Origin of the sequence: Micromonospora sp. CPCC 206171, assembly GCF_036906755.1 — a bacterium.
Taxonomy (GTDB): domain Bacteria; phylum Actinomycetota; class Actinomycetes; order Mycobacteriales; family Micromonosporaceae; genus Micromonospora; species Micromonospora purpureochromogenes.
The window spans coordinates 114,579-228,913 of record NZ_JBAKHT010000003.1 but is presented as its reverse complement, the minus strand read 5'-3'; the positions used below and the strand labels follow the sequence as shown (position 1 = coordinate 228,913).

Here is a 114,335-nt window from a genome sequence, read left to right as displayed (position 1 = left end):
AGGTGCCCACCTCCACCGCCTGCCGCACGCCGAGCAGCCGGGTGAGGAAGGTCAGGAACGCGGCCTGCTCCGGCGCCACCTGCATCGTCGCCTGATCGGGGAGGGTGGCCATTGTCTCCTCGGCCAGGTCTCGGATGATCTCGTCCGGCGGCGAGCCGTGGGCGACGAGGTAGGCGTGCAGTTCCGGAGTCAGCGGCAACGGCTTGGTGGTCATGAACGGACGCTAGCCGAGATTTTCGACCTCCTGGCCCCCCGGCGCGACCTTCGTCCACAGGTCCGTGATGCTCAGCTCCAACTCGCCGAGGAGCCGACGCAGCAGCGGCAGGGACAGCCCCACCACCGTGCCCGGGTCACCCTCGATGCCGGTCAGGAACGCCCCACCCAACCCGTCGATGGTGAAGGCCCCGGCCACCGCCAGCGGCTCGCCCGTCGCCACGTACGCGGCGATCTCCTCGTCGCTGATGTCGGCGAAGTGCACGACCGTGGACGCGACCGCCTCCGCTCGCGCCTCGTGCGTCACGTCGATCAGGCAGTGCCCGGTGTGCAGCACCCCGCTGCGCCCGCGCATCCGTCGCCAGCGGTTCGTGGCGTCGGCGGCGTCCGCCGGCTTGCCCAGGATCTCCCCGTCGAAGGCCAGCACCGAGTCGCAGCCGAGCACCAGCGTCCGCTCGTCCGGGGTGGCGCGCAGCCGGTCGAGCACCGCGAGCGCCTTGAGACGGGCAAGCTCCAGGCAGAGATCCTCCGCCCGATCGGCTACCACCTGGGACTCGTCGACGCCGCTCACCAACACGTCGGGTTCGATCCCGGCGGCTTGGAGGAGCTTGCGACGGGCGGGACTCTGGCTGGCGAGCACGAGGCGCAGTGGCAGGGAGTTCGGCACGATTCCGACGCTACCGGCTGATCCTCGGTGGCGGATCGTCGGCACGTCGGCGGCGCCGCCAGAGCAGGTAACCGCCGCTTGCTGCCACGATTGCGCCCAAGGTCGCGAGTCCACGGACGGTCCCGTCTCCGCTGTCACTGCTGGGGTTGGCCGCTGCGGTGGTCGGGCTGAGGCCGGAGGGTTCACTCGGCGCAGTCGACTCGAACCCGAGTGGCGGTACGTCTGCCGTCAGGGCAGCTACCAGGTTGATGACTCCATACCCGTATTCGTCATCCCGGCCGGGCGGTCCCTTGTCGACGGCGGTGGCAGTGAGGCGGTGTGCCACTTCTTGCGCCGGAAGGTAGGGGTACTTGGATCGGATCAAAGCAGCAGCCCCGGCGACGATCGCGGTGGCGTCCGACGTCCCGGTGCCCTTGCGGTACTTGCCGTTGATGCTGGTGCTGTAAATGTCGACGGCAGGAGCAACGACATCGATTTGAGGCCCGTCTACAGACACGGTGGCGTGGGTGCCCCTTCTATCTGTTCCGCCTACTGCGATGACACCGGGATAGGCGGCGGGGAAGCCTACCTCGCGTTCCCTTGGTCGATTCCCCGCTCCGGCAACCACGATGATGTTCGCTCTGAGTGCGGTCTCGACGGCCTGCTGTAATCTTAAGTCTGGTCCACTGACCGAGGAAATGCTAATTACTTCCGCCCCATGGGCGACCGAATACTCGATCCCGGCCGCCAAATCATCGCTGTTACCTTGTTCGTTAATTCGCTTAACGCGCACCGGCAGAATCTTCGCCTTGGGTGCGATTCCCAGCGCGCCGCGGTCGCCATTGCCGTGAGCGGCGATCAATCCTGCCATGCCCGTGCCGTGGCTGTCCTGATCTCGGCGGCCGTCCCCGTATCCGCCTGAAAAGATATCGGTGCCAGGCAAAACGTTGCCGTCTAGGTCCGCATGGGGAGCGACGCCGGTGTCGGGCACTGCCACCACCACGCCCTCGCCCTGACTAATTCTTTGAACCTTCGGCACTTCTAAGTAGCGCAGGTGCCACTGGTCACCACGGACGCGGTCAGCCCCCTCCGGCTCCTTCGCATGGAGTGGCACAGCGGTTAACAATGTCGAGGAGAGGGCGAATATTGTGAGCAAGATCGGTGCAGATGAACCCATTAAAGACCAAATCCGATGGCGGGTCCAGGGTCGATGGGCCCGTCCTTTGGCGGGCGGACTATGGGATTTACACCCTCGTCCGTCTCCCAAGGATTATCGGGATCCCAGCGGCGTGACTCACCTTCTACTGCTTCTCGGCGGCTCGATCGTCCCATTGGCGTACCTGCCCCTGGACCGCTAGCCATGCCCGGAGAGCCTCCCGTTGGCGAAATCCCAAAGGCGCCTCCTGCATAACTCGCCCGTGCGCCTCCGGGCCGTGAGCCTGCTGCGCCTGACGGCGCCGTTCCTGCCCCACCTCCTCCGATCACGCCCCCAAGCGGATTGATACGGCGAGGCGGAGTGGTCCCGCCAGGCTGGCCCAAAGCCATCCCAGGTGTGCCGCCGATCATGCCGCCCGGCGGCATTGGCCGGGGCGGGCTGCTGTTGCCGCCACCAATCCCGCTGCGGGCTGCTGGACCCGGCTGCCCTCGCAACGGGTTGGGCAATCCGTTACGACCCGGCGTTCCTGGAAGCGGCGGCAAGGAAGGAGGGGGTCCCACGTTCGGGCTCATCCCCTGGGGCGTTGAAGGAGTCATGCCAGGCGCTGCTGGGCTCGCTGGCGTTGGGGCAAGCCCGGTTCCGGCCCCGCCAAGAATCGGGCCTGAATTGGGTGCTGTCGGCGCTGGCACTGCTCGTACTGAATTCTCAGCTCGGGTGGCTCTGGAAACAGCAGGCGAGGGTGAGATGGGCACCGGTACAACTGGCGGAATGACGGGTGCAGAAAGATTAGAGGTGTACGCGTCGGGGTTGTTCTGGTCCACTCCTGGCGAGGGCTTTGGCCGCGGAGGCGGCTTCTGGAGCATCACCTGGGCCTGCTGGAGTTCGCCGCTCAACCCGTACATGATCCCGCGGGCCTTGGTGTTCAGCTGCTCCAACTCCACGTCCGTCACCGGCGGGTCGACCACCCGGCTGCCCGCCGCCGCCTTCGGATCCGCCAGCGTCGCCTCGTACGACCGCTTCTGCTGGAGCTTGTTCGAGTACTGCTCGTAGAGCCTCTTCAACTCGGGCCGGGCGCTGTCGATGGCGCGGGTGGCGGCGGCCAGCGCGTCGTGGTTGGCGGCGGCTACGTCGTGGGTGCGCTGGACCCGGTCGATGAGCTGGTCGAGTTCGCCCAGGTACGCCCGCGCGGCCGCGTTGGTCTCCGGGGGCCACGCCTCGGCCAGGCCACGCCGGTATTCGTGCAGCCGCCGCAGGTGGTTCATCGCGAGGTCACAGACCTTGCGCCAACCGGCGACCTGCTTCCAGTGCCCCTGGGTCTCGTGGTCCTGGACGCAGGCCCACATGCTCAGCACGTCCATCAGTTGCCAGTCGGTGAGGCCGGACGTCCGGCCGCTGCCCCTGTCGATCACGGCAGCACCACCGGCCCGCCGTTCGGGCCGGTGGGGTCGGGTAGCCGGGCCTGGCCACCGGACATGGTGGAGTACGGATTGGCGAGTGCCGCCTGCACATCGGCGACCCTCGCCGAGGCGAAGGCATCGGCACCTTGGTAGTGGGAGGCGATCTGGCCGGCCGCCGAGGCCAGGTGGCCGGTGGCTCCGCCCAGGTCGCGCACCATGTTCGCCGTGGCCTGCTGGGTCTCCCAGTGGGCGTGCAGGAACTGCACCAGCTCGACGAAGGCGTCGCACGGGTTGGGTACGGGGGCTCTCATGTCGTCGGCGATGTACGACAGGTGTGGCGCGTAGTTGCGTTCGACCTCGGCCTGGAGCCGGTCGGCGAACTCGCTCATCTGGCGGATGTCGGCCTCGATGCCGCCGTTGTCGCGCAGCCAGGAAGCTGGCCGGTCCTCCTCAGGGATCATCGATCCTCCCTACCTGTCACGGCCCCGTTTCCCTGAGTGAGGTTAATGGGTGCGGAGCGATCTCGGCAGTCCTCAGGGCATCACCGTGGCCCCGCCCCAGCTCAATCCGGTCGGATTGGCGGAAGGTTCAGCGGGGGAGGCCGGAGGCGCGCCACGCGCCGGGTCCGGCGGAGGGCGCCGCGACGGTCGGTCGGGCGCTGCGCGCCCAGGCGGACGTGATCACCGGCGCGGGCGCGGCGGCCGGACGGGACCGGACGACGATCGCACCCACCAGCGCGGCCAACTCGTCGGCGGTCGGGACGCCCCGGACGACTCGGAACAGCGGCTCTTCGGCAGACATGGCGTCAGCGTACGCGTCGCGAACTTGACCTTCACCGCACAGTGGCGTGCCGGCGGTGTGAGCATCGGTGGCGCCGGGTACGGTCTCTCCGATGTCTGACGCGCTTCCCCAACTTGTCGCTGACCGGTACCGGCTCATCTCGCCGCTCGGTCAGGGCGGCATGGGCCGGGTCTGGAAGGCGCGTGACGAGGTGCTGCACCGGGACGTGGCCATCAAGGAGCTCGTCCCGCCACCCAGTCTCACCAACGACGAGCGCCGCGAGATGCGGGAACGCTCCCTGCGTGAGGCCCGGGCGATCGCCCGGCTGAATCACGTCAACGTGGTCCGCATCTTCGACGTGCTGCGCACCGACGGCGACCCGTGGATCGTCATGGAGTACGTCGCGTCGAAGTCGTTGCAGGACACTCTCGCCGAGGACGGCCCGGTGTCGCCGGCCCGCGCGGTGGAGATCGGGCTCGGTGTGCTCGGCGCGTTGAAGGCGGCGCACAAGGCCGGCGTGATGCACCGCGACATCAAGCCCGGCAACGTGCTGCTCGGCAACGACGGCCGGGTGGTACTGACCGATTTCGGTCTGGCCACCATTCCCGGCGACCCGAACGTGACCCGCACCGGCATGGTGCTCGGCTCGCCCGCGTACATCGCGCCGGAGCGGGCCAAGGACGGCACGGCCGGTCCGGAGGCGGACCTGTGGTCGCTGGGCGCGACGCTCTACGCCGCCGTGGAGGGCAAGTCCCCGTACGCCCGGCCGTCGGCGATCGCCACCCTGGCGGCGCTGGCCACCGAGCCGCTGCCGCCGCCGAAGAACGCCGGGCCGCTCAAGCCGGTGCTCCAGGGCCTGCTCCGCAAGGACCCGAAGGAGCGGATCACGGCCGAGGTGGCCGAGCGCCTGCTGCGCCGGGCCGGCGGCAAGCGTGCCAAGGGGATCTCCCTGCTGGACGGCGTACGCCGGCCGGGGCCGAACGGTCCGCGCGAGCCGCGCAAGCCGCTGGTGCCGGCCCCGCGTCCGGCCGAGCAGAGCGCCGAGTCGACCCCGAAGCCGCCCGCGCCGCGCGCCGAGGCCACGCCGCGAGCCGCTGAAGCCGCGGCGGGTGCCGCCGCGGCCGCCGGGGTCGCCGCTGCCGCCGAGGACCGGACGAGCACGACGCCGGCGGGCGTGGACGCCGCGCCGACCGCCAAGGTCGACCCGCCGCGTCCGGCCGCCGACGCCGAGCCGACGACGAAGGTGGACCCGCCCAAGAAGCCGAGCGCCCCCACCGCGGTCATGCCGGCGCCGGTGAGTCCCGCGCCGGCGCCCGCCGAGCGCATTCCCGGTTCGGTGTACGACGGCACGAAGCGCGGCCGGCAGAAGCGGAACCTGCTGATCGGCGCGGTGGTGCTGGCGCTGCTGGTCGGTCTGGCGGTGCTCGTGCCACTGCTCAGCCGCGGCAAGGGCGACCCGGAGCAGGGCGGGCGGCAGGCCGGCCCGACCGGCGCCGCCGCGACCCCGTCAGCCTCCGCTCCGACGTCCGTGCCGGCCGCGCCCGCGCCGACCAGTGCCGCCCCGCCCAGCCCGACCCCCTCGGCCACCCCGTCGACGGACCCGAACGCGCTGCCGGCGGGCTGGACCCTGCACAAGGGACCGACCTTCTCGATTCCCCTCCCGCCGGGCTGGCGAGCCAGCCGCACGGGTTCGGACACGGTCGTGTTCTTCCAGCAGGGCGGGGTGGGCGAGATGCTCGTGCAGTGGACGAGCAACCCGAAGCCCGACGCGGAGGCGGACTGGAGGGCGATCGAGCCGGACCGCCGCAAGTTCGTCAGCAACTACCAGCTGCTCGGCATAAAGCGCTGCGACTGGTACCGGACCTGCGCCGACTGGGAGTGGCTGGAGAGTCGGGACGGCACCCGCATCCACGTCCGCAACCGGGGCTTCGTCACGGCGAGCAACCGGGGCTACGCCATCCGGTGGGAGGTCGCCCAGAAGGACTGGACGGCCCAGCTCGCCAACTTCGACCAGATCGTCAAGGGGTTCAAGCCCGACCGGCAGGGCTGACGCGCGGGAATCGCGTCCGTGTGAAATGGATTCGCATGACCTTCCGTCGTCCGGGGTATCCCTCCTGCGACGACGGAAGGAGGCACGACATGGGTTACCGACGCAAGGACGCTCGTCCCCGGCTCGCGCTGTGGATGCTGGTCGCGCTCGGCGACGTCGCTCTGCTGCTGGTCGGTGCCGGGATGCCGGTGCTGGTCGCGCTGCTCACCGTCGTGACGGTCACCGCCGCCGGAGTCGCCGCCTGGCGCCTCGCCCGGCGGGGTCCACTGGCCGGCGAGGATGCCGTACCGGTGCCCGTGACCGCGCGACGCAGGGCCTGATCTGACGAAGGACGGCGGCGGCAGCCGGACCAGTCATCGACCGTACGGTGACCGATCCCGCTGCCGCCGACCTGTGCCCGGCGCCGGTCAGGTGTTGTTGGCCAGCGCGATCAGCCGGGTCCGGTCGCCGTTCCAGTAGTTGCGGTCGACGTTGCCGCTGATGCCGGAGACGGAGCCGGTGCTGGTGTACTGCCAGAAGCTCCAGAACGGGGCGCCGGCCGGCAGGGTGCCGGGGCTGGTGGACCAGCGGGCGATCCAGAGCGGGTGGTTCGCCCACGGTGCGGTCCAGCTGCCGGTGCACTGGTTCCACCAGCTCGTCGTGGTGTAGATGACCGCGTACCGGCCGGTGCGGGACCGGTAGGTGTTGAGGAAGTCCTGGACCCAGTTCCGCATGCCGGTCGTGGTCAGGCCGTAGCAGTAACCGCCGGCGTACGGGTTGGCCTCGAGATCGAGCGCCGCCGGGAGGGTGCGGCTGTCCGCCGACCAGGCGCCGCCGTTGGAGGCGAGGTAGGCGGCCTGGGTCGAGCCGGCGGAGATGTTCGGCCGGGCGAAGTGGTAGGCCCCGCGGATCACCCCGGCGTTGTACGCGTTGACGTAGTTGCTGTTGAAGTTCGGGTCCTTGTAGCTCGTACCCTCGGTGGCCTTGATGAAGGCGAACTGGATGCCCGCGTTGCGGACGCTGGTCCAGTTGATGGTGCCCTGGTAGCGGGAGACGTCGATGCCGGGGGTGGTGGCCGCGGCCGCCGGTCCGGCGGTGGCGACGAGGGCCGCCGCCGCGGTGGCGGCGACGGTCAGGCCGGCGGCGAGGAGCCGGCGCAGCGAAAACTTCGGACGGGTCATGGATGCCTCCAGGGACGCCGATTGATTGACGCCAATCTTTGGAGGTAGTTGCCCTAGATCGCAAGAGGGCTTAAGGAAATTTTCATTGACGCCCGTATGTGGCTCGCCGCCTGATCAGTATCGGTCAGCTGCGGCGTGCCGGTAGGCTCCCCGCCCATGGTGTCGATCGACGGGCTGGGCGACCTCTGGGACAGACTCCTCGGCGCGCAGCCCGACCCACCCCCACTGCTCGTCCTGGTCACCGCCGTCGTCGCGCTGGTGGTGGTCGCCACCCGGCTGCCGTGGCGGGTCGCCCGCAACGCGGTGACCATCGCGCACGAGGGCGGCCACGCCCTCGCCGCCTTGCTCACCGGGCGCCGGCTGCACGGCATCCGGCTGCACTCGGACACCTCCGGCCTGACCCTCTCCGCCGGCCGCCCCACCGGCCCCGGCATGATCCTCACTCTGCTGGCCGGGTACGTCGCCCCGTCGCTGGTCGGCCTCGCCGGGGCCTGGCTGCTCGGCGGCAACCGGATCACCCTGCTGCTCTGGCTGGCGGTGGCGCTGCTGCTGGCCATGCTGGTGCTCATCCGCAACGTCTTCGGCGTGCTGTCGCTGCTGGTCACCGGCGGCGTGGTGCTCGCCGTCTCCTGGTACGCGGCGCCGCAGGTGCAGGCCGCCTTCGCCTGGACCGGCGTCTGGTTCCTGCTCCTCGGCGGGGTACGGCCGGTGGTGGAGCTGCAACGGTTGCGCAGCCGGGGCCGGATGCCGCAGTCCGACGCCGACCAGTTGGCCCGGCTGACCCCGTTCCCCGCGCTGTTCTGGGTGACCGTGTTCGCCCTGGTGAACCTGCTCGCGTTGGCCGTCGGCGCGGCGCTGCTCGCCGGCCCGATCCTCACCGACGCCGGCCTGACGATCTGACCGGTCGGGAGAGCAGAATGGCCGCATGCGGTACGTGATCATCGGGGCGGGTGCGGTCGGCGGCACCATCGGCGTACGGCTGGCCGACGCCGGCCACGACGTGACGCTGGTGGCCCGCGGCGCGCACCTGGACACGATCCGCCGGCGCGGGCTGACCCTGCGCACGCCGGACCGCACGGAGACCTGGCGGGGGCCGGCCACCGACGCTCCCGGGGAGCGGCCACTGCCCGCCGACACCGTCCTGGTGCTCACCGTCAAGTCGCAGGACACCCTGGCAGCGTTGGCCGCCTGGGCGGACGCGCCGGTCGCCGGGGGCGGCACGGCGGGGGAGCGACTGCCGCTGTTCACCGCCCAGAACGGGGTGGCCAACGAGCCGGCGGCGTTGCGGCTCTTCGCCCGGGTGCACGCGGTCTGCGTCTGGCTGCCCGCCACCCACCTGGAGCCGGGCGTGGTCGTCGCCAACGGATACCCGTACCCGGGGATGCTGCACCTCGGGCGGTACCCGGCCGGCTCGGACGCGCTGGACCACGCGGTGGCCGCCGACCTCACCGGCGCCGGCTTCGTCGCCCCGGTGCGCGACGACGTGATGCGGTGGAAGTACGGCAAGCTGCTGGCCAACCTCGGCAACGGGCTGCAGGCGCTGCTCGGCGGGGACGTCCCGACCGACCTGCGCGACCGGGTCCGTGCGGAGGGGCAGGCGGTGCTCGCCGCGGCCGGGATCGCGCACACCAGCGTCGAGGAGGAGGCCGCCGAGCGGGGCGACCGGGTCGGGCACCGGCCGGTCGACGGGCAGGAGCGCTCCGGCAGCTCCACCTGGCAGAGCCTGGCCCGGGGTGTCGGCTCCACCGAGGTCGACCACCTCAACGGCGAGATCGTCCTGCTCGGTCGGCTGCACGGGGTGGCGACCCCGGCCAACGCCGCCGTCGCGTACGCGGTGCGCCGGGCGGCCCGGGAACGGGTCCCGGCCGGCGGCTTCCCGCCCGCGGAGCTGGCGAAGATGATCGGCTGATCCGGCAACCGGCGTGGTGCCGCCGCGCGTGTCCCTTCCGAACGCCACAGGAGGTGGGCACGTGCCCGACGTCGACGGGTTCGACGAGTTCTACCGGGGCAGCCGGCAACGGCTGCTCGGCTTCGTCTACGTGCTGACCGGCAACGTGACCGAGGCGCAGGATGCCGTCCAGGAGGCGTACATCCGGGCCTGGCAGCGCTGGTCGACGGTGAGCGGGTACGACGACCCGGAGGCGTGGGTGCGGGTGGTGGCCTCCCGGATCGCGGTCAGCCGCTGGCGCAGCCTGCGCAGTCGGACCCGGGCCTACCTGCGGCACGGCGTCGAGGAGAGCGTGCCCGGCCCCGGCGTCGACACGGTCGAGGTGGTCGCCGCGCTGCGCCGGCTTCCCGAGGAGCAGCGCACCGCACTCGCCCTGTACTACCTGCTCGGCATGCCCGTCGCCGAGGTGGCCCGGCAGACCGAGGCCCCCGTCGGCACGGTGAAGGCCCGGCTCTCCCGGGGGCGCGCCGCGCTGGCCGGGCTGCTCGCCGTCTCTGACCTGGAGGAGGCCTGATGCGTGAGGACACGACCTTCGTCGACCGGCTGCACCGGGACCTGGGTGGGGTCCGCTGGGTCGAGCCGGAGGAGATCCGCGCCCGGGCCCGGCGACGCAGCCGGCGTACGGCGGCGCTGGCGGCGACCGCCGTACTCGCGGTGCTCTCCGGCTCCGGGTACGTGGTGGCGGGCCGGTCAGGGACGCCGGCGCCTCCCGCCCCGCCGGTGGCGGCCGTCTCCGCGTCGACGGCGACCGCCGGGCCGGCCGAGATTCCGCGCGAGGCGCTGCTGTCCGCGCGGGACGTGCGGCTGAAGACCGGCACGCAGATCGGTGCGGCCGGCCTGGGTGAGGCGGTGCGGGTCGATCCGGTGCTGGAGGCGTGCGGCCGGGAGCGGGGTGTGCCGTCGGCGGCGACGTCGCGCTATTCGCGGTCGCAGACCCTGCTGCGGCCGGTCGACGGGGTCGCGACACCGGTGCTCAACCAGGACGTCTACCGCATCGACCCGGCGCAGGGCCGGCTGCTCTTCGGCACCGTCGCCCTGCTGCTCGACGCCTGCGCCCAGTGGGAGATCAGCGGGTCGGGGCAGTTGGGCGGCAGGACGGTGCCGACCGTGATCCCACATCGGTGGGAGCGGTCGGCCAGCGGTTTCGCCGGCGACGAGTCCGTGCTGCTGCGCCACGTGTCGCTGCCGCCCGCCAGCGTCGCAGACGGCACCGCGATCAAGCTTGCGCCAGAGGTCGAGGCAACCATGGTGGTCCGGGTCGGTGACCTGGTCACCGTGATCAGCACCGGGCCGAACACCCTCAAGGCCGAGCGCACCGGTCCCGGCCCGGGCCTGAGTCAGGCCGACCTGGAGGGGCTGGGTCGCACCGCCGCCGGTCGGCTCTGCGTCGCCGCCAACCCGCGCTGCTGAAGCGGAAGATCCCCGCGACCACCAGGGACGCGGGGACCTTCCGGTGAACGCCCGCTACAGCGGGATGTTGCCGTGCTTCTTCGGCGGCAGGGTCTCCCGCTTGGTGCGCAGCACCCGCAGCGCGCGGACGATCTGCGCACGGGTCTCGTGCGGCGGGATCACGCTGTCGACGTAGCCGCGCTCGGCGGCGATGTACGGGTTGGCCAGGGTGTCCTCGTACTCGGCGATCTTCTCGGCCCGGACGGCGGCCGGGTCCTCGGCGTTGGCCAGGTCGGAGCGGTAGAGGATGTTCACCGCGCCCTGCGCGCCCATCACCGCGATCTGCGCCGTCGGCCAGGCGAAGTTCAGGTCCGCGCCGAGGTGCTTGGAGCCCATCACGTCGTACGCGCCGCCGTAGGCCTTGCGGGTGATCACGGTGACCTTCGGGACGGTCGCCTCGGCGTACGCGTAGATCAGCTTCGCGCCGCGCCGGATGATGCCGTCCCACTCCTGGCCGGTGCCGGGGAGGAAGCCGGGAACGTCCACGAAGGTCAGCACCGGGATGTTGAACGCGTCGCAGGTACGCACGAACCGGGCGGCCTTCTCGCTGGCGGCGATGTCCAGGGTCCCGGCGAAGTGCATCGGCTGGTTGGCCACCACACCGACCGGGCGCCCCTCGACCCGGCCGTAGCCGATGACGAGGTTCTGCGCGTAGAGCGGCTGCACCTCCAGGAACTCGCCGTCGTCGAGCACGTGCTCGATGACCCGGTGCATGTCGTACGGCTGGTTGGCCGAGTCCGGGATGAGCGTGTCCAGCTCCCGGTCCTCCGCGGAGATGTCGAGGTCGGCCGGGGCCTCGTACACGACGGGCTCGTCGAGGTTGTTCGACGGCAGGTACGACAGCAGCGCCTTGACGTACTCGATCGCGTCCTCCTCGTCGGTGGCGAGGTAGTGCGCGTTGCCGCTGCGCGAGTTGTGGGTGCGGGCGCCGCCCAGCTCCTCCATCGCCACGTCCTCGCCGGTGACCGTCTTGATGACGTCCGGGCCGGTGATGAACATGTGCGAGGTCTGGTCGACCATCACGGTGAAGTCGGTGACCGCCGGGGAGTAGACCGCGCCGCCCGCGCACGGGCCCATGATCAGCGAGATCTGCGGGATGACGCCGCTGGCCCGGACGTTGCGGAAGAAGATCTCGCCGTAGAGCCCGAGGGAGGCGACCCCCTCCTGGATCCGGGCGCCGCCGGAGTCGTTGATGCCGACCACCGGGCAGCCGATCTTCATGGCCAGGTCCATCACCTTGACGATCTTCTCGCCGAAGACCTCGCCGAGGGAGCCGCCGAAGACGGTGAAGTCCTGGGCGAAGACGCAGACCTGCCGGCCGTCGACGGTGCCGTAGCCGGTGACCACGCCGTCGCCGTACGGGCGGTTCTTCTCCAGCCCGAAGGCCGTCGACCGGTGCCGGGCCAGCTCGTCCAGCTCGACGAAGGAGCCCTCGTCGAGCAGCAGCTCGATGCGCTCCCGGGCGGTCTTCTTACCCCGCGCGTGCTGCTTCTCGACCGCGCGCGCCGACCCGGCGTGCACCGCCTCGTCGACCCGTCGCTCCAGGTCCGCCAGCTTGCCCGCGGTGCTGTGGATGTTGATCCCGGTCTCGGTAGTCACCCAGGGAATATAACGATGGTTCAGGTCGACGCCGCTGTGCAGTACGCCTCAATACCCTCCGTCGCCGGGCCCGTAGGCTGACGGGATGCCGGGCTCGCCGTACACCGATCTGGACCGCCCGCCGCTGTCGGCGGCGCGGCTGGCCCGCGCGCTGACCGCTCCGCACGGGCCCTGGCGCCGGCTCGACCTGCGGGCCGAGACCGGCTCCACCAACGCCGACGCGGTGACGGCCGCCCGGGCGGGCGAGCCGGAGGGCCTGGTGGTGGTCGCCGACCGGCAGACCGCCGGGCGCGGCCGGCGCGGCCGGGTCTGGCAGTCGCCGGCCCGCGCCGGCATCGCGACCAGCGTCCTGCTCCGGCCCGGCGAGGCCGTCGCCGACCGCGGCTGGCCGCCGGCCCCCGCCACCGGGTACGGCTGGCTGCCGCTGCTCGCCGGCGTCGCGCTGGTCGAGGCGGTGGCCCGGCTGGCCGAGCTGGAGGCCCGGCTGAAGTGGCCGAACGACCTGCTGGTCGACGACGCCAAGTGCGCCGGCATCCTGGCCGAGGCGGTGCCGGGCACGTCCCCGGCGCAGCCGCCCGCGATCGTGCTCGGGATCGGGCTCAACGTCACGCTCCGTGCCGACGAGCTGCCGGAGAACCGGACCGGCCTGCCGGCCACCTCGCTGCAACTGGCCGGCGCGACGGCCACCGACCGGGACCCGCTGCTGCGCGCGCTGCTCCGCTCGCTGGCCGACTGGTACGACCGCTGGCGCACCGCCGGCGGCGACGCGGTGGCCAGCGGGCTGCGGGAGGCCTACGTCGCCTCCTGCGCCACCGTCGGCCGGCGGGTGCGGGTGCTGCTGCCCGACGGCGCGGAGCTGACCGGCCTGGCCACCGGTGTGGACGCCGACGGCCAGCTGCTGGTCGACACGGGTGCGGGGGAGCGGCGGTTGGCGGCCGGGGACGTGCTGCACCTGCGCTGAGCGCCCCGGGTGGCGGTCCGGTCCGGCGTGGCGCCGCGATCGGGGCCGCGCGGCTGATCCGGTGGATCGCGGTGACCGGTTACGGTCAGCGCGTCCGATCCGTGCCCCAGGAGGTTCCCCGTGGCGTTTCCCGAAGACGTGCTCACCGAGGACGAGCACGTCGTCCTGCATCTGCACCCGCACTGGAAGGCGCTGCTGCGGCCGATCCTGGTGCTGGTCCTCGGCGTCGCCGCCGTGGTGGCGGGCTGGGTCCTGCTGCCCGACGGCGACGGCGCCACGATCGCGCTGTACGTGATCGCCGGGCTGGCCCTGGTGCTGGCGCTCTGGCTGGGCCTCTGGCCGTTCCTGGTCTGGCGCACCACGCACTACCTGTTCACCAACGAGCGGGTGCTGCTGCAGCAGGGGGTGCTGTCCCGGGACCGGCGGGACATCCCGCTCACCCGGATCAACGACCACGCGATGAGCCAGCGCTTCGTCGAGCGGCTGCTCGGCTGCGGCACGCTCACCATCGAGTCGGCGGGCGAGCGCGGCCAGTCCGTGCTGCGCGACGTCCCGTCCGTGGGCCAGGTCCAGACCAAGCTCTACGAGCTGGTCGAGGCCCACCACGACAAGCACTCGCTGGGCGACGGGGAGATGCGCGACATCCTGGCAGACATGCGCGAGGGCAAGCCGCTGCGCGACCCCACCAGCTGACTCCTGGGCCCGACCCCGGCCTGATCGACCCCGGTTCGCAGCAGTGGCGGTGTCCGTTCGGACACCGCCACTTCGGCGACATTCGGGTGCCCGGGTCGTCCCGGGCGGCGGGGTCAGCGGCGGGGGCGGCGGGTGCCGGCGTGCAGCTCCGCGGCCAGCTCGGCGTCGAGGTCGGCGCCGATCGTGCTGCCCAGTCCGGCGTCCAGCGGGGCGGGCCGTCCGGTCGGCTGCGGGAAGACCGGTTCGGCCACCGGGCCGCCGGGCCGCTGCGCCGCCTGCTGCTGGGCCTCCTCCAGCTCGCTGACCGACTCGGCCAGCTCGGCCACCGGATCCAGCTCGGCCATGGTGTCCCACTCGTCCCGGTGGATCGTGTGCCAGGTCTCCTCGGCGTGCGCGGGCACCGGCTGGAACACGAATGTCCGGTACGACCAGAACCGGAACATGGTCGCCAGCAGCACGCCGCCGGTCTTCGCCACGTTGAGTGCGAGCAGGCTGTTCACGCCCAGGCCGTACTTGGCGGCGGCGAGGACGCCCAGCTCGATCAGCAGGCCGGTGGCGTTGAACAGGAAGAACAGGACGTATTCCCGCTTCAACGCGGATTTCGGTCGATCCCGGTACGTCCAGTGCCGATTCATCAGATACGACGTGATCGTCGCCACCACGGTGGCGATCACGGTCGCCTTCAGTTGACCGTTGACAAAAACGGTGAGTGCCAGGACATTGAACACCGCGTAATTGATGACGGTGTTGATGCCACCGACGACGCCGAATTTGAGCGCCTCGTGGATGAACTTCTGCCAGCGCTCGGGCAGCAGACGGACAAGACGCATGCGGAACACCTTAGGGCAGTGGTTGGGGCCGGCAGGTCCCGGCCGGACGAGGTGGGCGGCAGGTCACGCCCCCGGCGGCCGGTCGTGCGCCGCCTCCGGAACCGGGGGATTTCCCGCTTCCACGAAGACGAACCGTCGGTACGACCAGAACCGGAACAGCGTCCCCAGGCCGGTGCCGACGATGAAGCTGGCGATGTTGTCGGCCAGCGGGGTCTGGAACACCCCCGGCCAGATGCTGCCCAGGCCGTACCGGCTGATCGCCAGGCAGGCCACGGCGATGCCCAGGCCCACCCCGTTGAAGAAGAAGAACAGCGCGTACTCGCGGGCCGGGTTGGAGCGCCTGCGGTGGCGCCAGGTCCAGAACCGGTTGCCCACGAAGGCGACGCTGGCCGCGATGACGGTGGAGATCGTCTTGGCGGTCACCTGCTCGACGTCGCGCACGGTCGTCAGGTAGTTGAAGAGCGCGAAGTCGATGAGGAAGGCGATCCCGCCCACCGTGGCGAACTTGCTCAGCTCGCGGACGAGGTGACCGAAGCGGTCCAGCAGTGTGCGGACCAGGCCCGGGCGGGTCTGCGGAGACCCTGGCTGGTCCCCGGTCATCGTCGCGGCCACCCGCCGAGCGTACCGGTCGGGAGCGAGCCGGACGCGCAGCAACGACGAGCCGGCCCGGATCACTCGCGACGCCGGTCGTCGCCGGCCCGTCCGGTGCCGCCGCAGGTGAGCAGAGCGTAACTCTTTGTGGACCGTTCGCCGTGTGGTTCGTCCAATCGACGGGCCCGTCACCGGAAGCCCGGTTCCGCTGTCCGTCATCGTCCGTTCCGGTGACCGCCAACAGTTCGCCGCAGGATTTGCGTGAAACTGCGCGGAAAAGCGGGTATTAGCTCGTGATGCCGCAGCCGGGCCGTACCTTGTGCAGTTCTTCACAACCAGTCCCACTGACTCGCGGCTCGGCCCGGTTTACGCTGAGCGCAATCCCAGGTTTCCACGATGGCGACGCGGCTCGCGCCCGCCAGACTCGTGCATCCATAGAACGGTCAGCGTCGACCACAAGGAGATGTGTCATGGTTGCTCCGGCTACTGTTCGGGGTATCGATCAGGCCCCGACTACCCATCCCAAGCTGCTCGCCTGGGTCAGAGAAGTCGCGGAACTGACCACCCCCGACCGCGTGGTCTGGGTGGACGGGTCCGATGAGGAGTGGCGGCGCCTCACCGACGAGCTGGTCGAGTCCGGCACCCTGATCCGGCTCAACCCGGAGAAGAAGCCCAACTCGTTCTATGCGCGCACGGACCCGACGGACGTCGCCCGGGTCGAGGAGCGCACCTACATCTGCTCCGTCGACGAGGCGGACGCCGGCCCCACCAACAACTGGATGGCGCCGGCCGAGATGAAGCGGACGATGACGGAGCTGTACCGCGGGAGCATGCGCGGGCGCACCATGTACGTCATCCCGTTCTGCATGGGCCCGGTCGAGGCCGAGAGCCCCATGTTCGGCGTCGAGATCACCGACAGCCCGTACGTGGTGGCCTCGATGCGGATCATGACCCGGATGGGCGCCAAGGTCCTCGAGGCGATGGGCGACGACGCCGACTTCGTGCACGCGCTGCACTCCATCGGCGCCCCGCTCGCCCCCGGCCAGCAGGACGTCGCCTGGCCGTGCAACGAGACGAAGTACATCTCGCACTTCCCGGAGAGCCGGGAGATCTGGTCCTTCGGCTCCGGCTACGGCGGCAACTCGCTGCTCGGCAAGAAGTGCTACTCGCTGCGGATCGCCAGCGTGATGGGGCGCGACGAGGGCTGGCTCGCCGAGCACATGCTGATCCTCAAGATCACCTCGCCGGAAGGCAAGGTCTACCACGTCGCCGGCGCCTTCCCGTCCGCCTGCGGCAAGACCAACCTCGCCATGCTGGAGCCGACCATCCCGGGCTGGAAGGTCGAGACCATCGGCGACGACATCGCCTGGATGCGCTTCGGCTCCGACGGCCGCCTCTACGCGGTGAACCCGGAGTACGGCCTCTTCGGCGTCGCGCCCGGCACCGACTGGAAGACCAACGCCAACGCCATGCGGACACTGGACCGCGGCAACTCCATCTTCACCAACGTGGCGCTCACCGACGACGGGGACATCTGGTGGGAGGGCATGGGTGAGCCGCCGGCGCACCTGATCGACTGGAAGGGCAACGACTGGACGCCGGAGAGCGACAGCCTCTCCTCGCACGCGAACAGCCGGTTCTGCACCCCGATCACCCAGTGCCCCATCCTCGCCGAGGACTACTACGACCCGAACGGCGTGCCGATCGACGCGATCCTCTTCGGTGGCCGTCGCCGGGACACCATCCCGCTGGTCACCGAGGCCCGCGACTGGGTGCACGGCGTCTACATGGGCGCCACGCTCTCCTCGGAGACCACCGCCGCCGCGTCCGGCGCGGTCGGCGTCGTCCGCCGCGACCCGATGGCGATGCTGCCGTTCATCGGCTACCACGCCGGTGACTACTTCCGGCACTGGATCGAGATGGGCAAGGGCGTCGACGGCGACGAGGCCAAGCTGCCCAAGATCTACTACGTCAACTGGTTCCGCAAGGACGCCGAGGGCAACTTCCTCTGGCCGGGCTTCGGCGAGAACTCCCGGGTGCTCAAGTGGGTCGTCGAGCGGATCGAGGGTCGCGCCGACGCGGTCGAGACCCCGATCGGGATGGTGCCCACGCAGGACGCGCTGGACGTCGAGGGTCTGGACATGACCCCGGAGGACGTCCGGATCGCCCTCAAGGTGGACCCGGAGGAGTGGCGCAACGAACTCCCGCTGGTCACCGAGTGGTTCGAGAAGTTCGGTGACAAGCTGCCGGGTGTCCTCTGGGCCGAGCTGGACGCGCTGCGCGCCCGGCTCGACGCGGAGCAGCCGCAGAAGTAGGTGTGACTGTTGCCCGTACCGGGCAACATCGGATCCCATGAGGACGGCCGCCGAGACCACCGAGGTCCGGCGGCCGTCCGCCGTCCGGGCGCTGACCACGCTGCTCGCCGTCACGGCGGCGGCCACCGTCGTGGTCGAGCTGCTCAACTGGTGGTACGCCCCGGAGCAGGAGTTCGGCCTGGCCGTACGCACCGGCTGGGCGATGCTCCGCTCGCTCGGCTTCCTGCTGCTGATCGGGCACGTCAACCGGGGTCGTACGGTCGCCAAGCCGCTCGGGCTGATCCTCGCGGTGACCACCGTCTTCGCGGTGGGCCGCCTGGTGGTGCCTCGGCAGGGGGTGCCGCCGCTGCCCGGGCTGCTCGGCTTCGCCCTGCTCACCGCGCTCTGCGTGAGCGTGGTCGTGCTGCTCTACCGCTCCGAGGCGGTCGGCGCGTACCTCGTCCGGCACCGCAGGACCCTGGTGGTCTCCGGCGGCACGATCTCCTGGCGGGAGGCCGCCCCGAAGCGGCCGCCGGTCACCGGGTGGCTGCTCACCAGCCGGGTCGCCGCCTTCACGTACAGCCCGTTGATGCTGGTGCCGGCGCTGGTGGCCGGGGGCGCGATCCTGGACGGCCGGCTGGCCGCCGCGCCGGCGGTGGTGTTCTGGTTCCTCGCCGGCATCGCGGTCAGCTACACGGTGCTCTTCTGCACCGCGTTCCTGATGCGCGGCCGGCGCTGGGCCCGCACCCTGCTGGTGGCGATCACCCTGGGCGTGCTCGCCGTCGACCTGCCGCTCTGCTGGTGGCTGCTCGGCGTCGACGGCCTGGTCCGGGACGGCGGCCCGCTCGTCGCCGCCGCCGTCCTCGCCCTCTACGGCCTCCGGCGCGCCACCCGCGCCGAACCACCCCCCACCTGACCCCGGCCCCCGCCCCGCCCGACCGGGCAGCCTCCGTTGATCAAGAAGTTTGCGTCGGGCTGGGACCGGATCCTGACGCAAACTTCTTGATCAACGGGGTCGGGCGGGTGCGGCGGCGGGGTTCGGGGGCGTGGGGCGGGCAGGATGGGCCGGTGGGCGGCTGCGGGCGGGAGGCGACGCGGTGAGCGACGAATTCGACCTGATCGTGGTCGGCGCGGGGCCGGCCGGGGCGGCCGCCGCGCTGGCCGCCCGCCGGGCCGGGGCCCGGGTGCTGCTGCTGGACCGGTCCGACTTCCCCAGGGACAAGGCCTGCGGGGACGGCATCGCGGCGCACGCGCTGGACGTCCTCGCCGGGCTGGGCGTGACCGACGCGGTGGCCGGGTACGCCCCGCTGCCCGCGCTGCACCTGATCGGCCCGGGCGGCCCGGCGGTGGCCCGGGCGCTGCCCCGGCCCGCGTACACGGTGCCCCGCGAGGTGTTCGACGCCCGGCTGGTGGCGGCGGCGGTGGCCGCGGGTGCGGTGCTGTGCCGGCACACCGTCCGCCGAATCGAGCCGCGCCACGACCGGGTGGTGCTCGACGGGGAACTGGCCGCGCGGGCGGTGGTCGGCGCGGACGGGGCCGGGTCGATCGTCCGCCGCGCGCTCGGCCACCCGCCGAACCCGGACCGCCACCTCGCGCTCGCCATCCGAGGGTACGCCCCGGCGCTGCCCGGTCCGCCCGAACAGTTCATCGTCACCTCGGGGCCGCGCTGGCCGGCGTACGCCTGGTCCTTCCCGATCGGCGACGGTCGCGCGAACGTCGGGTACGGGGAGGTGCTGCGGGGCGAACCGCTGAGCCGGGCGCACCTGCTGGACCGGCTCGCCGCGTTGCTGCCGGCGACCGACCCCGCCACGGTCACCGGGCTGCGCGCCCACCACCTGCCGCTGTCGACGCACCGGCCGTCGCCCGGTCGGGGTCGGGTGGTGCTGGCCGGCGACGCGCTCTCCCTGATCAACCCGTTCACCGGCGAGGGGATCTTCTACGCGCTGCTCTCCGGGGCGCTGGCCGGCGCCGCCGCCGCGGCGGCACCGGACCGGGCGGCCGACCGGTACGCCCAGGCGCTGCGCCGGCGGCTCGGTACGCACCTGCGGCACAGCTCGGTCGCCGCCTGGCTGGCCCGGCACCGCCGGGTGGTCGACGCCGCCGTCCGGGCGGCCCGCCGCGACGACCGGGTCTACCGCAGTGTCGTCGAGTTGGGGCTCGGTGACGGCCGGCTGGACGCCCGCACCCTCGCCATGATCGGGATCGGTCTCTCGGCGCGTAGTTAACCTCCGAGGTCACCATCGGCCGGGCGGGTCGCTACCCTGCAAGGTGATGACTCTGCGGAACCTCCTCTACTCCGTGTACGAGCGCCGGCTGACGGCGTCGCTCGCGGGCAAGCCCGTGCCCCGGCACGTCGGCGTCATGTGCGACGGCAACCGCAGGTGGGCGCGGGAGATGGGCTTCGTCGACCCCAACGACGGGCACCGGATGGGCGCCGAGCGGATCAAGGAGCTGCTGCGCTGGTGCGACGCCGCCGGTGTGGGCCACGTCACGCTCTGGCTGCTCTCCACCGACAACCTCTCCCGGCCGGCGGAGGAGCTGGATCCGCTGCTCCAGATCATCGAGGACCTGACCACCGAGCTGGCCGAGGAGGGCAACCCCTGGCGGCTGCGGATGGTCGGCGCGCTCGACGTGCTGCCGGCGCACCACGCGCAGGCCCTCAAGGCCGCCGAGGAGCGCACCCGGGACCGCGCCGGCGGCGCCCAGGTCAACATCGCCGTCGGGTACGGCGGCCGGCGCGAGATCGCCGACGCGGTGCGCTCCCTGCTGCTGGAGCACGCCGCCACCGGCGGCACCATCGAGGAGCTGGCCGGCGCGCTGGACGTCGACCACATCTCCGAGCACCTCTACACCAAGGGCCTGCCGGACCCGGATCTGATCATCCGGACCAGCGGTGAGCAGCGCCTCTCCGGCTTCATGCTCTGGCAGTCGGCCCACTCGGAGTTCTACTTCTGCGAACTCAACTGGCCCGACTTCCGCCGCGTCGACTTCCTCCGCGCCCTGCGCTCCTACGCCAACCGCCAGCGCCGCTTCGGCGCCTGACGGCCCGCCCCGCGCTGACGGCGGCGGTCGGTCAGGTCAGGTGGGGCAGGGCCCTGGTCAGGAAGTCGCCGAGGGCGGCCGGGGAGTCGAGGGTGAGGTCGGCGGCGTCGGCCACCTCGTGACCGGTCTCCGGATTCGCCACGGCCACGCAGACGCCGAAGAAGTCCGGGTCGGCGGCGGCGCGGGCCCGCAGCGCGGCGAAGGCCTTGATGTCGGAGACGTCGTCGCCGAAGTACCAGGCGCCACCGGCGTCGCGGACGATCTCGCCGATGACCAGGCCCTTGTCCCGGTCGACCGGGGGCTTGAGCTCCAGCACCATCCGGCCGGCCTGCACCTTCAGCCCCAGCCGCTCGGCCTGCGCGCGACCCCACTGCTCCACCTGCGGCCCCAGTCCCGGCGCGGTACGCCAGTGCAGGGCGACGCTCAACCGCTTGAACTCGACCAGCGTGCCGGCCGGCAGTTCGGCCCGGGCCAGGTCGGCCAGCTCCGCCATGGTCGGCACCCACGGCAGGGCGCCCGGCTCGGTCACCGTCTCGCCCCCGGAATGGCTGTGCTCCAGCCCGTACAGGCCGTAGAGGTCGATGCCGGCGAGGCCACCGAGGTGGTCGCGGAGGAAGTCGACCGGGCGCGCGGAGACGATCGCCACCCGCTGCACCACCGGGGCGAGCGCCTCCAGCGCGGCGAGCACCTTGGGCGCGGGCTGCACGGCGGTGGGGTCGTCGTCGACCGGCGCCAAGGTGCCGTCGAAGTCGAAGAAGAGCACCGTGTGGGCCGCCCGCGCGGCGGTCGCCCGCCAGGCGTGCTCGGCGTCCAACGGAGTCTTCGGCTGCTGGTTGCCCAGATTCAACGGCGGCACGCGCGACAGCGTACCCCGGCGGCGGCGGCTCATTCGTGGCCGCGAGATGACGCCTTCTCGCCTCCGGCGGTGGACGATTTTCGGGTCGTCGGTCAGCGTTCGGCGGCTCCCCGGCGCGGGCGCCCGAACGGCACCACGTCGGCGTCCTGGCCGTGGCTGAGCAGGTAACCCTCGACGAATCCGGTGTTCCGGTCGCCGGCGTGCGTTTCGATCTCGTTGAGCCGGGCGACCAGGAACTCGGTCAGTGCGCTCACCCGGTCGTTGAGCCGCTCGTGCAGCTCGGCGACCACGGCCAGCACCACCGCGGTGCCGGCGGTGGTGAGCGCGAAGAGGTTGACGACCAGTGGCATCTGCTCGCCCTCGACCGCGACTATCGCGACGTTTGCGGTCACGACCGATGTCACCGACACCGCCGCGACCAGAACTGCCCACCATTTCAGGGTCATGGACAGACCCCTCCTTCTGTCCCGCAGGGCTGGGTTCGGCCTTGTCCCGTCCCCCCGCCGATGACGAGCCCAAGCAGTACGAATACGGACGCTAGCGCGCCCGTTCCTGGCCCGTAGCGAAACGAAGAGGTCTGACCAGGCGTTCTTTCGCCATCTGAGGAACTACCCGGCCTGTTCGTCTCGTTTTCGGACATCGGCCGGCAGAGTCGGGCGATAAGCGAGGTAACGAATGGTTTCTCGAATGTGGAACTTCTCCGCTTCCGACACGGCGGGATCGACCAGCCGGCGCAGCAGGGCCTCCACGTCCGGGTCCATCGGGGGTGGCGTCGCCGCGGTGCGGGGCGCGGCGGCCCGGTCCCAGCCGAGCGCGGCGAAGGCGGCGGCGGGGTTGAGCCCGAGCCCCTCGCAGAAGGCGACCACCCGCTCCACCTCCGGGTCGCTGGCCCAGTCGCCGCGGACCCACCGGTTGATGGTCTGCCGGGAGACGCCGGTGCGGCGGGAGACCTCGGTGCCCGTCCAGGCCCGCATGGCCCGGGCGTCGTCGAGCGCCCGGCGGACGAAACTGGCGAAGGCGATCTTCCGGGCGGGGGCGGTCTCGGTCACCCCGTGACGGTACGGCCGGACGGCCGTGGTGGGGAGTCCGTGCGTACGGGTGTCACGCGAACGGGACGACTTCTTCCGGGCGCGTGTTAACGATCCAGGGGCCTTTCCGAGGGGTGTCACCTGGGCAGAATAGAAGGACTTAGGTGGGGCGGTAATCGGACGAAAAGCTGATACTGTCACGCTCGTGGGACAATCTACGGTGTGTCACGTGCATGAGACGATTAGTGCTCACATGCGTCACGTCCCCGGCGCGAGGGAGGTGCGGTGACCGAGCTCGCGACCCGTGCCCAGGCCTTCGGCCTGATCGCGGAGGGGGTGGCCGCGGGACTGAGCGCGCCCTGGCGCCTCTACCTCGCCCGAGGGTGCCGCTACCTGTCCCTGAGCGTGGGGGACCGGGACGAGTGGAACGCCTGGCGTACCCATCTCGGTTGTCCGGAGCTGAGCGTCCGGGTCTACGACGCCGGCGGCGAGATCCGCCGCTCCTCGGTCGCCGAGATCGTCCTGGACGGGTGCCGGATCAGCGTCGAGCTGGTGGAGGAGGTCAGCACCGACGACCTGGAGCGGCTCCTGGTCGTCGATCCGACCACGATCGAGCCGGAGGACCGGTGACCGGGCGGGCGCGGCGCGGCGGAGCCGCCGGATGAGCCCGTTCCTCGCGGTCTTCCTCGTCCTCGTCCTCGGCGCCACCAGTTACGCGGCGGGCCGGTTGCACGGCCAGCTCAGCTATCGGATCGGCTATCGCTTCGGCTACCGGCAGGGCTACTTCGACGGCGACCGGGGGGCGTGGAACCGGCGACGCCGCGACGCCCAGGCCGCGATCGCCTCGGCCCTGGCCGGGCCGGTGAGCGGGCCACCGGTGGTGACCACCGCGACCGTCACCACCACCGCGGTCGCCCGCCAGGGCACCACGTACACCGGCTCCTCGTTCACCGCCCCGGTCCCGCCGGTCACCGGCCGGCATCCGACCGGGACCCTCGTCCGGCGGCAGGGCTGACGACCCACGCCGGTACGGACCCGGTGCGTCGTCCGCGGCGGGCACGCACCGTCGGGGCCACGTCAGACCGGTGACGGTGGCCCCGCCGGCCGGGATGCGCGCAGGGGGCATGCATCCCGGCCGGTCCGCCGCCGACGTTCACGTCCCGGTCGAGGGAGATCCACCTCCGCCTCTAGCCGAGGTGGCCCGGCGCCGCTAGCGTCTAGGCATGGCACGGGGTTCTCCCGGGCCAGCCGGTCCGCCCGGAACTGCGACCTCGCGCACGGGGTTCCGCATCCGACCCCGTGTCCCCGGGCACCGGAGGAGGCGGAACGCGGGTGGCGGGTGCCCATCCGTCGGAGCAGGCCTGTGACGACTCGCCGTACGCCCGCCGGTGCCGACCAGACCCCGGCCGCGACTGCCACGACCCGCCGAGCCACCCGGAGCCGCCGTACGACGGCCGCCGCCCCGGCCGGCACCGAGGAGCCCCGACCAGCCGGCCAGGCCTTTGTCCTGGACACCTCGGTGCTCCTGTCCGACCCGGCGGCGTTCCACCGCTTCGCCGAGCACGAGGTGGTCCTGCCCCTGGTGGTCATCTCCGAACTGGAGGGCAAGCGCCACCACCCCGAGCTGGGCTGGTTCGCCCGGCAGTCCCTGCGCATGCTGGACGAGCTGCGGGTGCGGCACGGGCGGCTGGACCGTCCGGTGCCCGCCAACGACGTCGGCGGCACGCTGCGGGTGGAGCTCAACCACTCGGACGACGGCGTGCTGCCGCCGGGCTTCCGCACCGAGTCCAACGACGCCCGGATCCTCTCCGTGGCGTTGAACCTGGCCGCCGAGGGCCGGGAGGTGACCCTGGTCAGCAAGGACATGCCGCTGCGGGTCAAGGCCGCCTCGGTCGGGCTGCGGGCCGACGAGTACCGGCACGGCCAGGCCAGCGATCCCACCTGGACGGGTATGGCCGAGCTGGAGCTGGGCGAGGAGGAGATCGGCCGGCTCTACGCCGGCGAGACCCTCGACCTGGACGCCGCGGCGGGCCTGCCCTGCCACACCGGCCTGGTGCTGCACTCGGCCCGCGGCTCGGCCCTGGGCCGGGTGCTGCCCGACAAGACCGTCCGGCTGGTGCGGGGCGACCGGGAGGCGTTCGGCCTGCACGGTCGGTCGGCCGAGCAGCGCGTCGCGCTGGACCTGCTGCTGGACGAGTCGATCGGCATCGTCTCGATGGGCGGGCGGGCCGGCACCGGCAAGTCCGCGCTGGCGCTCTGCGCCGGCCTGGAGGCGGTGATGGAACGCCGCCGGCACAAGAAGGTGATCGTCTTCCGCCCGCTGTACGCCGTCGGCGGCCAGGAGCTGGGCTACCTGCCCGGCTCGGAGTCGGAGAAGATGTCGCCCTGGGCGCAGGCGGTCTTCGACACCCTCGGCGCGGTGGTGCACGAGAACGTGCTGGAGGAGGTCACCTCGCGCGGGATCCTGGAGGTCCTGCCGCTGACCCACATCCGGGGCCGGAGCCTGCACGACGCCTTCGTGATCGTCGACGAGGCGCAGTCGCTGGAGCGGGGCGTGCTGCTGACCGTGCTGTCCCGGATCGGTCAGGGGTCCCGGGTGGTGCTCACCCACGACGTCGCCCAGCGGGACAACCTGCGGGTGGGCCGGCACGACGGCGTGACGGCGGTGATCGAGGCGCTGAAGGGCCACCCGCTCTTCGCGCACGTCACGCTGAGCCGTTCGGAGCGGTCACCGATCGCCGCGATGGTGACTGATCTGCTGGAGGACATCCCGCAGTAGCCGCTGCGGCCGCCCGTTACGCCCATTTCCGTCCACATTCATTTTGTGGCGCAGGTCACAAATGGGTCCCTTGGTTTCCCATCAGTCTCACTGTGCGCGATGGTGTCCAACGAGCGCCCGCGCCCCGACAAGATCGTCGAGTATCGTTCGTCCCACCCAGGACGAGCCCCGGCGAGGGTCGGTGCGTCGGATGCGACCGGCTCCGGTCGGGGCGCTCGCGGCACGACCGCGTCCGGAGACGGCCGCCCGTGCCGCGTCCTTGCCCCCGACGAAGGGACCACTTCGTGAGTCGGCTGTGGAGCCGGTTCGGCGCCCGTACGGCTGCTGTCGCACTGCTCTCCGTGGGCGTTGCCGGCGGCTTCTACCTGGGCGAAGACCGGGAAACCCAGCAACAGGGCCTGACCGCGCAGGTCGGCCTCGAGGTCGACCAGGCCGAGTACGACTACCAGCGCGAGCGGCAGGCCGACCACCAGCGCGGCTCCGCCAAGCAGCGGGCCGCCGAGTACCAGGCGAAGCTGCGGGCCGCCGCGGCCGCCAAGGAGGCCGCCGAGCGGGCCCGTGAGGCCGAGGCCGCCGCGGCGTCCCGGAAGAAGGCGCGGGAGGCGGCGGCCAAGGAGGCCGAGGCCAAGACCCAGCCGTTCACCGGTCCGATCCCCGCGTCCTGCAACGAGTTCAGCGGCAACCGCGAGATCGGCTGCGCGCTGCTGCTCGACGCCGGCTTCAAGATCGACCAGATGCCGTGCCTGGACAAGCTCTGGACCAAGGAGAGCGGCTGGAACCACAAGGCCAGCAACCCCTCCTCCGGGGCGTACGGCATCCCGCAGGCCCTGCCGGGCAGCAAGATGGGCAGCGTGGCTGACGACTGGCGGACCAACCCGGCCACCCAGATCAAGTGGGGACTGGGCTACATCGAGGGCCGGTACGACGACCCCTGCGGCGCCTGGGCGCACAGCCAGAGCGTCGGCTGGTACTGATCGTCGCGAACGAGGGCGGGACGGGTGGGCGACCACCCGCCCCGCCCTCGTCGTGCGCCGGGCCGGCGCGCCGCCCAGGTGGCGGTCGGCCACGAATGCTGATACCCCTGTCAGGGTGACCCTGCACCCACCGGGCGGCGACCCGACCCGGTTCGGCACCGACGCGTTCTACGCCGCCCTCGGCCGGGCCTTCGTCGCCATGTGCGCGGTCGTGCCGTTTCTCTTCCTCATCGAGGCCCTCGACCAGGGGCTCGACTTCGGCCTCGACGTGGCGGCGGGGATCATCCCGCACCGCATCCAGGGCCTGGACGGGGTCTTCTTCTCGCCGTTCCTGCACCACGGCTTCGAGCATCTCTACAGCAACAGCATCCCGCTGATCCTGCTCGGCACCTTCGTGCTCGCCGCCGGCACCCGGCGCTTTCTCTGGTCCACCCTGATCATCGTGCTGGTCAGCGGGCTCGGCGTCTGGTTCACCGGCGCGCCGAACTCGGTGGTCGTCGGCGCCAGCGGGGTGATCTTCGGCTATCTCGGCATCCTGCTGACCCGCGGCCTGGTGGAGCGCAGCTGGTGGAACCTGGCGGTGGTGCTGCTGGTCGGCCTGCTCTACGGCTGGCAGCTGCTCGGCATCCTCCCCACCGACGAGCGGATCTCCTGGCAGGGGCACCTGTTCGGGCTGCTCGGCGGGGTGGTCGCGGCGATCCTGTTCCGGCGCCGCGGGCCCGAGTCGGGCGGGCCGTACCACTCGGAGTCGACTCTGACGATGCCCTGAGCCGGGCGACCCGCCACCGCGTCGCCGAAGATCGGGACATGCTTGCCCGGCCGGGGCGGCGGGCCTACCGTCGGCATCAGCACGCGTTGATCCGCCAGCGGAAAGCGACGGTACGCCCATGCGCGAGGTCGATGTCGCGGTGATCGGGGCCGGCCCGACGGGCCTGTTCGCCGCGTACTACGCCGGGTTCCGGGGGCTGTCCGTGGCGGTCGTCGACGCACTGCCCGAGCCGGGCGGGCAGATCACCGCGATGTACCCGGAAAAACTGATCCTGGACGTCGCCGGTTTCCCCGCCGTCAAGGGCCGCGACCTGGTGGCGAACCTGGTCGCGCAGGCCGCGCCGTTCCACCCGGAGTACCTGCTCGGCACCCGGGCCGAGAAGCTCGCCCAGGTCGACGGCCGGCCGGTGCTCGGCCTCGCCGGCGGTGACCAGCTGCGCTGCGGCGCGGTGGTGATCACCGGTGGGCTGGGCAGCTTCACCCCGCGCCCGCTGCCGGTGGCGGAGAGCTTCGTCGGCGGCGGGATCGTCTACTTCGTACCTGAGCCGACGGCGCTGGCCGACCGGGACGTGCTGATCGTCGGCGGCGGTGACTCCGCCTTCGACTGGGCGTTGACCCTGCAACCGCTGGCCCGCTCGGTGACCCTGGTGCACCGGCGGGAGAAGTTCCGGGCACACGCGTCGACGGTCTCCCGGGTGCTGGCCCTGCCGGTGCGGGTGATCGTCAACGCCGAGCTGACCAGGCTGCACGGGGACGCGACGGTGACCGCCGCCGAGATCACCGTGCGCGGCGGCGACGCGGAGACGCTGCCGGTCGACACGGTGGTGGCGGCGCTGGGCTTCACCGCCGACCTCGGACCGCTGGCCGAGTGGGGGCTGCGGCTGGACCGCCGGCACATCGTGGTGGACAGCGCGATGGCGACCAACCTGCCGCGCGTCTTCGCCGCCGGGGACATCACCGAGTACCCGGGCAAGGTGCGGCTGATCGCCACCGGCTTCGGCGAGGCGGCGACCGCGGTCAACAACGCCGCCGTGGCCATCGACCCGAGCGCCCACCTCTTCCCGGGCCACTCCTCCGACGCCGGCTGAGACGACCGTCAGCGGGGCAGGCCGATGAGGTCGGCCATCAGCCCGGTCTGGTGGTCGAAGTACGCGTCCCGGTGCGGGAGCGTCCGGTTGATCCGGCCGAACAGCTCGAAGCTGATCAGACCGAAGAGCTGGGTCCAGCCGGCCATGCCCCGGGCCAGCAGCGACTCCGGCAGGCCGGGGAAGAGCCCGGCCGCGATCTCGGCCAGGTCGGCGCGCAGCGGTTCGGGCAGCTCGTCGTCGGGGGCGGCCAACCGTCCGTCGACCAGCCCGTCGCGCAGGATGCCGACCAGGGTCACCGGCGGGCGCTGGGCCGGCAGGACGGTGTCGTCGGGTGCGGCGTACCCGGGGACCGGGCTGCCGTAGAGCAGGGCGTACTCGGCGGGGTGGGCGAGCGCCCAGTCCCGGGCCGCCCGGCACACCGCGTGCCAGCGGCCGCGCAGGTCCTGCCGGTCGGCGCCGGCGTCGGCCGACTCCACCGCGTCGCCGAGCGCGTCGTACGCCTCCAGGATCAGCGCGGTGAGCAGGTCGTCGCGGCTCGGGAAGTAGCGGTAGATGGCGGAGGAGACCATCCCCATGTCCCGGGCGACCGCCCGCAGCGAGAGGTTGGCGCCGTCGGTGGCGAGGTGGCGGCGGGCCACCGCCTTGATCTCGTCGAGCATCTCGGCGCGGACCCGGGCGCGGATCGAGGAAGCGGGCATGGCCCCACTCTGCCACGGATCGGAGCGGCAATCAAAAAAGAGAGCACCGCTCTTGACGAGTCGCCGGGTGGGCGGTCATGCTGGTGTCGGCAAGTGAGAGCGGTGCTCTCGGTTCGTATCTCCGCTTCGAAAGGCGTTCCCATGTCGCTGCACGTGATCGTCGGCTCCGGTCCGGTCGGCACGGCCACCGCCCGTCTCCTCGCCGAGCGGGGTGAGCGCGTCCGGGTGGTGACCCGCCGGGGCAGCGGGCCGGAGCACCCCGCCGTCGAGCGGGTCGCGGCCGACGCCGCCGACGCCGACCGGCTCACCGCGCTGACCGAGGGCGCGGACGCGCTGTACAACTGCGCGAACCCGGCGTACCACCGGTGGCCGACCGACTGGCCGCCGCTGGCCGGCGCGCTGCTCACCGCCGCCGAGCGGACCGGCGCCGTGCTCGCCACGGTCGGCAACCTCTACGGGTACGGGCCGGTCGACGGCCCGATGACCGAGCAGACCCCGCTCGCCGCCACCGGCACCAAGGGCCGGGTGCGCAACCGGATGTGGGCCGAGGCGCTCGCCGCCCACCGGGCCGGCCGGGCCCGGGTCACCGAGGTGCGCGGCTCCGACTACCTCGGCGCCGGCGGCACGTCCCTGCCGATGCTGGTGCTGCCCCGGGTGCTCGACGGGCGGCGGGTCTTCCTCCCGGTCGACTGGGACGCCCCGCACACCTGGACGTACATCCCGGACGTCGCCCGTACCCTCGTCGTCGCCGCCACCGACGCGCGGGCCTGGGGTCGGGCCTGGCACGTGCCCAGCGCGCCCGCCGCCGGCATGCGGGAGCTGGCCACCCGCGCGGCGGCGCTGGTCGGCGCGCCCGCGCCGAAGCTGACCCGGATGCCCTACCCGGTGCTCTGGCTCGGCGGCCTGGCCGACCCGTTCGCGCGGGAGCTGCGCGAGACCGCCTACCAGTTCGACCGGCCGTACCTGCTGGACTCCGCCGCCGCCACCGCCACCCTCGGCATCGAGGCGACGCCGCTGGACCACGCGATCGAGGAGACGGTCACGGCCCTGCGCCGCTGACCCGCCGGCACCCGCCGCGAGCCCGGCCCGGGCTCAGCGGCGGGGCGCTGGGCCGAGCGCGGCCACCAGCACCGCCACCAGGGTCAGCGCGGCGCCCGCCAGCGTCGCCGGCCCCGGGTGCGAGGCCGCGGTCGGCAGGACCAGGTCCAGCAGTACGGCCCCGACGATCTGCCCCGCGATGGTGGCCAGCCCGAGCAGCAGCACCCCGGTGAAGCGGACGATCGCCGCCGCGATCGCGATGAACACGATGCCGATCGGCCCGCCCAGGTAGAGCCACGGCTCGGCGGGCAGGACGCCGGTCGGCCAGCCCCGGACCGCGCCGTCGACGGCGAAGGTGACCAGCAGGGCGGCCGTGCCGACGGTGAAGTTGACCAGCGTGGCCGCCAGGGCGCTGCCCGAGGCGACCCGGACCCGACCGTTGACCGCCTGCTGCCAGGCGATGCCGATCCCGGCCAGCAGCGGCAACAGGGCCAGCATCAGGGCCCCCGGGTCGCCGAGCCGGTCGCCCACCGCCAGCAGGACGGCGAGCACGGTCAGCGCCGCACCGGCCAGCCGGCTCGGCGTCACCGGCTGGCGGCCGGCCGGGCCCACCCCGGCCCGGTCCACCGCCAGACTGCTCGCGGACTGGCCGGCCACCACCGCCACCGTGAAGACCGCCACCCCGAGCGTGCCGATGGTGAGCCCCTGGGTGGCGACCAGGAACGCCCCGCACAACCCGCCCAGGCACTGCCACGGGCGCAGCGAGCCGTCCCGCAGCGCCGCGCGCAGGTCGCGCAGTCCCCGCCGCCCACCCGGGGTGGCGGGGACCAGCACCAGCAGCACCAGCAGGCCCAGCCCGAACGAGACCACCGCGGCGGCGATCCCGTCGGCCAGGCGTACGCCCAACTCGCCGTTGATCCTGGACTGCACCGCCACCGTGACCCCCGAGGCGGTCGCCAGCCCGGTCGCGACGATCCGCCGGGACGCCGGGACGGTCGGACGGACCGCCGTCCCGGTCGCGCTCACTCCTGCTCGGCCAGCGGCCGGCCGTCGAAGTCGACCGCCGAGTAGAGGGCCAGCTTCTCCAGCCGGTGGTACGAGTCGATCACCCGGATCGTGCCGCTCTTGGAGCGCATCACGATCGACTGGGTGTACGCCCCGCCGGCCCGGTAGCGCACGCCGCGCAGCAGGTCGCCCGAGGTGACCCCGGTGGCCACGAAGAAGCAGTTGTCGCCGGTGACCAGGTCGTCGGTGCTGAGCACCCGGTCCAGGTCGTGCCCGGCGGCGAGCGCCTTCTCCCGCTCCTCGGCGTCGCGCGGCCAGAGCTTGGCCTGCATCGCCCCGCCCATGCACTTGAGCGCGCAGGCCGAGATGATCCCCTCCGGCGTGCCGCCGATGCCCATCAGCACGTCGACGTCGGACTCGCCGCGGGCGGCCGCGATCGAGCCCGCGATGTCGCCGTCGGAGATGAACCGGATGCCCGCCCCGGTCCGGCGGATCTGCTTGACCAGGTCGTCGTGGCGGGAGCGGTCCAGCACGCAGACCGTCACCTCGGAGACGTCGGTGCCCTTGACCTTGGCGATCCGGCGCAGGTTGTCGGCCACCCCGGCGTTGATGTCCACCACGTCGGCGTACATCGGACCGACGGCGAGCTTCTCCATGTAGAAGACCGCGCTCGGGTCGAACATCGCGCCGCGCTCGGAGACCGCGAGCACGGCCAGCGCGTTCGGCATGCCCTTGCTCATCAGCGTGGTGCCGTCGACCGGGTCCACCGCGACGTCCACCTCGGGACCGGTGCCGTCACCCACCTCTTCGCCGTTGAAGAGCATCGGCGCGTTGTCCTTCTCGCCCTCGCCGATCACCACCACCCCGCGCATCGGGATCGAGTTGATCAGCTTGCGCATCGCGTCGACGGCTGCCCCGTCGCCGCCCTCCTTGTCGCCCCGGCCGACCCACCGGCCGGCGGCCATCGCCGCTGCCTCGGTGACCCGGACCAGGTCGAGGGCAAGGTTGCGGTCGAGATCCTGGGGGATCCGCGTCCTGGTGTTCGTCGTCATGACGGCTTCCTCCTCGCGACGTTGCGGGGTGGACCGGCAGGGTGCTGCGGTCGCCGCTGCCGGCTTTGTCGCTGATCCTCACACGATGACAGGTCCGGGGCCGGGGCGGGGCGGTGGTGGGCGGGATCGGTCACCCGCGCGGCTGCGAGAATGGACGGGTGGACCCCGCACAGCCTGCCGACCGCGTACCCGCCGACCAGACCCCGCCCGACGGCCAGCCGCCGGTGACCCCGACCGGGGCGACCGACGCGGTGGCCGGGCCCGGCCCGTCGAAGGGACCGGCCGTCGGCGGCTCCGCGACCGAGGCCGGCACCGAGGCGGCGTTGGTGGAGACGACCGCCGGCGCCGGCGCTGGCGGCGGCGAGCCGGCGCTGGTCGAGCCGGCGCCCGACGCCGCCGCAGTGGAGGCCGACGTGCCGCCGGCGCGGCCGGCCGCCGGCGGTCGGCCAGCCGCCAAGGAGAAGTCCCGCTCCGAGCGGTCCCCGAAGGACATGGCGCTCTCGCTGCTGGTGCTGCTCGTCCCCATCGCCCTGCTGGTCGCCTTCTACCGGGGCTTCCTCGGCGGCGAGGCGCCGACCGTGATCGACGCCGCGCCCGCCTACGAGCAGGCCCGCGCCGCGAACGCCTTCCCGATCAGCGAGCCGGCGGGGCTGGGCTCCGGCTGGCGTACGGTCAGCGCCAGCTACCGCACCGTGGAGGGCGGCGCCAACCTGCGTGTCGGCTATCTCACTCCGGAGGGGCGGGGCGTCCAGCTCGTGCAGAGCAACGTGCCGCCGGAGCAGATGCTGCCCGCCGAGCTGACCGCCGAGGGGCAGCCCCAGGGGCCCACCGACCTGGGCGGGCGCAACTGGCAGCGGTACACCGGCCGGGGCAACGACCAGGCCCTGGTGCTGCTCGAACCGAACCGCACGATCCTGGTGATCGGCGACGCCCGGGAGAACGAGCTGCGGCAGCTCGCCGGCGCCTTGCGCTGACGCCGCGGGACCCCGGCGGGACCGCCTTCCGTTAGGCTGCCCCGGCTCGATTCCCGGCCCGTCGTGGCCGGGTGCAGACTCGCGGAAAGAGAACAACGTGAACCTTCGACGGTGGAGCGCCGGTGTCCTCGCCGCCGCCCTCTTCGTTCCCGGCCTGGCCGCCTGCAAGTCGGAGTCCGCCGACTCCGACGGCACGGCCGCCGCCTCGCCGACCCCGGCCGACCCGAAGGCGGCCCTGCTCGCCTCCACCCAGGAGATCAGCAAGGGCAACTTCACCTTCACCATGACCGGTGGGCCGGAGGTGAACGGTGGCGGCACCGTGCACCTTCCGTCCAAGAGCGCCGAGATGAAGATCGCCACCGGCGCGGCCTCCGCCGACGACATGTCGATGAACATGCACCTCGTTTTCATCGACACCGACAGCTGGGTGAAGCTGGAGCTCGGCGGCGAGATGGCCGACGCCATCCCCGCCTTCAAGGCGATGAAGGGCAAGTACCAGCACATCGACCGCACCAAGGTCAAGGGCGCCAAGAACCTGGAGTTCGACTTCGCCGACGTCGACCCGGCCGGCAGTGACGCGCTGGTCAAGGCGGTCACCGACGTGAAGCAGACCGGCGAGGGGGCCTACGCCGGCACTCTGGACGCCAGCAAGCTCACCGACTCGGACATGCTCGACGCCGACGACATCAAGAAGCTGGGCGAGAAGGCCGGAGCCCTGCCGTTCACCGCCAAGCTCGACGGGCAGGGCCGGCTGACCGAGTTCACCGTGCAGATGCCCGCGGTGGGTGACACCAAGGCCTACGACATGACCGTGCGGTACGCCGACTACGGCACCGCCACGCCGGTGCAGAAGCCCCCGGCGAAGCAGGTCGTCGAGGCGTCCGACCAGATCTACGAGATGTTCAAGGACTGACCGCCCGCTCGGGTGGGTGCGGCGTGGTCCGCCGCCCCCACCCGAGGAGTGGCGTTCCATCAGGTGGACCGGACAGGGATTGCCGAACGCGGCGTCAGGGAACAGAAGGTACGCGACCTCGCCGGCTCGTTCCGTCGGCCGGACGGGACTCGTGCGGCGGGGCAGGTGCAAGGCCTCGACGCCACGCCTCCGGCGCCCCCGCGGGCCGGACGACCCACTTGAGAGGTTCACGTGACCATTCGGCGCTTCAGCGCGGCGGTCTTCGCCGCGACGCTGCTCACTCCTGGGCTTGCCGCCTGCAACAGCACCGGGACCGGCGAGGCGGGGGCCTCCGCGTCCCCCACGGTCTCCGGCAGCGCCTCGCCGGGCGCCTCCGGCGCGGTCAACGGCGACGCCAAGCAGGCCCTGCTCAACTCCACCAACGAGATCAGGAACGGCAACTTCCGGTTCACCATGTCCGGCGCCGGCTCGAGCGCCGAGGGGCAGGTGCACGAGCCCAGCCAGAGCGCCGAGATGCGCGTCCTGATCGGTGACGCGTCCTCGGACCTGTCGATGAAGCTCGACCTGATCCACGCCAAGCCGGACAGCTGGGTGAAGCTGGAGCTGGGCGGCAAGTCCGCCGGCAGCATCCCGGGCGCGGAGAAGCTCAACCTCGGCAAGTACCAGCACCTCGACCAGACCCGGATCAAGGGCAACAAGGCGCTGGGCTTCGACTTCGACAAGATCGATCCGGCCGGCAGCGAGGTGCTGACCCAGGGCATCACCGAGGTACGGCAGACCGGCCAGGGCACCTACGCCGGCACGCTCGACGTGTCGAGGGCCGCCGAGGCGGGCTCGGTGGACCAGTCCGTGATCACCGCGCTCGGCCCGCAGGCCAAGTCGGTGCCGTTCACGGCGAAGCTGGACCCGCAGGGCCGGCTCAGCGAGATGGTGGTCCAGATCCCGGCCGCCGGCCAGAACGCCGCGCAGGACATCAAGGTCACCTACTCGGACTACGGCAACGCCGCCGCCGCGCAGAAGCCGCCGGCCGACCAGGTGGTCGAGGCGCCCAAGGAGTTCTACAACCTGTTCGACTGAGCTGACGACTCCGGCGGCGGGGCGGCTGTCGGCCGCCCCGCCGCCTGCTGTCCGCTGCGCGAAGCGGGCATCAGGAGTCGGCGGCCTGCCGGGCGGCGTCGATGCGGGCCCGGGCGCCGTCCAGCCAGCGCTGGCAGACCTCGGCCAGCTTCTCGCCGCGCTCCCACAGTGCCAGCGACTCCTCCAGCGAGGTGCCGCCGGCCTCCAGCTTCTCGACCACCTGGGCCAGCTCGGCGCGAGCCTGCTCGTAGCTGAGCCGCTCGTCCTTCGTCTCGTCAGTCATCGCGTACATCCCACCACATCGCCGGGCACGTGGGCCGCCGACCGGTCGCCGACCGATAGGCGTGCGAGCGGCCGGAAGGCGGGTCCGGCTGCGGGGGCGGCCGCAGGTGGGCGTTCACCGGGCTGACCGTTCGATGAAATTTCCATGCCGCCGTCGTTCCGTACCTCCCGTTCGTGTTGCGACACGCCCGACCTTGCCTTATTGACCACCGTCGCGATGTCGCGTCTCCGGGGCCTGGTCGCCGATGCGCAGGAAGTCCCAGCTCAGCTGCCATTGTCGGCTGATCTCCCGAGGCTCGCCTCGGCCGGATCGTAGGACCGAGCCCCTGAACGGACCGTCCGCCGCAGTCCGTTGGGTGGACCGCTTGGAAGCAATCCATTCCTGTTTGGCGACTCAGGAGGCAGTTGTCTGATTCCCAGGATGTTGTGAGAGGAGCTCGTTGACCGGTTGATCGGCGCCCTGCGACGGTGGCTTTTCCGCACGCATCGTGCCTGCGGGATCACTGTCCGAACCGGCAGCAGGTCGGTCCGGGATGGAACACGGGGGAGCCTCACGCATGGCCTGGAAGCCGCCTGTTCGACTACTGCTGCTCACATTCGCCCTGTTGGGGCTCATGCTCTACGGGGTGCCGGTGCTGCCGTCGCACCCCGGCGCGCCCGCCGCCCGGGCGGCCGCCACGATCAACCTGGCCGCCCCACTGCTCCGGGCCACCGGCGCCGAACTGCGCTGGAACCGGCCCGACACCGGCAGCGGGTACGAGGTGCACCGGTCCACCACCGTCGGCTTCACCCCCACCGCCGCCACGCTGCTGGCCCGGATCGGTGATCCGTCGGTGACCCGTTGGGCGGACACCACCGGCGCGCCGGAGCGGACCTTCTACTACCGGGTGCGCAGCACCGGCAGCAGCGAGGTGACCTCCAACGAGCTGACCGCCTGGCTGCCCGCCCGTGACACGGCGCGCCTGACCGTGCCGGCCAGCCTGGGCACCGGCGGCGGGACCTTCGTACACCGGGACACCACCTCCCCGCAGGGATGCGACGACTGGTTCAACAACGGCGCGGCCACCACGATGCGCGTGGGCACCGCTTCCGACGGCCACGTCTATCGTTCCCTCGTCCGCTTCGATCTGCGCGACATCCCGGCCGGCGCGACGGTCAGCGCGGCGACATTGTCGATGTCCTACCAGGGCAGCGGCTACGGCGGCCAGGTGGGCGTGCGCCGGATCAACCGGGAGTGGAGCGAGGGCGCCGCGACCGGGGCCTGCGACGGTTCCGGGGCCAACTGGAACGAGGCGCAGGCCGGGGTGCGCTGGCGCACCGCTGGTGGCGACATCGAGGCGGCCTCGGCCACCCTTCCCGCGCGCAGCCGCACCGCCGCTGGCAGCGAAAGTGTCGACGTCGCCGCGCTGGTCCGCCAGTGGGTCGCCGGCGTCGCGCCGAACCACGGTGCGGTACTCGCCGCGCCGACCGAGACGCCGGGCGCGACGAACTCCTACCTGACCTACCACTCCGACGACGCCGGGGCGCAGGCGCCCACGTTGACCGTCACCTTCAGTGACAAGACCGCCGCGCGTGGACCTCAGGTGTTCGTCACCGAGCCGCAGCAGGGTGCGCAGGTGACCACGGGGTCAGTGATCCTGCGCGCCAGCGTCGGGGACGACATCCAGGTCACCAAGGTCCGGTTCTACGAGGACGGCATGCTGCTGGGTGAGGACACGAGCGCGCCGTTCACGGTGAAACCGACCTTTGCCGAGGGCTACCACGGGGTGGTGGCGCAAGCGGTCGACGTCGCCGGCAACACCACGGCATCGCCGGAGGTCGGGTTCACCGCCCTGGCTCCCCTCGACTCCCAGATGCAGTGGCACGCGGGAATCGGGCCCGATGCGGTGATCTCGGGTGCCCGGACGGTTGAGATCGCTCAGGACGCGTATCAACCGGGTTCGGGAGTCGCGGGCTTCGAGCTGCTGGTCGACGGCGTTCCTGTGACCACCTCTGGCGAATATTGCGGCGTCTGGGACCAAGGCTTGATCCACGGCTGTGGGCTCATCTGGAACACCAGCAATCCCTTGGAGCCCTGGGCGGACGGCGCCCACCAGGTGCAGCACCGGGAGTTCGACTCCATGGGGCGGGTGTCGGCCGCGTCCGCGCCGGTCACCGTCTACCTGAAGAACGACCCGAACAGTCAGTACGACACCGACGTCACGGTGGCCCAGCCGTACTCGACGGACGCCGACGTGCCCGCGGTGATGCGGGAGAACCCGTCGGCGTCGGCGCCCACGCAGGACCCGTACACCGGGACAGTCGACGGCAGCGGCATCGGTGGCGGCAGCCTGGGTGTCTCGGTCGCGCAGGCCCCTACCCAGATGGCGCCGGCGACCGGCGGCACCTGCCCGGCCGAGGCGTTCTGCACCCAGCTGAGCGTGGCGAACAAGTCCACCGCGACCTGGAGCGCCGCGAACACCGAGCTGTGGTACCGCTGGGTGGCGAAGAACGGCGCGGTCCTGCTCCAGGGCAAGGCCGACGGGACCTTCCCGACCATCGGCCCGGCCGCCAGCACGCCGGTGCCGGTGACCGTGCAGCCCCCGAAGCTGCCGCCGGGCCTGCGGATGGGCCAGTACGAGCTGCGCTTCGACCTCTACAACACCGTGTCGAAGGCCTGGCACTCCACCAAGGGCGACCAGCCCCTTGTCCGTGACATCACGGTGATGAAGAACGAGTTGCTCGGCCTCGAACGCTACTGGCAGTACGACGCCGAGGACGTCGGCGCGGGCATGACCACGATGACGAACGTGGCCAGCGGCAACATGCTGGTGCGCTACTCGCCCTTCTTCGCGCCCGGGCGGGGCCTGTCCAGCATGGTCGACCTGACCTACAACACCCTCGAGGACCAGTCCCGCAGCCCGGCGGGGAACAACTTCTCCATGTCGATGAGCGGGCTGGTCCGGATCGGCAGCCAGCTCGACCTGCACCCCCGGCCGAACCCGCGTGAGGTCGACCTGATCGACGGCGACGGCACCCGGCACCACTTCACCGGGCAGGACGACGGCGCGGGCGGCACCCGGTGGCAGGAGCCACCCGGGGTGAACCTCTACCTCCGGGAGATGCCGACCAACCCGGCGGATCGGCGCTGGCGGCTCACCCGGCCGGACAAGGTGACCTACTGGTTCGACGCGGACGGCTACCCGACCGCCGTGACCGACCGCAACGACAACACCCTGACCTACACCCTGCAGGACACCCCGCCGGGTGAGGACCCGGGCGGGCCGAAGAAGCGGATCACCAGGGTCACCGACCCGGGCGGCCGGGCCTTCACCATTGACTACTGGTCAAAGGACGAGATCAAGAAGGCGCGGGTCCGGGGCAACGTCCAGCGGATCACGGACCACTCCGGCTCCGCCTTGGACTTCGACTACTACGACGACGGCAATCTGCTGCGGCTCACCCAGCGTGGCGGCACCACCGCCGCCGGGGCCGCTCTGACGGACCGGTCGTTCGTCTTCACGTATACCGTTTCCAACGGCACCGGCCCGGCGATCCCCGATCCGGAGGTCCGGGTCAATCCGCCGGCGAAGGTGGGCAACCAGTCCAGCCGCCTGTACAGCGTGCGGGACCCGCGGGGCACCGAGACGACCTTCGCCTACTACGGGCCGAGTGACGACCCGAAGCTGCGCTGGAAGCTGAAGTCGCGGACGAACCGGGCCGACAAGACGACGACGTTTGCCTATGACCCGGACAACTCCGTCACCACCGTCGCCGCCCCCGAGTCGCGCACCACCAAGTACACCTACGACACCACCGGCAAGGTGACCCGGATCGTCAACCCGCTCAACCAGGCCACCGGGGTCGAGTGGTCGGCGGACTACAAGGTCAGCAAGGTCACCGAGCCGACTGGGAAGCTCACCACGTACGAGTACAACCCCAACGGTTACCCGACGCTCCAGACGGACCAGTTGGGCAACACCACCAAGATGACCTACCTCGATCAGGCGGTCGACCCCTCGGACGTCGGCAAGCACCTCTCCCTGATCGAGACAGTCACCTCGCCGAAGGGGGTCGCCACCCCGCTGGTCGAGAACGACTACCTGACCCGGTACTCGTACGACACCGCCGGGAACATCGACAAGATCACCGACCCGACCGGTGCGGTGAGCGACTACGACTACAACCTGGCCGGCAGCGCCGCCCCCGGCACCGTCGCCGCGGTCCGCGACGCCAACGGCAACGCGCCCACCACCTACCCGTCCTACGACCTCTCGGGTCAGCCGACCGAGATGCGTGACCCGCTGGGCAACGTCACCCGGTTCGGTTACGACGTCGACGGCCTGCTGCGCTGGGTCCAGGACCCGAACCATGTCGGGGACAGCGGCACCGACGAGCGGGCCTACAAGTCGTTCTTCGACTACGACAGCTTTCACCGGATGGGGCGGCAGAGCGCCCCGAAGTCGACTGCCACCGAGCGCGGTCAGCTGATCTGGTCGAGCGTCGAGTTCGACGCGAACGACAACGTGACGCGCCGCGTCGACCCGCACTTCGGCACCGCCACCGAGCTGGGCACCGCCGGCTCGTACGCGGTGGCCGCGTACGACGCGATGGACCGGCCCATCACGGTGTCGAACTCTGACACCAGCGTCGACCCGGCCCGCGAGCGGAGCACCTTCGGCTACGACGACGCCGGCCGGATGGTGCGGACCACGTCCCCCAAGGGTGTGCTCAGCGCGACCGTGGCGGACGACCACACCACCCTGTACAGCTACGACGCCCTGGACCGGCAGACCCGGGAGGCCCGCTACGGCACCGGGCCGACGGACGTCCGCTACACCCACCTCTGCTACGACGTCGCGGGTGACCTGCGGTCGGTCACCTCGCCGCGGGCCGACGTGGCGTCGGTGCAGTGCCCGGGCACCGGCCCGCTCACCGGGGTCGGCTACACCGCCACCTACGACTACGACGCCGCGCACCGGCAGACGGCCAGCCACGACCCGCTGGGCAACACCACCACCACCGACTACGACGCCAACGGCAACGTCAAGGGACAGCAGCAGGCCATCGTCACCGGCCGTACCCGGCAGAGCACTACGGACTACGACCAGCGCGACGCGCCGGTCCTGGTCAAGGAGCTGATCGACGCGGCGACCGGCCGGTGGGCCACCACCCGCATGGAGTACGACAGGAACGGCAACCGGTCGCGGATGATCTCGCCGCGCGGCTCGGACGCCGGCGGGGCGGGCCCGTACACCGACTACGTCACGTCGTACAGCTACGACGCTCGCAACCTGATGACCCGGGTGGCGCTGCCCTTCGACGCCAAGGACGGCACCGAGCGGCAGTACCAGCACCAGTCGTACGACGCCAACGGCAACCTGGCCTGGACCAGCCTGCCGGTCACCCAGTCCGACCCGGCGTCGGTGACCGACAACGCCCGGACCCGGATGACGTACTTCGACCCGGGCTGGATCCGTACGTCGAAGGACCCGCGCAACCCGATGGTGCACTTCGACTACAGCGCGCAGGGCTGGCAGATCGAGCGGCAGGTCGAGCTGAAGAGCACGCCCGGGCAGCTCGACGACGACCGCCGGATGACCTGGGAGTACTTCAACGACGGGCAGCAGCGGCGGCGCGTGGACCGCAAGGGGCAGGCGAGCACCTACACCTACGACGCGGAGAACAACCTCGTCGCGGCGCTGGACGCCGCCGGCCTCACCGACCCGGGGGAGAAGGCGGTCCGGACGCAGTCGACGTACAACGCCTTCAGCGAGATCACCAAGGTCCGGCACCGCAAGGAGGACCAGACCAACTGGCGGTTCGCCACCTACAAGTACGACCTGGCCGGCAACATCGCCGAGCGAGCCGAGAACGGCGAGGAGACGGACGCCGGGAGCGAGACCAACGCGCCGCGCACGTACAAGCTCACCTACGCCGAGAACGACTGGCTCGCCACGCAGCTCGACCTGGGCACGGACGGCGCCTGCAAGGGCGACCAGCGCATCGTCAACACGTTCTGGGGCGACGGGCTGGAGAAGAAGCGGGAGTTCTTCCGGGCCGGTGACGGCTGCACGACGGACTCGACGGCCTGGTCGAAGAAGCAGACCACCGACTGGACGTTCTTCGACAACGGCAAGCTCCGGACGTTGAGGACGACCTCGTCGACCGGCACGGTGACCGAGTCGCACGACGTCGGCTACTACGACGACGCCAACCGCTACGTCGACGGGCACCGCACCAGCGACCGGTTCATCCTCAAGCGGGCGGAGGGCGACGGAGCGACCACCTGCGTAGGCCCGGCCACCTGTCTGGCGACCTACGAGTACGACGCACGGGGTCGGCTGGTCAAGCACCAGAAGCGCGAGGGCAAGGTCGCCAGCTACAAGTTCGACGAGCCGGCGAACCTGCTGGGCAACACGGCGATCCGGGCCGGCAACGTGACCACCGAGGTCGCGGATACCGGAACGACCACCACCAAGCGGTACGACGCCGACCAGCTCAAGGAGGTCTCGACCGGGGGCGCCACCGGCAAGTACTGGTACGACCAGGACGGCAACACCGACTGCCTGACCCTGGCAGCCGGCAGCCAGGCGGACTGTGGGCGCAGCGACGGGCAGGGCGGCTCCGCCAACCTGATCACCGACTACGCCTACGACTACCTGAACCGGCTGGCCGGCGTCCGCCAGTACAGCGGCGGTGCGACGCCCACCGATCGCACCGACTACACCTACGACGCCCTGGACCGCACGAGCAAGGAGGTGGAGGACCACGCCGGCACCGGCAAGGACCGCACCACCGACTTCACCTACCAGGGCCTGAGCACCCAGGTGACGGAGGAGAAGCAGGCCGGCGGTGACAACCCGCGCACCAAGACCTTCTCCTACGACGCGTACGGCCGCCGGATGTCGATGACCGACCGCAGCAACACCAGCGGCTCGGAGGACTGGTACAGCTACGGCAAGGACGCCAAGGGCTCGGTGTCCCAGCTCATCGACGACGCCGGCAAGGTGAAGGCCTCCTACGGCTACGACGCGTACGGCGGCTCGGACGCGCCGGACACCGACCCGCAGGCGCTGACCAGCGGCGACACCGACGACCAGGCGCCGATCAACCCGTACCAGTACACCGGCAAGCGCGAGGACTCGGGCACCCAGTCCTCGGCCACCACGCCGTCGGCGCTGCCCGGTGACACGGCCAGCTACGACATGGGCGCCCGCCGGTTCGGCCCCGACGTCGGCCGGTTCCTCCAGGAGGACATGTTCAACAACTCCCTGTCCGACCTGGGGCTGGCCCTCGATCCGCTGACCCAGAACCGGTACGCGCTTGCCGGCGGCAACCCGATCAGCTTCGTGGAGTTCGACGGGCACCTCGCGCTGCTCGACGAGATCGGCGACGCGATCAAGGAGATCGGCGACGACATCACCGGCTCCGAGGAGTGGGACAAGGCCGGGGACGCGCTGCGCACGGCCGACCAGATCGGCGGCGACCTCCAGGAGGGGTCGGCCACCAACATCGGGGGTGATCCGAAGGAGAAGGAGGAGGCCGGCAACCGGCTTGCCAACAGCAAATTCGGCGAGTTCACCGGGATCAGCGACGGCAAGCGCTGCGACGATGGCTCGAAGAGCGCCTGTGGTTGGGCTCTGGCCGGCATCACGCCGGTAGGGAAGCTCGCCAAAGCCGCCAAGGCCGGTACGGCCGCAAAGGGGGGCAAGGTCGCCCTTGACTCAGGCACCGGCAGGGCGCTCGCCAGCGCCGATCAGAATGTGGCGGATCGCCTGCGGGCCCAGATCGGTGGCCGTGGCATGGTCATGCCACAGACGGCCGCGGACGAATTCGGGGATGCGGTGAGCCGCCTTGCGGGTCCCTACGAGAAGTCTCTGGCCGACGATCTCATGAAGCAGGTGGAGGTGGTGGCTGACAATCCGAGTGCCAGGGCAGCGGCGCTCAAGCCGACCAACAAGATCGAACCCAGCGACATCCAGATCTTCGGGACCGCGGACAGGATGGGGATTCCGATCTTCACGGCCGACATGCGGGCCTTGCGGGGTGCGGCCGCCCAAGGGGTGGACTTCGACGCCATCGTCCACCCGTCCACCAATTTGCTCGGGAGGTAGTCGTGCTACCTGAATGGCTGATGCCGTCGCTGCAGGTCCTTCGCCGGGCCTACCCGGACGGTCTGCCGGAGGAGGACTATCTTCCGCTTCTCGTCGTGATGTCCGAGGACTTCTCAGAACGCGGTCTCGCCCGCCTGGTCGCGGAGTTCATCGATGGAGAAGTCGTGGTCGTGGAGAACGACGCCGCCGCCGCCATGAGTACCCGGCGACCGTTGCCGGCGGACGTCGAGCGGGTTCGGGCTCACCTGATTGCATCAGGCTATGAGCCGGACGAGGAGGACGTCTGACGCCTTGACCGGCCGGCCTCAATGGTCAGCCGTAGCGAAGGTGAGGCTCGGTGTCAGGCTGCGAAAGCTCGTAGCCTGACACCGAGCCTCCTCGGTGCGCATCTCAGCTGTCGACGGTTGCGGTCAGCTCGCCGTCGGCGAGGCGTACCCGCAGGGGGTCGCCCTTGGCCACCTCGGCGGCGGCGCGGACGACGTGGCCGTCGGCGCGCTGCACGATCGCGTACCCGCGGTCGAGGGTGGCCGCGGGGGAGAGCGCGCGCAACCGGGCCAGGGTGTGCCGCAGGTCGTCGTCCGCAGCGCCGAGCCGGTGGGCCAGGCAGCGGCGGGTCCGGTCCCGCAGCGCACTCACCTCGGCGGCCCGCTGGTCGACCATCACCTGCGGGCGGGCCAGCACCGGTCGGGACCGGAGCAGGTCCAGCCGGTGCGACTCCCGGTCGACCAGGTTGCGCACCGCGCGTTCCAGCCGAGACCGGGCCTGACCGATGAGGCGGACCTCCTCGGTGAGGTCGGGCACGACCCGCTTGGCCGCGTCGGTCGGCGTGGACGCGCGGACGTCGGCGACGTAGTCGACCAGCGGTGCGTCCGTCTCGTGGCCGATCGCGCTGACCACCGGGGTGCGGCAGGCGAAGACCGCCCGGCACAGCGCCTCGTCGGAGAAGGGCAGCAGATCCTCGATGCCGCCGCCGCCCCGGGCCAGGATGATCACGTCGATGCTCGGGTCGGCGTCGAGCACCTTCAACGCGTCGACGATCTGCGGCACCGCGCTCGGCCCCTGCACCGCCACGTTGACCGTGCGGAACTCCACCGCCGGCCAGCGCCGCCGGGCGTTGGTCAGCACGTCCCGCTCGGCGGCCGAGGCGCGGCCAGTGATCAGCCCGATCCGCTGCGGCAGGAACGGCGGGCGGCGCTTGCGGGACCGGTCGAAGAGCCCCTCCGCCGCCAGCAGCTTCTTGAGCTTCTCCAGCCGGGCCAGCAGCTCGCCGAGCCCCACCTGGCGGATCTCGTCGGCGCGCAGGCTCAGCGTGCCCCGGGCCGCGTAGAACTCCGGCTTGGCGTGCAGCACCACCCGGGCGCCCTCGCGCAGCTCCGGCGCACCGGAGTCGAGGACGTCCCGGTTGGTGGTGACGGTCAGGCTGAGGTCGGCGGACGGGTCGCGCAGGGTGAGGAAGACGGTGCTGGCGCCGGGTCGCCGGCTGATCTGGGCCACCTGGCCGTCCACCCAGACCCAGCCGAGCTTGGCGATCCAGGCGCCGACCTTCTGGCTGACCACCCGGACCGGCCAGGGCTCCTCGGGGGTGCTGCGCGGGGCGTCGGTCACCCGCCCACCCTACGCACCGCCCTGCCGCCGGCCCGGATCGGCGGGCCGGCGGCACCGCGCCGACTGTGGTGTCCTGCGGTGGAGGGACGGGAGGCCGGATGGACGTCGACGAGATCAGCCGCCGGTTGCGCCACGAGTGGGACTACGACGACGGCTTCCTGACACCACTGCGGTGGGGCGAGTTCGACCCCGTGCGGGCGAAACGGTTCCTGTCGCTGCTGCGTGAGATCGACCCGACCGACCCGGCGACGTTCGACCGGCGGATCATCGCGCCGATGTTCCTGATGCCCTACTACATGCTGTCGCACATCCAGAACTCCGAGAGCCTCGGTGTGGACACCCGGGGCAGCCGGGCCGTGCTACACCAGGCACTGGATCTCATGATGCGCATCGTCGCCGGCGGCGAAGGGGCGCCCGGGGGCGACCGCCTGGGCCGGTGACGCCGTTCAACCGAGCGTGGCGAGCGCCGGTCCGGCGCTCGCAGGGGCGAGCGGTGAGCACCCACGGCCCTCGCTCGGTGATCGCGATGGTGTGTTCCCAGTGCGCGGCGGCGGCGCCGAACGTGCTGATCGTCCAGCCGTCGGCGACCGTGGAGCCCATGACGCGCGTCCTTTCGTACTCGAAATGCGGTTTCGGATGGCGCCGGTGGCCGTGCGCGCTGCCGGTCCGCCATTTGCGCCAGTCCCCGACCCCGGCTGTGGTGCGGGTCGCAGCCGCTGCCGGCGGAAAACCGGGCACGTACGATGGTCGGGTGACCCAGGCTGAGACGACCCCCCGGACCGGCAAGCGCGTGCTCCTGGCCAAGCCCCGCGGCTACTGCGCGGGCGTCGACCGGGCGGTGCAGACCGTGGAGGAGGCGCTCAAGCTCTACGGCGCCCCGATCTACGTGCGCAAGCAGATCGTGCACAACAAGCACGTGGTGCGGACGTTGGAGGCCCAGGGCGCGATCTTCGTCGAGGAGAACGAGGAGGTGCCGGAGGGCGCCACCGTCATCTTCTCCGCGCACGGCGTCGCCCCGGAGGTCTACGAGCAGGCGAAGGCGCGCTCGCTGAAGGCGATCGACGCGACCTGCCCACTGGTGACCAAGGTGCACCAGGAGGCGAAGCGGTTCGCCGCCGAGGACTACGACATCCTGCTGATCGGCCACGAGGGGCACGAGGAGGTCATCGGCACCGCCGGCGAGGCTCCCGCGCACATCCAGCTGGTGGACGGCCCCGAGGGCGTCGACAAGGTCACCGTGCGGGACCCGAACAAGGTCGTCTGGCTCTCCCAGACCACCCTGTCGGTGGACGAGACGCTGGAGACGGTCGCCCGGCTCAAGTCCCGGCTGCCGCTGCTCCAGTCGCCGCCCAGCGACGACATCTGCTACGCCACCTCCAACCGCCAGCACGTGGTCAAGGAGATCGCCCCCGAGTGCGACGTGGTGATCGTCGTCGGCTCGCGCAACTCCTCCAACTCGGTGCGCCTGGTCGAGGTCGCCCTGGACGCCGGCGCCCGCGCCGGGCACCTGGTCGACTTCGCGCACGAGATCGACGACGCCTGGCTGACCGGTGCCGGCACGGTCGGCGTCACCTCCGGCGCGAGCGTGCCGGACGAGCTGGTGCAGGACGTGCTGACCCACCTCGCCGCGCGCGGCTTCACCGACGTCAAGGAGATCACCACCGCCAACGAGCGGCTGACCTTCTCGCTGCCGCAGGAGCTCAAGCGCGACATGAAGGCCGCCGCCGCCCGGGCCTGACCGGGAACGGATCGTCGATCGGCCACGTCCCACTGGGCATGAAGACTCCTCGGATGGTCCTCGCCGCCCTGGTCGCCTGCGCGGCGCTGAGCGCCTGCGGCGGTCCGGCCGGCGACGACCGGACGGGCACCCCCAGCCCCTCGGAAGGATCGCCGGTGACCAGTGCGCCCAGCAGCGGCCCGGCGAAGCCGGGCGACCCGACCGGGGTCCCGCCGACCGCCGCGCCCCCGACTGCCCTGCCCCCGACGAAGCGGCCGCCGGCCGGCGCCAGCGTGCCGCCCGGCCCCGGCGCCACCACGATCACCGGCACCGTCCAGGCCGGGGTGGAGCCGAACTGCCTGCTGGTCGAGGGCTACCAGCTCATCGGCGGCCCCCGGGACGTGCTCACCGTCGGCGCCCGGGTCACCGTCACCGGCCAGCCCAAGCCCGACATGATGACCACCTGCCAGCAGGGCACCCCCTTCGTCGTCGAGTCCGCCCGCCGCTCCTGAGACAAGCGCCGACCGTCCGGGGGCGGGGGCCTTTCCCGCTCGCTTTGCTCTGCTGCCCTCCCGGCGACGGCGAAGCGCTCCCAGTGTCGCCCCCGCCGCAGCAGAGCAAAGGGGCGAAGGGGGAGCCCGCCCCCGGGGACCGGGGACGGGCTCCTGTGGTGCTGGGCGGTCCGGGGACCGCCGTCAGGCGGTGCTCAGTTCACCGCGCCGATCGCGACCGAGCCGCGGCCGACGACCGCGCCCTCGGTGGTGGTGACGGCCAGGTCGCCGTAGAGCTCCCGGCCGGCGGCCGGGGCCGACAGGGCGGTCACCGTACCGGTCAGGGTGGCGGTGTCGCCGTTGTCCAGCGGCAGCGGAGTGGTCGGGGCGGTCAGCGTGCCCAGCGACGGCGCCGAGAACGAGTCCCGGTAGTCGTAGGCGGTGCTGGTGCCCGGACCGTCGACGGCGTACCCGTCCACCACGACCCGGTAGGTGCCGGCGGTCGGGTCGGTCAGGGTCACCGCCTCCTCCGAGTCACCGTCGGCCGACCGGCCCACCCGGGTGGCGCCCAGGAAGACCGACAGGTCCAGGTCGGCGCCGAGGTCGGCGGTGTTGCCGATCCGGGCCGTGAAGCTGGTCGCCCCGGCCGGCACCGTCACGGTGTACTCCTGCTGCGCGCCCTGGGCGATGGTCGGCCGCTCGGCGTGCACGCTGGACAGCGCGCCGCCCTGGCCGGTCACCGACACCGGACCGAAGGTGTTGGTCAGACCCCAGGTGACCTCGGTGGGGGTGCCGGCGGTCACCGACGGCAGTGCCACGGTGGCCGGCTCGACCTGCACGCCCTGCACCCGGGCCTGGAGTTGGTACGGGTTGTTCAGCGCCGGCGAGGTGCGCCGGGCCTCCACCTCGATCTCCCAGACACCCGGGATCGGGTTCTGGTAGTCCCGCTCCTGTGGCTTGCAGCCCGCCGGGTTGGAGAAGTTGGTGTAGCAGGCGGTGCTGGCGGTGCTCTCCACCGGGATGCCGTACGGGTTGATGGCGATGAACCGGGTCTGCGAGCCGGTGGCGATGCCGGAGAGGTTGACCTGGAGCGCGCCCGCGCCGGCCGGGACGGTCAGGAAGTACGAGGTGAAGCTGTTGCGGTCGACCGAACCCTCGGTGGACCACGAGTAGTCGGGCTTCTTCACGTCGTTCGAGACGACCACCACGGTGGAGACCTCGAAGTCGACCACGTTGGTGGCCGGGTCGTCGATGGTCATCAGCGCGCCGTGCGCCCCGTCGGTACGCGGCTTGGCGACCACGGTGACGGTGACCGCCTTGTTCAGCGGCAGCACCACCGACTTCGGCGCGGTGAACGTGCCGTCGTCGCCGCGCAGGTCGACGTCGTGCCGGATGTTGCCGGCCGGTCCGCTGGTACGGGTGACCTTGACCTTGTAGGTCTTCGTCTGGTTGACCTTCTGGCCGCCCTGCCCGGCGGCGCACCGGTTGTAGACGCCCGCGCCGCGGTCGGGGTTCGGCACGAACGTGCCGGTGCCGGCGTCGTAGCGGGTCAGGTTCGCCGACAGTTCGGTGCAGACCGGCGCGTCCGAGGTGTACGAGCGGGCCTCGACGCCCTGGTCCAGCAGCTCCCAGGCGCCCGGCACGTTGAACATGCCGTAGCCCTGGGCGTAGGTGGCGACGCCCTCGATCGGCTTCGCCGAGCTGTAGATGGCCCGGCGCAGCGCGGCCGGGGTGACCCCCTGGTCGTTCGCCCTGGCGGCGGAGAGCAGCAGCGCGGCGGCGCCGGTGGCCTGCGGCGAGGCCATCGAGGTGCCGTTGAGCATCTGGTAGCCCGGCGGCAGCGGGTAGCCGGCCTCGGGAACCGGGTTGCCCGGTAGCCAGGTCGGCGCGGTGGAGATCGCCGAGCCGGGGGCCGCGATGTTGGGCTTGAAGCCGCCGTCCTCGCGCGGACCGCGCGAGGAGAAGTTGAACAGCGCGTTGTCCTTGCGGACCACCGAGCCGTAGTTGGCCAGCCAGGTCTGCTTGCTGATGTTTGCCGCGACGCTGACCGCGTTGGACGCCACCGACGGGTCGCCGATGGTGTTCAGGCCCGGGCCGGAGTTGCCGGCCGAGAGGAACAGCTGCACCCCGTAGGTGGTGATCAGGCTGTTGTAGAGCTGGGCGCGGGCGTTCGAGCCGTCGTTCAGCGCCGGCAGGCCGCCGATCGACATGTTGACCACGTCGACCTTGCGGTTGATCACCAGGTCGGCCATGCCGGTGGTGAGGGCCGCGGCGGTGCAGCCGCCCGTCCAGGTGCAGGCGCGGGAGGAGACCAGCTTGGCGCCGGGGGCCGCGCCGTCGAAGGCGCTGTTGCCGAGCATGTCGTTGGCGGCGGTGATGCCGGCGACGTGCGTGCCGTGGGTGGCCTGGACGATGCCGATGTTGACGAAGTCGGCGTACGGGCCGGGCTGCCCGTCGCCCGGGTTGGTGTCGACGTCCTCGCGGTACTCGACGACGAACGGGATCTGCTCGCGGACGGCGGTGGCCGGGTTGTCCGTGCCGAAGTGGCCGACCTGGAACTTCTCCTTGTACGGGCGCATCAGCTCGTCGTCGGTGAAGTCGCGGTTGCCGTTGACGTCCACCCGGATGTCGTGGGTGTCGGTGGCGTAGAGGATCCCCCACGAGTCGGTGGTGTCACCGTCGCGGTTGACGTCACCGCCGACCTCGCTGGTCGCGCCGGCCGGGGCGGTGATCGACTCGCGGAAGGTGGCGAACCGGTAGCTGCCGGCCGGGGCCGTCCAGGCGGTGGTGCCGATGGTGAAGGTCGGGCCGGTGACCTCGGTGATCATCGCGCGCCAGGTGGCGTCCTCGAGCGGGTCGGTCGAGGTGACCCAGTCGACGATCTTGCGCTCGCCGGTGGTGGTCTTCTGCAGCGCCGGCTGGTCCAGGTCCACGCCGGAGTCCATGATGCCGATGGTGACCCCGCGCCCGTCCCACTCGGGGTGGGCGGCCTTGAAGGCTTCGGCGCCGGTCTCGTTGGTCGGCATGTACGGGTTGACCCCGCCGGTGCCGGCGCCCGGCCCGGCCAGGGTCTCGCCCTGCTCGGCGGCGGTCGCGCCGTTCGGCGCGGCCTCCGGCGTCGGGTCGGGGAGCTGGATGGTCTCGTCGAGGTCGACCGCGGCGACGCCCGGCAGCGTGGCGGTCTTGAGCACCTTCGTGGTGGGGACCTTCGCCAGCACGTACCCGATGGAGTCGAAGCGCTGGCTGACCGTGCCGCCGAGGTCCTGCACCGCGTCGGCGACGTCCTTCGCCTCACCCTTGTCGGTGGCGACGATCAGCGTGACGGTCGGTGCGTGCTTCGCCTCGGCCTCGGCGAGCAGCTTGGCGTCGTGCGCGCCCAGCGCCTCGACGGCGTTGGCCGGCGCGTCCGGGGTGGAGGCGGGCGCGGCGCTCGCGGTGGCGGCGCCGCCCGCGCCGGCCATGGCACCGGCGGCCACGACCGAGGCGAAGAGCCCGGCGGAAGTACGCCGGCTCAGGTTGCGGGGTTTGCTCACGTTCTCTTTCCTCCAGAGAACAGGGCCCTGAGATGACAGGGCACGCGTGAGCGAATCCTTTGTGCTGCGTTGTGGCGGTGTCACTACCGACCGCTGCCTTGTGACCACTTCGTGACATGCGCAGGTGCGTACTGTCACATCCGGGACGCTAGCTGGACCGGTCCAGGGTGGACGTGCCGTCCACCAGCTCCGGAGCCTGCGGCTGCCGGGGCGCCACCTCCACCTGGGCCGGGGCTGCCAGCTCCTGGTCGGAGACGCCCAGCTCGGCCAGCTTGCGGGCGCTGACCAGCACCCGCGCCTCCAGCGAGCCCACCGCGCGGTTGTACGCGGTGACCGCCCCCGCGAGGGAGGTGCCGAGCTTGCCGACGTGGTCGCCCAGGGTGGACAGTCGCCCGTAGAGCTCGCGGGCCAGCGAGTGGACGGCGACCGCGTTGCGGGCCAGCGCCTCCTGCCGCCAGGAGTAGGCCACCGTACGCAGCAGGGCCACCAGGGTGGCCGGGGTCGCCAGCACCACGTCCCGGGCGAAGGCGTGCTCCAGCAGCGTCGGGTCGCGCTGCAACGCCACGTCCAGGAAGGGGTCGGCCGGCACGAAGAGCACCACGAACTCCGGTGTCGAGTCGAACGCCGCCCAGTACGACTTCGCGGCCAGCGCGTCGACGTGCGCCCGCAGGTGCCGCGCGTGCGCGTCGAGGTGGGTGTCCCGCCCCCGCTCGTCGCGCGCCTCCATCGCCGTCAGGTAGGCGTCGAAGGGCGCCTTGGCGTCCACCACCACCGTCCGGCCGCCGTGCAGCCGGACCACCAGGTCGGGGCGGACCCCCTGGTGGTCGGTGGCGGCGGTGACCTGCTCGTTGAAGTCGCAGTGCTCCAGCATGCCGGCGGCCTCGACGATCCGGCGCAGCTGGTGCTCGCCCCAGCGACCTCGCACCTGCGGCGCCCGCAGCGCCGCCACCAGCTGCTTGGTCTCGGTGCGCAGCTCGCCGGAGACCGTGCTCATGGCGCGGACCTGCTCGCGCAGCTCGGCGTACGCGTCGACCCGGTCGCGCTCCAGCTCGCCCACCCGCTGCTCGTAGCGGCGCAGGGTGTCGTGCAGCGGGGCGACCGCCCGGGCCACCGCCTCCTGCGACTGGGCGGTGGCCTCGTAGCTCAGCGCCCGCATCGACTGCTCCAGCCGCCCCTCGCCCTCGCGGGTGGCCGCCAGGGTCGCCTCCAGGCGGGCGATCTCGGCGGCCGACCGGGCCCGGGCGGCGTACCAGCCCGCCGCGCCGCCCCCGGCCAGGCAGACGACCACCACGGCCAGCGTCGAGAAGTCCATCCCCAGAGCTTGCCAAACGGGTACGACCCCACGCCTGCGGGTACGTTCAGCGGCATGGAACTTCTGCTCGTGGCGATTCTCGTGGCCCTCCTGGTCGGCGGGTTCGTCTGGTGGCGGCGGGAACAGGCCGCCCGCGAGGCGCGCAGTCTCGCCGACGTGCGCGCCGACGCCCAGCGCTGGTACGAACGCCTCGGCGGCCAGGTGATGAACCTGCACGGCGACGCCCCGGCCGTCCGCCAGGCGCTGGTCGACGCGGGGGAGCGCTACAACGCCGCCGGGAGCCAGTTGGAGCAGGCCGCAACGGTTCAGCAGTACCGGCTGGCCCGGGAGACCGCGCTGGAGGGGCTGGCGTACGCCCGCGCGGCGCGGGTGGCGCTCGGCCTGGACCCGGGGCCGGAGCTGCCCCCGCTGGCCGCCGCGCAGGGCGCCGGCGAGTTGACCAAGGAACGCCAGGTGCAGGTGCAGGGGCAGACGTTCAAGGCCGGCCCGCAGCCGGGCGGGGACACGCCCTACTACTACCCCGGTGGGCGTTTCCAGGGGCGGCCGGTGCCGGCCGGCTGGTACTCCACCCCCTGGTGGAAGACCGCGCTCGGCGCGGGCGCCGGTGTGCTCGGCGGGCTGCTGATCGCCGACGCGCTCTTCTCGCCGGCCTTCGCCGACCCGGGCTACGGCTACGAGGCCGGCTACCAGGAGGGCTTCGGCGACGGCGCCGACTACGGCGACCAGGGCGCCGCCGGGGACCAGGGCGCCGGGGACCAGGGCGCGGACTACGGCGACCAGGGCGACGTCGGCGGCGCCGACCAGGCGGCCGACTTCGGCGGCGGCGACTTCGGCGGCGGGGACTTCGGCGGCGGGGACTTCGGCGGCGGGGACTTCGGCGGCGGCGACTGGTGACCGCCGGCTGAACGGCACGCGAAAAGGCCCCGGTCGGCGTGACCGGGGCCTGTTCGTCGCGTCCGTCAGCCGGTGTTGCGCATCCCGGCGGCGATGCCGTTGACCGTGGTGAGCAGGGCCCGCTCCAGCGCCGTACCGTCGCTCGGTGCGCGGCGGCCACCCGGCGCGGTCGCCATCGCGCGCCCGGCGGCCCCGGAGTCCCGGTACTGCTGCAGCAGCGCCACCTGGAGGTGGTGCAGCGGCTCCAGGTAGGTGTCCCGGACCGCGAGGGTGCGCTGGAGCACCGGGGAGTTCTCCAGCAGGGCCGGTGCGGCGGTCACCGCCAGCACCTCCTGCTTGGTCAGCTCGTACTCCTGCTCGATCTTGTCGAAGATCGGGTGCAGCTTCTTCGGGACCAGGGTCTCCACGTAGCGGCGGGCGATGTTCAGGTCGGTCTTGGTGAGCATCATCTCGACGTTCGACAGGAACGTGCGGAAGAAGTGCCAGTTGCGGTTCATCTCGGCGAGCACGTCCTCCAAGCCGGCCGCCCGCGCCGCCGCCAGCCCGGAGCCGACCCCGAACCAGCCCGGCACGATCTGCCGGGTCTGCGTCCAGCCGAACACCCACGGGATGGCCCGCAGCCCGCTCAGCCCGGCCCCGGTGTTCGGCCGCTTCGCCGGCCGGGAGCCGATGTTGAGCGCGCCGAGCAGCTCGGTGGGGGTGGAGGCCCAGAAGTACGCAGGCAGATCCGGGTCCTCGACCAGCCCCCGGTAGGAGCGGAACGCCGCCTCGGAGACCACGTCCATCGCCGCGTCCCAGCGCTCCAGCATCTCGGCCGGCTGGCGGGGCGCGGTGTGCAGCAGCGTCGCCTGGAGCACCGCCGCCACGGTCAGTTCCAGGTTCTCCCGGGCCAGCGCGGGCAGCGTGTACTTGTCGGAGATGACCTCGCCCTGCTCGGTCACCTTGATCGCGCCGTCCAGGGTGCCGTACGGCTGGGCCAGGATCGCGTCGTGCGTCGGCCCGCCGCCGCGCCCGACCGTGCCGCCCCGGCCGTGGAAGAGCCGCAGGTGCACGCCGTGCCGGGCGGCCACGTCCCGCAGCGCCCGCTGCGCCCGGTGGATCGACCACTGGCTGGTGGTGATGCCCGCCTCCTTGTTGGAGTCGGAGTAGCCCAGCATCACCTCCTGCACGTCGCCGCGGGCCGCGACCAGCGCCCGGTACGCGGGCAGCGACAGCAGCTCGTCCAGCAGCTCACCGCCGGCGTTCAGCTCGGCCGGGGTCTCCAGCAGCGGCACGATGCCGATCCGGGCCCGGCCGCTGTGCACGTCGATCAGGCCGGCCTCGCGGGCCAGCACCACGGCGGCGAGCACGTCGTCCACGCCGAGGGTCATCGAGATGATGTACGACTCGATCACCTCGGCGCCGAACCGGTCCTGCGCCTCGCGGATCGCGCCGAACACGTCGAACGTCTTCTGCGCGTTCTCGGTCAGCGGGGTGTCCAGCGTCGACAGCGGCCGGCGGCCGGCCAGCTCGTCGGCGAGGAGCTTGGTCCGCTCCAGCCGGGTCAGCGACGGGTAGTCCGACACCTCGCCGACCGCCGCGTAGAGCTGGGCCAGCACCGCGTGGTGCGCCTCGGCGTGCTCGCGGACGTCCATGGTGGCCAGGTGCAGGCCGAACGCGGAGACCGTACGGATGGTGGAGGCGAGCCGGCCGACGGCGGTGAGCTGCCCGGAGTTGCGGGCCAGCGAGGCGCGCAGCAGCTCCAGGTCGGCGATCAGCTCGGCCGAGCCGCGGTAGTCCCGCCCCGGCACGTGCGGGGTGCCCCGGCGCAGCCGCTCCCGGGTGTTGGCCAGCTTCGCCCGCACGCACCGCGCCTTGAGCCGGTACGGCTCCTCGGCGTTGACCCGGCGGAACCGGGGCGCCACCTCGGGCAGCGCGTCCAGGTCGGCGGCGAGGCTGGCGGAGAGGTCCAGCGACACCGCCCGCAGCCGGCGGGAGACGGAAACCTCGTTGATCAGGTGCTCCATCGCCGCCTCGGTGGCGGTGATGCCGTGCTCGTGCTGGATCTGGAGCACCTCGCGGGTGACCGTCGGGGTGACGAACGGGTTGCCGTCCCGGTCGCCGCCGATCCAGGTGCCGAAGGTCAGCGGGCGGGCCGTCGGCGAGGTCTCCACGCCGAGGGTGCGCAGGGTGTCGGCGAGGTCGTCGAGCACCTGCGGGGCGGCCTCGGCGTGCAGGTCGCGCAGGTAGTAGATGGCGTTGCGGGCCTCGTCGGTCGGGTCCGGCCGGTCCAGCCGCAGCTCGTCGGTCTGCCACATCAGGTCCAGCAGCTCGGCCAGGCGCCGGTTGGCCGGCCCCTCGTCGCTGGCGCCGTAGAGGATGGCGTTGGCCGTCTCGGTGTCCAGCTCGTCGGCGATGGCGCGCAGCTTGGACAGGATCGACCGGCGGGCCGCCTCGGTGGGGTGGGCGGTGAAGACCGGGCGTACCGCGAGCCGGCGGGCCGCCGCGGCGATCTCCTCGGCCGGCACGCCGCGCTCGGCGATCATCTTGGCCGCCTGGTCCAGCCAGCCGCCGTGCGCCGCCCGGCGTCGGCGCAGGTCCCGGGCGCGGTGCACCTGCTCGGTGATGTTGGCCAGGTGGAAGTAGGTGGAGAAGGCGCGGGCCAGCTTGGTGCCGGTGGTGACGTCCAGCCCGCCGAGCCGCTGCGCGGCGGCGGGGGCGTCCGAGCGGACCTGGGCGCGGATCTCCTCGACCAGGTCGAGCAGGGGGCGGCCCTCCTGGCGGGCCAGGGTCTGGCCGAGCAGAGTGCCGAGGCGGCGGATGTCGGCCCGCAGGGCGGCGTCGGGGCCGTCGTGGTCATGCTGGTCGGTCACCATGCGCTCCTTACGTGAGTACGAAGGACAGCGCTGTCCGACTCCGTCGATCGTATCCGTGGGGACCCGCCGGTAAGGAGGGGGCCCGCGGTGTCACCTTCCCCACGATCTCCGCCGGGGCTCACGCGTCCGGCCTGGTGTCCACTTGCCGCCCCGGCCGTCGGGCGGCCCGGCGGCCGCGTACCAGGGTGGCGGTGAGCAGGCCGAGCAGGCCGAGCGTGACCCAGACCAGCAGCCCGGCCAGCGGCCACCGGGCGGACCGCAGGTCGAAGTAGACCGCCGACTTGACCAGGTCGGTGGCCAGCCCGGGGACGTTCCAGCGGTGCATGCCGCGCAGGAACGCGGGCAGGAACTCCGGGGCGTAGATGCCGCCGGAGCCGGGGTTGCCGAGCACCACCAGCAACAGGATCACCAGTCCGGTGCCGAGCAGGCCCAGCCAGGCCTGGACGGCGGCGGCGACCATCGCGGCGGCGAAGGCGGCGAGCATGCCGACGGCGGCGAGCGTCGGCAGGTCGTGGTCCCAGACGTCGAGCACCGGCCCGACCAGCAGCGTGGCGATGACCGCCAGCAGCACGGCGTGCACCGCCAGCGAGGCGATCCGCAGGCCGGCCCGGCGGAGACTGCGCGGGGCGGTGCCGAGCGAGATCCCCAGCGCGGTCGACGCCAGGTAGCCGCCCAGCACCAGGCCGACCGCCAGGTAGAACGGCACCAGGCCGCGCGGGTCGTCGGCGGAGACCGGCACCTCGTCGGTGACCTCGAGCGGGGTCCGCGCGCGCCCGGCGGCGGTGGTCAGCACCTGGGTGACGAGTTCCGTGGCGGCGGGCGCGGACGCGCTGGCGGTGGTCAGCAGGAGCTTTCCCTCAGGAGTCGAGCTCAGCACCGCGTACACCTCGCGGCCGAGCAGGCCGTCGTCGGCCGCGGCCGGGTCGTCGTACTCGATGGGTTTGATCGTGTCGGTCCGGTCGCGCACCCCGGCGAGCACGGCCTGGGCGCGCTGGTCGCCGAGGACCACGCCGACCGGGACGTCGCGTGGGGTCGGCTGGTGCAGCGCCCCCACGTAGGCCGCGATGAACGCCGTGGCCAGGGCCAGGGTGCCGACCAGCAGGGCCGCCGTGCGGGGCAGCCACTCGCGGGTCCGCAGCTCCGGCTCCTCGTCCACGTCGCCAGCCTAGGGCCCCGCTTGCCCGTGTTCGGGGCGTTTCGTCCGCCCTGCCCGACGGGGGCCCGCCACCCGATCGAGGCCGGGCGGACGACCGAAAACCCGTTGGCCGCGCTCGGTAGCGTCCGGACATGACCTTCCCGAGCTACCCGCGCAAGCCCCGCCCCGGCGACCGGGTCGCGGTCGTCTCACCCTCCGCCGGCCTGCCGGGTCTCTTCCCCCACGTGTACGAGCTGGGCCTGCGCCGGCTGCGCGAGGAGTTCGGCCTGGAGCCGGTGGAGTATCCGACCACCCGGACGATGGGCGCCGACCCGAGGGACCGGGCCCGGGACCTCACCGCCGCCTTCGCCGATCCGACGATCACCGCCGTGCTCGCCACCGTGGGCGGCGACGACCTGATCACGGTCACCCCGCACCTGGACGACGCGGTGCTGCGGGCCAACCCGAAGCCCTACTTCGGCTACTCGGACAACACAAACGTCCTCAACCACCTCTACCGCCTGGGCATCGTGGCGTACCACGGCGGGTCGGTGCTGGTGCACCTCGGCCGGTCCGGCCGGCCGCACCCGCTCACCCTCGACTCGCTGCGCGCCGCCCTGTTCACCTCCGGCTGGTACGACCTGACGCCCGCGCCGGAGTGGGGCGACGAGCCGCGCGACTGGCGCGACCCGGCCACCCTGGCGCAGGAGCCGGTGATGTTCCCCGGCACCGGCTGGCACTGGCAGGGCCCGTCGACCGTGGTCCAGGGGCGCACCTGGGGCGGCAACCTGGAGATCCTGCACTGGCTGATGGCCGCCGACCGGGTCCCCGCCGCCGCGGAACTGACCGGCTCGGTGCTGGTGCTCGAAACCTCGGAGGAGCTGCCGAGCGCCCAGGAGGTGTTCCGGATCGTGCGGAACATGGGGGAGCGCGGGCTGCTCGCGGCCTTCCCCGCCGTCGTCGTCGGCCGCCCCAAGGCGTGGGACTTCGACAACCCGCGGTCGGTCGCGGATCGGCTGGCGTGGGCCGAGGCGCAGCGGGCGGCGGTCAGCCGGGCGCTGGCCCCGTACCGCCCGGACGCGGTGGTGGTCTTCGACGTCGACCTCGGCCACACCGACCCGCAGCTGATCCTCCCGTACGGCGGGGAGATCCGGGTGGACGCGGTCGAGCGCCGGATCTCGGTCCGGTACTGAGCAGCGGGCCTTCCTGGCCCCGCACCTTGTTCCGTCGGTGCCTGCGTCGACGCCGGGGGGAGTCGGGTCAGCCGACGACGGCGAAGGCGCGGACCGGGAAGGTGCCCATGCCGGCCACCATGGGCGGGGCGGCGGTGAACCGGAACCCGTCCGGGGGCAGGGCGTCCAGGCCGGTCAGGTGCTCCACGATCGGGATGCCGGCGGCCAGCAGCGCGCTGTGCGCCGGACGCTCGCCCCCGGATGCCGGGCTCATGTCGTCGATGTTGATCGAGTCGACGCCGACCAGTGCGGCGCCCGCCTCGACCAGGGCGCGGGCCCCGTCCCCGGTGAGGTACGGGGCGTCCGGCGCGCCGTACCGGTCGGTGCCGAAGTGCGCGGACCAGCCGGTGTGCAGCAGCACCGCGCGCCCGGCGACGTCGTACGGCGCCAGCAGCAGCCGGTCCACCGCGCGGGTGCCGGCCGGCACCCGGACCACCAGCCCGGGCAGGTCGGCGAGCCGCTCCAGCGGGACGCCGGTGAGGTCGACGCCGTCGGCCCAGCGGTGCGCGGGAGTGTCCAGGTACGTCCCGGTGTTGGCGATCATGTCGATCCGGCCCACCTGGAACTCGGTGCCCGGGGCGTAGTTCGCCCGGGACGCCTCCCGGGTCAGCCACTCGCTGATCCGGGGGCCCGGCCAGCCGGGCAGGGTGGTCATGCCGTCGGTGATCACGTGACTCAACTCGACCAGGCGTCGGCCCGTGTCACCGGGCTCGGCGGTGACGCCCCGGCCGCCCTTGTGCGGCTCCTCGATGATCGTCCTGCCGGTGATCCGTACGTCGGCGACCATCAGCAGTCCGAGGTGCCGGACGAAGAGCGCGGCCAGCGCCGCGTCGTCGATCTCCCGCCCCGGAATGTCCAGCCGGAACCCGTCGGTCCGCAGCCCGCCCCCGTTGGCGAACGTGACCTCCGCGTCGAACTGCGCCCGATACTGCTCTCCCATCCACCCACCCGACCACGCCCACCCACCCCAGTCAAGATCCACCCGACCCGGCCGCCCCTTGTCAGATCCGCGCACTTTCAGAGAAAACGTGGCCTCCGACGCGGAATTAGGCGCGCTTTCCGTGAATTTGCGGGCTCCGAGCCGGGTACGTCGGGCATGGCTAGAGCTCGATCCAGTAGCGCCGGGCCGGGCCGAAGGGGGTGTCCCGGGTGCCCTCGAAGATGCCCCCGCATCGCTCGATCGTCTTCATCGAGGCGGCATTGTCGAGCGCGCAGACGACCAGCAGTCGATCCATGCCACGCACCCGGGCCTCGTCGAGCATCCGACCCACCGCCCAGGTGGCCAGCCCGCGCCGGCGGGCCGAGGGCCGGATGCCGTAGCCGAGGTGGCCGGCCCACCGCACGTGGTCGCTGTCCCCGTGCCGCAGCGCGATCCCGCCGAGCACCTGATCACGCTCGACGATCCATCGATACGTGCAACCCGCTTGGCCGGTGCCCGCCGCCTTCGCCGGGTCCGCCTCGCCGGTCAGCCGCGCCACCCACGCCGCGAACCCGACCGGCGACTCCACCTCGTCGGACTGACCCAGCCCGAAACCGTCCTCGTGCTGCCCGGAGCCCCACTCCGTATGCGCCTTCAGCCAGGCGGTGTGCAAGCGGACCGTGGGCACGATCAGTTCCGGCATGGGGCCGACGCCAATGCCAAGATCGCGAACGAGATCGGCGCCTGCCTTCGGCCCCGCACCCGCCACCGACCCGAGGTGGTCCGTGCCCGGGGATCACCGCCGACCTGGTCCGGCATCGTTCCTCCCGTCGCCGCGGCCGCCGGCGGATCCGGTACCGGCCCGGCCGCCACGGCTCCAGCCCGGATTGTCTCCCGAGCGGGATAGTCTCGACAGGTGCACCCCCCGTCCGGCTGGACGCGGGGCCGTCGCCGTGCGTCGATTTCCTGGAAGTGATCACAGATGCTCACCGGACTCTTCTCCGCCGCCCTGGCCGACCCCGGGCTGGCCCGGGCGCGTGACCTGGCGCGCTCCGGTGCCGCCCAGGTCGACGGCCTCGACCTCACCGCCCCGGCGGCGCTGCGCCCGTTCGCCGTCGCCGCTGTCGCGGCCGATCCGGTCGGTGGTGGCGCCGGCCGGCCCGTGCTCGCCGTGACCGCCACCACCCGCGAGGCCGACGACCTGGCCTCGGCGCTGGGCAGCCTGCTCCCGCCCGAGCAGGTGGCGGTCTTCCCGTCCTGGGAGACGCTGCCGCACGAGCGGCTCTCGCCGCGCTCCGACACCGTCGGCCGCCGGCTGGCCGTGCTGCGCCGGCTGGCGCACCCGCAGTCGGCCGACGCGCACGGCCGTACCGGCCCGCTGCGGGTGGTCGTCGCGCCCGTGCGGTCGCTGCTGCAACCGCAGCTCAAGGGCCTCGGCGATCTCGAACCGGTGCAGCTCACCGCCGGCGACGAGGCCGACCTGGAGGAGGTGGCCCGCCGACTCATTGACATGGCGTACGGGCGAGTCGACCTGGTCACCAAGCGCGGCGAGTTCGCGGTGCGCGGCGGCATCCTGGACGTCTTCCCGCCCACCGACGAGCACCCCTCCCGGGTCGAGTTCTGGGGCGACGAGGTGGAGGAGATCCGCACCTTCGCCGTCGCCGACCAGCGCACGATCGAGCAGGTCCCGCAGCTCTGGGCACCGCCCTGCCGGGAGCTGCTGCTCACCCCGGCGGTGCGCGAGCGGGCCGCCGCCCTGGCCCAGGAGCACCCGGAGCTGGCCGAGATCCTCGACAAGCTGGCCGAGGGCATCCCGGTCGAGGGGATGGAGTCACTGGTCCCGGCGCTGCTCGGCAACGAGAGCCTGGAGCTGCTGCTGGACTGCATGCCGGCCGGCACCCACGTACTGCTCTGCGACCCGGAGCGGATCCGCACCCGGGCGCACGACCTGGTCCGTACCTCGGACGAGTTCCTCCAGGCCAGTTGGGCCGCGGCCGCCGTCGGCGGCCAGGCCCCGGTCGACCTCGGCGCCGCCGCCTTCCGGACCCTGGCCGAGGTACGCGCGGCGGCCCGCACGCTGCGTCAGCCCTGGTGGACCCTCGCCCCGTTCGGCCTGGTCGAGGCGGACGCCACCGGCGGAGTCCGGCAGCCCTGGGAGGACGAGCCCACCGAGGTCGACGTCACGCCCGACGACGCGATCGCGGTGAGCTTGGCCGCGCAGCCCGCCCCGCTCTACCACGGCGAGACCTCCCGGGTGGTCGACGACCTCAAGCGCTGGGCCGGCGAGGGCTGGTCGATCGCGCTGGTCTTCGAGGGGCACGGTCCCGCCCAGCGGGCGGTCGAGGTGCTCCGCGACGCCGGGCTCGGCGCCCGGCTGGTCGAGGAGGTGCCGGCCGCGCCCACCCCCGGCGAGGTGCTGGTCAGCTGTGGCCGCCTGACCGCCGGCTTCGTCGACGAGGCGTCCCGGTTCGTGCTGCTCACCGGCAACGACGTCACCGGTGGCCGGGGCACCTCCACCCGCGACATGCGCAGGATGCCGAGCCGGCGCCGCAACACCATCGACCCGCTGGAGCTCAAGGCCGGCGACCACGTGGTGCACGAGCAGCACGGCATCGGCCGGTACGTCGAGCTGGTGCAGCGCACGGTCAACGGCGCCTCCCGGGAGTACCTGGTCATCGAGTACGCGCCGAGCAAGCGCGGCCAGCCCGGCGACCGGCTCTTCGTCCCCACCGACCAGCTCGACCAGCTCAGCCGCTACGTCGGCGGCGAGCAGCCCACCCTGCACAAGATGGGCGGCTCGGACTGGCAGAAGTCCAAGGCCCGCGCCCGCAAGGCGGTCAAGGAGATCGCCGCGCAGCTGATCCAGCTCTACGCCGCCCGCAAGGCGTCCAAGGGGCACTCGTTCGCCCCCGACACCCCGTGGCAGCGGGAGCTGGAGGACGCCTTCCCCTGGCAGGAGACGCCGGACCAGCTCGCCGCGATCGAAGAGGTCAAGCGGGACATGGAGCAGACCGTCCCGATGGACCGGCTGATCTGCGGCGACGTCGGCTACGGCAAGACCGAGATCGCCGTGCGGGCCGCCTTCAAGGCGGTGCAGGACGGCAAGCAGGTGGCCGTGCTGGTGCCCACCACGCTGCTGGTGCAGCAGCACTACAACACCTTCGCCGAGCGGATGAGCCAGTTCCCGGTGACCATCCGGCAGCTGTCCCGCTTCCAGACCCCGAAGGAGTCCGAGCGGACGTTGGAGATGGTCGCCGACGGCACCGTCGACATCGTCATCGGCACCCACCGGCTGCTCCAGACGGCGACCCGGTTCAAGCAACTCGGCCTGGTCATCGTCGACGAGGAGCAGCGGTTCGGCGTCGAGCACAAGGAGCACCTGAAGAGCCTGCGCGCCTCGGTCGACGTGCTCAGCATGTCGGCCACGCCGATCCCGCGGACGCTGGAGATGGCGATCACCGGCATCCGGGAGATGTCCACCATCGCCACCCCGCCGGAGGAGCGGCACCCGGTGCTCACCTTCGTCGGGGCGTACGACGACCGGCAGGTGGCCGCCTCCATCCACCGCGAGCTGCTCCGCGACGGGCAGGTCTTCTACCTGCACAACCGGGTCGAGTCGATCGACAAGGCGGCCCGGCGCATCCGCGAGCTGGTGCCCGAGGCGCGGGTCGCGGTGGCGCACGGCCAGATGGGCGAGGACGCCCTGGAGAAGGTGATGGTCGGCTTCTGGGAGAAGGAGTTCGACGTCCTGGTCTGCACCACGATCGTGGAGTCCGGCATCGACATCCCGAACGCCAACACCCTGATCGTGGAGCGGGCCGACCTGCTCGGCCTGGCCCAGCTGCACCAGATCCGCGGCCGGGTCGGCCGCGGTCGGGAGCGGGCGTACGCGTACTTCCTCTATCCGCCGGAGAAGCCGCTGACCGAGCACGCCCACGAGCGGCTGGCCACCATCGCCCAGCACACCGAGCTGGGCGCCGGCATGTACGTGGCGATGAAGGACCTGGAGATCCGGGGCGCCGGCAACCTGCTCGGCGGCGAGCAGTCCGGCCACATCGAGGGCGTCGGCTTCGACCTGTACGTCCGGATGGTCGGCGAGGCGGTGTCGGCGTTCAAGGGCGAGCGCCAGGAGGAGGAGGCCGACGTCAAGATCGACCTTCCGATCGACGCGCACCTGCCGCACGACTACGTCGGGGTGGAGCGGCTGCGGCTGGAGATGTACCGCAAGCTGGCCGAGGCCCGCGACGAGGAGCGGCTGCGCGAGGTGGTCGCCGAGATGACCGACCGGTACGGCGAGCCGCCGGCCCCGGTGCAGAACCTGGTCGCGGTGGCCCGGTTCCGCCTGCTGGCCCGCCGGTACGGCCTGACCGACGTGTCGATGCAGGGCAAGCACATCCGGTTCGGCCCGCTGCCGCTGCCGGATTCCAAGCAGCTGCGGCTGAAGCGCTACCACCCGGACTCGGTCTACAAGCCGGCCACCGACCAGGTCAGCGCGCCTCGGCCGAGCACCCGCCGGGTCGGCGGCGAACCGCTGCGCGACCAGGCGTTGCTCCAGTGGTGCGCCCAGCTCCTCTCCGACGTCCTGGGCGAGCCGGCGGCGCTGGCCGGGGCGTCGGCGTGAGGCGGCCCGCCCGTGGTGGGCGGCGTCACACGGCCGTACCGGGCATGAGAGAGTGACCGGCATGCGTGCACGCCGTCTCATCGCCGCCGCCAGCGTCGCGGCTCTCGGTGTCCTCTCCCTCGCCGCCTGCGGGAAGTCCTCGCCCGACGTGGCCGCGTACGTCGGTGACCGGACCTACTCGGTCGACCGGGTGGACGCGATCTACGACGACGCCCAGGCGAAGTACGCGGAGGCGATCCGCCAGAGCGCGACGCAGGCCGGCGTCACCCCCGAGGCGGAGCAGCTCCGCTCCCGGGTGACCCGGCAGGACGTGGTGAACCTGCTGGTCAGCATCGACCTGGGCAAGCGGGTCGTGGCCGAGCAGGGCCTCCAGGTGCCGGACCAGGTCACCCCGGAGCAGCTCGCGCAGCAGCTCCAGATGCCGGCGCAGGCCGAGTTCGCCAAGCTCTGGGGCGAGTGGGCCGACATCTCCATGGTGCTCAGCCAGAAGCTGCCGCCGGCCGACCTCAGCGACGCCTCGGTGATGGCCGTCTACCACGCGATCGAGGAGACCGGCGGGATCCAGTCCGGGCTCTCGGTGGGCCAGGTGCGGCAGCTCTTCGGCGAGGGCGGGTTCGTCCGTACCGCGTCGGCGCTCAGCGCGGCGCTGGAGGAGCAGGCCGACAAGGTGGACCTGTCGGTCAACCCGCGCTTCCGGCCGCTGGGTGTCCCGTCCTGGGTCAACAAGGGCCAGGAGCTGGTCTTCTACGCCCTGCCGTACGTCGACGCCAGCGGCCCGGTGACCGACATCTCGACCCCCGAGCCGGTCGTCACCCCGGCCGAGCCGACCGGGCCGGTGGCCCCCTGAGCATGTCCGCACGGATCGTCCTGCTGGTCACCTCGCCCCGGCTGCCGGCCGGCCTGCTGACCGCGGCCGCCTGGGACGTCGTCCGCTCCGCGCCGGTGCTGGCCGGCGGGGAGAGCGCGCAGACCACGGCGGTGCGGGCGGCGGGCGCGGAGGTCACGGTGGTCGAGGCCGGCGCGACGCAGGCGCTGCTCGACGCGGTGGCGGCGCACGGCACGGCGGTCTGGCTGGCCGGTCCCGCCGGTGACGAGGCGCTCGCCCGGGAGCTGGGCCTGCGGCTGGCCCGCCAGCCGGGGCTGGCCGAGCTGGAGCTGATGTACGGCTCGTGGGACCCGCCCGGCGCGCGGCTGCTCGACGCGGTCGAGGTGATGGACCGCCTCGCCTCGCCCGGCGGTGACCCGTGGAAGCGTTCGCAGACCCACCGCAGCCTCGCCGGCTTCCTGCTGGAGGAGTGCTACGAGGCGTACGACGCGATCAGCGCCGACGACACCGACGCGCTCCGCGAGGAGCTGGGCGACGTGCTGCTCCAGGTGCTGCTGCACGCCCGGCTGGCCGAGGAACTGCCCGAGGGCGAGCGGTGGAGCGTCGACGACGTGGCCGGCGGCCTGGTGGACAAGATGGTCCGTCGCAACCCGCACGTCTTCGCCGGGGCGGCGGCGGGCACGCTGGAGGAGATCGAGGCGAGCTGGGAGCGGATCAAGCAGGCCGAGAAGGCCCGTGCCTCGGTGCTGGACGGCATCGCGCTGAGCCAGCCCGCGCTCGCGCTGGCCGCCAAGATCCTGGACCGCGCGGGCCGGATCGGCCTCGCCGTCCCGCCCCCGCTGGCCGACACCCAGGTCGACCCGGAGGCGCGACTCGGTGCCAGCCTGCTGGCCACCGTCGCCGCCGCCCGGCAGGCCGGCATCGACCCCGAGGCCGCCCTGCGCCGCACCACCCTCGCCTACGCCGACGCGGTCCGCAGCGCCGAACAACCCCCCACCTCCTGATCACCCGTCCGTCCCGTCGACCACGAGGCCGACGGGCCGCACTCCGGCCTTCCGCCCGGTAAACCTCATGATCGACGGAAGTCGGTGGGCGGGTGCCGGAACGCCCCGGTCGGTAGGGTCGGGGAATGGAAGAGTTCGTGCCGCTGGCGGAACGGATCGTCGAGGCCCTGCTGGAGAGCCGCCCCGGGCTGGCCACCTCCGCCGGTGACCACCGGTACGACGATCGGCTGCCCGATCTCTCCCCGGAGGCCGTCAAGGCCGACCAGGCGATGCTGCGGGATGCCGCCGACGCGCTCTCCGAACTCGACCCCGACGCGCTCGACGTGGAGGAGCAGGTCGACCACGCGCTGCTCAGCGCCCTGGTCGACCGGGAACTGTTCGAGCTGGGCGAGATCCGCGGGTACGAGTGGGACCCGCTGCGGCACAACCCCGGCCCGCTGCTGCACGCGGTGCTCGCCCGCCCGTACGCCCCGGTCGAGGAGCGCCTGACCCACCTGGCCGGGCGGCTGTCGGCCGTACCCGATGCCCTGGCGACCGCGCGCGCGACGCTGCGCGACATGCCCCGGATCCACGCCGAGACGGCGGTGGGGCAGTTCACCGGCACGGCGGCGCTGATCCGCGACGAGGTGCCGCTGCTGCTGGCGCAGGCGCCCGCGCTGTTCGACCGGGTGGAGCCGGCCGCCACCGCGGCGATCGCGGCGCTGGAGGAGTTCGTGGCGTGGCTGCGCATCGGTCTGGCTGCCGACGCCGGGCCGGGGCGCGACCCCCGGCTGGGGCGGCGGCGCTGGGAGGCGCGGCTGTGGCACACCCTCGACACCGAGCTGGGCGCCGCCGAGGTGCAGCGCCGGGCCTGGGCCAACCTGGACCGGGTGACCGAGGAGATCCGCGCCGCGGCCGTCGAGCTGGTCGGCGGTCCGGGCGACGACGAGACGGTACGCCGGGCGCTGGACCTGCTCGCCGCCGAGCACCCCGACAATCACTCCATCGTGGACCTCGCCTCGACCACCCTGGACGAGGCGGTCGACTTCGTCCGGGGCCGTGACCTGGTCACCCTGGTCGACGACCCGTGCGTGATCCAGGAGATGCCCGAGTTCGCCCGGGGCGTGGCCGTCGCCTACTGCGACTCGCCCGGCCCGCTGGAGACGGCGGCGCTGCCCACCTTCTACTGCATCTCGCCCACCCCGGCGGACTGGCCCGCGCACCGGGTGGAGTCGTTCTACCGCGAGTACAACGACCACATGATCCGCAACCTGACCGTGCACGAGGCGATGCCCGGCCACTTCCTCCAGCTCGCCCACGCCCGCCGGTACGCCGGCCCGACCCGGGTCCGCCCGCTGACCGAGTCCGGCGTGTTCATCGAGGGCTGGGCGGTCTACACCGAGGAGCTGATGGCCGGCCTCGGTTTCGGTGGCCTGCCGGTGCGGTTGCAGCAGCTCAAGATGCAGCTGCGGATGACCATCAACGCGCTGCTGGACCAGCTGGTGCACTGCGAGGACCTGCCCGAGTCGGAGGCGATGGCGCTGATGACCGGGCGCGGCTTCCAGGAGGAGGGCGAGGCGGCCGGCAAGTGGCGGCGGGCGCTGCTGACCTCCACCCAGCTCTCCACGTACTTCGTGGGCTACAGCGAGATGGCCGACATCGCCGCGGCGCGCCCGGACGGGGTGTCGGTGCGCGAGTGGCACGACGCGATGCTCGCGCACGACTGCCCGCCGCCGCGCCACCTGCGCACCCTGCTGGGCGTCTGAGCGTGCGGACCGCCTGGGTGGACCGGCGCGGCGCGGGCAGGGTCCGGCGTCGGGTGGTCCTGGCGGTCGTACTGCTGGCGACGATGGCGGCTGCCGGGTGCTCGCGGCTCCTGGCGGTGGTGGAGCCGGTGACCGTCACGGATCCGGTCTGGGCCCGGGACGGCTGGGTCTACTTCCTCCGTGAGGTGTCCTCCGACGGCGCGGAGCTGTGGCGGCAGCGTCCCGACGAGGGGTCCGCGGAGCTGGTGCTCGACGAGTCGGCTCTCGAGCCCGGGTGCGGCAGGGGGGTGTTCAGTTTCCTGTACCGGGCGTCGGAGGCGGATGTCGGCGTCGCCGCGCAGTGTCATGGCGTCCGTACCGAGCTGTTCACCTTCTCAGCCGGTCGCGGGTCGCTGGAGTCGGTCGCCTCCATGCCGTTCCTCGGTGACGTGGCATTCGCCGACGGGAGCGGCACCGGGTTCGCGGAGGTGCCGAAGAACTGTGGCATCGCGATCGAGCGGGTCGTCGACGGGAAGGCGAGTGAGTTCGACCGCCCGATCACGGTCTCCGGGAAGACGTTTCCGATAAGTGGTTCGGACCGTGAGTGCGGGCCGGTCGCCTGGGTGCGCTCGCCGGCGCTCGCCGGGGACGGCCTGCTGTACTTCCTGGCCGCGCCGGATTCGCTCGGGAAGCTCCCGGATCGCCGGAGCGACGCCTTGGAGAGCTACGAGTGGCATCTGGTGGTGTGGGACCCGAAGGCGGACTCGGCCAGATCCCTGACCGGGCTGCCGGGCCTCGCCGACCTCGCGGTCGCTCCGGACGGCCGCACCGTCCTCGCGGCGGTCACCTCGCCCGAGGAGAAGGGCGGTGTCTGGTCCGTCGACGCGGCCACCGGGAAGATGTCGAAGCTGTTGGACGAGGCCGAGGCACACCATCCGAGCTTCTCCCCGGACGGGCGGGAGTTCGTGTACGCCGAGGGCTACCACCGGCTCACGTTCAGCTCCGCCAGAGCCGGGTCAGCAACGGGCTCAGCCCGGTAGGCCGGCCACCGCGTCGATCAGCCAGCGCGAGATGGAGTACGCCGGCGGCAGCTCCGCCGGCAGCGCGTCCAGCGGGAACCAGCGCGCCTCGGTCAGCTCCCGCCCGTCCACCACCGGCTCGGCGGACGGGTCGGCGGCGGTGGCGGTGAACCCGGTCAGCAGCGTCCCCGGACCGGACATCGCCCACGGCTGGCTGCCGAAGTAGGCCACCCGGTCGACGGCCAGCCCGACCTCCTCGCCGACCTCCCGGCGTACCGCCGCCTCCAGTGTCTCGCCGGCCTCGACGAACCCGGCGACCAGCGCCCACAGCTCCGTCGGCCCGTACGCGTGTCGTACCAGCAGCAGCTCGTCGGGGCCACCGGTCGGGCCGGGGCGGGTGATCGCGGTGAGCACGGCGGCGGAGAGCCGCATCGGCACGTACAGGTCGCAGCCGGGGCACCGCCGGGCGGTCTCGCCGGGCACGTCGGCCAGTTCGGCCCGGCACGCCCCGCACCACCGGTGGGTACGCCGCCAGGTGACCACGGCCAGCGCCCGTCCGGCCGCCGTGGCGAACGGCTCCGGCAGCTCGGCGGCGAGCGACCGCCAGCTGCGCCAGCGCCCCCACGACTCCGCGGCCTCGGCGACGTCGGTCGCCCACGCCGGTACTCCGTCCAGCGTGCCGACCGGTACCCAGTCGGTGTCGGCGGGCAGCTCGCCGACGCGGGCGAACCGCCCGTCGGCGGGGGTGAGCACGCGGCGACCGGAGACCGGCAGGGCCAGGTCGTCCGGCGCCGGCCCGGCGGTGCGGTCCGCGCCGGGGAGGAACCCGCCGCCGCGAACGGGCGTCGCCGACGCGGCGGGTGGCACCGGTTCCCCGGTTGCGGACGCCCGGCGGGCAGCCGGCTCCGCGGTCTGGGCGGGCGCTCCGACCGCGGACGCCGGGTCGGCGGGGAGGCCGGGGGGCGGCGCGGTCACGAGGTGGCCGGCCGGCGGTCCACCACGCCCGCGTTCGGCGGCACCTCGAAGGCGGCCGGGTCGACCGTCTCGGTGTAGCGGGTCAGCGTGACCTCGGTCGACGCGCCGTCCAGGGTGCCGGTGAAGCTGCCCAGCAGCCCCTCGGTGGTGACGCAGGTGGTGAAGTCGCCGGCCGAGCGCCGCACGTCGACGCAGGTGGCGTGGTGGCCGGCGACGGTGGTGTCGGACTGGGTGACCTGGGCGTTCGGGTCGAGGGCGGCCTCGGTGAGCAGCGCCATCACGGCCGGCGGGGTGACCAGTCCCCGCTTGTCCGCCTCGGTGTAGACGACCACCGACGGCTTGCCGGCGGTCAGAGCCGGCGGCAGCACGGTGCAGGCGGTCCGGCCGCCGGCTTTCTCGCACCGGGTGACCGCCTCCTGGGTCACCGTGATCTTGCCGTCCGGCCAGGTGTAGGCGGAGCGCAGCGGCTCCTGCGTCTGGGCGATCGAGGCCGTTCGGCCGCCGGCGAACCGGTAGTCCGCGGCCCAGGTGCCGGTCAGCGCGCCGTCCATCCGAGCGGCCAGGTCGTTGACCAGGTCGGCCCGGCCGAGCGCCCGGCCAGCGTCGTCCAGGGTCTGGCATCCGGTCACCGTGAGCGACGCGGCGACCGACACGGCCAGCACGCGGAGGGTGGTCGATACGGCGGGCATGGCGACCAGCGTGGTCGATCGGGTCCACCCGACGCAAACCCGTTGCCGGTTGAGGCCCGAGAATCCGGGAATGTCCGTCTCACCCCGTGCGCCGGTGGGGATCCGGGGCGCGGTACGAACGGCGGGCGACGACGTGCGGCCGGCCGTCGCCCGATACGCTGCGTTCAACACCTGCCCCAGCCGCACCGTCGCGGCCCATACCGGATTCGCACACACGAACGAGGAGCGACTCAGTGGCAACCATCGAGGGAATCGTCGCCCGGGAGATTCTGGACTCGCGGGGCAACCCGACGGTCGAGGTCGAGGTCGGGCTCGACGACGGCACGATCGCCCGCGCCGCGGTGCCCTCCGGCGCCTCCACCGGCGCCTTCGAGGCGATCGAGCTGCGCGACGGTGACTCCGACCGCTACCAGGGCAAGGGCGTCGAGAACGCGGTCGCCAACATCGAGGACAAGATCGTCGACCAGCTCATCGGCTACGAGGCGAGCGAGCAGCGGCTGATCGACCAGAAGATGCTCGACCTCGACGGCACGGACAACAAGGCCGAGCTGGGCGCCAACGCCATCCTGGGCGTCTCCCTGGCGGTGGCGAAGGCCGCCGCCGGCAGCGCCGAGCTGAGCCTCTTCCGCTACCTGGGCGGCCCGAACGCGCACCTGCTGCCGGTGCCGATGATGAACATCCTCAACGGTGGGGCGCACGCCGACTCCAACGTCGACATCCAGGAGTTCATGATCGCGCCGATCGGCGCGCCCAGCTTCCGCGAGGCGCTGCGCTCCGGCGCCGAGGTCTACCACGCGCTGAAGTCGGTGCTGAAGAAGAAGGACCTGTCCACCGGCCTCGGCGACGAGGGCGGCTTCGCCCCGAACCTGCCGACCAACGCCGCCGCCCTGGACCTGATCGCCGAGGCGGTGGAGAAGGCCGGCTACCGGCTCGGCACCGACATCGTCTTCGCGCTCGACGTGGCCGCCACGGAGTTCTTCGACAACGGCACCTACACCTTCGAGGGCAGCGCGAAGTCCGCGGAGGAGATGAGCAACTACTACACCAAGCTCATCGGCGACTACCCGATCGTCTCCATCGAGGACCCGCTGTCCGAGGACGACTGGAGCGGCTGGGCGACCCTGACCGCGGCGGTCGGCGACCGGATCCAGATCGTCGGCGACGACCTCTTCGTGACCAACCCGCAGCGCATCGCCCGGGGCATCGCCGAGAACGCCGCCAACGCGGTGCTGGTCAAGGTCAACCAGATCGGTTCGCTGACCGAGACCCTGGACGCGGTGGACCTGGCGCACCGGGCCGGCTTCAAGTGCATGATGAGCCACCGCTCCGGCGAGACCGAGGACACCACCATCGCCGACCTGGCCGTCGCCACCGGCTGCGGCCAGATCAAGACCGGTGCCCCGGCCCGCTCCGACCGGGTGGCCAAGTACAACCAGCTCCTGCGGATCGAGGAGGAGCTGGCCGACGCGGCGCGGTACGCCGGCGCGGGCGCGTTCCCGCGTTACCGTTCGGCCTGACGCGCTAAGCCTCGGGGGAGGGGTGTGACGATGCAGCAGCGCCGCACACCGGGCGGTCAGCGTCCCGCCCGTCGACCGACCGGTCGACCGGGCGGGGCCCGTGGCGCCCGGCCGACCGTGCGCGACGGCGGGGTCCGCGCCGAGCCGCGGGCGGCCGCCGGCCGGACGCGGGGCGCCGAGGGCGTACGTTCCGCGAGCCGTCCCGCCGCCGCCCGTCGTACGGCGGCCGGCGGCACCATCAAGCGGCTCACCGCACCCCACCCCCGACGCTTCACCGGCCGGGCCACCGTGCTCTTCGCGGTGCTGATCGCGCTCGCCCTGGCGTACACCTATCCGGTCCGGGTCTACCTCGACCAGCAGGTGGACATCGAGCGGTTGGAACGCTCGCAGGCCGCCCAGCGGGCGGAGATCTCGAAGCTGTCGGCCGAGGCGGCGAAGTGGCAGGACCCGGCGTACATCGAGATCAAGGCCAGGGAGCGGTTCTACATGGTCCGGCCGGGCGAGACGCCGGTGATCGTGCTGAACGACCCGGAGGGCGCGGCCCGGGACGCCAACGCCGGCAGGCCGCCGGCCCCGCCGAAGACCCCCGACCCCTGGTACGACACGCTCTGGTCGAGTGTGCGGGCGGCGAACGGCGAGCGCCCCGAGAAGTGAGCACCACCGGCGAGCGCCCCGAGAAGTGAGCACCACCCCAGCACCGAACGAGAGATGGGCACCGTGACTGTCGTACCACCGCAGGAGCCGGCGGCGGACTCCGTACCCCTGCCGCAGCGGGAACCGGCCACCGAGGCCGACCTGGCCGCGGTGGCCGCGCAGCTCGGACGCCCGCCGCGCGGCACCCGGGCGGTGGCCCACCGGTGCCCGTGCGGGCTGCCCGACGTGGTGGAGACGACGCCGCGGCTGGCCGACGGTACGCCCTTCCCGACGCTGTTCTACCTGACCTGCCCCCGCGCGACGGCGGCGTGCAGCCGGCTGGAGTCGGCCGGACTGATGAAGGAGATGGCCGACCGGCTCGCCGAGGACCCGGAGCTGGCCGCCCGCTACCGCGCGGCGCACGAGGACTACCTCGCCCGGCGGGAGGCGATCGGCCAGGTGCCGGAGATCGCCGGCATCTCCGCCGGTGGGATGCCGGGCCGGGTGAAGTGCCTGCACGTGCACCTGGGGCACGCGCTCGGCGCCGGGCCGGGGGTCAACCCGTTCGGCGACGAGACGCTGGCGCTGGTGGAGAAGTGGTGGGCGGCCGGGCCGTGCGTGGACGTGCCGGCGGCGGAGTGAGATGAGCGCCGCCGACGAGATCGTCGTACGCCGGGCCCGCACCGGTGACGTGCGCGGCATCCGGCGGCTGGTCGACACGTACACCGACGACCGGCGACTGTTGAGCAAGGCCACCGTCACCCTCTACGAGGACGTGCAGGAGTTCCGGGTCGCGGTGACCGGCGACGGCACCGTGGTCGGCTGCGGCGCGCTGCACGTGATGTGGGAGGACCTGGCCGAGATCCGGACGGTGGCGGTGGACCCGGTGTGCCGGGGCCGCAAGATCGGTCACCGGATCGTGGGCGAGCTGATCGACGCCGCCCGGGAGTTGGGCGTGGCGCGGATCTTCGTGCTCACCTTCGAGACCCGCTTCTTCGGCGCGTTCGGCTTCACCGAGATCGACGGGGCGCCGGTGCCGCAGCCGGTCTACGAGCAGCTGCTGCGCTCGTACGACGAGGGTGTCGCGGAGTTCCTGGACCTGGAGCGGGTCAAGCCGAACACGCTCGGCAACACCCGGATGCTGCTGCGGCTGTAAGCCGGTTCGCCCTCGGTGTGCTGCCCGGCCACGCCCTCCGGATGCGGCCACGCCGGTGAGGGTGATACCGCAGAGGCATCAAGATGACTCTGCGGTATCACCCTCGACGAGGTGCTGCCGCCGGTGGCGACCGACAGGTCGGGCCGGCGGGCCTGCCGTAGGGTTGCTGCCGTGACGACGCGTGTGGCCGCCATCGACTGCGGGACCAACTCCATCCGCCTGCTGGTCGCCGACCTGCCCGACCCGTCCGCCGGGGCGCAGGCGCCGCTGGTCGACCTGACCCGCCGGATGGAGATCGTCCGGCTCGGCCAGGGCGTCGACCGGACCGGCCGGCTCGCCCCGGAGGCGATCGAGCGGACCCGGGTGGCGCTGGCCGACTACGCCGCCGAGATCGAGAAGCTGGGCGTCGAGCGGGTGCGGATGTGCGCCACCTCCGCCTCCCGGGACGCCGCCAACGCCGGGGACTTCCGGGCCATGGTCGAGCAGACCCTCGGCGTCGCGCCCGAGGTGGTCACCGGCGACGAGGAGGCCCGGCTCTCCTTCACCGGCGCGGTCCGGGGGCTGCCCGCCGACGCGGAGCCGCCGTACCTGGTGGTCGACATCGGCGGCGGCTCGACGGAGTTCGTCGTCGGCACCCGGGAGGGCGGGGTGCAGGCGGCGATCTCGATGGACATCGGTTGCGTCCGGATGACCGAGCGGCACCTGCACGGCGACCCGCCCACGCTGGACGAGATCGCCGCCGCGCAGGCCGACATCGCGGTCGCGGTGGACCGCGCGCTCGAGGCCGTCCCCGGCCGCCAGGCCGCCACGCTGGTCGGCCTCGCCGGGTCGGTCACCACCGTCGTCGCCATCGCCCAGGGCCTCACCGAGTACGACCCGGAGCGCATCCACCACGCCCGGGTGTCGTACGAGCAGGTGGCCGACGTGACCGCCGACCTGCTGGCGAAGACCCGCGAGCAGCGGTTGGGCGTTCCGGTGATGCACCCGGGCCGGGCCGACGTGATCGGCGCGGGCGCGCTGGTGCTCCGCGTGATCATGGAGCGGGCCGGCATGCCGTCGGTGGTCGCGTCCGAACACGACATCCTCGACGGCATCGCCTGGAGCCTCGCCCCGCAGGACCGGCGTCAGTAGTTCAGCGCGTCGGCTGGCGCCTCCAGTCCGACCACTGCCCGCGCCCGTCCCCGGAGCCGCCCGACGGCGAGCCGGCCCGGTCCGAACGATCGGGCCAGTCCGCGCCGCCGGTCCGAACCAGCTCCGGCTCCGGCGTCGGGGGTGGCGTGCTCAGGCCGAGGCCGTCCACGCCGAGTGGGCGGTCCCGGTCCGCCGCGGGCGGGATGATCTCGTCCGGTACCAGCGCGGCGGGTGCGTCGGCGGCGGGCTGCGGCCAGCGCTGCCAGCGGCGGATGCTCACGACCCCGACGAGCAGCAGCGAGCCCACCAGCAGTGTCGTGCCGGTCCGTACGGGGGCCGCCAGGTCGACCTGGTGGCCGCCCACGGTCAGGTTGTGGTCGAGCAGTCTCATCACCGCGGCCGGGCGGACCAGTAGGCCCAGGTAACTGGCCGAGTAGACCAGCCCGGTCAGCGCCGCGCCCAGCGGGGAGATCCGGAGCGTGGCGATGAGCCCGAGCAGGATCCCGGCAGCCGCCAGCACCAGCGCGGGTTGAACGAAGGCACCGCTGTCCAGCGCACCGCCGTCCGGTGCATCGGCGAACGCCTGTGCTGACCGGTCCTGGCCGAGGGCGAACAGGATCCAGGCCAGCGGACCCACGACGGCTGCGGTGATCACGGTTCGGATGTGTCGCATCCGGGCAAGGTACCGATCTTGCTCGCGGATCAGCAGGCCCGCTAAGCGAAACTTAATTCGAAGGATTGAACCGCGGCGAGGGCGTTGACGGTACTACGCAATCCACACTACTCTCGAATCCGTGGATACCACGCAGCTCCTGAAGGGCGTGCTCGACCTGGCCGTCCTCGCCGTGCTCAAGGAGGAGGACGGCTACGGTTACGACATCCTGCGCCGGCTCCGCGAGGCCGGCCTCGACGAGGTCGGCGACGCCTCGGTCTACGGCACGCTGCGCCGGCTCTTCGGCGCCGGCCTGCTCACCACGTACGTGGTGCCCAGCGAATCCGGGCCGCACCGCAAGTACTACGCGCTGAACGCCGCCGGCCGGGACCAGCTCAGCCGCTCCGGCAAGACCTGGCGTTCGTTCGCCACCACCATGGACAGACTGCTCGACGATCGGGGGATGGCGGCATGACCGTCACTGGGCAGGAGATCACGGACTACGTGGAGCGGGTGCGGGCCGCGCTGGCCGACCTGCCGCCGGCGGTCCGCGAGGAACTGACCGAGGACCTGCCGGAGCACCTCGCCGAGGTCGCCGCCGAGGACGGCGGCTCGCTGGTCGAGCGGCTGGGCGAGCCGGAGGCGTACGCGGCCGAGTTGCGCGCCGCGGCCGGCGCGGGCGAGCGGTCCGCCGGCCGGCTCGGCCTGGAACAGCGGTTCGGCGCCGTCGCGGGCCGGGCCCGCGTGCGGCTCGCCGGCCTGGACACCCGGCTCGGCCCCCTGCTCGGGTACGCCTCGGCGAGCGAGTTCCTCCGCCTGCTCCGCCCGGCGTGGTGGGTGCTGCGCGGCTACCTGGCGGCGTCGCTGCTGGGCGCGATGACCGGCGCGCCGCTGGCCGTGGTGCCCCGGGTGGGCAGCAGTGCGCTGGCCGGGCTGGTGCTGCTGGTCGGCTGCGTGCTGGCCTCGATCTGGCTGGGCCGCCGGGCCGGCGAGCTGCGCCGTTGGCCGCGCTTCCTGCTGCGCGCCGGCACCCTGGTGCTCGTCGTGTTCGCCCTGGCCGCGCTGGTGCAGGTGGACGAGCGGGCCCGCTGGCACGGCGACTACGGCTACGACCCGATCTCGGTGCGCAACCCGTACGACGAGGTGCAGGACGTCTACGTCTACGACAGCGAGGGGCGACTGGTGGAGAACGCCCGGCTCTTCGACCAGAACGGCACCCCGATCCGGCTCGGCTGGCCCTCCTGCGCCGACCCGGCCCTGCCCGACGTCAACCCCGTGCAGCGCGGCTATCCGTACTGCCCGGAGCAGGCACCGTTCCGGCCCCGCCCGCCGGCCCAGGTGCCCGTCCCGCCGGGCACCGCCCCGACGACCGCCGCGCCCTCGGCCACCGCGGCGCCGACCGCGAGCGCGCCGGCGCCGACCGCGAGCGCACCGGCCCCGACCGTGGGCGCACCGGGGCCGACGGTGACCGCGCCGGCCGGGCCGACCGCTCCGGCGCCCGCCCCGACGAGCTGAGGATCGACTCTGGAAAATGGCTGAACGGATGAGGGGAACGGGACAGCGCATCTCGATCTTGATGGCTACGGTGTCGTCTGCTCGTCCACCCCTCGGAAGGATCCTCAGTGTCAGAGCAGGTAGCACCGCCCTCCGCGCCGCAGGCCGCGCAGCCCGAGCAGCTCGCGCAGCCCGACCCGGCCCCGCAGGCCGACGCGGCTCCGCAGGCCGACGCGGCCGCGCCGGCGGCGTCTCCGGTCGAGCCGGCGGCGAAGGGATCCGGCGGGCGCAAGGCGCTGGGCATCATCGGCGCGGTGGTGGTGTTCCTGGTCGTCGCCGGCCTCAAGTTCGGCCTCGGCACGGCCATCGGCAACTTCCTGAACTCCGACGAGACGGCCGAGGCCAAGGCCGGTGACTGCATCGCCGAACTGCCCGCGGTCACCGGCACCGAGGAGCGCTCGGTCAGCAGCGCCGAGGTCGTGAAGTGCACCTCGACCGAGGCGGTCTACACGGTGGTCGGCCGGGTGGAGGACCAGACCGAGGCGCAGGCCAAGAGCGGCCAGGCGTGCGAGCAGTACATCAAGCCCGGCGAGGACGGCTACGTCTTCTACAACATCGCCCCGGGTGGCAAGGGCTACCTGCTCTGCCTCACCAGGAAGGCCTGACCGGCCGGGACCACGAAGGCCGGACCGGCCTCGGCACGACCGTCGGACGGCGGCGCGGGAAGCCCCCGCGCCGCCGTCGTCGTACGCCGGTTCACCATGCGGTGAACGGGAGGTATATGCCACTGTTCTCGCGTCTTCCCGGCGCGCTCACGGCGTGGCAGGCTACCGGCACGTAGGACCACTGGGCGACCAGCCAACGATGACTGACCGCTAGGAGGACGGCCGATGGGCGAGATGGTGAGCTACGCCAGCAACGGTGGGACGAGCGAGGGGTATCTCGCGATACCCTCCGGCGGTGCGGCCAGCCCCGCGGTCATCGTCATCCAGGACTGGTGGGGTCTGGTGCCCCACATCCGGTCGGTCGCGGACCGCTTCGCCGAGGCGGGTTTCGTCGCCCTCGCCCCGGACTTCCGGCACGGTCAGCCGGCCAGCAAGCCGAGTGAGCCCCGGCAGATGCTGAACAGCGCGCAGATGGACGAGGCGGCGGCCGACATCGCCGTCGCGGCGGACTACCTGGCCGGTCGTCCCGAGGTCACCGGCAAGGTCGGCTGCGCGGGTTTCTGCGCCGGAGCCAGCCTGGCCCTCTGGGCGGCCACCCGGTCCGAGCGGATCGTCGCCACCGCCGCCTTCTACCCGCGGCTGCCGTGGGAGGCGATGCGCTCCGAGTGGAGCGACTACGCCGGCAAGGCGGCGGTCGTGCACTGCTCCGAAGCGGACGGTCTCTCCGCCGCGGACGGCGTACAGACCGTCCGCCGGGCCATCGAGACGGCCGGCGGCACCTGCCAGACCTACGACTACCCGGGCACCGCGCACGCGTTCTTCAACGAGGACCGGCCGGAGAACTTCGACCAGCGGGCCGCCGCCACCGCCTGGGCACGCACCCTGGAACTCTTCCGGGCCAAGCTTGGCTGAGCCCCGTACCCCCGTGGAGGTGGTCGCCCGCGCCGCGCGGGCGACCGACCTGGCCGACCTCGACGGCGCCGTCAGCAACTGCTTCGCCTGCCCGCGCCTGGTCGCCTGGCGGGAGGAGGTCGCCCGGACGAAGCGGGCGGCCTTCCGCGAGCAGCACTACTGGGGTCGCCCGGTGCCCGGCTTCGGCACGTCGGACGCCCGGATCGGCATCCTCGGGCTGGCCCCGGCCGCGCACGGCGGCAACCGCACCGGTCGGATCTTCACCGGCGACCGGTCGGGCGACGTGCTCTTCGCCGCCCTGCACCGCGCCGGCCTGGCCAACCAGCCGACCAGCGTGGCCGCCGACGACGGCCTCACGCTGCGCGACACCCGGATCTTCGCGGCGGTGCGGTGCGCGCCGCCGGACAACAAGCCCACCCCGGCCGAGCGGGACACCTGTGCGCCGTGGCTGCACCGCGAGGTCGCGCTGATCCGGCCCACCCTGCGCGTCGTGGTCGCGCTGGGCGCCTTCGCCTGGGCCGCGTGGTGGCCGGTGCTGCGCGACGTGTACGGCGTCCGCCCGCCCAGCCCGCGACCGGTCTTCGGGCATGGGGCACACTGGTCCGGAACAGCCGCCCCCGAGCTGCTCGGTTGCTACCACGTCAGCCAGCAGAACACCTTCACGGGACGGCTGACACCATTGATGCTGGACGACGTGTTCGCCCGGGCGAAGCAACTCGCCGGGGTGGACTGAGGCTGCGTGGGGCGGTGGCGATGGACCTCGGCGTGCTGCGCAGGTGGTGGCCCGTCCTCGCGGTGACCCTCCTGCTGGCCGCCGCGGCGCTCGCCGCCGGGCACTCCTCGATCGGCGCGAGCCGCATCCCGCCCGCCGCCAAGCAACTCCCGTACGTCCCGGACTACCCCTCCGCCGCGCCGGCTCCCTCCATCCCGATCGAGCCGCGCGCCGGCGCCGAACGGACCCAGGCCGACATCCCGCAGTGGATCGCGACCGCGGCGATCGTCCTGCTGGGCCTGGCCATCCTGCTCGCTCTCGGCTACCTGGCCTGGACGCTGATCCGGGGCGCCCTGCGCCGCACCACCCGGGCCGTCCCGGCCGCCCGCGCCCGGCGTACCGCCGAGGGCACCGCCCGCGAGGTGGTCGCCGCCCTCGACGCCGGCCTGGTCGAGCTGGACGACGCCGACACCGACCCGCGCACCGCCGTGATCGCCTGCTGGGTACGCCTGGAGGAGGCCGCCACCGAGGCCGGCGTGCCACGGCGTACCGGGGACACCCCGACCGACCTGGTCACCCGGCTGCTGCGGGGCGACCCGGCCGCCGGGGTGCCCGCCATCGCCAGCGCCGACGTGCTGGACTCGTTCGCCCACGTCTACCGCGAGGCCCGGTACGCCACCCACACCGTGGACGCCCGGATGCGCGACCAGGCCCGGGCGGCGCTGCGCCGGCTGCGCGGCGAACTGACCGCCCTCGCCACCGCCGCCGAGGAGGTGCCGGCGTGAACGCGCGACCCGTCGAGCCCCGGGCGGTGCGGTCGTGACCGAGCGCACCGGCCTCGACGACCTGCTGACCTTCGAGGAGGAGCCGCCGCCGCCCACCGGCCGGGAGCGCGGCGGGCGGGGCCGGGCCGTGCTGCGTACGCTCGCGGTCGCCGCCGCCGCAACGGCGGTGGTCCTCGCCGTGCTGCGCGCGGTCGGCCTCCAGGTCTCGATCTGGATCGTGGTGGCCGGCGTGCTGGCGGTGCTCGCCGTGCGCCGGGTCACCGCCGACCTCGCCCCGCCGCCCCCGCCCCGCGCCGGTGGGCGCGCCCCCGCCGGTGAGGAGCCCGACGCCTGGAACTGGGGCGCCCGGGACGCCCTGCGGGCCGCCATCAACGGGTGGGAACGTCCGCTGGACTGGTCCTCCGGCAACCGGGAGCGGTTCACCGAGCGAATCCTGCCGCGGCTGGGCGAGCTGGCCGACGAGCGGCTGCGCCAGCGCCACGGCGTGACCCGCGAGTCCGACCCGGCCCGCGCCCGCACCCTGCTCGGGGAGCCGCTGTGGACGTTCCTCAGCACTCCCTCCCGCCGCCCCCCGTCGCCGCGCGACCTTGCGGCGATCGTCGCCGAACTGGAGAAGATCTGATGAACGACGTGGACCGCAACATCCCCGCCGCGGAGGTAGGCCACCTGGCCCGGGCGGTGCTGGACGCGGTCGGTCAGGTCGTGGTCGGCAAGCGGGAGTCCCTGGAGCTGGTCCTCGCCGGCATTCTCGCCGGTGGGCACGTGCTGCTGGAGGACCTGCCCGGCCTGGGCAAGACGCTGACCGCGCGGTCCTTCGCGCAGGCCCTCGGCCTGGATTTCCGCCGCCTCCAGTTCACCCCGGACCTGCTGCCGGCCGACGTCACCGGCTCCTTCCTCTACGACCAGCGCAGCGGTGACTTCTCCTTCCGCGCCGGCCCGCTCTTCACCAACCTGCTGCTCGCCGACGAGATCAACCGGACGCCGCCGAAGACCCAGTCGGCGCTGTTGGAGGCGATGCAGGAGAAGCAGGTCTCCGTAGAGGGCGTCACCTACCGGCTGGACGAGCCGTTCCACGTGCTCGCCACCGCCAACCCGATCGAGTACGAGGGGACGTACCCGCTGCCCGAGGCGCAGCTGGACCGGTTCCTGCTGCGAGTGTCGTTCGGCTACCCGCAGCGCGAGGAGGAGTGGGACGTGCTGCGCCGGCGGATGGCCCGCCGCCGGGAGGAGGCCGAGATCAAGCCGGTGGTGGACGCGGCCACGCTGCGCGCCATGCAGGCCGCGCTGGAGGACGTGGTGGTGGAGGACTCCGTCGGCCGGTACATCGTCGACCTGACCGCGGCCACCCGCGAGCACCCGTCGGTGCTGGTCGGCGCCTCCCCGCGCGGCTCGCTGGCGCTGTTGCTGCTGGCCCGCGTCCGGGCGGTCTTCGCCGGCCGCGACTACGTGGTGCCGGAGGACGTCAAGGAGGTGGCCGCCCCGGCGCTCGCGCACCGGATCACACTGCGGCCGGAGATGTGGCTGCGCCGGGTCGATCCGTCCTTCGTGGTCGGTGAGGTGCTGGAGCAGACGCCCGCCCCGGCCAGCGGCGCCCTGCCCAGCTACGCGGCCGGCCGGCCGGGGCGCTGACGACCGTGCCCACCGACGAAGCGGCGGAGCCGGCGGCGGGCTGGGCGCCCACCTGGGCGCTGGGCCGGGCGGTGCTGCTCACCGGGGTGCTGCTGATCGCCGCCGTGCTGCTCGGCCGGGTCGACCTGGTCGTGCTCGCCACGCCGTTCGCGCTCGGCACCGCGTACGCGCTGCGCCGCCGGCCGACCGCCGCGCCGCAGCTGGAGATCCTCGCCGACGACGGGCACCTGGTCGAGGGCGGGGCGATGGCCGCGACGGTCAGCGTCGGCAACCCGGACACCGTCTCGTACGACGTGGCCGTGGTGCGGGCCCGCGTCTCGCCGTGGCTGCGCGTCGAGCGGGTCGGCTTCGGCGGGGCCGGGCTGGACGTGCGCCGCTCCGGCGCCGACCGTCCGTTCGTCACCGCGATCCCCACCGGCCGGGCCGTCGACCTGGAGCTGTCCGGCACCGCGCGGCGCTGGGGGCGGCACCCGATCGGCCCGGCCGGCGCGCGGGTGGCCGCCGCCGACGGGCTGCTCGTCTCCCGCGCGGTGATCACCGACCCGGTGCGGATGCGGGTCTATCCGGAAACCGAGCAGTTCGAGGCGGTGGAGGCGATGCCCCGGGCGGCCGGGCTGGTCGGCGCGCACCACTCGCGCCGCCCCGGCGAGGGCGGCGAGCTGGCCGGCGTCCGGGTCTTCGGGCCCGGCGACCGGCTGCGCCGCATCGACTGGCGGGTCTCCCTGCGGGCCCGTCAGCTGCACGTGGCGGCCACCCTGTCGGACCGGGACGCCGAGGTGGTGGTGCTGCTCGACGTGCTCGCCGAGGCGGGCCGCTCCGGCGGGGTGAAGGGCGCCGCGTCCGTGTTGGACACCACGGTCCGGGCCGCCGCCGCGATCGCCGAGCACTACCTGCACCGGGGTGACCGGGTGGCGATGCTGGAGTACGGGCCGGCGGCCCGCCGGCTGCGCCCGGCCACCGGCCGCCGGCAGTACCTGACCGTGCTGGAGTGGCTGCTCGACGTGCGCGCCGAGGCCTCCCCGCACGAGCCGTACGACCAGGTCTTCGGGCCGCAGGTGCTCTCCGCCGACGCGCTGGTGGTGGTGCTGACTCCGCTGCTGGACGAGCGGTCCGCGCAGATGCTGGCCCGGCTGGCGCGGGGCGGCCGGTTCGTGGTCGCGGTGGACACGCTGCCCACCGACCTCGCCCCGCCCGGCGAGCGGGGCTGGGCGCCGGTGGCGTTCCGGCTGTGGCGGCTGGACCGGGACACGATGATCGCCCAGCTGCGCGAGCACGGCGTGCCGGTGGTGCGCTGGGCCGGCGCGGGCAGCCTGGACCAGGTGCTGCGCGACGTGGCCCGGCTGGCCACCGCCCCACGGGTGGGTGCCCGATGAACGCGGTCACGGAACGGGTCCGGGCGCTGCGGGCGGCGGTCAACCGGGTGAGCCTGGCGCCGCTGCTGGTGCGCGCCGGCATCTTCCTCACCGTGCTGGTCGGCCTGCTGCTGGCGTACCCGGTCGAGATGTTCTCCGCGCGGGCGCTGCTCGCCCTCACGGTGGTCGCGGTGCTGCCGGGGGTGGCCCCGCGCCGGGGGTGGCCGACCTTCGCCGCCCTGGTCACCGTGGGCGGCTGGGTGATCGCCTCCGCCGGGTACGACCGGCCGATCGCGCTCTGGCGGCTGCTCGCCGTGGCTGCCGCCCTCTACCTGGCGCACACCCTCTGCGCGCTCGCCGCGGTGCTGCCCTACGACGCCGTGGTCGACCCGGATCTGGTGCTGCGCTGGCTGAGCCGGGCCGGCACGGTGATCCTCGCCACGGCCGTGGTCGGGGTGATCCTGGCTTGGCTGGGCGAGATCGGCGGGGGTGCCGGGTTTCAGGCGGCGACGGTGGCCGGACTGCTGGTGGCGGTGGGGTTGAGCGGGCTGCTGGGCTGGCTGCTGCGTCGCGGATAGCGGGACGGCTCCGGGACGTTGCGCAGGTCACAGGGGTTGTGCTCCGTCACAGAAGGGGGTCTCGGACGGGATTACCTGAGCCGCCCGGGGAAAGATAGATGACGTGAATCCGAAGCGGATCCTTGTCGTGGGTGCCGGGCACGTCGGCCTGTACGCCGCTCTGCGCCTGTCCAAGAAGCTGAGCTCCCGTGAGGCCGAGGTCGTCGTCGTCGACCCGCAGCCGCACATGACCTACCAGCCGTTCCTCCCGGAGGCAGCGGCCGGCAACATCTCGCCCCGGCACTCCGTGGTGCCGCTGCGGCGGGAGTTGCGCCGGTGCAAGGTCGTGGCGGGTGCGGTGACGCGGATCGACCACGACCGGAAGACCGCGGTGGTGCAGCCGATCAGCGGCCCCACCCGGGAGATCCAGTACGACCACGTCGTGCTGGCCCCCGGCTCGGTCTCCCGGACGCTGCCGATCCCGGGCCTGCACGAGCACGGTATCGGGTTCAAGACCATCGGCGAGGCCATCTACCTGCGCAACCACGTGCTGGACCGGCTCGACGTGGCGGCCGCCACGCCGGACCCGGCGGTCCGCCGTTCGGCGCTGACCTTCACCTTCGTCGGCGGTGGTTACGCCGGCATCGAGGCGCTCGCCGAGATGGAGGACATGGCCCGGGACGCGCTGCGGTACTACCCGGAGCTCAAGCCCGAGGACATGCGCTGGGTGCTGGTCGAGGCGACCCAGCGGGTGCTGCCCGAGGTCGACCGGGACATGGGCGCCTACACCGTCCAGCAGCTGCTCAAGCGGAACATGGACATCCGCCTGGACACCCGGCTGGAGTCCTGCGTCGACGGCGTGGTGAAGCTCTCCGACGGCGACACCTTCCGCTCCGACACCATCGTGTGGACGGCCGGCGTGAAGCCCTCGCCGATGCTCGACGCGACCGATTTCCCGCGCGACGAGCGCCGGCGGGTCACCTGCCTGCCGACGCTGCAGATCGTCGACGGCGACCGGGTCGTCGAGGGCGCCTGGAGCGCCGGCGACTGCGCCGCCGTACCGGACCTGACCAAGGAGCCGGGCAACTACTGCTCGCCGAGCGCCCAGCACGCGGTGCGTCAGGCGGCCCGGATGGCCGACAACATCGCGAACGTGATCCGCGGTCGCGAGCCGGTCAACTACAAGCACAAGCACGCGGGCAGCGTGGCCAGCCTCGGCCTGCACAAGGGCGTCGCCCAGGTGTACGGCGTGAAGATGACCGGCTGGCCGGCCTGGTTCATGCACCGGACGTACCACATGAGCCGGATCCCGTCCTTCAACCGCAAGGTCCGGGTCGTGGTCGACTGGTCGCTGGCGTTCTTCCTCAAGCGTGAGGTGGTCGCCCTCGGCCAGCTGCACGACCCGCGCGAGGAGTTCGCCGAGGCGTCCCAGCCGGTCGGCGCCGGCGTCGGCCGCCCGGTCTGATCCCCGTTCGCCACGAAGGCCCCCTCCCGTCCCGGGAGGGGGCCTTCGTCGTATCGGGGGCGGGTCAGACCCGCCAGGTCCAGGCGTCGGCGATCCGGGTGCCCGGGCCGTAGAGCTGCACCAGGGTGCGGCGCAGGCTCTCCGCGTGCGGGGCGTCGTCGGTGACCGCCACACAGTCCGCGCCCCAGAAGTCGGCGTCCGCCCGGGCCTGCCGGCGTTGCTCGTCGCCGATCACCGGCTCGTCGCCCCGCCGGGCCACGTCGGACAGCAGCGCCGAGGTGGGCTGTTTGTAGGTGCCCATCGCGGCGGTCCCGTCCCGGCCGTACGGGCCGATGAAGAAGCCCTCCGGGATGCCGAACGCTCCGTCGGCCGCCGCCGCCCAGCGCATCGGCCAGGGATCCCTGGGGGTGGCGGCCGGCACCGGCACCAGCACCCCGCCGGGGCGTACGCACTCGCGCCAGTGGCCGCCGGTGATGAACTCGGGCAGCGGCGGGCGGTCGGTCGTCGGCAGGGGAGCGGGGAAGACGGTGAGCAGGGCCGCCCCCACCGCGGCGGGGACCAGCCGCCGGGCCCGACCGGGCCGCCGCAGCGCCCGGTCCACCGCGAGCACCAGCAGCGTCGCGGCCAGCGGCAGCAGGGTCAGGCCGAACCGCATCGGCAGCGCACCGTCGATCACCGGCAGGCCGGCGAGCAGCGTGTACGGCCCGGGCATTGCGGTGCGGGTGCCGTCGTGCACCACCTCGGGGCCGAGCGACAGCGCGCCCATCGCCAGCGCGCCGGCGACGCAGGCGACCACCACCGGCCGGCGCCCCAGCCAGAGTGCGCAGCCGGCGGTGACCAGCAGCAGCGGCAGGCCGAGGAAGGTGTTGTACTCGGCCGGGCCGGTGGTCAGCCGGGCCGACGCGTCGCTGCCGACCACCGACAGCGGGGAGATGGTCCACCAGCTGCGCAGGTCGGCGGAGAAGTAGTGCGGGCTGAACATGCCGTCGGCCACGCCCTGCGGCCCGGCGAACTGGAACCACAGCGGGTAGCCGAGGACGAGCAGGGCGAGCCCGGCGGCGAGCATCAGGCCGCCGGCGAAGCCGGGCAGCGCCCGGCGCAGCAGCTCGCGGTCGGTCATCGCGTACGCCACCGTCATCACCAGCAGGGTGACCGCCGTGAGGAAGAGCACCTCCTCGCCGATGAAGACCTGCGCGCTGACCGCGGCGGCCAGGCCCAGCGCTGAGGTGACCAGCCGCCGGCGGTCCGGCCCGTCCAGCGACTCCGGGCCAGGGTCGGCCGCGCGGAGCATCCGCACGACCAGCCAGACGATCACCGGCACCAGCCACTGGGCGGTCATGTGCAGGTGGCTGTTGGACTGGGACACCATGCCCGGGCCGAAGCCGCACAGCCCGGCGCCGAGCGCGGCGGCGAGCCGGTGGGCGCGCAGCGTACGGGTGAAGAGCAGGTACCAGGCGACGGCGGTCCCGGCGAGGTTCACCCCGGCCAGCAGGGCGAAGGTGACCGGCGCGCCGAAGAGCAGGGTGACCGGGGCGAGGACCACGCCGAGCGCGATGACCGTGGTGTTGGTCATCAGGTTCACCCCGTCCGGGCTGTTGAGCCGGTCGGTGAGCAGGCCGAAGTCGCCGAGCACGGCTCGCGAGTCGACCGCCAGGAACCACTCGTACAGGGTCTGGTCCGCCGGGTTGAGCGCCAGCACCCGGCCGGTCGGGTCGGGCCAGAGGCCCTGGGTGAGCCAGCCGGCGAGCAGCACGAACGCGAGGCCGACGAGCAGGTCGGTGCGGTGCCGGGCGACAGACGCCCGCCAGCGGGTGGCGCGGGATCCGGGCGCGGCCGGCTCGGCGAGGCCGACAGCCAGGTCGGGGTCGGCGTCGGACGCCGTACGGGCTGCGCTGGTCACGGGCTCGACCCTAGTGCGGCACCGGTGACGGGGTACGCCGGGTCGCCGGTGAACGGTTACGGTGACACTGCACCGCGCGTGTCGGCGCGCCGGTGCCGCCCGCCCGGGTGGTGGAACGGCAGACACGGCCGCCTTAAAAGCGGCTGCCGAAAGGCGTGCGGGTTCGACCCCCGCCCCGGGCACACACTCTCAGCTTTCCCTCAGCCGACTCACGGGCGCGCGGGTCGCCGTCTCCGTTTACCCTTGTAGGGCACGTCGTGCGTGCGATGACCCCCTGAGGGAGGCCTGAGAAGTGAAGACCTCGAACCCGGTGCTGGCCCGGCTCGGCCAGGCGGCCGAGCGGGAGCGTTCCGCCGGGTACGCCCCGCCCGGGCAGTACGGCTACGGCCAGCCCGGCATTCCCCAGCAGCACCCGGGCCAACCCGGCTACCCGGTGGCCCCGGCCGCCGGCACCATGACCATCGACGACGTGGTCGTCAAGACCGTCGCGCTCCTGGGCATCCTCGGCGTCTCCGCCGCGGCCGCCTGGGTGCTGGTGCCGGACAGCCTTCTCTACACGGCCTGGATCGGCGCCGCGATCGTCGGCGTGGTCCTCGGCCTGATCATCTCCTTCTCCCGGATCGCGAACCCGGCGCTGGTCGTCGCGTACGCGGTGGTCGAGGGTGCCTTCGTCGGTCTGGTCAGCAAGGCCTACGAGACCGCCTACGAGGGCATCGTGCTCCAGGCCGTGGTGGCCACCTTCGGTGTCTTCTTCGTGATGGCCATGCTCTACAAGGCGAAGGTCATCCGGGCGACCCCGAAGTTCGTCAAGGGCATGATCGCCGTGATGGCCGGCCTCTTCGCCGTCATGCTGATCAACTTTGTGCTGGCGGTCTTCTTCGACGTCAACACCGGCCTGCGTGACGGCAGCCCGCTGGCCATCGGCTTCAGCCTGGTCTGCATCGTGGTCGCGTCGCTGAGCTTCGTGCTCAGCTTCAAGGAGGTCGAGGACGGCGTCCGGATGGGGCTGCCCCAGCGCTACTCCTGGACGGCCGCGTTCGGCATCGTGGTCAGCCTGGTCTGGCTCTACCTGGAGCTGCTCCGGCTGATCAGCTACTTCCAGGGCGACGACTGACCGTCGGAGCCCCTCGGCGCCCGCCACCGCTACCCGCGGCGGCGGGCGCCGTCGTCTGCGCAGCCGGGTCGCCGCCGCACCCCGGCCCGGCCGTTTCTCCGCCGCCGGCGGGCCGTCCGGGGGAGAGTGGCACCAGGGGTACGGCTGGCGAGGAGGTGGCGGGTGCGCAGCGCCAACCCGGTCCTGGACCGGCTGGACGACAGCAGCCGGGAGCACCGGCTGCCCGGTGCGGGCGGCGCGGAGGCGATGACCGTCGACGACGTGGTGGTCCGTACCGTCGGGCTGCTGCTGCTCACCGGCGCCACCGCGGCGGTGGCCTGGGTGGTCGTGCCGCAGGCGGTGTGGGTCCCGGCGGCGCTGGCCGGCACCGCCCTGGCCGGCATCGCGCTGCTGCTGGTGATCTCGCTGCGCGGCCTCACCCACCCGGCCCCGATCATCGGGTACGCCCTGCTCCAGGGGGTGCTGCTCGGGGTGGCCAGCCGGGCGTTCGAGCTGGTCTACCCGGGCATCGTCGCGCAGGCGGTGGTGGGCACCTTCGGGGTGTTCCTCGGGATGGCGGTGCTCTACCGGGCCCGGCTGGTCCGGGCCACGCCGCGGCTGGCCCGCCTGGTGATCGGCACGCTGATCGGGCTGCTCGCGGTCAGCCTGGTCAACCTGGTCTTCCGGCTGTTCACCGGCCGGCAGGGCGTGGAGGTCTACAGCATCTCCGGCCAGGTCGGCTGGCTGCCGTACGCCTTCTCGGCGGTGGCGATCATCGCCGGGGCGCTCAGCTTCATCCTCGACTTCGACCAGGTGGAGCGGTCGGTCGGGACCGGCCTGCCCCGCCGGTACGCCTGGCTCTGCGCGTTCGGGCTGCTGGCCGGGCTGATCTTCCTCTACTGGCAGATCCTGCGGCTGCTGAGCTACCTGCGCCGCTGAGCGGGCGCGGGGACGGGGCGGCCGTAGACTCGGCGGCGATGAGCGCAGCGGAGTTGGACCGGGCGGTGGAGCTGCTGGTCCGTCAGGTGGGGCACTGGCAGCAGCCGCGGTGGGCGGCGATCGCCGAGGGGGGCAACGTGTCCCGCGCCGACCTGGTGCACCGGCTGGTGCAGGAGCTGGCCAACCTCGGCGCGGACGTCGAGGGAGAGCCGCGCCGGGGCGTACCTCGGCTGGACAACGACCTGGCGCTGGTCGACCAACTCCGGGTGGTGGCGGCGGACCTGGTCGCGGCCGGGGCGCCGGAGGCGACACTGGCCCGCGCCGCCGCCGAGGTGACGGCGACCCGCTCGACGCTCTGACGCCTCACTCCTTCAGCCAGCGTCGTGCCTTCCGCCGGCGGGCCCGGTCCCGGGCGGCGGGGATCGCCCGCAGGTCCCGATCGGCCGCCGTGGCCTGCCGGGCGTGCAGCAGCCCGTAGGTGAAGGCGTTCTCCCCGTCGGCGTACGCGCGCAGCGCCTGGCGTCGCAGCACCTCCCGGGTGACCACCGAGTCGTGGTGCGTGCCGAGCAGGTCCTGAAGGTCCTTGAGCCGTTTTACCAGGGCGGCGGCGGGCTGCCCCGCGTCCGGCTCGCGCACCTCGACGGCGTACCGGGCGGCCTTGTACGCCTTCCGCGCCTCGTGCAGCGCGACCTCCGCCTCCTGCCCCCGTTGCCCGTCGAGGGCCCGGTCCAGCCGGTCGTCGGCGCGGGTGAGCGCCCGGCGGACCCGGCGGGCGACCCAGCGCGCGTCGGCGGCACGGGCGGGCGGTGCCTCCAGCAGCCGGTCCAGTCCGGCCAGCAGCTCGGTGTAGCGGTCGGAGTCCAGCGTCCGGACCAGCTCGTCGAGGGCGGTGGCGAGGTCGGCGGCGAACCGCTCCGAGATGCGCGCCGCGACCGGACCGAGGACCAGGTCGGCGGGCTCGGCACGGACGGCGTCGGTGAGCCGGGCGGCCATCACCTGCGCGTCGCGGACCGACCCGAGCCGGCCGCCCAGCCAGCGGAGCTCGGCGCGCAGCACCTCGCTGCGCGGACGGTCCCAGCGGCCGCGGAAGGTCCGCAGCGTGGCCCGCAGCCGGCGGACGGCGACCCGCATGTCGTGCACCGCGCCCTCGTCACCGTGCCGGGCCCCGGGATGGTTCGCGATCAGCACGTCGCGCTGGGTGAGGGCGTAGCGGGAGACCGGGTCCGTCGGGGCCGCGTCGGTGACGGCGGCGAGCCGGCCGGCGAGGGCCCGATGGGACTTGGAGACGGGAACCGGGCGGGCACCCGCCTCGCGCAGCCGCGACTGCACCGCGTCGAGCAGCCGGTCGTCGCCCTCGACCAGCTCGACCTCGATCTCCCGCCACGCCTGCCGCTCGCCGGTGACCAGGTCCCGCCCGTCGACGGTGTCCTCGGCGACCTCGGCCAGCACCCGGCCCGCCGCGTCCAGCAGCCGTCGTTCCACCCGGTGGGTGGTGATCCGGGCCGCCGGTTCGACCGCCTGCCCGCGGGAGGCGGCCCGGAACAGCCCGACCAGCTCCGCCGGCGGGTCGAGGTCGTCCGCGCCGGCCGGGAACTGGTACTCGGTCCGGGCGCCCCCGGCCGCGCCGACCTTCAGGTGCCAGCCGGCGTCGTGGCCGCCGGTCCGCCGGCGCAACGCGAAGCCGCTGCGCGCCAGCCGCAGGTCCGGGGTGTCCACATAGACCGCGTCCAGGTCGAAGGCGGTGGCGTCCGACATCGTCGCGACGCCACCGCACCCCGTCAGGTCCGGCAGCCGGAAGCCCTCGTCGGCGGAGTACTTGCGTTCCCGCTCCACCACCGTCGCCATGCGGATCCGATACCCGCGCGGACGACCGGCGAACCGGGGATCAGCTGAGCCGCTCCAGCACCATCGCCATGCCCTGGCCGCCACCGACGCACATGGTCTCCAGGCCGATGGTCTTGTCGTGCCACTCCAGGGAGTTGAGCAGCGTGCCGGTGATCCGGGCGCCGGTCATGCCGAACGGGTGGCCGACGGCGATCGCGCCGCCCATCACGTTGACCTTCTCCTCCGGGATGCCCAGCTGCCGGTAGGAGGGGATCACCTGCGCGGCGAACGCCTCGTTGATCTCGACCAGGTCGACGTCGTCGACGGTCATGCCGGCCCGCTTGAGGGCCTGCCGGGACGCCTCGACCGGGCCGAGGCCCATGATCTCCGGCGACAGGGCGGTCACGCCGGTGGAGACGATCCGGGCCAGCGGGGTGAGCCCGAGGTCCTTCGCGCGCTGGGCGCTCATCACCACCACCGCGGCGGCGCCGTCGTTGAGCGGGCAGCAGTTGCCGGCGGTGATCCGGCCGTCGGGGCGGAAGACCGGCTTGAGACCGGCGACGGCCTCCAGGGTGACCCCGGCGCGCGGGCCGTCGTCGGTGCTGACCACGGTGCCGTCCGGCGTGGTGACCGGGGTGATCTCGCGGGCCCAGAAGCCGTCGGCGATCGCCTTCTCGGCGAGGTTCTGGCTGCGGACACCGAAGGCGTCCATGTCCTCGCGGGTGACGTCGTACACCTGGGCGAGGTTCTCGGCGGTCTGCCCCATCGTCAGGTAGATGTCGGGGAGCTGGCCGGCCTCGCGCGGGTCGGTCCACACCTCGGCGCCACCGGCCGCGCGGGCCGTGGAACGCTCCTGCGCCTCGGCGAAGCGCGGGTTCTCCCAGCCGCCGCCGACCAGCGCCTGTGCCTCCGGCGGGAGGGTGTCGGAGTTGCCCCGGGCGTACCGGGAGACCGTCTCCACGCCGGCGGAGATGAAGACGTCGCCCTCACCGGCGCGGATGGCGTGCATCGCCATGCGGGTGGTCTGCAGCGACGAGGCGCAGTAGCGGGTGAGGGTGGCGCCGGGCAGGCCGTCCAGGCCCAGCAGCGTGGCGACCACCCGGGCCATGTTGAAGCCCTGCTCGCCGCCGGGCAGGCCGCACCCGAGGTAGAGGTCCTCGACCTCGGTCGGGTCGAGCCCGGGGACCTTGTCCAGCGCGGCCTGGACGATGGTCGCGGCGAGGTCGTCGGGGCGGACCTCGCGCAGCGAGCCCTTGAACGCGCGACCGATGGGGGAGCGGGCGGTGGCGACGATGACGGCGTCGCGGGACGACTCAATCGGCATGAGCCAACGTTAACTCGCCGGTAACTTGGCGGGGAAGCTGCCGGGGCGGCGGGAAATGTCACCCTGCGGGGCGGACCCCCGCCCGCCCGTCCACCGTCAGCTCACTGGCGGGAGGCGCTGGTGGCCGCGGCGGCCACCGCCGGCAGCAGGGCGTGCGCCCAGACCCGGTAGCCGTCGGCGGAGGGGTGGAAGCCGTCGGGGCAGAAGGCCCCGGCGTCGGCGCGGAACACCGGCCCGGTCTCGGTGCCGAGGTCGACCACGCTGCCGCCGGCGTCGAGCACGGCAGCGGTCTGCGCCCGGGCCATCCGCCGCCCCGACCAGCCGAGCACCTGCCGCAGCGGCTGCGCGACGGCGCGGACCGCGCCCAGGTCCGGGCAGGTGCCGACCACGACCTCGACCCGCGCGTCGCGCAGCCGGCGCACCGCCGCGCCGAGGTACGCCGCAGCCTCGCCCGGCCGGCGCATCGCGGTGGCGTCGTTGGCGCCGATCAGGATCACCGCCACGTCGGGGCGCTCGCCGAGCAGCGCCCGGGCTACCTGGGTGGCCAGGTCCGTGGAGCGGGAGCCGGAGACCCCCACGCTGGACAGGTGCACCTGCCGCCCGGTCGGCCCCTCGGCCAGCAGGTGGGCCAGTTGCCCGCCCACGGTCTCGTCGAAGCGTTCGACCCCCACGCCGAGCGCCGAGGAGTCGCCCAGCAGCACCAGCCGCAGCGGCGGGGCGCCGGCCCGGCCGACGGTGGCGCGCAGCGCCAGGCCCAGCTCCGGCTGGGCGTAGCTGCGGTTGCGGGCGGCGACGGCCTGCCCGGCGAGCACCGCCGCGCCGCCGATGGTGCCCGCGACCAGGGAGAAGGCCGCCGCCTTGCCGAGCCGGAGCGCCAGCTGCGCACCGATGCCGCGTTCGGTCATGACGACGCCTCCCCGTGCGGGACGGCGCGCCGGCAGGCGCGCTCCTGGCGGCGGTCGGCACGGGGCTCCGCCGCGCGGGGCCCGGTGGTTCGCTCGCTCATGCCGATCCCTCCAGTGTGGGTGAGTCGGTGGCGGGACCGGGTTGCGGCACCGCGCCGACGCCGAAGAAGGCCCGCCGACGCAGGTGGGCCCAACGGCCGGCCGGCCCGCGGTCGCGACCCCGGACCTGGGCGCCGCTGACCTCCGTCCCGGCGTGCCGGGCCGCCTCCTGGGCGGCCTCCGGCAGCGACCGTACCCCTTCGGCCCGGACCGGTACCGGCCTGCGTTCCACGCCGGCGCCCAGCGCCGAGATCACGGTGGGCAGCATCGCGGCGGCGGCCACCGCGTACCCCTCCGCGGACGGGTGGAACCGGTCCCAGGCGAACATCCGGGTGGGTTCGGCGACGAACCGGGGACCGAGCATGTCGCCGAGGGAGACCGTCCAGCCGCCCGCCTCGACCACCGCCACCGTCTGCGCGGCGGCCAGCTGCCGGCTCCACCGCCGGGCCAGCCAGCGCAGCGGCGGCTGGATCGGCTGGATCGCGCCGAGGTCGGGGCAGGTGCCGACGACCACCTCGCAACCGGCGGCCCGCAGCGCGCGGACCGCCTCGACCAGATAGCGCACCGCCAGCCCGGGCGGGGTGCGGTTGGTGACGTCGTTGCCGCCGATCAGGATCACCGCGACGTCCGGGTCGCACTCCAGCGCCGACTCGACCTGCGGCCGGAGCCCGGCGGAGAGCGATCCCACGACGGCGAAGCGGTGCACCCGGACCGGCCGGTGCAGCCGTCGGGACAGCCCGGTGGCGAGCAGCGCCCCCAGGGTCTCCCGGCGCCGGTGCACGCCGTAGCTGGCCGCCGACGAGTCGCCGAGCACGACCATGGTCAACGGCCGGCCGGGGCACTTCGCGCCGTAGACGCCGTCGCAGCGGGGCGGGGGCGCCTCCGCCATCGGGATGGTGCGCCGGGCCTGGCGGGCCTGACCGAGCAGCACCCCGCCCGTCGCGACGAACGCCGCCGCGGTCGCGCCCGTGCCGATCGCCGCCATCCGGGCGATCTGGCGGGCGCGGTGCCAGCGCGGACCCGGTACGACGGAACCAGCCACCCCCATACCGCCACGTTATCGCGCCGGCCCGACACGCCGCTCTCCTCGTGCTGGCCGGTTCGTGCCTGGGAAGCGCCGCTTCTGGGTACCTGTCCGGTGACGGCGACGAGCGACGGCGCCGGAGGAGCAGGTCACGGCGGGCTTGCGCACCCGCGTCACGCTGGTCGGGCGGAAAGGGGTCGGACGAGATGAGCAGGACGTTGAAGCGGAGCGCGGCGTTCACCGCGTTGTTCCGGGCACTGGCGGCGGGCGCCCGGGGCGGGCCCTCGCTGGGCGCCCGGTTGGCGGCGCTGCCCCGGATGATCAGGGCGACCGCCCGGGGCGAGTACGACGGTGGCCTCCGGCTGGCCATGATGACGGCGGCGACGGCGTACGTGCTCTCGCCGGTGGACGTGGTGCCGGAGCTGTTCCTGACCGTCTTCGGCCTGGTGGACGACGCGGTCATGGTCACCTGGCTGGCCGGCAGCGTGCTGGCGGAGACCGAGCGTTTCCTGGAGTGGGAGACGCGTCGCAGCTCCGTCATCCCCGGGCAGATGATCCCCTGACGGCACGTACCCTGGGCGACGAACGAAATGTCTGCCCGGCCGCCGGCGCCGGCGCCGCAACGAAGGGCACAACGAGGTGCAGTACTACGACAACGTCGTCGAGTTGATCGGCAACACCCCGCTGGTACGGCTGCGCAGCGTCACCGAGGGCATCCAGGCCACCGTGCTGGCGAAGGTGGAGTACCTCAACCCGGGCGGCTCGGTGAAGGACCGGATCGCGCTGCGGATGGTGGAGGACGCCGAGGCCGCGGGCATCCTCAAGCCGGGCGGCACCATCGTCGAGCCGACCAGCGGGAACACCGGCGTCGGGTTGGCCCTGGTGGCGCAGCTCAAGGGCTACAAGTGCGTCTTCGTCTGCCCGGACAAGGTCAGCCAGGACAAGCAGGACGTGCTGCGCGCGTACGGCGCCGAGGTGGTGGTCTGCCCGACCGCCGTCGCGCCGGAGGACCCGCGCTCCTACTACAACGTCTCCGACCGGCTGGCCCGGGAGATCCCCGGCGCCTGGAAGCCCAACCAGTACAGCAACCCGGCCAACCCGCGCTCGCACTACGAGACGACCGGCCCGGAGCTGTGGAAGCAGACCGAGGGCGGGCTGACCCACTTCGTGGCCGGCGTCGGCACCGGCGGCACCATCTCCGGCATCGGGCGCTACCTGAAGGAGGCCTCCGAGGGCCGCGTCAAGGTCGTCGGGGCGGACCCGGAGGGTTCGGTCTACTCCGGCGGCACCGGCCGGCCGTACCTGGTCGAGGGCGTCGGTGAGGACTTCTGGCCGGAGACGTACGACCGGGGCATCGCCGACGAGATCATCGAGGTCTCGGACAAGGCCTCGTTCGAGATGACCCGGCGGCTGGCCCGCGAGGAGGGGATGCTGGTCGGCGGCTCCTGCGGGATGGCCGTGGTGGCCGCCCTGGAGGTGGCCCGCAAGGCCGGCCCGGACGACGTCATCGTCGTGCTGCTGCCGGACAGCGGCAAGGGCTACCTGTCGAAGATCTTCAACGACAACTGGATGGCCCGGTACGGCTTCCTCGACAACTCGGGCACCGAGCCGACCGTCGCCGACGCGCTCGCCAGCAAGCCGGGCGGCCTGCCCGAGCTGGTGCACGTGCACCCCACCGAGACGGTCCGCGACGCGATCGACTACATGCGCGAGTACGGCGTCTCGCAGCTGCCGGTGCTCAAGGCCGAGCCGCCGGTGGTGACCGGCGAGGTGGCCGGCTCGATCGCCGAGAAGGATCTGCTCGACGCCCTCTTCACCGGGCAGGCGCACCTGCACGACACCATCGAGCGGCACATGGCCGAGCCGCTGCCGATGATCGGCGGCGGGCAGCCGGTGAGCGAGGCCGTCGGCCTGCTGGAGAAGTCCGACGCGGCGCTGGTGCTGGTCGACGGCAAGCCCAAGGGCGTGCTCACCCGGCAGGACCTGCTCGCCCACCTCGGCGCGCGCTGACCCGACGACGTACCGCGGGGCCTCCTCCGATCCGGGGGAGGCCCCGCGTCGTCGTACCGGCCGCCGGAACGCGCGTGACGGCTCAGCGGCCCAGCTCGGTCGGCACCGCGACCACGTCGACGAGGGCGCCCCGGCGCAGCACGGTCACCGGCAGCCGGGTGCCGATCGCCGGGCCGAGCATGAGCCGTTGCAGGCCCTGGCCGTCCCGGACCTGCCGACCGCCGGCGGAGAGGATCACGTCACCGAGGTAGATCCCGGCCTGTCCGGCCGGGCTGCCCGGCACCACCTCGACCACCCGCAGGCCACGGCGCTGGCCGGTGCGCTCGGCGACCTCCGGCGGCAGCGGCACCGGGACGCCGGCCACCCCCAGCCAGGCCCGGCGTACCCGGCCGTCGGCGATGAGGTCGTCGACGATCTGCCGGGTGGTGGCGTTGATCGGCACGGCCAGCCCGAGGCCGTAGCCGGCCACGGCGGTGTTCACCCCGATCACCCGGCCGGCCGAGTCGGCCAGCGCACCGCCGGAGTTGCCGGGGTTGAGCGCGGCGTCGGTCTGGATGACGTCCTCGATGAGTCGGGTGACCCGGCCGTCGCGGGCCGGCAGCGACCGGCCCAGCCCGGACACCACCCCGGCGGTGACCGAGCCGGCCAGCCCCATGGGGTTGCCGACCGCGACCACCAGCTGGCCGATCCGCAGGGTGTCCGCGTCGCCCAGCTCCACCGGCGGCACGGTCGCCTCGTCCACCCGCAGCACCGCCAGGTCGGAGAGCGGATCCGCCCCGACAACCCGGAACCGCGCCTCGGTGCCGTCGCCGAAGGCGGCCGAGCCGTCCCGGGCGCCCTGCACCACGTGGGCGCTGGTCAGCAGCAGGCCGTCGGTGCCCACGGTGATCGCGGAGCCGGCGCCGGCCCCGCGCGCGGTCCGCACCGACAGGGCGGCCACGCTGGGCAGCACCCGGGCCGCCACGCCGGTGACCACCCGGGAGTACGCGTCGAGCGCGGCGTCCTCCGCCCGCTCGGTGTGATCGGTGTCCATGAACCCGGGAACACCCTGGCATCGACGGGCATGCCCCGATCAGCTCAGAGCGAACGGACGGGTCAGAGCGGTCGGGCGTACCGGACCTGCGGGACGACGATCGGGCCGAAGTGCTCGTCGCGCCGGGTGCCCGCCAGCGTCCAGCCACCGCGCTCGTAGAAGCGACGCGCGTCGAGATTCTGCGCCAGCACCCAGAGCACCGCCCGGGACCAGCCGCGCGATCGCATGGCGTCCAGCGCGTCGACCATCAGCTCGCGGCCGGTGCCCCGGCCCCGCTCGTCGGGCTCCAGGTGGATGGCGTTGAGCAGGCCGGTGGCCGGATCGCCCTCGTCGTCCGGGCCCAGGTAGCTGAAGCCGACCAGCCGGCCGTCCCGCTCGGCCAGCGTCATCCGGTGCTCGTCCCGCTCCCAGCCGAACCGCTCGACCCAGTACCGGCCCATCGCCTCGGCCGACGGGTCGGCCAGCGCCTCCGCCGGCAGGAACGCGGAGTACGCGGCCACCCGCGACGCTCGGTGCAGGGCCCCGACCGCCATCAGGTCGTCGACGGTGGCGGGGCGCAGCGTGAGGGTCATCCGGCCGAGGTTACCCGGCGGGGCGGGACCGGCACGGTGATCAGGTCCTCGGCGATGACCAGGTCCCCGGCGAAGTGCCGGCGGGCCTCGTCGGCGAAGCGGCGCAGATCGCTGTAGCGCTGGGAGAAGTGGGTGAGCACGAGCTTGCGTACCCCCGACTCGGTCGCCACCCGCGCGGCCTGAGCCGCGGTCAGGTGGCCGGCCTCGGCGGCCAGGGCGGTCTCCGACTCCAGGAAGGTCGACTCGATGACCAGCAGGTCGGCGTCTTCGGCGAGGGCGTACACCGCGTCGCAGAGTGCGGTGTCCATCACGAAGGCGAACCGCTGGCCCGGTCGGGTCACGCTCACCTCGTCCCGGGTGACCCGACGCCCGGCCAGGTCGAGGTGACCGACGCGGAGCAGCTCCCCGACCGCCGGCCCGGCGATCCCGTACGCGGACAGCCGCTCCGGCAGCATCCGGCAGCCGTCCGGCTCCACCAGCCGATAGCCGTACGTCTCGATGGAGTGCCGCAGCCGGCGGGCCTCCAGCGTGCCACCGCGCACGGTGATCCGCTGCCCGTCCGCCTCGATCGGCTCGACGGCCAGCTCGGCGGTCTCGTGGAAGGAGGTGGCGTGCCGCAGCCGGGCGAAGTACTCGGCGCCGCCGGCCGGGAAATGCACCGCCACCGGGTGCGGCACCCGGTCCAGGGAGAGCCGCTGGATGGTGCCGGGCAGGCCGAGGCAGTGGTCGCCGTGGAAGTGGGTGACGCAGATCCGGGTCAGGTCGGTGGCGGTGACCCCGGTGTGCAGCAGCTGCCGCTGGGTGCCCTCGCCCGGGTCGAAGAGGATCACCTCGTCGTCCCAGCGCAGCACGTACCCGTTGTGGTTGCGCTGCCGGGTGGGGGCCTGGCTGGCCGTCCCGAGCACCACCAGCTCGCGCATGGACACGTGATCACCTCCGGACATGAAGCGACCCCCGGGGCTTCCGCGCTCGCGCGCGGGCCGGCTGGACTGGGCCGGCACCCCGGGGGTCGGGTGGCTGTCGTGGTTTCGCCGCACCGCTGCCACACGGTCTCGACGATGGTGCAGATGCCCGCCTCGCGGCGAACGGGTATTCACTGTCGAGGACAGCGGCTAGCGGACAGCCACCTCACGAGTCCGATTGCTATACAAGTCTGGACCACCTCCTTTCCCGTGTACGGCCACGCTATCCAGTTCCGCGGGGCACCGGCAACGGATTTCGATCACACGCGGGCCGGGAATGGCCGGCGGTCGCGTCGCTGCTGGCCGGGGCCGGTGTTCACGTTCCGGTCGGTTCCCGGCAGCCGGTCGGGACAGCGCGCCCGTCCGGCGGTCGGCATCATAGGGCCGTGACGGGGAGGACATTGACCAGAGCCGGCGACGACCCGCCGCTCGCCCTGCAGTTGGTCGGGACCGGACTGATCTTCTTCGCACTGGAGCTGGCCCGGCCGAACAGCTGGTTGACGGAGTCGGGCGACGCCCCGATCTTCCTCCTCGAGTACCTCGCCGCCCTGAGCCTCGTCGACCTGCTCTGGTCGGCCTACGCCCGCCGGCGCGAAGGGGACGCCGGCACACGGGCCGGATCGGACGCACGGGTGCCCACCGGGCGGGGCAGCCTGGTCGCCCGGTGGCTCGCCTGGGCCACCGCCGTCCTGGTCTGGTCATTCCTCGCCCACCGGGTCGGAGATCTGGCGGACCGGTCGTGGGTCCGGGCGGCGGCGCTCGCCCTACTGATCGTGATCGCCTTCGGCGCGGCGCCCCGGCAGCGGGGCGTCGGGCAGGGGCGGCTCCCGCTGGTGCTGGTCGGCCTGCCGCTGCTGGTCGGTGCCGTGATCCTCGGCGCCCGGACCATCTCGTCGTCCTGGCCGGCCGCCGCCGACCGGGCCCTCACCTCGCCCTACACCTGGCTGGCGGTGGTCGCCTGGCTGGACTACGTCGTTCAGGACCGGCGGACCGAGGACGGTCGCCGCCGGTGGCCGGCCCTGCGGGCGGCCGGTGGCCTGCTGCTCGCGGTCGCCTGCCTGGCCGCGATCTTCGGACCCTGGTGGCCGGACCGCTGGTACGGCACGCTGGCCCGGATGGCGCTCGCCCTCTTCGGAGCGGTCTGGTTCGCGCGCGTGGCCCACCTGGTCCCCGACCCGTCGCCGGTCGAGGGCGGCGCGGACGAGCCGGCGACTCCGCCGGCGCCGGCCACGGACGACCCGGGGGCCCCGGAGGACCGTGCCGATCCGCGCACGTCGTCAGCTTCGTAGCGTCTGACGAACGTGTCGTGGGCATCGCCGGCCCTGGTCGACACCGGGTCCGCTACGGCCGCTCCGGGTCGGCGATGCCGATCGGGCCCTCCCGCGGGCCCTCCTCGCTGGCCGGCTGCACCGCCAGCGACGGGAAGTCGGCCAGGTCGCCCTCGGGCTCGGCGTCCCACTCCGGGAAGACCAGGTCGCTCTGGAGGTAGAGGCAGAGCAGCTGGGTGAGGTGGCGCAGCCCGTCCAGGTGGGTGCGCTCGTGGCCGTGGGTGGCGTCCACGCCGAAGCCGAGCAGGGCCACCCGGGCGTGCGCGCCGGCCTCGACCGCCGCCGCCACGTCGGAGCGGTAGTAGTCGAAGACGTCCCGGACCAGGTCGACGCCGTGCTCGCGGGCGATCGAGGCGAGGTTGCGGGTCAGGTGGTAGTCGAACGGGCCCACCCCGTCGCCCATCGCCAGGGTGGCCGCGTCCTCCCGGGACTGCTGGCCGGGGGCGACCACCGCCGCGTCCACCGAGACGATCTCGGCGACGTCCGGGTCGAGGCCGTGGCTGGCGCCGTGGCCGATCTCCTCGGTGACCGTGACCAGCAGGTGCGCGGTGACGGCCGGGGTGATCCCGGCGTCGACCATCGCCTTGAACGCGGTGAGCACGGCGGCCACGCCGGCCTTGTCGTCCAGGTGCCGCGACTTGACGTACCCGCTCGGGGTGATCGTCGGGTCGGGCAGGAACGCCACGAAGTCGCCCGCGTCGATGCCGAGCGCGCGCAGGCCGGCGATGTCGTCGACCGGCTCGTCGAGCCGTACCTCGACGTGCTCCCAGCCGACGCCCTGCACGTCGACGTCGTCGTTGTAGCGGTGCCCGCTGGCCTTCAGCGGCAGCACCTGACCGGTGATCACCCGGTCCAGGTCGTCGGTGAAGACCCGGACGTGCGCGCCCTCGGCGAACCGGGCGCTGTGCGTGCCGATGGTCTTCAGCTCCAGCCGGCCGTTCTCCTTGAGCCGCTTCACCATGCCGCCGATGGTGTCGGTGTGCACCACGATCGCCCGGTCGGCACCGGTCTGGCGGGGACCGGGCAGGCAGGCGCTCAGCGCCCCGCGCCGGGTCAGCGTGGAGGAGATGCCCAGCGCGGAGAGCCGCTCGCCGACGTACTGCTGCACGTGGTCGGTACGCCCCGACGGGCTGGGGATCTCCAACAGCTCCAGCAGCACCTGGCGCAGGTAGTCCAGGTCGATCTCCAGCGGCTTCGGGCTCACGCGGCGGCTCCCGGTCCGGCCGGGCTCCAGAGCCGCTGCGGGGCGCGGGTGCCGGGAAAGAGCAGGTCGACGAAGCGCTCGGCGGTCGGCTGCGGCTCGTGGTTGGCCAGCCCGGGCCGCTCGTTGGCCTCGATGAAGACGTGCTCCGCCCGGTCCGGCGCGGGTACCAGCAGGTCCAGCCCGGTGACCGGGATGTCCAGCGCCCGGCTCGCCGCCACGCAGGCCTCGGCGATCGCCGGGTGCAGCTCGGCGGTCACGTCGTGGATCGTGCCGCCGGTGTGCAGGTTGGCGGTCCGGCGGACGGCCAGCACCTCGCCCTCGGGCAGCACGTCGGTCATCCGGTACCCGGCCTCCGCGACCACCTCGCGGGTCATCTCGTCGACCGGGATGCGGGACTCGCCCCCGGTGGCGGCGGCCCGGCGGCGGCTCTGCCGGTCGATCAGCGCGGCGATGTCGTGCACCCCGTCGCCGGTCACCTGCGCCGGCCGGCGGACGGCGGCGGCCACCACCTCATGGTCGATCACGATCACCCGCAGGTCCTCGCCGTCGCGCAGCTCCTCGATCAGCACGTCCGGGCAGAACCGCCGGGCCAGCTCGACCGCCGAGGTCAGCGCCTCGGCGGTGCGCACGCCGACGGTGATGCCGTTGCCCTGCTCGCCCCGCGCCGGCTTGACCACCACCGGCCCGACCTCGGCGAGGAAGGCGAGGTCGTCCGGCCCGCCGGTGGCGGTCCGGCCGCGCGGCACCGACAGCCCCGCCTCGGTGAGGATCCGCCGGGTGACCCGCTTGTCGTCGCAGCGGCTCATCGCCACCGCCGAGGTCAGCTCGGACAGCGACTCGCGGGTGTGGATGGTCCGGCCGCCGTTGGTCAGCCGTAGTTCCCCCCAGCGCGGGTCGGTGACCTCCACCCGGATGCCGCGCCGCATCGCCTCGTCGGCGACGATCTTCGCGTACGGGTTGAGGTCGTCGTACCCGGCCGGGGTGGCGGGCAGGAAGAGCCGCTCGTTGATCGGGTTCTTCCGCTTCACGCAGAGCGTGGCGGTGCGGTGGAAGCCGAGCCGCTCGTAGAGGCGGATCGCGCCGGAGTTCTCGGCGAGGACGGACAGGTCGACGAAGGCCCGCCCCCGCTCGTCCAGCCGGTCGGCCAGCCCGGTCAGCAGCGCCTGCCCGGTGCCGGGCGGCGCGGTGTTGAAGTCGACGGTCAGGCACCAGAGGCTGGCGCCGTTCTCCGGGTCGGCGAAGACCGCCACGTGGTCCACGCCGGTGATGGTGCCGACGATCTCGCCGGTGGCGGCCTCGGCGACCAGGTGCAGGAAACGGTCGGTGCCGGCGTTGTCGACGAGCACGTCGACCGGGGCGGTGACCATGCCGTTGCGGGCGTAGATCCGGTTGACCGCGTCCGCGTCGTCGGCGTCGCGCAGCGGCCGGATCACCAGGCCGGGGACCTCGTCGTCGCCGCCGATGGCGGCCGGACGCCGCTCGCCCAGCGGCAGCCGGTAGGTCAGCGACGGGTCGATGAACAGCTCGTCCGGGAGCCGGGACACCAGCACGTGCGGGTCGCGCAGGTAGATGCAGATGTCGCGGGCGCCGGCCGCCTCCGAGCGCAGCACGTCCGCCACCGCCGCCTGGTCGGTGAAGGTCTGGCCGAAGACCAGCCGCCCCCAGCCGCAGTCCAGCACCACGCCCGCCGCGTCGGTGCCGCGCGGGCGGGGCGCCGGCGTGCCGGGCGCGATCGGGTCGCCGCCCGGGCCGATCCGCTCCCGGTGTCGGCCCGGCACCCGTTCCCGGTCGGTGGTCGTCACCGTGTCGGTCATGGTCGGTCGATCCCGTGGCTCTGGAGCCACATTTCCAGGAGTCCCAGCTGCCACAGCTTGTTTCCGTTCAACGGGGTCAGTTCGGCGTTCGGGTCGGCGAGCAGCGCGTCGACGTAGTCGGCGCGGAACAGGTCGCGGCGGCGGGCGGCCGGCGCGGAGAGCGCGTCGCGTACCCGGTCGAGCAGCTTGCCCTCCAGGTGGGTGAGGCCCGGCACCGGGAAGTAGCCCTTGGGCCGGTCGATCACCTCGTGCGGCAGGACCCGGCGCCCGATCTCCTTGAGCACCCCCTTGCCGCCCTGGGCCAGCTTCAGCTCGGGCGGGCAGCTCGCGGCCAGCTCCACGAACTCGTGATCCAGGAACGGCACCCGGGCCTCCAGCCCGTGCGCCATGGTCATGTTGTCCACCCGCTTCACCGGGTCGTCGGTGAGCATGATCTGGGTGTCGATCCGCAGGCCGGCGTCGACCGCGGTCTGCGCCCCCGGCCGGGCCAGGTGCGCCGCCACGAACTCCCGCGCCGGATCGCCGTCGGCCAGCCGGTCGGGGTTGAGCACCCGCGCCAGGCCGGCCGCGTCCCGGTCGAAGAACGCCCTGGCGTACGTCTGCACCGCCTGCTCCCGGTCGATGCCGGCCAGCGGCGGGTACCAGTGATAGCCGCCGAGGATCTCGTCGGCGCCCTGCCCGGACTGGACCACCTTGACGTGCCGCGACACCTCCTGGCTGAGCAGGTAGAAGGCGACGCAGTCGTGACTGACCATCGGCTCGCTCATCGCCGCGACGGCCGCCTCCAGCGGCGGCACCAGGTCGCCGGCGGCCACCTTGAGCTGGTGGTGGTCGGTGTCGAAGGTCTTCGCGACCAGGTCGGAGTAGACGAACTCGTCGCCCTCCCGGCCGCCGACGGAGTCGAAACCGATGGAGAAGGTGGACAGCCCGGACTGCCCCTCGCCGGCCAGCAGCGCGACCACCAGGCTGGAGTCCAGGCCGCCGGAGAGCAGCACGCCGACCGGCACGTCGGCGACCATCCGGCGGCGCACGGCGGTGGTCAGCGACTCCAGCAGGGCGTCCTGCCAGTCCCGCTCGGACCAGTCGGCCCGTTCGGCGGCCCGGGTGAACGACGGGTCCCAGTAGACCCGCTCGTGGGTGCGGCCGTCGGGCTCGTAGACCCGCACGGTGGCCGGGGGCAGCTTGGTGACGCCGCGCAGGATCGTCCGCGGCGGCGGCACGATGCTGTGGAAGCTGAGGTAGTGAGCGAGCGCCACGGTGTCGATCCCGGTGTCCACGCCGCCGCCCGCCAGCAGCGCCGGCAGGGTGCTGGCGAAGCGCACCGTGCCGGGCGTCTCGGCCAGGTAGAGCGGCTTGACGCCGAGCCGGTCCCGGGCCAGCACCAGCCGGCCGGTGTCCCGCTCGGTGATCGCCACGGCGAACATGCCGATCAGGTGGTCGACGAAGTCGAGCCCCCACTCGGCGTACGCCTTGACGACGACCTCGCTGTCGCCGGAGGAGAAGAAGCGGTGCCCCTTGGCCTGCAACTCCTCGCGCAGCTCGCGGTAGTTGTAGACGCATCCGTTGAAGACGCCGGTCAGCCCGGCGGCGGCGTCCACGATCGGTTGGCCGCTGGCCGCGGAGAGGTCGATGATCTTCAGGCGTCGATGTCCGAACGCTGTCGGTCCCTGGGACCAGACCCCACTGTCGTCCGGGCCTCGGTCACTCATCGTGGCCGCCATGCGCTCCACGGCCGACACGTCGGCCCGTGAACCGTCACGGCGAAACTCTCCCGCAAGTCCGCACATGCGAGCCCATGCTGCCAGAGGTTGTTGCAGTTCGCCTGTTGAGACGATGACAGTCGGGTGACGCTTCGCTATCATGCGTCGCTACCGTCGGTAGCCACCGCCCCGAGCCGGCGGTTCCTGTGCTGCCAGCGACCTATGCCGGAAATGTGCCGGGCCTGCGGTGTGAGGAACACCGCAGGCCCGGTATCGGACATTCCGGTCGGTCAGCTCCCGGTACGGGCCACGCCGACCGGGCAGCTCAGCCCGTTGGGGCCGTGGTTGCAGTACCCGTTCGGGTTCTTCGTCGGGGCGAGGTACTGCTGGTGGTAGTCCTCGGCAAAGTAGTACGTGCCGAGCGGCCTGATCTCCGTGGTGATCTCACCCTTGCCGGCCCGGGCCACGATCGGCGCGAACGCGTCCCGGGACGCCTGCGCGGTGGCCAGCTGCTCGTCGGTGGTGGTGTAGATCGCCGAGCGGTACTGGCTGCCCACGTCGTTGCCCTGGCGCATGCCCTGGGTCGGGTCGTGGTTCTCCCAGAAGACCTTGAGCAGGTCCTCGTAGCTGATCTTCGCGGGGTCGTAGACCACCTGGACCACCTCGGCGTGCCCGGTCATCCCCGAGCAGACCTCCTCGTACGACGGGTTCGGCGTGATGCCGCCCGCGTAGCCGGCGGAGGTGGTGATCACACCGGGCAGGGTCCAGAACAGCCGCTCCGCACCCCAGAAACAGCCCATGCCGAAGACGGCGACCTGGGAACCCTCCGGGAACGGACCCTTCAGCGTCGACGGCAGCACCTCGTGCCGGTCACCGATCGGCATCGCGATCGGGCGACCCGGCAGGGCCTGGTCGGGGGTGGGCAGTTCGGCCTTCATACGGCGAAGGAACACGTGGGTCTCCTTTCGGTACTTCTCCCCGCCTGCAACACCGCCGGGCCCCGGTTCCTTACCCGGGCCTGGCGGAGTCAGGCGGCGGCGGGCGAGAGGGCGGCGGCGACCCGGTCGGCGTACCCCTGCGCCTCGGCGTCGTCGGCGTAGCGGGTGCGCGGCCAGAAGAAGCCGCGCAGGCCGTCGCCCTTCGTCCGGGGCACCACGTGGGTGTGCAGATGCGGGACGGACTGGGACACCCTGTTGTTCATCGCCACGAACGTCCCACCGGCCCCGAGCCCGGTCTCGACCGCCACCGCGAGCCGCTGGACCAGGCCGAAGTAGCCGGGCAGCGCCGTGGCCGGCAGGTCGGTCAGGGTGATCAGGTGGGTGCGGGGCACCACCAGCACGTGGCCCTTGAAGACCGGCCGGGTGTCCAGGAAGGCAACCCCGTCCGGCTCGTCGGCCACCCGGAACGCCGGCACCTCGCCTGCCACGATCCCGCAGAACACACACCCGCTCACCCGGGCAGCGTAATGCCGGAACGGGGGGGTGCCCGCCCCCGCGACACGGGTCGATGGGCGTACGCCGCGGCGGCTGGCGGGGCGGAGTCCGGGCGCTGTGGAGCTGACGTCGTAGACGATTCACCCACCCGCGGCACCCGCCGGTCGTCTCCCAGTGAGCGGCAAGACCGGGGAGACGTAATGCGGGTGCATCTGTCGTCGTCCCAGCGACAAGAGACGCGCCCAGAGGAGACGGCGGCGGCGGTGACCGGCTTCACCGGGTGCGGGTGCGTCGCCTCGGGGTGGCCGGTGCGGGCCGTGAATCGTCTACGTCATCAGCTCCACAGGGAGCGTGGGGCACACCCGGACCGCGCCCGACGGGAGAGCGAGGCGACCCGCGGCCGGGTTCCGCCCGCCCCGGCGGACCGGCGGACTAACGTCTCGGTAATGAGTCACGGCTTCGAGACGCTCGCCATCCACGCCGGCCAGGACCCCGAGGCCCGCACCGGCGCGGTGATCCCACCGATCTACCAGACCAGCACCTACGCCCAGGACGCCGTCGGCGCGCCTCGGCACGGCTATGAGTACAGCCGCTCCGGCAACCCCACCCGGGACGCGCTCCAGGAGTGCCTCGCCGCCCTGGAGGGCGGCCCGGTGGCGCTCGCCTTCGCCAGCGGCCTGGCCGCCGAGGACACCCTGCTGCGCACCGTCTGCAAGCCGGGCGACCACGTGGTGATCCCGGACGACGCGTACGGCGGCACCTACCGGCTCTTCGCCCGGGTCGCCGAGCGCTGGGGGCTGGACTACACCCCCGCCAAGGTCTCCGACATCGACGCCGTGCGGGCCGCCATGCGTGCCACCACGAAGATCGTCTGGATCGAGACGCCGACCAACCCGCTGCTCGGCATCGCGGACATCGCCGCCCTGGCCGGCGTCGCGCACGACGCCGGGGCGCTGCTGGCGGTCGACAACACCTTCGCCTCGCCGTACCTGCAGCAGCCGATCGCGCACGGCGCGGACGTGGTGGTCCACTCGACCACCAAGTACATCGGCGGACACTCCGACGTGGTGGGTGGCGCGCTGATCGCCGCCGACGCCGGCCTCGGCGACGAGCTGCGCTACCACCAGAACGCGATGGGCGCGATCAACGGGCCCTTCGACGCCTGGCTGACCCTGCGCGGCATCAAGACCCTCGGGGTACGCATGGACCGGCACTGCGACAACGCCGAGCGGATCGCCGCGTACCTGGACGGGCACGCCAAGGTCGCCGAGGTGATCTACCCGGGCCTGCCCTCGCACGCCGGTCACGAGGTGGCCGCGAAGCAGATGCGCCGGTTCGGCGGCATGATCTCCTTCCGTGCCGCCGGTGGCGAGGAGCACGCCGTGGAGATCTGCAACCAGGCCAAGCTGTTCGTGCTCGCCGAGTCGCTCGGCGGCGTCGAGTCCCTGATCGAGCACCCGGGCCGGATGACACACGCAAGTGCTGCCGGCTCGCCGCTTGAAGTTCCCGGCGATCTCGTGCGACTGTCTGTCGGCATCGAGACGGTCGACGACCTGCTCGCCGATCTGGAGCAGGCGCTGGGCTGACCGCTGGCTGGGGAGGGTGGCCGTGCAGGACATCATGCCGACCTGGGTCGGAGCGACCGCCAAGCAGATCGCCCGGGGCGTACGCCGGGGCGATGTCTCGGCCACCCAGGTCGTCGCCGACCACCTGGACCACATCGCCCGGGTCGACGCCGACCTCGCCGCGTTCCGCACGGTACGCGGCGGGGAGGCGATCACCGAGGCGGAGAAGGTCGACGAGCAGGAGGACCTGGCCAACCTCCCGCTGGCCGGGGTGCCGGTGGCGGTCAAGGAGAACACCGCCGTCGCCGGCGTACCCACCTGGAACGGCTCGGCCGCCGTGCGTACCGGCGTCGCGGAGGCCGACCACGAGGTGGTCCGGCGGCTGCGCGGCGCCGGCGCGGTGATCCTCGGGGTGACCCGGATGCCGGAGCTGGGCCTCTGGGCCCTCACCGACGACGAGTCCGGGATCACCCGCAACCCGTGGGACACCCGTCGCACCCCCGGCGGCTCCTCCGGCGGCGCCGCCGCCGCGGTGGCCGCCGGGCTGGTGCCGATCGCGCACGGCAACGACGGGCTCGGCTCGATCCGGATCCCGGCCGCCTGCTGCGGCCTGGTCGGCCTGAAGCCGGGCCGGGGCGTGATCCCGGCCCAGCTCGGCGCGGAGGACTGGTTCGGCCTCACCGAGCACGGCATGCTCACCACCACCGTGGCGGACGCCGCGGTCGGGTTCCAGGTGCTCGCCGGGCGCCGGGCCGACAAGCTGGTCCCGCCGCCGAGGCTGCGGGTCGGCGTCTCGCTGCGCTCCCCGGTGCGCGGCGTCTCGCCGGACGCCCCCAACCGGGACGCGGTGGCCGCCGCCGGCCGGCTGCTTGCCGCCGCCGGCCACGACACCGTCCCCGCCGACCCGGTCTATCCGACCGCGCTCGGCCTCCAGGGCATCGCCACCTGGTTCGCCGCGGCCGCCGCCGACGTGCGCGCCGCCGGGATCGCCCGGCGTGACCTCCAGCGGCGCAGCCGCCGGCACGTCGCGCTGGGCGAGTGGGCGCAGCGACGGGGGTACGTCCGGGAGGCCGACCGGGCCGCCTGGCGCGAACGCTCGATCAACTTCTTCACCGACCACTCGGTGGACCTGCTGCTCACCCCGGCGCTGGCCGGCCCGCCGCCGGAGGCCGCCGCCTGGTCCGGCCGGTCGTGGGTGGCCAACATGAAGGCCAACATCCGGTACGCCCCGTACGCGGCGCCCTGGAACATCGCCGGTCTGCCGGCCATCGTGGTGCCGGTCGGCCGGCGCCCGGACGGCCTGCCCGTCGCCGTGCAGCTGGTCGGCCCGCCCGGTTCGGAGCTGCTGCTGCTCTCCGTCGCCGGGCAGTTCGAGATGCAGGCGCCGTGGACCCGGCACGCTCCCGGTTATCCGCGGGTCGGAACGGGGTCGCCGGCCGCCGCATGATCGTCTAGCGTGTGCGCACCCCCCTCGCCGCACCTCACTGGACGGTCCCCATGCTCTGCCAGACCTGCGGGGACGCCACGTCCCCGAGCTTCGACGAGTGCCAGAACTGCTACACCCCCCTCGGGCAGCCGGCCGTCACGCCGGGGCTGGAGACCTACTCGGTGCGCGGCATCGGGCTGGCCGCCTCGATCGCGGTCGGCGTGACCGCCGCGTTCTACCTGCTCTCCTCGCTCGCTCCGGTGGCCGGGATGGTGCTGGCGAGGCAGGCCGAACGCGACGGCAACAGCGAGGTGCTCCTCGGGGCCCTGCTCGTCGAGGGCTTGTTGACCCTGCCGTTCGTGGTGGCCTACCTGGCCGCCGCCGTGCTGGTCATCATCTGGACCTGGCGGGCGCGCAAGAACATCGACGCCTTCCCCGGCGCGCTGCCCGTCCTCGGTCAGGGTTGGGCGATCGCCGGCTGGCTGGTGCCGTTCGCCAACTTCGTGGTGCCCGTCCGGGTGGTGGCCAACATCGCCCGGGACAGCCTCTGGCGCCGGAGCACCCCGTGGCTGGTCGTCGTCTGGTGGGCGGCGTGGCTGGTCTTCAGCGTCGGCGAACGGCTGTTCACCCGCAAGAACGACCTCGAGTTCGCCCGGCTCCCCGAGACGGCCGTCGACCCCGAGGACTTCCAGGCGTACGTGGACTACTACCAGGGCGCCCTGGGCCGCAACGCGATCCCGGCGATCGCCTGCGTGGTGGCCGCCGCGTCGTTCATCATGCTGATCCGGAAGATCTCCGCCGCCCAGCAGGACCGGATCGCCCGCGCCACGCCGGCCTGGCCGTTCGCCCCGGTGCCCGGCGGGTTCGCCCCCGGCGCGCCCGGCACGTTCGCCCCGCCACAGCCGGTGGCCGCGCCCGCGCCGCAGCCGGTGGCCGCGCCCGCGCCGCAGCCGGTGGCCGCGCCCGCGCCGCAGGCCGCGGCCGACACGCCCCCGGCGTCGCCGCAGGTTCCCCCGGTGGCGGGTGGCACGATCGGGGCATGACGGAACTGGTCGGTCTCGCCGACGTACGAGCCGCGCGGGAACTGCTCGCCGGCGTCACCCGCACCACCCCGCTGGAGCCCTCCCGGCCGCTGAGCGCCAAGCTGGGCGGTCCGGCGTGGCTGAAGTGCGAGAACGTGCAGCGCGCCGGGTCGTACAAGGTGCGCGGCGCGTACGTGCGGATCGCCCGGCTGAGCGAGGAGGAGCGCGCCCGGGGCGTGGTCGCGGCCAGCGCCGGCAACCACGCCCAGGGCGTCGCCCTCGCCGCCGGCCTGCTGGGCGCCCACGCCACCGTGTTCATGCCGGTGAACGCGCCGCTGCCGAAGGTGGCCGCCACCAAGGGGTACGGCGCGCAGATCGAGCTGGTCGGCAACACCGTCGACGAGTCCCTGGTGGCGGCGCAGACCTACGCCGAGCGGACCGGCGCGGTGCTGATCCACCCGTTCGACCACCCCGACGTGATCGCCGGTCAGGGCACCGTGGCGCTGGAGATCCTCGAACAGTGCCCCGACGTGAAGACGATCATCACCGGGGTCGGCGGCGGTGGCCTGATCTCGGGCCTGGCGGTGGCGGCCAAGGCGCTGCGCCCCGACGTACGGGTGGTCGGGGTCCAGGCGGCCAGCGCGGCGGCCTTCCCGCCCTCGCTGATCGCGGGCGAGCCGGTACGCCTGCCGTCCTTCGCCACCATCGCCGACGGGATCGCGGTCGGCCGCCCGGGGGAGATCACCTTCACCCACGTCCGCAAGCTGGTGGACGAGATCGTCACGGTCTCCGAGGAGGACATCTCCCGGGCGCTGCTGATGCTGCTGGAGCGCGGCAAGCAGGTGGTCGAGCCGGCCGGCGCGGTGGGCGTGGCCGCGCTGCTGGCCGGGGTCGTCGAGGTGGAGGCGCCGGTGGTCGCGGTGCTCTCCGGCGGCAACATCGACCCGCTGCTGATGCTGCGGGTGATCGAGCACGGCCTGGCCGCGGCCGGGCGCTACCTGCGGGTCACGGTGCGCTGCTCGGACCGGCCCGGTCAGCTCGCCTCGCTGCTCACCGAGATCGCCGAGCACCGGGCCAACGTGGTCGACGTGGAGCACCAGCGGGCCAACCCGCACCTGCGCCTCGGCGAGGTCGAGGTAGCGCTCTCGGTGGAGACCAGGGGCGTCGAGCATTCGGACACGCTGATCAGCGCCCTGCGGGCCAGCGGCTACCAGGTGGTCTTCGCGGCCGAGGCGTGACACCGGCGACGGTGCCACGCCTCGGGGCGTACGCGATGGGAACCGCCGGGTCGCGCGGACCCGGCGGGGCCGGACTCAGCCGGAGAACGGCTCGAAGCTGACCACGGTCACCTTGATGTCGGCGCCGCTCGGCGCCGTGTAGGTGCAGGTCTGGCCCGGGCGGCCGCCCAGGATCGCCTTGCCGAGCGCCGACTCCGGGCTGTAGACCGTCAGGTCGGTGGTGGAGGCGATCTCCCGCGAGCCGAGCAGGAACGTCTCGGTGTCGTCCTGGTCGTCGTCGAAGTAGATCGTCACGACCATGCCGGGCGACACCGAGTCGGCGGTCGGCGCCTCGCCGACCTTGGCGGTGCGCAGCAGCTCCTTGAGGTAGAGGATGCGCCCCTCGGCCTTGCCCTGCTCCTCGCGGGCGGCGTGGTAGCCACCGTTCTCCCGCAGGTCGCCTTCCTCGCGCCGGGCGTTGATCTCGGCGGCGATGACCGGCCGGTTGGCGATGTGCTGGTCGAGCTCGGCCTTCAGGCGGTCGTACGCGTCCTGGGACAGCCAGGTGGCGGGCGCCTCGTTGTCATTGGTGGACACAGGCGTACTCCTCGATCGTGCGGAACTGGCTGACAGGTGAGTTACCAAGTTACCAGTGCGGCACACCCGCGGGTGTCGTCGATCACCCCCGGCGGTGGTGCCCGACCGGTGGTCCCGGGGCGTCCGCTCCGGCCGGCGGGTCAGCCGGCGGGTCGGCAGCGGACGACCTCGCCGATGAAGGGCCGCGCGGTGGTGGCGATCCGGTGCTGGGTGGTGGCGTGCCGCGCCCCGGGCCGGGCGCTCACCGCGACCTCGTCCCGACCGACCTCGGTGCCGTCGTGGGAGCGGGCCCGCAGCACGCACACCGCGGAGCCGCCCTCGGGCAGGGTGACCCGGAAGTCGACCCGCACCCCGGTGTCGGTGACGTCGGTGTAGGTGATCACCTCGGCGTCGTACGCCGGGTCGCCGTACCGGGCGTAGAGCTGCGTCGCGACCAGGCCCAGCCCGGCGACCAGGGCGGCCGCCAGCAGCCAGACCAGCAGCGGCCGGCGGCGGCCCGGCTCGCGGCGGCGGCCGTACCGTCCGGGCGGGAACGCGGGCGCGCCCGGGGTGATTGTGGCGTGCGTCTCGGTCACCGGCGGGTATCTCCTGGCGTTGTTGTCGGAAGCATCGGCAAGAATGGGAGAGTTCCACGCTCCCAGCCCGTCCTGCCGTCAAGGATGACAGGTCGGCGCCGGCAGGGTCCGGCACGGGGGAGGATTCCGGCAGGTCAGCCGGGCGGCCCGGGGTGGGCCGTCGGCCGGCACAGACGAGGAGCGCCCACAGTGGCAGAGCAACTGCGTCTCATGGCGGTGCACGCGCACCCCGACGACGAGTCGAGCAAGGGCGCCGCGACCATGGCGAAATACGTCGCGGAGGGTGTCGACGTCCTGGTCGTGACGTGCACCGGCGGCGAGCGCGGCAGCGTGCTCAACCCGAAGATGGACCGGCCCGACGTCTGGGCCAACATCGGCGAGATCCGCCGCGCCGAGATGGACGCCGCCCGGGCGATCCTCGGCGTCGAGCAGGCCTGGCTCGGCTTCGTCGACTCGGGGCTGCCCGAGGGCGACCCGCTGCCACCGCTGCCCGAGGGCTGCTTCGCCCTGGAGGACGTCGAGGTCGCCGCGGGTCCGCTGGTGCGGCTGATGCGCGAGTTCCGTCCGCACGTCGTCACCACGTACGACGAGGAGGGCGGCTACCCGCACCCCGACCACATCATGACCCACAAGGTGAGCGTGGCCGCCTTCGAAGCGGCCGGCGACCCGGAGCGCTACCCGGAGCTCGGCGAGCCCTGGCAGCCGCTCAAGCTCTACTACGACATCGGCTTCTCCAAGGGCAAGATCATGGCGCTGCACGAGGGCATGCTCGCCGCGGGCCTGGCCTCGCCGTACGAGGAGTGGCTCAAGCGCTGGGACGACCGTCCCGACAAGGGCCCGCGGATCACCACCCGGGTGGAGTGCGCCGACTACTTCCCGGTCCGCGACGACGCGCTGCGCGCCCACGCCACCCAGATCGACCCCGACGGCTTCTGGTTCCACGTGCCGATGGAGCTGCAGCGGCGCGCCTGGCCCACGGAGGACTTCCAGCTCGTCCGCTCGCTGGTCGACAGCCCGCTGCCCGAGTCGGATCTCTTCGCCGGGGTGCGCGAGACGGCCCATGCCCGCTGACCGGGCGGGGAGCTACGCTGAAACCCCACCGCACATCGGAGAAACACCATGCTGACCGCCGCTGCCCAGGTGCTCGCGGAGAACAACTTCGGTGACACCCGCACGGGTGGTCTGGCCGGGCCGATGGGCCTCTTCCTCATCCTGCTCCTGGCCGCTGCCACCATCCTGCTGATCCGCAACATGAACGCCCGGCTGCGCCGGCTGCCCGACCGGTTCCCCACCCAGGGGCAGGCCGACACGTCGGCCACCGATCCGGCGGACGGGACCTCGACGCAGGAATCCCGCACGGACACCCCCAACGGCCACCAGCAGCACCGAAACGGCTAGTCGGAGCGTGATTCACGCCGATCTGGGTCGTCAGCCCCTGTTGCGACCACCCGGATTGGCTTAGCCTTCCGCCGGGGGGACCGAAAAGTCCCTGAGCCGTGCGCGGGAGGGGGCGCCATGACCGTCGCAGCAGCGTCCGTCCCGGGCAGCCCCCCGGCGGACGGAGCGGGCCGGTGACGTCCGGCCGGGCCGGCGACCAGGTCGACCGGCCCGATCCGGGCGGCACGCCGCCGCGGGTGCTCCTGTTGATCACCGCCGTCACGCTGACCGCCTTCACGGCGGTCCTGATCGGCCTGACCGTCCCCGTCACGCTTCCGCCGGACGATGCACTGCCCGCCCCCGCGCGGTTCGGCATCGCGCTCGCCGCGTTCGCGGTCGCCCAACTGGCCCGGCTGAGGTTCCGCACCGCCACCGGCATGGTCAGCATCACCTGGGGCGAGGCCGCGCTGATCGTCTGCCTCTACCTCGTACCGGCGGGGTGGCTGCCGGCCGCGGCGCTGCTCGGCACCGGCCTGGCCTGGACGGGGATGTCCCTGGCCGTCGACCGCCGGCCCCCGCTCGAGGTGCTGCGGATCGCCGCCTCGTTGACCGCCGCCGTCGCGCTCGCCGTAGCGGTCGCCACCACGCTCGGCGCGCCGCTGCTGGCCGTGCCCACCCCCGGGCTCGCGCTCGCCCTGATCGCCGGCTCGGTGAGCTACCTGCTCGCCACCGCCTGCCTCGGCG

Annotated in this window: 105 protein-coding genes and 1 tRNA gene (2 of these 106 cut by a window edge); 65 read left to right on the top strand and 41 right to left on the bottom strand. The window is 72.9% G+C overall.

What is annotated here, in order from left to right:
* The 3 genes in view from V6U89_RS06115 to mycP are tightly spaced (at most 10 nt apart) and all read right to left on the bottom strand, a layout consistent with a single transcriptional unit that may run on beyond the window.
* Positions 1-214: the beginning of an O-methyltransferase gene (locus V6U89_RS06115; protein WP_334569654.1), read on the bottom strand. The gene continues 440 nt to the left of window position 1, outside the view; only the first 214 of its 654 coding nucleotides appear in the window; its start codon is at positions 212-214; the stop codon falls past the left edge of the window.
* Between the two features lie 9 nt (positions 215-223).
* The gene (locus tag V6U89_RS06110) at positions 224-880 is read right to left on the bottom strand and encodes a Maf family protein (protein WP_334569653.1); all 657 of its coding nucleotides are present in this window, start codon (positions 878-880) and stop codon (positions 224-226) included.
* Between the two features lie 10 nt (positions 881-890).
* Entirely contained in the window at positions 891-2,036 is a 1,146-nt protein-coding gene (mycP, locus tag V6U89_RS06105) for a type VII secretion-associated serine protease mycosin (RefSeq protein ID WP_442933872.1), read from the bottom strand.
* A gap of 747 nt (positions 2,037-2,783) precedes the next feature.
* On the opposite strand from mycP, the gene V6U89_RS06100 reads away from it, so the two are divergent.
* Positions 2,784-3,065 carry a hypothetical protein gene (locus tag V6U89_RS06100; RefSeq protein ID WP_334569651.1) on the top strand — a complete coding sequence of 94 codons (282 nt, stop codon included), beginning with the start codon at positions 2,784-2,786 and terminating at the stop codon, positions 3,063-3,065.
* A gap of 355 nt (positions 3,066-3,420) precedes the next feature.
* Here the strand turns inward: V6U89_RS06100 and V6U89_RS06095 are convergent, their stop codons facing one another.
* Both V6U89_RS06095 and V6U89_RS06090 read right to left on the bottom strand, forming a co-directional pair.
* Entirely contained in the window at positions 3,421-3,873 is a 453-nt protein-coding gene (locus V6U89_RS06095; protein WP_334569649.1) for a hypothetical protein, read from the bottom strand.
* A gap of 127 nt (positions 3,874-4,000) precedes the next feature.
* Positions 4,001-4,213 carry an acyl-CoA carboxylase subunit epsilon gene (locus tag V6U89_RS06090; RefSeq protein ID WP_334569648.1) on the bottom strand — a complete coding sequence of 71 codons (213 nt, stop codon included), beginning with the start codon at positions 4,211-4,213 and terminating at the stop codon, positions 4,001-4,003.
* A gap of 91 nt (positions 4,214-4,304) precedes the next feature.
* On the opposite strand from V6U89_RS06090, the gene V6U89_RS06085 reads away from it, so the two are divergent.
* Both V6U89_RS06085 and V6U89_RS06080 read left to right on the top strand, forming a co-directional pair.
* Positions 4,305-6,242, top strand: coding sequence for a serine/threonine-protein kinase (locus V6U89_RS06085; RefSeq protein ID WP_334569647.1), 1,938 nt, complete (start codon positions 4,305-4,307; stop codon positions 6,240-6,242).
* An 89-nt stretch (positions 6,243-6,331) separates the two neighbouring features.
* On the top strand, positions 6,332-6,562 hold the full coding sequence (locus tag V6U89_RS06080; protein WP_334569646.1) for a hypothetical protein: 231 nt from the start codon (positions 6,332-6,334) through the stop codon (positions 6,560-6,562).
* An 87-nt stretch (positions 6,563-6,649) separates the two neighbouring features.
* Here the strand turns inward: V6U89_RS06080 and V6U89_RS06075 are convergent, their stop codons facing one another.
* The gene (locus tag V6U89_RS06075) at positions 6,650-7,402 is read right to left on the bottom strand and encodes a GH25 family lysozyme (RefSeq protein ID WP_334569645.1); all 753 of its coding nucleotides are present in this window, start codon (positions 7,400-7,402) and stop codon (positions 6,650-6,652) included.
* A gap of 156 nt (positions 7,403-7,558) precedes the next feature.
* On the opposite strand from V6U89_RS06075, the gene V6U89_RS06070 reads away from it, so the two are divergent.
* The 4 genes from V6U89_RS06070 to V6U89_RS06055 all read left to right on the top strand — a co-directional run bounded on the left by V6U89_RS06070 (position 7,559) and on the right by V6U89_RS06055 (position 10,760).
* Positions 7,559-8,302 (top strand): M50 family metallopeptidase, encoded by a 744-nt coding sequence (locus V6U89_RS06070; RefSeq protein ID WP_334569644.1) that lies wholly within the window; start codon positions 7,559-7,561, stop codon positions 8,300-8,302.
* Positions 8,303-8,327: 25 nt separating this feature from the next.
* On the top strand, positions 8,328-9,311 hold the full coding sequence (locus tag V6U89_RS06065) for a ketopantoate reductase family protein (protein ID WP_334569642.1): 984 nt from the start codon (positions 8,328-8,330) through the stop codon (positions 9,309-9,311).
* A gap of 61 nt (positions 9,312-9,372) precedes the next feature.
* Positions 9,373-9,864, top strand: coding sequence for a SigE family RNA polymerase sigma factor (locus tag V6U89_RS06060; RefSeq protein ID WP_334569641.1), 492 nt, complete (start codon positions 9,373-9,375; stop codon positions 9,862-9,864).
* On the top strand, positions 9,864-10,760 hold the full coding sequence (locus tag V6U89_RS06055) for a hypothetical protein (RefSeq protein WP_334569640.1): 897 nt from the start codon (positions 9,864-9,866) through the stop codon (positions 10,758-10,760). Before V6U89_RS06060 ends, V6U89_RS06055 begins: the two co-directional genes overlap by 1 nt.
* A 54-nt stretch (positions 10,761-10,814) precedes the next feature.
* Here V6U89_RS06055 and V6U89_RS06050 read toward each other — a convergent pair whose 3' ends face one another.
* Positions 10,815-12,398, bottom strand: a complete 1,584-nt coding sequence (locus tag V6U89_RS06050) for an acyl-CoA carboxylase subunit beta (RefSeq protein WP_334569639.1) — start codon at positions 12,396-12,398, stop codon at positions 10,815-10,817.
* Between the two features lie 85 nt (positions 12,399-12,483).
* Here V6U89_RS06050 and V6U89_RS06045 point away from each other — a divergent pair, with 85 nt between their 5' ends.
* Together V6U89_RS06045 and V6U89_RS06040 are read left to right on the top strand one after the other, a co-directional pair.
* The gene (locus tag V6U89_RS06045) at positions 12,484-13,359 is read left to right on the top strand and encodes a biotin--[acetyl-CoA-carboxylase] ligase (RefSeq protein ID WP_334569638.1); all 876 of its coding nucleotides are present in this window, start codon (positions 12,484-12,486) and stop codon (positions 13,357-13,359) included.
* A 120-nt stretch (positions 13,360-13,479) separates the two neighbouring features.
* A complete protein-coding gene (locus V6U89_RS06040; protein ID WP_154939565.1) occupies positions 13,480-14,052 on the top strand; it encodes a PH domain-containing protein in 573 nt (190 codons plus the stop codon).
* A gap of 113 nt (positions 14,053-14,165) precedes the next feature.
* Here V6U89_RS06040 and V6U89_RS06035 read toward each other — a convergent pair whose 3' ends face one another.
* Both V6U89_RS06035 and V6U89_RS30165 read right to left on the bottom strand, forming a co-directional pair.
* Positions 14,166-14,882 (bottom strand): GtrA family protein, encoded by a 717-nt coding sequence (locus V6U89_RS06035; RefSeq protein ID WP_334569636.1) that lies wholly within the window; start codon positions 14,880-14,882, stop codon positions 14,166-14,168.
* Between the two features lie 63 nt (positions 14,883-14,945).
* Positions 14,946-15,806: a GtrA family protein gene (locus tag V6U89_RS30165; protein ID WP_442933877.1), complete on the bottom strand. Its 861-nt coding sequence runs from the start codon at positions 15,804-15,806 to the stop codon at positions 14,946-14,948.
* Positions 15,807-15,943: 137 nt separating this feature from the next.
* Here V6U89_RS30165 and V6U89_RS06025 point away from each other — a divergent pair, with 137 nt between their 5' ends.
* From V6U89_RS06025 to V6U89_RS06010, 4 genes are all read left to right on the top strand, one after another.
* Positions 15,944-17,788 (top strand): phosphoenolpyruvate carboxykinase (GTP), encoded by a 1,845-nt coding sequence (locus tag V6U89_RS06025; protein ID WP_334569634.1) that lies wholly within the window; start codon positions 15,944-15,946, stop codon positions 17,786-17,788.
* A gap of 37 nt (positions 17,789-17,825) precedes the next feature.
* The gene (locus V6U89_RS06020) at positions 17,826-18,683 is read left to right on the top strand and encodes a hypothetical protein (protein ID WP_334569633.1); all 858 of its coding nucleotides are present in this window, start codon (positions 17,826-17,828) and stop codon (positions 18,681-18,683) included.
* A gap of 181 nt (positions 18,684-18,864) precedes the next feature.
* Positions 18,865-19,992, top strand: coding sequence for a geranylgeranyl reductase family protein (locus V6U89_RS06015; protein WP_334569632.1), 1,128 nt, complete (start codon positions 18,865-18,867; stop codon positions 19,990-19,992).
* Positions 19,993-20,038: 46 nt separating this feature from the next.
* Positions 20,039-20,809 carry an isoprenyl transferase gene (locus V6U89_RS06010; protein WP_334569631.1) on the top strand — a complete coding sequence of 257 codons (771 nt, stop codon included), beginning with the start codon at positions 20,039-20,041 and terminating at the stop codon, positions 20,807-20,809.
* Between the two features lie 31 nt (positions 20,810-20,840).
* Here V6U89_RS06010 and otsB read toward each other — a convergent pair whose 3' ends face one another.
* The 3 genes from otsB to V6U89_RS05995 all read right to left on the bottom strand — a co-directional run bounded on the left by otsB (position 20,841) and on the right by V6U89_RS05995 (position 22,714).
* Complete coding sequence (gene otsB / locus V6U89_RS06005; protein ID WP_334569629.1) at positions 20,841-21,665, bottom strand: trehalose-phosphatase; 825 nt, start codon at positions 21,663-21,665, stop codon at positions 20,841-20,843.
* A gap of 92 nt (positions 21,666-21,757) precedes the next feature.
* Complete coding sequence (locus tag V6U89_RS06000; protein WP_334569628.1) at positions 21,758-22,111, bottom strand: hypothetical protein; 354 nt, start codon at positions 22,109-22,111, stop codon at positions 21,758-21,760.
* 162 nt (positions 22,112-22,273) lie between these two features.
* Entirely contained in the window at positions 22,274-22,714 is a 441-nt protein-coding gene (locus V6U89_RS05995) for a helix-turn-helix domain-containing protein (protein ID WP_210776574.1), read from the bottom strand.
* Positions 22,715-22,978: 264 nt separating this feature from the next.
* On the opposite strand from V6U89_RS05995, the gene V6U89_RS05990 reads away from it, so the two are divergent.
* The 6 genes from V6U89_RS05990 to V6U89_RS05965 all read left to right on the top strand — a co-directional run bounded on the left by V6U89_RS05990 (position 22,979) and on the right by V6U89_RS05965 (position 28,302).
* A complete protein-coding gene (locus tag V6U89_RS05990) occupies positions 22,979-23,323 on the top strand; it encodes a hypothetical protein (protein WP_154939549.1) in 345 nt (114 codons plus the stop codon).
* A gap of 31 nt (positions 23,324-23,354) precedes the next feature.
* On the top strand, positions 23,355-23,708 hold the full coding sequence (locus V6U89_RS05985; protein ID WP_280840415.1) for a hypothetical protein: 354 nt from the start codon (positions 23,355-23,357) through the stop codon (positions 23,706-23,708).
* Positions 23,709-24,056: 348 nt separating this feature from the next.
* On the top strand, positions 24,057-25,472 hold the full coding sequence (locus V6U89_RS05980) for a PhoH family protein (RefSeq protein WP_334569625.1): 1,416 nt from the start codon (positions 24,057-24,059) through the stop codon (positions 25,470-25,472).
* 284 nt (positions 25,473-25,756) lie between these two features.
* Entirely contained in the window at positions 25,757-26,446 is a 690-nt protein-coding gene (locus V6U89_RS05975) for a lytic transglycosylase domain-containing protein (protein ID WP_334569624.1), read from the top strand.
* Positions 26,447-26,561: 115 nt separating this feature from the next.
* Positions 26,562-27,215: a rhomboid family intramembrane serine protease gene (locus V6U89_RS05970; protein ID WP_334569622.1), complete on the top strand. Its 654-nt coding sequence runs from the start codon at positions 26,562-26,564 to the stop codon at positions 27,213-27,215.
* Positions 27,216-27,333: 118 nt separating this feature from the next.
* On the top strand, positions 27,334-28,302 hold the full coding sequence (locus V6U89_RS05965) for an NAD(P)/FAD-dependent oxidoreductase (RefSeq protein ID WP_334569621.1): 969 nt from the start codon (positions 27,334-27,336) through the stop codon (positions 28,300-28,302).
* Between the two features lie 8 nt (positions 28,303-28,310).
* Here V6U89_RS05965 and V6U89_RS05960 read toward each other — a convergent pair whose 3' ends face one another.
* Positions 28,311-29,000, bottom strand: coding sequence for a TetR/AcrR family transcriptional regulator (locus V6U89_RS05960; RefSeq protein WP_334569620.1), 690 nt, complete (start codon positions 28,998-29,000; stop codon positions 28,311-28,313).
* Between the two features lie 141 nt (positions 29,001-29,141).
* Here V6U89_RS05960 and V6U89_RS05955 point away from each other — a divergent pair, with 141 nt between their 5' ends.
* Positions 29,142-30,059, top strand: coding sequence for an NAD-dependent epimerase/dehydratase family protein (locus V6U89_RS05955; RefSeq protein WP_334569619.1), 918 nt, complete (start codon positions 29,142-29,144; stop codon positions 30,057-30,059).
* A 33-nt stretch (positions 30,060-30,092) separates the two neighbouring features.
* On the opposite strand, the gene V6U89_RS05950 is transcribed toward V6U89_RS05955, so the two are convergent.
* Together V6U89_RS05950 and glpX are read right to left on the bottom strand one after the other, a co-directional pair.
* Positions 30,093-31,064, bottom strand: coding sequence for a DMT family transporter (locus V6U89_RS05950; protein WP_334569616.1), 972 nt, complete (start codon positions 31,062-31,064; stop codon positions 30,093-30,095).
* Entirely contained in the window at positions 31,061-32,095 is a 1,035-nt protein-coding gene (gene glpX / locus V6U89_RS05945) for a class II fructose-bisphosphatase (protein ID WP_088963962.1), read from the bottom strand. Before glpX ends, V6U89_RS05950 begins: the two co-directional genes overlap by 4 nt.
* A gap of 158 nt (positions 32,096-32,253) precedes the next feature.
* Here glpX and V6U89_RS05940 point away from each other — a divergent pair, with 158 nt between their 5' ends.
* The 3 genes from V6U89_RS05940 to V6U89_RS05930 all read left to right on the top strand — a co-directional run bounded on the left by V6U89_RS05940 (position 32,254) and on the right by V6U89_RS05930 (position 35,059).
* Positions 32,254-33,069, top strand: a complete 816-nt coding sequence (locus V6U89_RS05940; RefSeq protein WP_334569615.1) for a DUF4245 domain-containing protein — start codon at positions 32,254-32,256, stop codon at positions 33,067-33,069.
* Between the two features lie 97 nt (positions 33,070-33,166).
* Positions 33,167-33,982, top strand: coding sequence for a hypothetical protein (locus V6U89_RS05935; RefSeq protein WP_334569614.1), 816 nt, complete (start codon positions 33,167-33,169; stop codon positions 33,980-33,982).
* Between the two features lie 231 nt (positions 33,983-34,213).
* A complete protein-coding gene (locus V6U89_RS05930) occupies positions 34,214-35,059 on the top strand; it encodes a hypothetical protein (RefSeq protein ID WP_334569613.1) in 846 nt (281 codons plus the stop codon).
* 70 nt (positions 35,060-35,129) lie between these two features.
* Here V6U89_RS05930 and V6U89_RS05925 read toward each other — a convergent pair whose 3' ends face one another.
* Positions 35,130-35,342 (bottom strand): exodeoxyribonuclease VII small subunit, encoded by a 213-nt coding sequence (locus V6U89_RS05925; RefSeq protein ID WP_088964870.1) that lies wholly within the window; start codon positions 35,340-35,342, stop codon positions 35,130-35,132.
* 556 nt (positions 35,343-35,898) lie between these two features.
* Between V6U89_RS05925 and V6U89_RS05920 the strand changes: the two genes are divergently transcribed.
* A complete protein-coding gene (locus tag V6U89_RS05920; RefSeq protein WP_334569612.1) occupies positions 35,899-43,437 on the top strand; it encodes a DNRLRE domain-containing protein in 7,539 nt (2,512 codons plus the stop codon).
* Between the two features lie 20 nt (positions 43,438-43,457).
* Positions 43,458-43,724, top strand: coding sequence for a DUF3349 domain-containing protein (locus V6U89_RS05915; RefSeq protein WP_334569611.1), 267 nt, complete (start codon positions 43,458-43,460; stop codon positions 43,722-43,724).
* A 103-nt stretch (positions 43,725-43,827) separates the two neighbouring features.
* On the opposite strand, the gene xseA is transcribed toward V6U89_RS05915, so the two are convergent.
* Positions 43,828-45,042, bottom strand: coding sequence for an exodeoxyribonuclease VII large subunit (gene xseA / locus V6U89_RS05910; RefSeq protein WP_334569610.1), 1,215 nt, complete (start codon positions 45,040-45,042; stop codon positions 43,828-43,830).
* Positions 45,043-45,140: 98 nt separating this feature from the next.
* Here xseA and V6U89_RS05905 point away from each other — a divergent pair, with 98 nt between their 5' ends.
* The 3 genes from V6U89_RS05905 to V6U89_RS05890 all read left to right on the top strand — a co-directional run bounded on the left by V6U89_RS05905 (position 45,141) and on the right by V6U89_RS05890 (position 47,271).
* Positions 45,141-45,482: a hypothetical protein gene (locus tag V6U89_RS05905; RefSeq protein ID WP_334569609.1), complete on the top strand. Its 342-nt coding sequence runs from the start codon at positions 45,141-45,143 to the stop codon at positions 45,480-45,482.
* A 311-nt stretch (positions 45,483-45,793) separates the two neighbouring features.
* Complete coding sequence (locus V6U89_RS05895; protein ID WP_334569608.1) at positions 45,794-46,780, top strand: 4-hydroxy-3-methylbut-2-enyl diphosphate reductase; 987 nt, start codon at positions 45,794-45,796, stop codon at positions 46,778-46,780.
* Between the two features lie 38 nt (positions 46,781-46,818).
* Positions 46,819-47,271: a hypothetical protein gene (locus V6U89_RS05890; RefSeq protein WP_334569606.1), complete on the top strand. Its 453-nt coding sequence runs from the start codon at positions 46,819-46,821 to the stop codon at positions 47,269-47,271.
* A gap of 194 nt (positions 47,272-47,465) precedes the next feature.
* Here the strand turns inward: V6U89_RS05890 and V6U89_RS05885 are convergent, their stop codons facing one another.
* Both V6U89_RS05885 and V6U89_RS05880 read right to left on the bottom strand, forming a co-directional pair.
* Positions 47,466-50,783, bottom strand: a complete 3,318-nt coding sequence (locus V6U89_RS05885) for a S8 family serine peptidase (protein WP_334569604.1) — start codon at positions 50,781-50,783, stop codon at positions 47,466-47,468.
* A gap of 148 nt (positions 50,784-50,931) precedes the next feature.
* A complete protein-coding gene (locus V6U89_RS05880; protein ID WP_334569603.1) occupies positions 50,932-52,095 on the bottom strand; it encodes a DNA recombination protein RmuC in 1,164 nt (387 codons plus the stop codon).
* 54 nt (positions 52,096-52,149) lie between these two features.
* Here V6U89_RS05880 and V6U89_RS05875 point away from each other — a divergent pair, with 54 nt between their 5' ends.
* Positions 52,150-52,989 carry a hypothetical protein gene (locus V6U89_RS05875; RefSeq protein ID WP_334569602.1) on the top strand — a complete coding sequence of 280 codons (840 nt, stop codon included), beginning with the start codon at positions 52,150-52,152 and terminating at the stop codon, positions 52,987-52,989.
* A 65-nt stretch (positions 52,990-53,054) separates the two neighbouring features.
* Here the strand turns inward: V6U89_RS05875 and ppc are convergent, their stop codons facing one another.
* A complete protein-coding gene (gene ppc, locus V6U89_RS05870) occupies positions 53,055-55,841 on the bottom strand; it encodes a phosphoenolpyruvate carboxylase (protein WP_334569601.1) in 2,787 nt (928 codons plus the stop codon).
* Positions 55,842-55,962: 121 nt separating this feature from the next.
* Positions 55,963-57,000, bottom strand: a complete 1,038-nt coding sequence (locus V6U89_RS05865) for a hypothetical protein (RefSeq protein ID WP_334569600.1) — start codon at positions 56,998-57,000, stop codon at positions 55,963-55,965.
* A 131-nt stretch (positions 57,001-57,131) separates the two neighbouring features.
* Between V6U89_RS05865 and V6U89_RS05860 the strand changes: the two genes are divergently transcribed.
* Positions 57,132-58,172, top strand: coding sequence for a S66 family peptidase (locus tag V6U89_RS05860; RefSeq protein WP_334569599.1), 1,041 nt, complete (start codon positions 57,132-57,134; stop codon positions 58,170-58,172).
* A gap of 67 nt (positions 58,173-58,239) precedes the next feature.
* Here the strand turns inward: V6U89_RS05860 and V6U89_RS05855 are convergent, their stop codons facing one another.
* Together V6U89_RS05855 and V6U89_RS05850 are read right to left on the bottom strand one after the other, a co-directional pair.
* A complete protein-coding gene (locus tag V6U89_RS05855; RefSeq protein WP_334569598.1) occupies positions 58,240-59,151 on the bottom strand; it encodes a cyclase family protein in 912 nt (303 codons plus the stop codon).
* Positions 59,152-59,311: 160 nt separating this feature from the next.
* Positions 59,312-59,833, bottom strand: a complete 522-nt coding sequence (locus V6U89_RS05850) for a GNAT family N-acetyltransferase (RefSeq protein ID WP_334569597.1) — start codon at positions 59,831-59,833, stop codon at positions 59,312-59,314.
* Positions 59,834-60,112: 279 nt separating this feature from the next.
* Between V6U89_RS05850 and mfd the strand changes: the two genes are divergently transcribed.
* From mfd to V6U89_RS05825, 5 genes are all read left to right on the top strand, one after another.
* Positions 60,113-63,751 carry a transcription-repair coupling factor gene (gene mfd / locus V6U89_RS05845; protein ID WP_334569596.1) on the top strand — a complete coding sequence of 1,213 codons (3,639 nt, stop codon included), beginning with the start codon at positions 60,113-60,115 and terminating at the stop codon, positions 63,749-63,751.
* A gap of 61 nt (positions 63,752-63,812) precedes the next feature.
* Positions 63,813-64,598 (top strand): hypothetical protein, encoded by a 786-nt coding sequence (locus tag V6U89_RS05840; RefSeq protein ID WP_334569595.1) that lies wholly within the window; start codon positions 63,813-63,815, stop codon positions 64,596-64,598.
* 2 nt (positions 64,599-64,600) lie between these two features.
* Positions 64,601-65,581: a nucleoside triphosphate pyrophosphohydrolase gene (locus V6U89_RS05835; protein WP_334569593.1), complete on the top strand. Its 981-nt coding sequence runs from the start codon at positions 64,601-64,603 to the stop codon at positions 65,579-65,581.
* 125 nt (positions 65,582-65,706) lie between these two features.
* Positions 65,707-67,326 (top strand): DUF885 domain-containing protein, encoded by a 1,620-nt coding sequence (locus V6U89_RS05830; RefSeq protein ID WP_334569592.1) that lies wholly within the window; start codon positions 65,707-65,709, stop codon positions 67,324-67,326.
* A gap of 2 nt (positions 67,327-67,328) precedes the next feature.
* On the top strand, positions 67,329-68,345 hold the full coding sequence (locus V6U89_RS05825; RefSeq protein WP_334569590.1) for a hypothetical protein: 1,017 nt from the start codon (positions 67,329-67,331) through the stop codon (positions 68,343-68,345).
* Here V6U89_RS05825 and nudC read toward each other — a convergent pair.
* Both nudC and V6U89_RS05815 read right to left on the bottom strand, forming a co-directional pair.
* Positions 68,334-69,191 (bottom strand): NAD(+) diphosphatase, encoded by an 858-nt coding sequence (gene nudC / locus V6U89_RS05820; protein ID WP_334569589.1) that lies wholly within the window; start codon positions 69,189-69,191, stop codon positions 68,334-68,336. The two genes, V6U89_RS05825 and nudC, sit on opposite strands and share 12 nt — an antisense overlap.
* A 104-nt stretch (positions 69,192-69,295) precedes the next feature.
* Positions 69,296-69,988, bottom strand: coding sequence for a hypothetical protein (locus tag V6U89_RS05815; protein ID WP_334569588.1), 693 nt, complete (start codon positions 69,986-69,988; stop codon positions 69,296-69,298).
* A 233-nt stretch (positions 69,989-70,221) separates the two neighbouring features.
* Here V6U89_RS05815 and eno point away from each other — a divergent pair, with 233 nt between their 5' ends.
* From eno to V6U89_RS05790, 5 genes are all read left to right on the top strand, one after another.
* Positions 70,222-71,505: a phosphopyruvate hydratase gene (eno, locus tag V6U89_RS05810; RefSeq protein WP_088963944.1), complete on the top strand. Its 1,284-nt coding sequence runs from the start codon at positions 70,222-70,224 to the stop codon at positions 71,503-71,505.
* 30 nt (positions 71,506-71,535) lie between these two features.
* Positions 71,536-72,159 carry an FtsB family cell division protein gene (locus V6U89_RS05805; RefSeq protein WP_334569586.1) on the top strand — a complete coding sequence of 208 codons (624 nt, stop codon included), beginning with the start codon at positions 71,536-71,538 and terminating at the stop codon, positions 72,157-72,159.
* A 63-nt stretch (positions 72,160-72,222) separates the two neighbouring features.
* Positions 72,223-72,780: a DUF501 domain-containing protein gene (locus tag V6U89_RS05800; RefSeq protein ID WP_334451623.1), complete on the top strand. Its 558-nt coding sequence runs from the start codon at positions 72,223-72,225 to the stop codon at positions 72,778-72,780.
* A gap of 1 nt (position 72,781) precedes the next feature.
* Positions 72,782-73,294 carry an amino-acid N-acetyltransferase gene (locus tag V6U89_RS05795; RefSeq protein WP_154939489.1) on the top strand — a complete coding sequence of 171 codons (513 nt, stop codon included), beginning with the start codon at positions 72,782-72,784 and terminating at the stop codon, positions 73,292-73,294.
* A 183-nt stretch (positions 73,295-73,477) separates the two neighbouring features.
* Entirely contained in the window at positions 73,478-74,425 is a 948-nt protein-coding gene (locus tag V6U89_RS05790; protein ID WP_334569830.1) for a Ppx/GppA phosphatase family protein, read from the top strand.
* A 1-nt stretch (position 74,426) separates the two neighbouring features.
* Here V6U89_RS05790 and V6U89_RS05785 read toward each other — a convergent pair whose 3' ends face one another.
* On the bottom strand, positions 74,427-75,098 hold the full coding sequence (locus V6U89_RS05785) for a hypothetical protein (RefSeq protein WP_334569585.1): 672 nt from the start codon (positions 75,096-75,098) through the stop codon (positions 74,427-74,429).
* 121 nt (positions 75,099-75,219) lie between these two features.
* Here V6U89_RS05785 and V6U89_RS05780 point away from each other — a divergent pair, with 121 nt between their 5' ends.
* The 11 genes from V6U89_RS05780 to V6U89_RS05730 all read left to right on the top strand — a co-directional run bounded on the left by V6U89_RS05780 (position 75,220) and on the right by V6U89_RS05730 (position 84,648).
* Positions 75,220-75,552: a PadR family transcriptional regulator gene (locus V6U89_RS05780; RefSeq protein WP_334569583.1), complete on the top strand. Its 333-nt coding sequence runs from the start codon at positions 75,220-75,222 to the stop codon at positions 75,550-75,552.
* On the top strand, positions 75,549-76,592 hold the full coding sequence (locus tag V6U89_RS05775) for an HAAS signaling domain-containing protein (RefSeq protein ID WP_334569582.1): 1,044 nt from the start codon (positions 75,549-75,551) through the stop codon (positions 76,590-76,592). Before V6U89_RS05780 ends, V6U89_RS05775 begins: the two co-directional genes overlap by 4 nt.
* Positions 76,593-76,699: 107 nt before the next feature.
* On the top strand, positions 76,700-77,236 hold the full coding sequence (locus V6U89_RS05770; protein ID WP_334569581.1) for an LppU/SCO3897 family protein: 537 nt from the start codon (positions 76,700-76,702) through the stop codon (positions 77,234-77,236).
* 225 nt (positions 77,237-77,461) lie between these two features.
* Positions 77,462-78,148: a dienelactone hydrolase family protein gene (locus V6U89_RS05765; protein WP_334569580.1), complete on the top strand. Its 687-nt coding sequence runs from the start codon at positions 77,462-77,464 to the stop codon at positions 78,146-78,148.
* A 19-nt stretch (positions 78,149-78,167) separates the two neighbouring features.
* Positions 78,168-78,881 (top strand): uracil-DNA glycosylase, encoded by a 714-nt coding sequence (locus V6U89_RS05760; protein ID WP_334569828.1) that lies wholly within the window; start codon positions 78,168-78,170, stop codon positions 78,879-78,881.
* 20 nt (positions 78,882-78,901) lie between these two features.
* Positions 78,902-79,645 carry a DUF4129 domain-containing protein gene (locus V6U89_RS05755; protein ID WP_280837950.1) on the top strand — a complete coding sequence of 248 codons (744 nt, stop codon included), beginning with the start codon at positions 78,902-78,904 and terminating at the stop codon, positions 79,643-79,645.
* Positions 79,646-79,679: 34 nt separating this feature from the next.
* Positions 79,680-80,267 carry a hypothetical protein gene (locus V6U89_RS05750; RefSeq protein WP_442933871.1) on the top strand — a complete coding sequence of 196 codons (588 nt, stop codon included), beginning with the start codon at positions 79,680-79,682 and terminating at the stop codon, positions 80,265-80,267.
* Positions 80,267-81,274 carry an AAA family ATPase gene (locus tag V6U89_RS05745; protein WP_334569579.1) on the top strand — a complete coding sequence of 336 codons (1,008 nt, stop codon included), beginning with the start codon at positions 80,267-80,269 and terminating at the stop codon, positions 81,272-81,274. The genes V6U89_RS05750 and V6U89_RS05745 overlap by 1 nt, the downstream gene beginning before the upstream one ends.
* Positions 81,271-82,647 carry a DUF58 domain-containing protein gene (locus V6U89_RS05740; protein ID WP_334569825.1) on the top strand — a complete coding sequence of 459 codons (1,377 nt, stop codon included), beginning with the start codon at positions 81,271-81,273 and terminating at the stop codon, positions 82,645-82,647. The genes V6U89_RS05745 and V6U89_RS05740 overlap by 4 nt, the downstream gene beginning before the upstream one ends.
* Complete coding sequence (locus tag V6U89_RS05735) at positions 82,644-83,204, top strand: hypothetical protein (RefSeq protein ID WP_334569578.1); 561 nt, start codon at positions 82,644-82,646, stop codon at positions 83,202-83,204. Before V6U89_RS05740 ends, V6U89_RS05735 begins: the two co-directional genes overlap by 4 nt.
* A 103-nt stretch (positions 83,205-83,307) precedes the next feature.
* Entirely contained in the window at positions 83,308-84,648 is a 1,341-nt protein-coding gene (locus V6U89_RS05730) for an NAD(P)/FAD-dependent oxidoreductase (protein WP_334569577.1), read from the top strand.
* Positions 84,649-84,712: 64 nt separating this feature from the next.
* Here the strand turns inward: V6U89_RS05730 and V6U89_RS05725 are convergent, their stop codons facing one another.
* The gene (locus tag V6U89_RS05725; protein WP_334569576.1) at positions 84,713-86,548 is read right to left on the bottom strand and encodes a hypothetical protein; all 1,836 of its coding nucleotides are present in this window, start codon (positions 86,546-86,548) and stop codon (positions 84,713-84,715) included.
* 101 nt (positions 86,549-86,649) lie between these two features.
* Here V6U89_RS05725 and V6U89_RS05720 point away from each other — a divergent pair.
* From V6U89_RS05720 to V6U89_RS05705, 4 genes are all read left to right on the top strand, one after another.
* Positions 86,650-86,730 (top strand) — tRNA-Leu (locus V6U89_RS05720).
* A gap of 110 nt (positions 86,731-86,840) precedes the next feature.
* Positions 86,841-87,662 carry a Bax inhibitor-1/YccA family protein gene (locus V6U89_RS05715; protein WP_334569575.1) on the top strand — a complete coding sequence of 274 codons (822 nt, stop codon included), beginning with the start codon at positions 86,841-86,843 and terminating at the stop codon, positions 87,660-87,662.
* Between the two features lie 162 nt (positions 87,663-87,824).
* Positions 87,825-88,580 (top strand): Bax inhibitor-1/YccA family protein, encoded by a 756-nt coding sequence (locus V6U89_RS05710; protein WP_334569574.1) that lies wholly within the window; start codon positions 87,825-87,827, stop codon positions 88,578-88,580.
* Positions 88,581-88,618: 38 nt separating this feature from the next.
* Positions 88,619-88,939 (top strand): hypothetical protein, encoded by a 321-nt coding sequence (locus V6U89_RS05705; RefSeq protein WP_334569573.1) that lies wholly within the window; start codon positions 88,619-88,621, stop codon positions 88,937-88,939.
* A gap of 4 nt (positions 88,940-88,943) precedes the next feature.
* Here V6U89_RS05705 and V6U89_RS05700 read toward each other — a convergent pair whose 3' ends face one another.
* The 4 genes from V6U89_RS05700 to V6U89_RS05685 all read right to left on the bottom strand — a co-directional run bounded on the left by V6U89_RS05700 (position 88,944) and on the right by V6U89_RS05685 (position 93,780).
* Positions 88,944-90,425, bottom strand: coding sequence for a CYTH and CHAD domain-containing protein (locus V6U89_RS05700; RefSeq protein ID WP_334569571.1), 1,482 nt, complete (start codon positions 90,423-90,425; stop codon positions 88,944-88,946).
* A gap of 40 nt (positions 90,426-90,465) precedes the next feature.
* Positions 90,466-91,728, bottom strand: coding sequence for an acetyl-CoA C-acetyltransferase (locus V6U89_RS05695; RefSeq protein WP_334569570.1), 1,263 nt, complete (start codon positions 91,726-91,728; stop codon positions 90,466-90,468).
* Between the two features lie 101 nt (positions 91,729-91,829).
* Positions 91,830-92,633 carry an SGNH/GDSL hydrolase family protein gene (locus V6U89_RS05690; protein WP_334569569.1) on the bottom strand — a complete coding sequence of 268 codons (804 nt, stop codon included), beginning with the start codon at positions 92,631-92,633 and terminating at the stop codon, positions 91,830-91,832.
* A gap of 97 nt (positions 92,634-92,730) precedes the next feature.
* Positions 92,731-93,780, bottom strand: coding sequence for an SGNH/GDSL hydrolase family protein (locus tag V6U89_RS05685; RefSeq protein ID WP_334569568.1), 1,050 nt, complete (start codon positions 93,778-93,780; stop codon positions 92,731-92,733).
* Positions 93,781-93,962: 182 nt separating this feature from the next.
* Between V6U89_RS05685 and V6U89_RS05680 the strand changes: the two genes are divergently transcribed.
* Positions 93,963-94,319, top strand: a complete 357-nt coding sequence (locus V6U89_RS05680; RefSeq protein WP_334569567.1) for a YkvA family protein — start codon at positions 93,963-93,965, stop codon at positions 94,317-94,319.
* Positions 94,320-94,395: 76 nt separating this feature from the next.
* Positions 94,396-95,766, top strand: a complete 1,371-nt coding sequence (locus V6U89_RS05675) for a cystathionine beta-synthase (RefSeq protein WP_334569566.1) — start codon at positions 94,396-94,398, stop codon at positions 95,764-95,766.
* 82 nt (positions 95,767-95,848) lie between these two features.
* On the opposite strand, the gene V6U89_RS05670 is transcribed toward V6U89_RS05675, so the two are convergent.
* The 3 genes from V6U89_RS05670 to V6U89_RS05660 form a co-directional block, all read right to left on the bottom strand.
* Entirely contained in the window at positions 95,849-96,799 is a 951-nt protein-coding gene (locus tag V6U89_RS05670; protein WP_334569565.1) for a S1C family serine protease, read from the bottom strand.
* 62 nt (positions 96,800-96,861) lie between these two features.
* The gene (locus V6U89_RS05665; RefSeq protein WP_334569564.1) at positions 96,862-97,371 is read right to left on the bottom strand and encodes a GNAT family N-acetyltransferase; all 510 of its coding nucleotides are present in this window, start codon (positions 97,369-97,371) and stop codon (positions 96,862-96,864) included.
* Entirely contained in the window at positions 97,368-98,297 is a 930-nt protein-coding gene (locus tag V6U89_RS05660; RefSeq protein ID WP_334569563.1) for a ribonuclease Z, read from the bottom strand. Before V6U89_RS05660 ends, V6U89_RS05665 begins: the two co-directional genes overlap by 4 nt.
* A 422-nt stretch (positions 98,298-98,719) precedes the next feature.
* On the opposite strand from V6U89_RS05660, the gene V6U89_RS05655 reads away from it, so the two are divergent.
* Positions 98,720-99,622: a hypothetical protein gene (locus V6U89_RS05655; protein WP_334569562.1), complete on the top strand. Its 903-nt coding sequence runs from the start codon at positions 98,720-98,722 to the stop codon at positions 99,620-99,622.
* Between the two features lie 52 nt (positions 99,623-99,674).
* Here the strand turns inward: V6U89_RS05655 and V6U89_RS05650 are convergent, their stop codons facing one another.
* The 5 genes from V6U89_RS05650 to V6U89_RS05630 form a co-directional block, all read right to left on the bottom strand.
* Positions 99,675-100,865 (bottom strand): osmoprotectant NAGGN system M42 family peptidase, encoded by a 1,191-nt coding sequence (locus V6U89_RS05650; protein ID WP_334569561.1) that lies wholly within the window; start codon positions 100,863-100,865, stop codon positions 99,675-99,677.
* Entirely contained in the window at positions 100,862-102,679 is a 1,818-nt protein-coding gene (gene ngg / locus V6U89_RS05645) for an N-acetylglutaminylglutamine synthetase (protein WP_334569560.1), read from the bottom strand. The genes V6U89_RS05650 and ngg overlap by 4 nt, the downstream gene beginning before the upstream one ends.
* The gene (locus V6U89_RS05640) at positions 102,676-104,466 is read right to left on the bottom strand and encodes an N-acetylglutaminylglutamine amidotransferase (RefSeq protein WP_334569559.1); all 1,791 of its coding nucleotides are present in this window, start codon (positions 104,464-104,466) and stop codon (positions 102,676-102,678) included. Before V6U89_RS05640 ends, ngg begins: the two co-directional genes overlap by 4 nt.
* A 203-nt stretch (positions 104,467-104,669) precedes the next feature.
* Positions 104,670-105,332, bottom strand: a complete 663-nt coding sequence (gene msrA, locus V6U89_RS05635) for a peptide-methionine (S)-S-oxide reductase MsrA (RefSeq protein ID WP_334569557.1) — start codon at positions 105,330-105,332, stop codon at positions 104,670-104,672.
* A gap of 74 nt (positions 105,333-105,406) precedes the next feature.
* Positions 105,407-105,832 carry an HIT family protein gene (locus V6U89_RS05630; protein ID WP_334569554.1) on the bottom strand — a complete coding sequence of 142 codons (426 nt, stop codon included), beginning with the start codon at positions 105,830-105,832 and terminating at the stop codon, positions 105,407-105,409.
* Positions 105,833-106,258: 426 nt separating this feature from the next.
* Here V6U89_RS05630 and V6U89_RS05625 point away from each other — a divergent pair, with 426 nt between their 5' ends.
* Genes V6U89_RS05625 through ilvA form a run of 4 tightly spaced genes read left to right on the top strand, consistent with a single transcriptional unit; the run spans position 106,259 to position 111,063 of the window.
* On the top strand, positions 106,259-107,398 hold the full coding sequence (locus V6U89_RS05625) for a cystathionine gamma-synthase (RefSeq protein ID WP_334569553.1): 1,140 nt from the start codon (positions 106,259-106,261) through the stop codon (positions 107,396-107,398).
* Between the two features lie 16 nt (positions 107,399-107,414).
* On the top strand, positions 107,415-108,824 hold the full coding sequence (locus V6U89_RS05620; protein ID WP_334569552.1) for an amidase: 1,410 nt from the start codon (positions 107,415-107,417) through the stop codon (positions 108,822-108,824).
* 11 nt (positions 108,825-108,835) lie between these two features.
* Complete coding sequence (locus V6U89_RS05615; protein ID WP_334569551.1) at positions 108,836-109,846, top strand: DUF4328 domain-containing protein; 1,011 nt, start codon at positions 108,836-108,838, stop codon at positions 109,844-109,846.
* Entirely contained in the window at positions 109,843-111,063 is a 1,221-nt protein-coding gene (ilvA, locus tag V6U89_RS05610) for a threonine ammonia-lyase (RefSeq protein WP_334569550.1), read from the top strand. The genes V6U89_RS05615 and ilvA overlap by 4 nt, the downstream gene beginning before the upstream one ends.
* 75 nt (positions 111,064-111,138) lie before the next feature.
* On the opposite strand, the gene greA is transcribed toward ilvA, so the two are convergent.
* Both greA and V6U89_RS05600 read right to left on the bottom strand, forming a co-directional pair.
* Entirely contained in the window at positions 111,139-111,639 is a 501-nt protein-coding gene (gene greA, locus V6U89_RS05605; protein ID WP_154939421.1) for a transcription elongation factor GreA, read from the bottom strand.
* Between the two features lie 140 nt (positions 111,640-111,779).
* Positions 111,780-112,214 (bottom strand): DUF4307 domain-containing protein, encoded by a 435-nt coding sequence (locus V6U89_RS05600; RefSeq protein WP_334569549.1) that lies wholly within the window; start codon positions 112,212-112,214, stop codon positions 111,780-111,782.
* 189 nt (positions 112,215-112,403) lie between these two features.
* Here V6U89_RS05600 and mca point away from each other — a divergent pair, with 189 nt between their 5' ends.
* From mca to V6U89_RS05585, 3 genes are all read left to right on the top strand, one after another.
* Positions 112,404-113,285, top strand: coding sequence for a mycothiol conjugate amidase Mca (gene mca, locus V6U89_RS05595; protein WP_334569548.1), 882 nt, complete (start codon positions 112,404-112,406; stop codon positions 113,283-113,285).
* A gap of 51 nt (positions 113,286-113,336) precedes the next feature.
* On the top strand, positions 113,337-113,612 hold the full coding sequence (locus V6U89_RS05590) for a hypothetical protein (protein WP_435820024.1): 276 nt from the start codon (positions 113,337-113,339) through the stop codon (positions 113,610-113,612).
* Between the two features lie 242 nt (positions 113,613-113,854).
* A protein-coding gene (locus tag V6U89_RS05585; RefSeq protein WP_442933876.1) for a putative bifunctional diguanylate cyclase/phosphodiesterase crosses the window boundary here: on the top strand, positions 113,855-114,335 show its start. 1,982 nt of this gene lie beyond the right edge of the window; 481 of the gene's 2,463 nt are visible here — the first part of the coding sequence; it begins with the start codon at positions 113,855-113,857; its stop codon lies off the right edge, out of view.

Excerpts from the sequence above, each read along its gene's own strand:
- mycP (WP_442933872.1), bottom strand. The coding sequence starts at position 2,036 with ATGGGTTCATCTGCACCGATCTTGCTCACAATATTCGCCCTCTCCTCG.
- V6U89_RS06100 (WP_334569651.1), top strand. The coding sequence starts at position 2,784 with ATGACGGGTGCAGAAAGATTAGAGGTGTACGCGTCGGGGTTGTTCTGG.
- V6U89_RS06095 (WP_334569649.1), bottom strand. The coding sequence starts at position 3,873 with ATGATCCCTGAGGAGGACCGGCCAGCTTCCTGGCTGCGCGACAACGGC.
- V6U89_RS06090 (WP_334569648.1), bottom strand. The coding sequence starts at position 4,213 with ATGTCTGCCGAAGAGCCGCTGTTCCGAGTCGTCCGGGGCGTCCCGACC.
- V6U89_RS06085 (WP_334569647.1), top strand. The coding sequence starts at position 4,305 with ATGTCTGACGCGCTTCCCCAACTTGTCGCTGACCGGTACCGGCTCATC.
- V6U89_RS06080 (WP_334569646.1), top strand. The coding sequence starts at position 6,332 with ATGGGTTACCGACGCAAGGACGCTCGTCCCCGGCTCGCGCTGTGGATG.
- V6U89_RS06075 (WP_334569645.1), bottom strand. The coding sequence starts at position 7,402 with ATGACCCGTCCGAAGTTTTCGCTGCGCCGGCTCCTCGCCGCCGGCCTG.
- V6U89_RS06070 (WP_334569644.1), top strand. The coding sequence starts at position 7,559 with ATGGTGTCGATCGACGGGCTGGGCGACCTCTGGGACAGACTCCTCGGC.
- V6U89_RS06065 (WP_334569642.1), top strand. The coding sequence starts at position 8,328 with ATGCGGTACGTGATCATCGGGGCGGGTGCGGTCGGCGGCACCATCGGC.
- V6U89_RS06055 (WP_334569640.1), top strand. The coding sequence starts at position 9,864 with ATGCGTGAGGACACGACCTTCGTCGACCGGCTGCACCGGGACCTGGGT.
- V6U89_RS06045 (WP_334569638.1), top strand. The coding sequence starts at position 12,484 with ATGCCGGGCTCGCCGTACACCGATCTGGACCGCCCGCCGCTGTCGGCG.
- V6U89_RS06035 (WP_334569636.1), bottom strand. The coding sequence starts at position 14,882 with ATGCGTCTTGTCCGTCTGCTGCCCGAGCGCTGGCAGAAGTTCATCCAC.
- V6U89_RS06025 (WP_334569634.1), top strand. The coding sequence starts at position 15,944 with ATGGTTGCTCCGGCTACTGTTCGGGGTATCGATCAGGCCCCGACTACC.
- V6U89_RS06020 (WP_334569633.1), top strand. The coding sequence starts at position 17,826 with ATGAGGACGGCCGCCGAGACCACCGAGGTCCGGCGGCCGTCCGCCGTC.
- V6U89_RS06010 (WP_334569631.1), top strand. The coding sequence starts at position 20,039 with ATGACTCTGCGGAACCTCCTCTACTCCGTGTACGAGCGCCGGCTGACG.
- V6U89_RS06000 (WP_334569628.1), bottom strand. The coding sequence starts at position 22,111 with ATGACCCTGAAATGGTGGGCAGTTCTGGTCGCGGCGGTGTCGGTGACA.
- V6U89_RS05985 (WP_280840415.1), top strand. The coding sequence starts at position 23,355 with ATGAGCCCGTTCCTCGCGGTCTTCCTCGTCCTCGTCCTCGGCGCCACC.
- V6U89_RS05965 (WP_334569621.1), top strand. The coding sequence starts at position 27,334 with ATGCGCGAGGTCGATGTCGCGGTGATCGGGGCCGGCCCGACGGGCCTG.
- V6U89_RS05960 (WP_334569620.1), bottom strand. The coding sequence starts at position 29,000 with ATGCCCGCTTCCTCGATCCGCGCCCGGGTCCGCGCCGAGATGCTCGAC.
- V6U89_RS05955 (WP_334569619.1), top strand. The coding sequence starts at position 29,142 with ATGTCGCTGCACGTGATCGTCGGCTCCGGTCCGGTCGGCACGGCCACC.
- glpX (WP_088963962.1), bottom strand. The coding sequence starts at position 32,095 with ATGACGACGAACACCAGGACGCGGATCCCCCAGGATCTCGACCGCAAC.
- V6U89_RS05925 (WP_088964870.1), bottom strand. The coding sequence starts at position 35,342 with ATGACTGACGAGACGAAGGACGAGCGGCTCAGCTACGAGCAGGCTCGC.
- V6U89_RS05920 (WP_334569612.1), top strand. The coding sequence starts at position 35,899 with ATGGCCTGGAAGCCGCCTGTTCGACTACTGCTGCTCACATTCGCCCTG.
- V6U89_RS05915 (WP_334569611.1), top strand. The coding sequence starts at position 43,458 with ATGCCGTCGCTGCAGGTCCTTCGCCGGGCCTACCCGGACGGTCTGCCG.
- V6U89_RS05905 (WP_334569609.1), top strand. The coding sequence starts at position 45,141 with ATGGACGTCGACGAGATCAGCCGCCGGTTGCGCCACGAGTGGGACTAC.
- V6U89_RS05890 (WP_334569606.1), top strand. The coding sequence starts at position 46,819 with ATGAAGACTCCTCGGATGGTCCTCGCCGCCCTGGTCGCCTGCGCGGCG.
- V6U89_RS05880 (WP_334569603.1), bottom strand. The coding sequence starts at position 52,095 with ATGGACTTCTCGACGCTGGCCGTGGTGGTCGTCTGCCTGGCCGGGGGC.
- V6U89_RS05875 (WP_334569602.1), top strand. The coding sequence starts at position 52,150 with ATGGAACTTCTGCTCGTGGCGATTCTCGTGGCCCTCCTGGTCGGCGGG.
- V6U89_RS05860 (WP_334569599.1), top strand. The coding sequence starts at position 57,132 with ATGACCTTCCCGAGCTACCCGCGCAAGCCCCGCCCCGGCGACCGGGTC.
- V6U89_RS05855 (WP_334569598.1), bottom strand. The coding sequence starts at position 59,151 with ATGGGAGAGCAGTATCGGGCGCAGTTCGACGCGGAGGTCACGTTCGCC.
- V6U89_RS05850 (WP_334569597.1), bottom strand. The coding sequence starts at position 59,833 with ATGCCGGAACTGATCGTGCCCACGGTCCGCTTGCACACCGCCTGGCTG.
- mfd (WP_334569596.1), top strand. The coding sequence starts at position 60,113 with ATGCTCACCGGACTCTTCTCCGCCGCCCTGGCCGACCCCGGGCTGGCC.
- V6U89_RS05840 (WP_334569595.1), top strand. The coding sequence starts at position 63,813 with ATGCGTGCACGCCGTCTCATCGCCGCCGCCAGCGTCGCGGCTCTCGGT.
- V6U89_RS05835 (WP_334569593.1), top strand. The coding sequence starts at position 64,601 with ATGTCCGCACGGATCGTCCTGCTGGTCACCTCGCCCCGGCTGCCGGCC.
- V6U89_RS05830 (WP_334569592.1), top strand. The coding sequence starts at position 65,707 with ATGGAAGAGTTCGTGCCGCTGGCGGAACGGATCGTCGAGGCCCTGCTG.
- V6U89_RS05815 (WP_334569588.1), bottom strand. The coding sequence starts at position 69,988 with ATGCCCGCCGTATCGACCACCCTCCGCGTGCTGGCCGTGTCGGTCGCC.
- V6U89_RS05805 (WP_334569586.1), top strand. The coding sequence starts at position 71,536 with ATGCAGCAGCGCCGCACACCGGGCGGTCAGCGTCCCGCCCGTCGACCG.
- V6U89_RS05795 (WP_154939489.1), top strand. The coding sequence starts at position 72,782 with ATGAGCGCCGCCGACGAGATCGTCGTACGCCGGGCCCGCACCGGTGAC.
- V6U89_RS05785 (WP_334569585.1), bottom strand. The coding sequence starts at position 75,098 with ATGCGACACATCCGAACCGTGATCACCGCAGCCGTCGTGGGTCCGCTG.
- V6U89_RS05775 (WP_334569582.1), top strand. The coding sequence starts at position 75,549 with ATGACCGTCACTGGGCAGGAGATCACGGACTACGTGGAGCGGGTGCGG.
- V6U89_RS05765 (WP_334569580.1), top strand. The coding sequence starts at position 77,462 with ATGGGCGAGATGGTGAGCTACGCCAGCAACGGTGGGACGAGCGAGGGG.
- V6U89_RS05755 (WP_280837950.1), top strand. The coding sequence starts at position 78,902 with ATGGACCTCGGCGTGCTGCGCAGGTGGTGGCCCGTCCTCGCGGTGACC.
- V6U89_RS05745 (WP_334569579.1), top strand. The coding sequence starts at position 80,267 with ATGAACGACGTGGACCGCAACATCCCCGCCGCGGAGGTAGGCCACCTG.
- V6U89_RS05735 (WP_334569578.1), top strand. The coding sequence starts at position 82,644 with ATGAACGCGGTCACGGAACGGGTCCGGGCGCTGCGGGCGGCGGTCAAC.
- V6U89_RS05705 (WP_334569573.1), top strand. The coding sequence starts at position 88,619 with ATGAGCGCAGCGGAGTTGGACCGGGCGGTGGAGCTGCTGGTCCGTCAG.
- V6U89_RS05700 (WP_334569571.1), bottom strand. The coding sequence starts at position 90,425 with ATGGCGACGGTGGTGGAGCGGGAACGCAAGTACTCCGCCGACGAGGGC.
- V6U89_RS05695 (WP_334569570.1), bottom strand. The coding sequence starts at position 91,728 with ATGCCGATTGAGTCGTCCCGCGACGCCGTCATCGTCGCCACCGCCCGC.
- V6U89_RS05690 (WP_334569569.1), bottom strand. The coding sequence starts at position 92,633 with ATGACCGAACGCGGCATCGGTGCGCAGCTGGCGCTCCGGCTCGGCAAG.
- V6U89_RS05685 (WP_334569568.1), bottom strand. The coding sequence starts at position 93,780 with ATGGGGGTGGCTGGTTCCGTCGTACCGGGTCCGCGCTGGCACCGCGCC.
- V6U89_RS05680 (WP_334569567.1), top strand. The coding sequence starts at position 93,963 with ATGAGCAGGACGTTGAAGCGGAGCGCGGCGTTCACCGCGTTGTTCCGG.
- V6U89_RS05670 (WP_334569565.1), bottom strand. The coding sequence starts at position 96,799 with ATGGACACCGATCACACCGAGCGGGCGGAGGACGCCGCGCTCGACGCG.
- V6U89_RS05665 (WP_334569564.1), bottom strand. The coding sequence starts at position 97,371 with ATGACCCTCACGCTGCGCCCCGCCACCGTCGACGACCTGATGGCGGTC.
- ngg (WP_334569560.1), bottom strand. The coding sequence starts at position 102,679 with ATGACCGACACGGTGACGACCACCGACCGGGAACGGGTGCCGGGCCGA.
- V6U89_RS05640 (WP_334569559.1), bottom strand. The coding sequence starts at position 104,466 with ATGTGCGGACTTGCGGGAGAGTTTCGCCGTGACGGTTCACGGGCCGAC.
- V6U89_RS05625 (WP_334569553.1), top strand. The coding sequence starts at position 106,259 with ATGAGTCACGGCTTCGAGACGCTCGCCATCCACGCCGGCCAGGACCCC.
- ilvA (WP_334569550.1), top strand. The coding sequence starts at position 109,843 with ATGACGGAACTGGTCGGTCTCGCCGACGTACGAGCCGCGCGGGAACTG.